The sequence below is a fragment of the Deltaproteobacteria bacterium genome (genome assembly GCA_016210045.1).
Lineage (GTDB): Bacteria > UBA10199 > UBA10199.
In genome coordinates, this window is record JACQUX010000014.1 from 1 (window position 1) to 86,172 (window position 86,172).

77 protein-coding genes are annotated in these 86,172 nt (G+C 61.4%); 38 read left to right on the top strand and 39 right to left on the bottom strand.

The genetic code is table 11. The features are described from left to right. From HY696_04025 to HY696_04050, 6 genes are all read right to left on the bottom strand, one after another. Positions 1–111, bottom strand: a 111-nt coding sequence (locus HY696_04025; GenBank protein ID MBI4237571.1) for a DUF1016 family protein, incomplete at its 3' end; no start/stop codon positions are given. Positions 112–137: 26 nt separating this feature from the next. Then, on the bottom strand, positions 138–392 hold the full coding sequence (locus HY696_04030; protein ID MBI4237572.1) for a hypothetical protein: 255 nt from the start codon (positions 390–392) through the stop codon (positions 138–140). A gap of 712 nt (positions 393–1,104) precedes the next feature. After that, positions 1,105–2,160, bottom strand: coding sequence for a Fic family protein (locus tag HY696_04035; protein MBI4237573.1), 1,056 nt, complete (start codon positions 2,158–2,160; stop codon positions 1,105–1,107). 138 nt (positions 2,161–2,298) lie between these two features. Continuing rightward, positions 2,299–3,033 (bottom strand): class I SAM-dependent methyltransferase, encoded by a 735-nt coding sequence (locus HY696_04040; GenBank protein ID MBI4237574.1) that lies wholly within the window; start codon positions 3,031–3,033, stop codon positions 2,299–2,301. 73 nt (positions 3,034–3,106) lie between these two features. Beyond that, positions 3,107–4,543 carry an ATP-binding protein gene (locus tag HY696_04045; protein ID MBI4237575.1) on the bottom strand — a complete coding sequence of 479 codons (1,437 nt, stop codon included), beginning with the start codon at positions 4,541–4,543 and terminating at the stop codon, positions 3,107–3,109. 183 nt (positions 4,544–4,726) lie between these two features. Beyond that, on the bottom strand, positions 4,727–5,170 hold the full coding sequence (locus tag HY696_04050; protein ID MBI4237576.1) for a hypothetical protein: 444 nt from the start codon (positions 5,168–5,170) through the stop codon (positions 4,727–4,729). Between the two features lie 168 nt (positions 5,171–5,338). On the opposite strand from HY696_04050, the gene HY696_04055 reads away from it, so the two are divergent. Genes HY696_04055 through HY696_04065 form a run of 3 tightly spaced genes read left to right on the top strand, consistent with a single transcriptional unit; the run spans position 5,339 to position 7,187 of the window. Continuing rightward, positions 5,339–5,665 (top strand): winged helix-turn-helix transcriptional regulator, encoded by a 327-nt coding sequence (locus tag HY696_04055; GenBank protein MBI4237577.1) that lies wholly within the window; start codon positions 5,339–5,341, stop codon positions 5,663–5,665. Positions 5,666–5,676: 11 nt separating this feature from the next. Next, the gene (locus HY696_04060; GenBank protein MBI4237578.1) at positions 5,677–6,237 is read left to right on the top strand and encodes an arsenate reductase ArsC; all 561 of its coding nucleotides are present in this window, start codon (positions 5,677–5,679) and stop codon (positions 6,235–6,237) included. Then, complete coding sequence (locus HY696_04065) at positions 6,228–7,187, top strand: permease (protein ID MBI4237579.1); 960 nt, start codon at positions 6,228–6,230, stop codon at positions 7,185–7,187. Before HY696_04060 ends, HY696_04065 begins: the two co-directional genes overlap by 10 nt. On the opposite strand, the gene HY696_04070 is transcribed toward HY696_04065, so the two are convergent. Together HY696_04070 and HY696_04075 are read right to left on the bottom strand one after the other, a co-directional pair. Further along, on the bottom strand, positions 7,151–7,672 hold the full coding sequence (locus HY696_04070; protein ID MBI4237580.1) for an EVE domain-containing protein: 522 nt from the start codon (positions 7,670–7,672) through the stop codon (positions 7,151–7,153). The two genes, HY696_04065 and HY696_04070, sit on opposite strands and share 37 nt — an antisense overlap. Before the next feature lie 21 nt (positions 7,673–7,693). After that, positions 7,694–8,719, bottom strand: a complete 1,026-nt coding sequence (locus tag HY696_04075; GenBank protein MBI4237581.1) for a Fic family protein — start codon at positions 8,717–8,719, stop codon at positions 7,694–7,696. A gap of 113 nt (positions 8,720–8,832) precedes the next feature. On the opposite strand from HY696_04075, the gene HY696_04080 reads away from it, so the two are divergent. Further along, on the top strand, positions 8,833–9,672 hold the full coding sequence (locus tag HY696_04080; protein MBI4237582.1) for a class I SAM-dependent methyltransferase: 840 nt from the start codon (positions 8,833–8,835) through the stop codon (positions 9,670–9,672). A gap of 73 nt (positions 9,673–9,745) precedes the next feature. Here the strand turns inward: HY696_04080 and HY696_04085 are convergent, their stop codons facing one another. Together HY696_04085 and HY696_04090 are read right to left on the bottom strand one after the other, a co-directional pair. Continuing rightward, complete coding sequence (locus HY696_04085; GenBank protein ID MBI4237583.1) at positions 9,746–10,927, bottom strand: NAD(P)/FAD-dependent oxidoreductase; 1,182 nt, start codon at positions 10,925–10,927, stop codon at positions 9,746–9,748. Between the two features lie 30 nt (positions 10,928–10,957). Beyond that, on the bottom strand, positions 10,958–13,192 hold the full coding sequence (locus HY696_04090) for a trehalose-6-phosphate synthase (GenBank protein MBI4237584.1): 2,235 nt from the start codon (positions 13,190–13,192) through the stop codon (positions 10,958–10,960). Between the two features lie 62 nt (positions 13,193–13,254). Here HY696_04090 and HY696_04095 point away from each other — a divergent pair, with 62 nt between their 5' ends. Further along, positions 13,255–15,024 carry a glycoside hydrolase family 15 protein gene (locus HY696_04095; protein ID MBI4237585.1) on the top strand — a complete coding sequence of 590 codons (1,770 nt, stop codon included), beginning with the start codon at positions 13,255–13,257 and terminating at the stop codon, positions 15,022–15,024. A gap of 26 nt (positions 15,025–15,050) precedes the next feature. Here HY696_04095 and recQ read toward each other — a convergent pair whose 3' ends face one another. Next, positions 15,051–16,868 carry a DNA helicase RecQ gene (gene recQ, locus HY696_04100; protein ID MBI4237586.1) on the bottom strand — a complete coding sequence of 606 codons (1,818 nt, stop codon included), beginning with the start codon at positions 16,866–16,868 and terminating at the stop codon, positions 15,051–15,053. A gap of 120 nt (positions 16,869–16,988) precedes the next feature. On the opposite strand from recQ, the gene HY696_04105 reads away from it, so the two are divergent. From HY696_04105 to HY696_04115, 3 genes are all read left to right on the top strand, one after another. Beyond that, complete coding sequence (locus HY696_04105; GenBank protein MBI4237587.1) at positions 16,989–18,323, top strand: hypothetical protein; 1,335 nt, start codon at positions 16,989–16,991, stop codon at positions 18,321–18,323. A 594-nt stretch (positions 18,324–18,917) separates the two neighbouring features. Beyond that, a complete protein-coding gene (locus HY696_04110) occupies positions 18,918–19,658 on the top strand; it encodes a hypothetical protein (protein MBI4237588.1) in 741 nt (246 codons plus the stop codon). After that, entirely contained in the window at positions 19,655–20,239 is a 585-nt protein-coding gene (locus tag HY696_04115) for a hypothetical protein (GenBank protein ID MBI4237589.1), read from the top strand. The genes HY696_04110 and HY696_04115 overlap by 4 nt, the downstream gene beginning before the upstream one ends. Before the next feature lie 10 nt (positions 20,240–20,249). Here the strand turns inward: HY696_04115 and HY696_04120 are convergent, their stop codons facing one another. From HY696_04120 to HY696_04130, 3 genes are read right to left on the bottom strand one after another with little or no spacing between them, the layout of a single operon-like run. Continuing rightward, positions 20,250–20,816, bottom strand: coding sequence for a GNAT family N-acetyltransferase (locus HY696_04120; GenBank protein MBI4237590.1), 567 nt, complete (start codon positions 20,814–20,816; stop codon positions 20,250–20,252). A gap of 11 nt (positions 20,817–20,827) precedes the next feature. Next, entirely contained in the window at positions 20,828–21,562 is a 735-nt protein-coding gene (locus HY696_04125; GenBank protein ID MBI4237591.1) for a leucine-rich repeat domain-containing protein, read from the bottom strand. Next, entirely contained in the window at positions 21,562–23,127 is a 1,566-nt protein-coding gene (locus HY696_04130; GenBank protein ID MBI4237592.1) for an AAA family ATPase, read from the bottom strand. Before HY696_04130 ends, HY696_04125 begins: the two co-directional genes overlap by 1 nt. A 131-nt stretch (positions 23,128–23,258) precedes the next feature. Here HY696_04130 and HY696_04135 point away from each other — a divergent pair, with 131 nt between their 5' ends. Continuing rightward, positions 23,259–24,059 (top strand): alpha/beta fold hydrolase, encoded by an 801-nt coding sequence (locus HY696_04135; GenBank protein MBI4237593.1) that lies wholly within the window; start codon positions 23,259–23,261, stop codon positions 24,057–24,059. A gap of 57 nt (positions 24,060–24,116) precedes the next feature. Here the strand turns inward: HY696_04135 and HY696_04140 are convergent, their stop codons facing one another. Beyond that, entirely contained in the window at positions 24,117–25,088 is a 972-nt protein-coding gene (locus HY696_04140; GenBank protein MBI4237594.1) for a hypothetical protein, read from the bottom strand. A 238-nt stretch (positions 25,089–25,326) separates the two neighbouring features. Here HY696_04140 and HY696_04145 point away from each other — a divergent pair, with 238 nt between their 5' ends. The 3 genes from HY696_04145 (at position 25,327) to HY696_04155 (ending at position 28,297) form a co-directional block, all read left to right on the top strand. Continuing rightward, positions 25,327–27,039: an NAD-dependent malic enzyme gene (locus tag HY696_04145; protein ID MBI4237595.1), complete on the top strand. Its 1,713-nt coding sequence runs from the start codon at positions 25,327–25,329 to the stop codon at positions 27,037–27,039. Positions 27,040–27,200: 161 nt separating this feature from the next. Beyond that, positions 27,201–27,629, top strand: a complete 429-nt coding sequence (locus HY696_04150; GenBank protein MBI4237596.1) for a hypothetical protein — start codon at positions 27,201–27,203, stop codon at positions 27,627–27,629. A 17-nt stretch (positions 27,630–27,646) separates the two neighbouring features. Next, entirely contained in the window at positions 27,647–28,297 is a 651-nt protein-coding gene (locus HY696_04155; protein ID MBI4237597.1) for a hypothetical protein, read from the top strand. 22 nt (positions 28,298–28,319) lie between these two features. On the opposite strand, the gene HY696_04160 is transcribed toward HY696_04155, so the two are convergent. Then, positions 28,320–29,735: a DEAD/DEAH box helicase gene (locus HY696_04160; protein ID MBI4237598.1), complete on the bottom strand. Its 1,416-nt coding sequence runs from the start codon at positions 29,733–29,735 to the stop codon at positions 28,320–28,322. 237 nt (positions 29,736–29,972) lie between these two features. After that, complete coding sequence (locus HY696_04165) at positions 29,973–31,976, bottom strand: right-handed parallel beta-helix repeat-containing protein (protein ID MBI4237599.1); 2,004 nt, start codon at positions 31,974–31,976, stop codon at positions 29,973–29,975. Between HY696_04165 and HY696_04170 the strand changes: the two genes are divergently transcribed. The 12 genes from HY696_04170 to HY696_04225 all read left to right on the top strand — a co-directional run bounded on the left by HY696_04170 (position 31,975) and on the right by HY696_04225 (position 42,897). Continuing rightward, positions 31,975–32,211, top strand: coding sequence for a hypothetical protein (locus tag HY696_04170; protein MBI4237600.1), 237 nt, complete (start codon positions 31,975–31,977; stop codon positions 32,209–32,211). The genes HY696_04165 and HY696_04170 overlap by 2 nt on opposite strands. A 202-nt stretch (positions 32,212–32,413) precedes the next feature. Then, positions 32,414–35,227, top strand: coding sequence for a hypothetical protein (locus HY696_04175; protein ID MBI4237601.1), 2,814 nt, complete (start codon positions 32,414–32,416; stop codon positions 35,225–35,227). Between the two features lie 13 nt (positions 35,228–35,240). Beyond that, on the top strand, positions 35,241–35,615 hold the full coding sequence (gene crcB, locus HY696_04180; protein ID MBI4237602.1) for a fluoride efflux transporter CrcB: 375 nt from the start codon (positions 35,241–35,243) through the stop codon (positions 35,613–35,615). Between the two features lie 16 nt (positions 35,616–35,631). Continuing rightward, entirely contained in the window at positions 35,632–35,973 is a 342-nt protein-coding gene (locus HY696_04185) for a DUF190 domain-containing protein (protein ID MBI4237603.1), read from the top strand. Then, positions 35,933–36,259 (top strand): GIY-YIG nuclease family protein, encoded by a 327-nt coding sequence (locus tag HY696_04190; GenBank protein MBI4237604.1) that lies wholly within the window; start codon positions 35,933–35,935, stop codon positions 36,257–36,259. The genes HY696_04185 and HY696_04190 overlap by 41 nt, the downstream gene beginning before the upstream one ends. 42 nt (positions 36,260–36,301) lie before the next feature. After that, positions 36,302–37,459: an ATP-binding protein gene (locus HY696_04195; GenBank protein ID MBI4237605.1), complete on the top strand. Its 1,158-nt coding sequence runs from the start codon at positions 36,302–36,304 to the stop codon at positions 37,457–37,459. Between the two features lie 41 nt (positions 37,460–37,500). Further along, entirely contained in the window at positions 37,501–37,779 is a 279-nt protein-coding gene (locus HY696_04200; GenBank protein ID MBI4237606.1) for a hypothetical protein, read from the top strand. Positions 37,780–37,835: 56 nt separating this feature from the next. Next, positions 37,836–40,055, top strand: a complete 2,220-nt coding sequence (locus HY696_04205; GenBank protein MBI4237607.1) for a xanthine dehydrogenase family protein — start codon at positions 37,836–37,838, stop codon at positions 40,053–40,055. Continuing rightward, complete coding sequence (locus tag HY696_04210; GenBank protein ID MBI4237608.1) at positions 40,055–40,549, top strand: (2Fe-2S)-binding protein; 495 nt, start codon at positions 40,055–40,057, stop codon at positions 40,547–40,549. The genes HY696_04205 and HY696_04210 overlap by 1 nt, the downstream gene beginning before the upstream one ends. Beyond that, positions 40,546–41,475 (top strand): xanthine dehydrogenase family protein subunit M, encoded by a 930-nt coding sequence (locus HY696_04215; GenBank protein ID MBI4237609.1) that lies wholly within the window; start codon positions 40,546–40,548, stop codon positions 41,473–41,475. Before HY696_04210 ends, HY696_04215 begins: the two co-directional genes overlap by 4 nt. Before the next feature lie 8 nt (positions 41,476–41,483). Then, a complete protein-coding gene (xdhC, locus tag HY696_04220) occupies positions 41,484–42,347 on the top strand; it encodes a xanthine dehydrogenase accessory protein XdhC (protein ID MBI4237610.1) in 864 nt (287 codons plus the stop codon). After that, positions 42,295–42,897, top strand: coding sequence for an NTP transferase domain-containing protein (locus HY696_04225; protein MBI4237611.1), 603 nt, complete (start codon positions 42,295–42,297; stop codon positions 42,895–42,897). Before xdhC ends, HY696_04225 begins: the two co-directional genes overlap by 53 nt. A 15-nt stretch (positions 42,898–42,912) precedes the next feature. Here the strand turns inward: HY696_04225 and HY696_04230 are convergent, their stop codons facing one another. Further along, positions 42,913–43,359: a DMT family transporter gene (locus HY696_04230; protein MBI4237612.1), complete on the bottom strand. Its 447-nt coding sequence runs from the start codon at positions 43,357–43,359 to the stop codon at positions 42,913–42,915. Between the two features lie 171 nt (positions 43,360–43,530). Between HY696_04230 and HY696_04235 the strand changes: the two genes are divergently transcribed. After that, the gene (locus HY696_04235) at positions 43,531–45,357 is read left to right on the top strand and encodes a hypothetical protein (GenBank protein ID MBI4237613.1); all 1,827 of its coding nucleotides are present in this window, start codon (positions 43,531–43,533) and stop codon (positions 45,355–45,357) included. Positions 45,358–45,436: 79 nt separating this feature from the next. Here the strand turns inward: HY696_04235 and HY696_04240 are convergent, their stop codons facing one another. The 5 genes from HY696_04240 to HY696_04260 are packed head-to-tail and all read right to left on the bottom strand — an operon-like array spanning position 45,437 to position 50,163. Then, a complete protein-coding gene (locus HY696_04240; GenBank protein MBI4237614.1) occupies positions 45,437–45,781 on the bottom strand; it encodes a carboxymuconolactone decarboxylase family protein in 345 nt (114 codons plus the stop codon). Continuing rightward, positions 45,778–46,194 carry a winged helix-turn-helix transcriptional regulator gene (locus tag HY696_04245; GenBank protein ID MBI4237615.1) on the bottom strand — a complete coding sequence of 139 codons (417 nt, stop codon included), beginning with the start codon at positions 46,192–46,194 and terminating at the stop codon, positions 45,778–45,780. Before HY696_04245 ends, HY696_04240 begins: the two co-directional genes overlap by 4 nt. Further along, positions 46,161–46,733 carry a rhodanese-like domain-containing protein gene (locus tag HY696_04250; GenBank protein ID MBI4237616.1) on the bottom strand — a complete coding sequence of 191 codons (573 nt, stop codon included), beginning with the start codon at positions 46,731–46,733 and terminating at the stop codon, positions 46,161–46,163. Before HY696_04250 ends, HY696_04245 begins: the two co-directional genes overlap by 34 nt. 60 nt (positions 46,734–46,793) lie before the next feature. Further along, entirely contained in the window at positions 46,794–48,290 is a 1,497-nt protein-coding gene (locus HY696_04255) for a GMC family oxidoreductase (protein MBI4237617.1), read from the bottom strand. A 4-nt stretch (positions 48,291–48,294) separates the two neighbouring features. After that, a complete protein-coding gene (locus HY696_04260; GenBank protein MBI4237618.1) occupies positions 48,295–50,163 on the bottom strand; it encodes an SDR family oxidoreductase in 1,869 nt (622 codons plus the stop codon). 88 nt (positions 50,164–50,251) lie between these two features. On the opposite strand from HY696_04260, the gene HY696_04265 reads away from it, so the two are divergent. The 3 genes from HY696_04265 to moeB all read left to right on the top strand — a co-directional run bounded on the left by HY696_04265 (position 50,252) and on the right by moeB (position 54,456). Beyond that, positions 50,252–51,223 (top strand): hypothetical protein, encoded by a 972-nt coding sequence (locus HY696_04265; GenBank protein ID MBI4237619.1) that lies wholly within the window; start codon positions 50,252–50,254, stop codon positions 51,221–51,223. A gap of 45 nt (positions 51,224–51,268) precedes the next feature. Further along, positions 51,269–53,143, top strand: coding sequence for a cadmium-translocating P-type ATPase (cadA, locus tag HY696_04270; protein ID MBI4237620.1), 1,875 nt, complete (start codon positions 51,269–51,271; stop codon positions 53,141–53,143). Positions 53,144–53,316: 173 nt separating this feature from the next. Continuing rightward, entirely contained in the window at positions 53,317–54,456 is a 1,140-nt protein-coding gene (gene moeB / locus HY696_04275) for a molybdopterin-synthase adenylyltransferase MoeB (GenBank protein ID MBI4237621.1), read from the top strand. A 53-nt stretch (positions 54,457–54,509) separates the two neighbouring features. Here moeB and HY696_04280 read toward each other — a convergent pair whose 3' ends face one another. From HY696_04280 to HY696_04290, 3 genes are read right to left on the bottom strand one after another with little or no spacing between them, the layout of a single operon-like run. Then, positions 54,510–54,845, bottom strand: coding sequence for a hypothetical protein (locus HY696_04280; GenBank protein MBI4237622.1), 336 nt, complete (start codon positions 54,843–54,845; stop codon positions 54,510–54,512). A 29-nt stretch (positions 54,846–54,874) separates the two neighbouring features. Further along, positions 54,875–55,225 (bottom strand): hypothetical protein, encoded by a 351-nt coding sequence (locus HY696_04285; GenBank protein ID MBI4237623.1) that lies wholly within the window; start codon positions 55,223–55,225, stop codon positions 54,875–54,877. A 38-nt stretch (positions 55,226–55,263) separates the two neighbouring features. Beyond that, positions 55,264–55,626 (bottom strand): hypothetical protein, encoded by a 363-nt coding sequence (locus HY696_04290; protein ID MBI4237624.1) that lies wholly within the window; start codon positions 55,624–55,626, stop codon positions 55,264–55,266. A gap of 720 nt (positions 55,627–56,346) precedes the next feature. Here HY696_04290 and HY696_04295 point away from each other — a divergent pair. The 5 genes from HY696_04295 to HY696_04315 all read left to right on the top strand — a co-directional run bounded on the left by HY696_04295 (position 56,347) and on the right by HY696_04315 (position 63,163). After that, entirely contained in the window at positions 56,347–57,804 is a 1,458-nt protein-coding gene (locus tag HY696_04295) for a radical SAM protein (protein ID MBI4237625.1), read from the top strand. Then, positions 57,777–59,756 carry a hypothetical protein gene (locus HY696_04300; protein MBI4237626.1) on the top strand — a complete coding sequence of 660 codons (1,980 nt, stop codon included), beginning with the start codon at positions 57,777–57,779 and terminating at the stop codon, positions 59,754–59,756. The genes HY696_04295 and HY696_04300 overlap by 28 nt, the downstream gene beginning before the upstream one ends. Before the next feature lie 247 nt (positions 59,757–60,003). After that, positions 60,004–60,465 carry a nucleotidyltransferase gene (locus tag HY696_04305; GenBank protein ID MBI4237627.1) on the top strand — a complete coding sequence of 154 codons (462 nt, stop codon included), beginning with the start codon at positions 60,004–60,006 and terminating at the stop codon, positions 60,463–60,465. Positions 60,466–60,644: 179 nt separating this feature from the next. After that, entirely contained in the window at positions 60,645–62,126 is a 1,482-nt protein-coding gene (locus HY696_04310; GenBank protein MBI4237628.1) for an RtcB family protein, read from the top strand. Positions 62,127–62,131: 5 nt separating this feature from the next. Beyond that, positions 62,132–63,163: a hypothetical protein gene (locus HY696_04315; protein MBI4237629.1), complete on the top strand. Its 1,032-nt coding sequence runs from the start codon at positions 62,132–62,134 to the stop codon at positions 63,161–63,163. Between the two features lie 13 nt (positions 63,164–63,176). Here HY696_04315 and HY696_04320 read toward each other — a convergent pair whose 3' ends face one another. Continuing rightward, entirely contained in the window at positions 63,177–64,814 is a 1,638-nt protein-coding gene (locus HY696_04320; GenBank protein MBI4237630.1) for a hypothetical protein, read from the bottom strand. Positions 64,815–65,118: 304 nt separating this feature from the next. Between HY696_04320 and HY696_04325 the strand changes: the two genes are divergently transcribed. From HY696_04325 to HY696_04345, 5 genes are all read left to right on the top strand, one after another. Further along, entirely contained in the window at positions 65,119–65,655 is a 537-nt protein-coding gene (locus HY696_04325; protein MBI4237631.1) for a plasmid pRiA4b ORF-3 family protein, read from the top strand. Further along, positions 65,652–66,647 carry an NAD-dependent epimerase/dehydratase family protein gene (locus tag HY696_04330; GenBank protein ID MBI4237632.1) on the top strand — a complete coding sequence of 332 codons (996 nt, stop codon included), beginning with the start codon at positions 65,652–65,654 and terminating at the stop codon, positions 66,645–66,647. Before HY696_04325 ends, HY696_04330 begins: the two co-directional genes overlap by 4 nt. A gap of 64 nt (positions 66,648–66,711) precedes the next feature. Then, positions 66,712–68,244: an adenylyltransferase/cytidyltransferase family protein gene (locus tag HY696_04335; protein MBI4237633.1), complete on the top strand. Its 1,533-nt coding sequence runs from the start codon at positions 66,712–66,714 to the stop codon at positions 68,242–68,244. A gap of 22 nt (positions 68,245–68,266) precedes the next feature. Beyond that, positions 68,267–69,256, top strand: coding sequence for an SDR family oxidoreductase (locus HY696_04340; GenBank protein ID MBI4237634.1), 990 nt, complete (start codon positions 68,267–68,269; stop codon positions 69,254–69,256). Between the two features lie 161 nt (positions 69,257–69,417). Continuing rightward, on the top strand, positions 69,418–70,416 hold the full coding sequence (locus tag HY696_04345; protein MBI4237635.1) for a GDP-mannose 4,6-dehydratase: 999 nt from the start codon (positions 69,418–69,420) through the stop codon (positions 70,414–70,416). 128 nt (positions 70,417–70,544) lie between these two features. Here the strand turns inward: HY696_04345 and HY696_04350 are convergent, their stop codons facing one another. From HY696_04350 to HY696_04405, 12 genes are all read right to left on the bottom strand, one after another. Next, a complete protein-coding gene (locus HY696_04350) occupies positions 70,545–71,576 on the bottom strand; it encodes a zinc-binding dehydrogenase (protein MBI4237636.1) in 1,032 nt (343 codons plus the stop codon). A gap of 8 nt (positions 71,577–71,584) precedes the next feature. Further along, on the bottom strand, positions 71,585–72,265 hold the full coding sequence (locus HY696_04355; GenBank protein MBI4237637.1) for a class I SAM-dependent methyltransferase: 681 nt from the start codon (positions 72,263–72,265) through the stop codon (positions 71,585–71,587). Continuing rightward, positions 72,262–73,209 carry a transketolase gene (locus tag HY696_04360; GenBank protein MBI4237638.1) on the bottom strand — a complete coding sequence of 316 codons (948 nt, stop codon included), beginning with the start codon at positions 73,207–73,209 and terminating at the stop codon, positions 72,262–72,264. The genes HY696_04355 and HY696_04360 overlap by 4 nt, the downstream gene beginning before the upstream one ends. Further along, positions 73,202–74,050: a transketolase gene (locus tag HY696_04365; GenBank protein MBI4237639.1), complete on the bottom strand. Its 849-nt coding sequence runs from the start codon at positions 74,048–74,050 to the stop codon at positions 73,202–73,204. Before HY696_04365 ends, HY696_04360 begins: the two co-directional genes overlap by 8 nt. Continuing rightward, entirely contained in the window at positions 74,047–75,060 is a 1,014-nt protein-coding gene (locus HY696_04370; GenBank protein MBI4237640.1) for a phosphotransferase, read from the bottom strand. The genes HY696_04365 and HY696_04370 overlap by 4 nt, the downstream gene beginning before the upstream one ends. Further along, positions 75,057–75,662: a hypothetical protein gene (locus HY696_04375; protein MBI4237641.1), complete on the bottom strand. Its 606-nt coding sequence runs from the start codon at positions 75,660–75,662 to the stop codon at positions 75,057–75,059. Before HY696_04375 ends, HY696_04370 begins: the two co-directional genes overlap by 4 nt. 61 nt (positions 75,663–75,723) lie before the next feature. Beyond that, entirely contained in the window at positions 75,724–78,891 is a 3,168-nt protein-coding gene (locus HY696_04380) for a type I restriction endonuclease subunit R (protein MBI4237642.1), read from the bottom strand. Next, positions 78,888–80,135, bottom strand: a complete 1,248-nt coding sequence (locus HY696_04385; protein ID MBI4237643.1) for an ATP-binding protein — start codon at positions 80,133–80,135, stop codon at positions 78,888–78,890. Before HY696_04385 ends, HY696_04380 begins: the two co-directional genes overlap by 4 nt. Positions 80,136–80,406: 271 nt before the next feature. Further along, entirely contained in the window at positions 80,407–82,701 is a 2,295-nt protein-coding gene (locus HY696_04390) for an AAA family ATPase (GenBank protein ID MBI4237644.1), read from the bottom strand. After that, positions 82,698–83,918, bottom strand: coding sequence for a restriction endonuclease subunit S (locus HY696_04395; GenBank protein ID MBI4237645.1), 1,221 nt, complete (start codon positions 83,916–83,918; stop codon positions 82,698–82,700). The genes HY696_04390 and HY696_04395 overlap by 4 nt, the downstream gene beginning before the upstream one ends. 63 nt (positions 83,919–83,981) lie before the next feature. Continuing rightward, on the bottom strand, positions 83,982–85,157 hold the full coding sequence (locus HY696_04400) for a DUF1016 domain-containing protein (GenBank protein ID MBI4237646.1): 1,176 nt from the start codon (positions 85,155–85,157) through the stop codon (positions 83,982–83,984). Then, positions 85,147–86,172 (bottom strand): N-6 DNA methylase (locus HY696_04405; protein MBI4237647.1); only part of this gene is annotated, 1,026 nt, incomplete at its 5' end. The genes HY696_04405 and HY696_04400, both read right to left, overlap by 11 nt.

Here is an 86,172-nt window from a genome sequence, read left to right on the forward strand (position 1 = left end):
CTCCAGAATAAAGGCTTCCATTTCCCGCAGTATGGCGGCTTCCAGATCTTTCTCCTGATAAGCGCCCCTCAATCCAAGAAAATCGAGAAAATAAGGATCCCGAAACGCCAAGTCCGGAGTGAGTTGATTGGTGGCTTTCAGTATTCTTTCAGCAATTGTTTCGACAGCGTCGAAATAATCCGCTCGCCATACCCCGCTCGTTTACCCTGCAGGACTTCTTCACTAATCCTTTTTCCAATACGCCAATAAAGGGCAACAAGGGTGTTAGTGACGGAACGAGCGACATATTTGCGCGCCTGCTCGATAAGGGCGCGAACGTCACGGACGAGGGAGCCTGATTTCACTGGCTTGCTTGGCTTCAAAGTCATCAATTGTGTTTTACGTTTTGGCATTCAGCTCTCATTCCAAAGTAATATCCAAATACACTAGCCGCATCAATTGCGATTACATTTTGAATACGCTATCCGTAGAAACATGTGCTGCACAATTGCGGTCCTCACCACTCGGGCCTACCTTCGCCGAGCCGTGCTCATAGTGATGTTCGGTCTCACACTCCCACTGCAGGCTGCTGACCAAGTCTACTTCAACGTGACAAATCACAAAGTCCACAAACTTTCCTGCCACTGGGGCCAAGTCTGCACGCGAAGCTGTATTCGGATTCCCCGCAGTGAGGCGTATCAGCGTGGCGAGATTCCGTGCAAGGTATGTGGAGGGTGACGAATATGTTTGGACGATGTATTTATTGCTGCAATCCATTCACAAACGACCATCCCGCAACTGAGGAGCATATTATTCCCGAATTCCTCGGCGAATTTTGGGCCGAATCCTTTGCGTGCGGGCACTACAATTGCGAGCTGAGACACACTACTGATGCGGAGTGAAAAAAACCCACGAAGTGATTTCCCACCGCTGCAACACCCCGATGATCTGTTCCTCGGTAAATCGCTTCCGTTTCATCTGTCCCTCCGCGCTCTCCCGGGCTGTAGTGGGGACGGATTCCAGTGGCAACTGGTCTCGTTTTTGGGGGGAAGGTCACAATATAGCGGATAATATTCATCAGCCACATTTATTACCTATAATATTACCCATTTAAATTGCTATTACCTACTTTGCCCATTTTCCGACCCGTTTCCATTGGGCAGCCTTCCCCATCCCCAGGCATTTTGTACGGCCTTCGGCTCTCAGGTCCTTAAGCACCTTGCGGATCATGTCGACACTGATTCCAGGGCATTTGCGCTGAATATCGGCAATGCGGAAAGTTTCTGGGAGCTGACGAATCGCTTGAGTGATGAGAGCCGTCTTTTCGCCACGGGGGTTTTGCAACCCCTCCATCCGTTTTTCAAATTCTCGACAAGCTTCCTTTAAAATGTAGAGGAGATAACCAATATAGGGCCAAGGATCATGTTTGCCTTCGTGCCAACGGTGAGAAGATTGCTCCAGGGTTGCGTAATACCGTTCTTTGTTTTCCTCGATAAGCCTTTCCAAGCTGATAAAGCGCCCCACCTCATAACCCAAATGGTAGCACTGTAAGAGCAACAAGAGGCGGGAGACTCTGCCATTGCCATCACGGAAGGGGTGGATGCACAAAAAATCCAAATTAAAGGCGACCAGAACAATAAGGGGATGGACCGTTCTTTGTTTCAGGCAAGTGTCCCACTGAGAGATCAGTTGTTTCATGTAAGGAGATGTTTTAGCAGCCGTGACGGTTTTGAAGCGAATCCGTTCGCGTCCATCCGGATATTTTTCGATGATGTCTCCATCCTTTTCTTTATACTTGCCGGCATCCCAGATTTCTCCCCGGGCCAGATCATGAAGTTTGCGAATGGTTTTTTCGGAGACAGGAAGCTTGGTGCCCTTCTCATGGATCCAATCCAAGGCCTGACGATAACCACGCACTTCTTCTTCATCACGATTACGCAACAGGGCTTTCCCAAAAATGACGGTACCAATGCGCGCCTGGTTGACCTCCACGCCTTCAATACGATTGGAAGATACGGCACTCTCAATCAAGGCGTGTTCCCGTAAGGTTTTGAGTTTTTGAGGAGATTGTTTGGTGAAAAGTTCTTGCTTCCCCTTGGCTTCGCCCAGATCGGCAAGATACCAAGAGATTGTCGCAGGGACGCTTTCAAAGTCCGACAGGAGTTGTTCGAGGGTTTTCATCAGTTATTCCAATTTTTCGAACTATGCAATTTAATGGGTAATAATGCAATTCTATAAAGTACGGCCGTAGCTCGATCTGAATGCGCAGCTGCGGCAATCAACCGGACCCTGCACTTTCGGATGGCGATAAGAGGCGCGTTATCGTTTAATGATGAGGCGCCCAGAGTAGTCTATGCGCTGCATAAATACGGCGGGGCGGCAGTGGGCAAAAAAATCGTCCGTGGCTTTCTGCGCGCCTCGCCAATGGCCATAATCGTCGATGATTAATACACCACCGGCAGCAAGTCGGGGGTACAGCTGCTCCAGTTCATGTTTGGTTGACGCATACCAATCCGTATCGAGGCGTAACAGTGCAATGTGTTGAGGCGCGTAGGCCGGCAGAGTCCTTTCAACGGGCCCTTTGACGCATTGAATCTTCTCCGGAGGATACCCGGTTGAGCACATATTTTTTTGCACTTCGGCGAGCGACGCAAGACACTTCGTGGGTTCGGCTTCCGTGGGAGAGGTCAACAACTGCGAGGCAGGGCGACCAAGGAGGTCCACATCGGTTTTTTCCGGAGGCGTCATCCCCTCATACGTATCGAATAAATAGATCGTCCGATCTTTCGCTCCCTGCTGCAAGGAGGTCAGAGCAATATTCATGCAGCTGCCCCCCTTCCACACCCCACACTCGACCATATCGCCAACGATATGGGCCCGGATGATGTATCGGACTGCAGTGTGCAATGCGTACATGCGATCTTCCGACGTTAACGTAAACGGTCGGCAGTGTGACAGCACTTCCTGGAAGGCCGCGTCTTCAAGCGCCTGGTCGGGCAAGTGGAATTTTTGCCGCCGAATTCGTTCAAAGTCGTCAGTATCTTGAGTGTTCATGAAATGGCCTTGCACAAGCCGTTCGCTTTAGACAAGTACAGTGTGAGCGCATCGGCGATTTCAGATGACGTCCCTACATCATCAGATACCACTGCAACGGCACATGTAAAATGCGTTCGCGTTCCGAGCGTGCCAGGGCACCATCGTCGATCACAATGCCATATTCGCATGCGGTGTCGCGCAGCGTGTTCAACACTTGTCGATGGTCTTTTTGCCCGATGCCCACTTCGATCGCGAGTTGTCGCTGGTTGGCGATCTGCACAATGAAATCCGCTTGCCCTTTGGCGGCGCCATAGGTGAGGCTGCCATGACCGGAACTCACGAATTCTCGATAGAGGTGCAATGCGGCACAATCTTCGAGAAGTTTTCCGAGGCGCATGTGATAGGTGGCTTGTTTGCCGACCAATCCTAAAAGCGCCATGCGAATCGCCGGCGAGATAAAACAATATTTCGACGGCTTCGCCACTTTACTATGCTGCGATCCCTGCGGCATGATCCGAATGAGTACTTCGGCATGTTCGAGCACCTGGAGCATGCGCTGTACGGTTGACACCGCATCGACCCCGAGGAGATTCGGCAGGGTCCGGAGCGCAAGCGCATCCGTCGCATCGGCCATGAGAAAGAGAAGCCGTTTGATGGCTTGAAGCGTACTCGTGTCGAAGGATTTGAGACTTTCGATATCTTTCAAAATAATTTTATCGAGCAAGCCACTAATGGCCTCGTAGATCTGCGAGACGTTCGTGTATTGCAATGCAAACGGGAGCGTTCCGTACATGAGGTAATGCTGGAGATCCATTTTGTCGACACGGCTCCAATATTGACGCACGGCCGGTTCGAGTTGTTGCAATTGCTGATACGCTTCTTGCGCAGTTGCGGAAAAATAGAGGGCCTGTTTACACTGTTGTTTGAGGCCCTTCGGCGGGAAGACATTTCGATACAAAATTTGATATTCGGGAAAGCTCAACGGATACAATTTTTCCCAGAGGACACGGCGATACACATCGGGATTGGTTTGGAGCGATACAGCCGATGAGCCGGTGCAACAAATAAAAATCTTTTTGCTCCGATCATACAGGGATTTGAGCGCCAGCCCCCATTTCGGATCGTATTGCACTTCATCGATAAACAGGAACACCGGTGTCGTAAGCCGCTCGAAACTTTGGCCCAAAATGCTTTCATAGGCATCCAGCACGTCCTTGAGTGTGGCATTGAGCAGCCCCGTCACCTCATCGAGTGATATATACAAAATTCGGAAGGAATCGTGCTTGCCCAGCAGCGTCAGAAAGAGTTGCGAGAGCACGGTCGTTTTTCCCACACCGCGCAGCCCCGGTACGATGAGCCACCGCTGTTCCGTATGGCCTGCAAGAAAATCGGTCAGGTGTTTTTCTAATCGGACATAGATATGCCGCCGCGGATAGGTGTTGCCGGCAGGATCGGTCACATGCCCCCGTAAGCGATGTTCCGCCTGCGCCAACTGATTTTGCACGTATGTAATGAGAGATTCTTTCATCAGATTAGCATCTTATACCATAATAATCGTTTTGTACAACTTAAACATGTTATAAAATATACTTTTCAGCTATTTTAAATGACACTGAGATACAAACAATTGTAATATATACAGTATATCCTGATTGAGCCACTCGCCGATGCTGTGACAACTCCAACGCGAAATGCAGCACATTACACCCTTTCACCCCGCGCCGTCGGCGATGGCGAGGGTGTAGGGGTGCGGTTGTTGATCTTTGGTGCCGACGTAGAGGTGATAGCGTCCGGGCGCGGACAGCATCACGGAGGGGTTCGTCGTCTTCGCATGTGCGTCGTCGTTGCACTCGCTTTCGCTCGGTCCCACCACCACCAGCGTGACATCCACAGTGCTCCGCACGTTGATGACATAGACGCCGTGATGCGCAATCGACACGGTATGATTCGGAGTCGCGCGGAACCAGCCACTGCAGATGCCCAGCGCCGGATGCCGGAGGATCCGCTCGACTGCAACGTGGCCACCGGCCACACCGCGAGTCGCAACCTGTCCTCCCCGGCCGATGCGTAAATTGACATCAGTCGCCGACACACGGCCCACGCCGATCACGAGGACGAGCAGCGCAAGGCTCCAATGGCACGCACGCAGCAGCATATATCGAACCGATAAGTCTCGATGGAGGAATCGTCAAGGGCGGATCGGTCCATCCGTCATATCATGCAATCCGCGCCACACTATGAAATGCGCGCGGCGGCGGTGAGCAGAGAGCAGACGGTCAGAGAACGCGCTTGCTTTATCGTAATTTTACGATAAGTGATCCGCATGACTCGATGTACTCCTGCGATCTGTGGCGTTACCATGCGCGCCGATCGGCACCGTCCGCCGCCTCGGCGCGACCTGGCCGCTATGGCCAAGGCGTTGGGACATCCGCTGCGGCTCAAAATCTTCGCGATTCTCCGAAAGACGAAGGGGTGTATCTGCGGTGCGCTCGTCGCGCGATTACCGATCGCGCAAGCAACGGTATCGCAACATCTCAAAGTCTTGAAGGAGGCGGGATTGATCCGCGGCACGATCAGTGGCCCCGCCGTCTGTTATTGTCTCGATCCGGCGACTCTCAAACGCTTGAAGCAGTTGGTGCGACAACTCTAGGAGGCACCCAGATGTCCAAATACAACGTGTTGTTCTTATGTACGGGCAATTCCTGTCGCAGTCAGATGGCGGAGGGCTGGGCGCGGCATCTCAAGGGCGAGCAGATCACCGCGTATTCCGCCGGCTTCGAGCCAAGCGCACTCAATCCGCTGGCGGTGCAAGTAATGGCCGAGGTCGGCGTCGATATCTCGCGGCACTCGTCGAAGCATGTGGCGGAGCTTACGGGTATCACCTTCGATTATGTCGTGACGGTGTGCGGGCACGCGAACGAACACTGTCCGGTGTTTCCGTCTCCCACGCGCGTGTTGCATGCCGGATTTGAGGATCCGCCACAGCTGGCGGCCGCACTCGCGGCGCAAGGTGCGTCGGCAGAAGCGCAACTCGATTGCTATCGGCGGATTCGGGACGAGATTCGCGCGTTCGTGGCCACATTGCCGGAAGCGTTCGACAGCCGTCCGCGCAAAGGACTGCTCACGCGTCTCTTGGAGAAGTTCGACAAATCGCTGGAGACCAAGGCGAAGGCCGGTCCGTGCTGTGGCGGGGGCCGCAAGGGTGGTGCTTCGTGTTGCTAAAATGGATCGACTGGCTCATCTACGACCTGTTCGGATTGTCGCCGGAGACACGCCTCGGCGCTGCGGTGAATTTTTTTGTGTATGACTCCGTCAAGATCCTGCTGCTGCTCTTTGTGTTGATCACGCTCATTGGCCTGCTGCGCACCTATCTGCCGCAGCAAACGATTAAACGTTGGATGACCAAATCCGGAGGCCTCGGCCATGGGTGTGCAGCGCTCTTTGGCGCAGTGACCCCGTTTTGTTCCTGTTCGTCGACGCCGATCTTCTTTGGCTTGCTGGAGGCCGGCGTGCCGCTGGGCATCACGTTCTCGTTTCTCATCACCTCGCCGCTGATCAATGAATATCTCGTCGTGCTGATGCTCGGCGCGTTCGGCTGGAAGATCACCGTATGCTATGTGCTCAGCGGGCTGTTCATCGGCATCGGCTCCGGCATCATACTTGGTCGGCTGCAACTGGAACGATATCTAGTGCAGGACTTTTACGGACTCGTGGCCAATGAAAACGAAGCCAATGTGTATCCCCATTTCGCGAGTCGCCTCCGCTTTGGCTACCACGAGGCCCGCGCGATCGTGCGCAAGTTATGGGCCTGGGTCCTCGTCGGCGTCGCCGTGGGCGCGCTGATTCACAATTATGTCCCGGAGGAGACGATTCACGCCCTGATCCAATCGACGGGCGCGTTCGCCGTCCCCATCGCGACGCTTATCGGCGTCCCGATGTATGGGAGTTGCGCCGCGATCGTACCGATCGCCGTCGTCCTCTTCCAGAAAGGGATTCCGCTCGGGACCGCGCTCGCCTTTATGATGGCCATCGCCGCACTCAGCCTGCCCGAGGCCATCATGCTGCGGCGCGCGATGAAGCTGCAACTCATCGCGATCTTCTTCGGCATCACGACCGCCGCCATCATCTTGACCGGTTATCTGCTGAATTTCCTGCAGCGCTTTCTTGTATAGGTTGTAACGCTGATCCCTGCATCCCCACCCATCCGTGCAATCAATGTGAATTCGGCGGCGGTGATCGGGGTGATGGAGAGGCGGCTGCCGGGGCGGAGGAGTAAGAGTCTCTGCAGCGCGGGTTCGTCGCGCAGCGCAGCGAGCGGGACAAAGCGTGGCGCGCGCTCGACGCATTCGACATCGACGCGCTCCCACACCGGTCGTTCCCTCGTGGCACGCGGTTCATAATATTTACTCGTCGCATCCCACTGCGTGTCGTCGGGATAGGCGGCCTTGCAGACCCGCATGACACCGGCGACGCCGGATGGATCGGCGTTGGAGTGATAGAAGAATGCCAAATCCCCGACGCACATCTGCCGCATGAAATTTCTGGCCTGATAATTCCGCACGCCCTCCCAACAGGTCTGTCGATCGCGCACCAGATCGTCGATCGAATAACTCGTCACTTCATTTTTCATGATCCAATATTGGCGCGCTGTGTTCATAGGGGCGATCCTTGGCGTCTTTTACCTCTTATAATAGGTCTGCCGTCCTTTCCCAAACCGTCGGAGAGTTCCATTGTCGACGAGTTTTTTTAAATCGAGGGCGCGGGTGGCCTTGGCCCGCGTGGTCAGTCGGGCATAATCGCGATCCGCAATGAACCCGTTCCGGTCGACCCAATCGAGCAGTTTTTTTTGGTATGGATGTAGCACCGAATCCGGTGTCGCATGCTCGCGATCTAATTCTTTTTTCACGCGCAACAACTCGTCGATGATGCCGCCGGTAAAATATTCCAACCACGGTGTAAAGTCGATGGCTGCGACGAGCTCGTAATAATTCCCCCGCACGCCGACGTGCTGAAAATAGGCCGCCACGCTGTTGTTGTAGTAATTTTCGAAACTGAAGAAGTTGAAGGTATCGAGTCCCATGTCTGCCAGTAGCGCCTTGGTGACCAGCCGCGCCGTGCGGCCGTTGCCATCCATAAAGGGATGCACGATCACGAATTGTTTGTGGAAGAGGCCTGCCAAGAGGAGCGGATCAAGATGTCCGCGCCTCTCTCGCACGAATCGGATCAAATCGCCCATCAAATCCGGGACCGCATCATGGTCCGGCGGCCAGTACATGGTGTGCCCGCTCCGCGGATCGTTGACGAACACCGGCTCCGTGCGCAACGTTCCGACCTGATGTTTGGCGAGAAGATCGGCCGTCACTGCGCGCTGCACTCGACAGATGAAGGGAATATCGATCGTGATTGACCCGTGTTTGATCTTGTCGTTGAGTGCCTCCAGGATGCGATTGTAATTTAGGACTTCGCGTTCCGTGTCTCTGAGGTGCTGTGGTCGTGACTTCAGCAGGCGTTTGACCTCGGTGAGGGGAAGCGGATTCCCCTCGATGCTGGTCGAGGCATGGGCAGACAAGGAATTGGCCTGCTTCTCGAAGGTCGCCAACACCGTTCGAGGAAACGAACGACGATTGAGCGTAGCGACAAGCACTGCGACTTCTTTGATATTGCGTAATAAATATTCTGAGATGATAAATCTTGGTTCAAACATGATAGACGAATATTAGACGAATATTAGACGATTGTAAAGAATAGCGAGCGCCTCATCTGTTCTGCCCTTGACGGTGGTCCCTCAGGCCACTACCAATCTCAACGATCAATCCCATGCAAATCGACCACCGCATCTCCGAAACGGCGTTTTTAGTCAACGAATGGCGGGCGCAATTGGTTGAGCTGAGCCAGGATCTCTATGCACATCTGTGGACCACACCGAGCACACGCCAACTCACGGATGAATTTGAGGCGACCGTCAATCCGCATGATGGTATCAACTGTGCACTACGCAATCGCTACTTCCTGGATCGTATTCGTGCGTTTGTTGAGGCGCATCCCTCCGCAGTGTTTGTTAATGTCGCGGCTGGATTCACCTCTTATCCATTTCTCATTGCTCCTTGCTGCGAGTCGATCGAAATCGATTACCCGCATGTGATGGACTGGAAGCGCACGAAGATTCGGGAATGGCAACGTGCTGGCGTGCTGCCCTCGCCCGCACTCGAATTTATTGGAGCGGATCTGAATCAGGAAGCAGATCGGCAGCGATTAACTGAGATGTTGCAAGTACGGTTGCGGGGCCGGCCGTCATTTATTTTGTTCGAAGGCATCACCTATTACCTAGAAATGCCGATACTGCGACACTGGTTCGAAATCTGTCGGGCCGTCCAAGAGCCGGGCAGTGTATTGGCGCAAAATTCATGGATGGCCGGAAGTGAAACGCATCCGAAATTTCTTCGCCTCGAGAAATTTTTTCGCGAGCGGTTGGGACTCGGCAACCAAAGATATAACTTATTTGACGGCATATCGTTACGCAATGTTCCTGGATATGAACTCGCCGAATTAACCACCATCGCTGCGCAAGAGCGCGTGTACTGCACGACCAACATTCTGGAAGATCCAAACGCCATCATTCCACTCGAGCTCGCATTATTGAGACGAGTCACGGAATGAATTGCGTGGGTGTAATCGTTACCGCTGCAGCTTGAGTGTTGCTCAACAAGTACGTGGCACCAACTCCCCCACCCTACACCTGTTGGCCGGCGAGCCAGCCGGAGGACCAGGCCCATTGGAAGTTGTAGCCGCCGAGCAGGCCGGTGACGTCGACGACTTCGCCGACGAAGAAGAGTCCGGGGATGAGTTTCGATTCCATCGTCTGAGAAGACAGATCGCGCGTGTCCACGCCGCCGCGGGTGACTTCGGCCTTCGCATAGCCGACCGTGGAGACGGGCGTACAGGTCCAGGGTTTCAGCTGCGTTGCGAGGAGTCGCAGTTGCGCGTTGGAGACGTCGGCAAGGTTCAACAGAGGCAGCGCGCTGCGTTGCATGACCAGTTCGACCAAGCGCATCGGCAGTTCCGCTGCGAGCGCGACGGCCAGTGAACGCTTCGGATGGGCCGTGCGTTGCGCGCGCAGCCAGTCAGCGAAATCGGGAATCTGCGGCAAACAATCGATCTGAAGCGGATCGCCTGACGACCAATAGAGCGAAGCCTTCAGCGCGGCGGGACCGCTGAGCCCGACATGCGTAAACAGGATATTCTCCGTAAAGGTGCGGCGATTCACACGGAGTGCGACGGCGAGCGAGACGCCGGCGAGCCGTGCGCAGACGCGTTGTTCCGGAGCGGCCAGCACGAATCCATCCAACGCCGGGGCCAACGGCGTGACGCGGTGGCCAAATTGTCGCGCGATCCGGTAGCCGAAGTCATTGGCGCCGAGCTTCGGGAACGAGAGTCCGCCAGTGGCGATGATCACGGCGCGCGCCGTCCATGCGGTAGTGTCCGTGCGCACGACAAAGCGTTCCTGCTCGCGCGCCATCGTTTGAATCCGCACGTTGGTCTGCAATGTGACCTGCGCCGCCTCGAGTTGCGCCAACAACATGTCGAGGATCTCCCGCGACGAACCGCGACAAAAGAGCTGGCCCAACGTCTTTTCGTAATACGCGATGCCCGCGTGCTCGACGAGGCGGAGGAAATCGTGTTGCGTAAATTGCGCGAGCGCGGATTTACAAAAATGTGGGTTGGCGGAGACGTACTCCTGGGGCGCGATGCCGAGATTCGTGAAATTGCAGCGACCGCCGCCGGAGATCAGGATCTTCAGTCCCGGACGATCGTTGGCCTCGAGCAGCAATACGGACTTGCCACGCTGCCCCGCAGAAAGCGCGCTCATCAAGCCGGCGGCGCCGGCGCCGATCACGATGACGTCATACGGCATACGAGATTCTCATCCGGCACCGGAGTGACCTTAGAGGTGATCCATGGGGACCGGCACGGGAGACGCGCCCAATCGCCCCACCAGACGCTCCTTACGCCGCACTTCGGCGGCGTCGGTCAACATACGCCCGGCCCAGCGGTAGACGTTGAACTCCGCGACCAAGCGGCGCATCGACCGCATGCGTTCTCGTTGTTCTGCGGCGGGCATCTGCAGCGCGACCGCCATCGCCTCGCTCGCCTGGCGCAGATCGTACGGATTGACGATGAGCGCCTCGGTCAATTCCCGCGCGGCGCCGGTAAATTGGCTCAAGACGAGGACGCCTTGTTCATCGTCGCGCGCAGCGACGAATTCCTTCGCAACTAAATTCATTCCGTCGTGCAGACTGCTGACATAACAGAGTTCGGCCGCGCGATAATAGCGGAACACCGTCGTCGGTTCGTGATGCGAGCGCAGCAGAATAATCGGCCGGTAGCTACCTTTCGACCACCGGGCATTGATCTTGGCGGCCAGCGCCTCGATGCGCTCGTTCAATTCTCGATACTGGCCGATCTTCGTGCGGCTCGGGGCGGCGAGTTGGGCGAAGGAAAACCGTCCGCGAAACTCCGGAAAGCGCTCCAACAACGTATCGACGGCGGAGAGGCGTTCTTCAATGCCTTTGGTGTAGTCTAATCGGTCGACGCCGACACCGAGCAGCGCAGCGGGCGCCAGGCCCAGTTCTTTCCGTACCTCACTACGCACTTGGGCCACCGGCGGCACGCCGTCGAGATGATGGACCGGCCATTCGATGGCGATCGGATACGGCCGGATCAGCGTGCGCCGCGGGCCCTGGATCACGGCGCGGGTCTCCCGGTCGATTCGACTTTCGATAAAGGCATCCACCGAGTCGATGAAATTGTTGCAATGCTGCTGGGTATGAAAACCGACGACGCTCGATCCGAGCAGTCCGGAGATCAGATCCTCCCGCCACGGGCAGATCCCGATGCGCTCGGCATTCGGCCACGGCGTGTGCCAGAACGTGATGATCGTCGCATGGGGCAAGCGTTCGCGGATCATCCGCGGCGCCAATCCGAAGTGATAGTCCTGAACCAGGATGATCGGGTCATCGGTATCGACTTCTTCGCACACGACCTCGGCGAAGCGCTGATTGACTCGCGTATACTGTTCCCAATCTTCCGCGCGAAAAATCGGGCGGGTATGGGCGACGTGACACAGCGGCCAGAGGCCTTCATTGGCAAATCCAAAGTAATAGCCGTTTTCTTCGGTCTCACTCAGCCAGACACGCCGAATCTGATACGACTCTTCTCCCGGCGGCACGCGCACATGGTCAGTCGCATCCACGGTGTCGCGATCCGCCGATCCGCTCCCATGGGCCACCCACACGCCGGAACACGCGCGCATCACCGGTTCCAACGCCGTTACCAATCCGCTGGCTGGGTGCCGGACGATGATGCCCGTCTCGCTCCGTTCGTGGATATAGGGTTCACGGTTCGCGAGGATCACGATCCGCTCGCCTCGCAAATTCTGCGTCAGCGTCGCGCGCAGCCGCGCCGGGCTCCACATGCCGCCGAAGACCTCGCGATCGTGTTCGTAGGCCAACCGCTCGGCCAACGCACGCACGTCCCGCACCAGCGGCTGAAATTCGCGCGTCGCCTCCCCCGTTAACGAGCGCTGCAGCTCACGGGTCCATCCCCGCCAGGCCACGCGGGCGGCCAGCAGGGTGACGAGCGATGCGCCGAGCGACAAGACAAAAAATGCCGTCACGAGCAGATTGCGGGTCGTTTCCTCCCGACGGCCCAGAAAACTCAGATCATGCACCAAAATGATCACGCCCAAGGATTCCGATTCGCCTTCCAGCCGGATCGCACTGAGATGGACCCGCCCCGACGGCAACTCGGGCGTCATCGACCACAAGATGGCGTCTTCCCCGACTTCCTGCCGCATGCGCTCCAACACCGACCGACAGGAAAACTCACTGGGATACGCATCCGTCGCGGCGATCAGCCCACCACGCAACGAACAGGCCGCCGCGCTCATGACCCGCTCATCGCGCGTGAAATCCGCGAGCGTCGCCGACAGGCGTTCCCGATTCATCGTCCAGTGTTCGGCGAGACTCTGTCGCGCGGCGACCACAGCCAGTTGCGAACGAAGCGCCAGATCCCGCTCGAACCACGTGCGGGTCTTGCGCGTCAGCAAGACATAGCCCACCGCTGTCAGCAGTCCGAGGCCGAACAACAGCAGAAATAAGAAACGAACGGTGCGAAACATGTCGACGTTCTAGCACATGGGTCTTGGGTCTCCAACCGTCATGTGCTACGGAGGTGAAGACCATGGCACTCTCCGAACTCGGCCTTATCGGCAACTGCCAGCTGGCGGCGCATGTCCGTCGCGACGGCGCCATTGTGTGGTGTTGCCTGCCACGTTTCGATTCACCGCCGATCTTCGGCGCCTTGTTGGACGAACAACACGGCGGTAGTTTTGTGATCGGTCCGGCCGCAGCGCAGCTCGGGCAACAGCGCTATCTGCCGAATACGAATGTGCTCGAGACCCGCTTCGACACCGCCGACGGCGCGTTTCGCGTGCTCGATTTTGCGCCGCGTTTCATCCAACACGAACGCAGCTTCCGACCGACCAAAATCGTGCGCATCGTCGAACCGCTGTCGGGCACGCCGCGCATCCGCGTGCACTGCGATCCCATTCTCGGATGGTCCCAACAGCGGCCGCAGCCGGAGCACGGGTCCCATCACATCGGGTATGCCGGCTACGAGACCCAAGTGCGACTCACCACGGATGCCTCGCTTTCATATCTCAACAACGAACCGTTTGCGCTCACCGCCCGCACACATTTCGTCCTCTCCTGGGGGCAGCCGGTAGAAGAACCGTTGTCCCCGCTCTGCGAGCGCTTTCTGCACGAAACCGTCCGCTACTGGCAACTCTGGGTCAAAAACTGCGACATCCCGTCGCAGTATCAGGAAGCGGTCATCCGTTCCGCGTTGGCCCTCAAACTCCACTGTTTCGAAGACACGGGCGCGATTGTCGCGGCGCTCACCACGTCGATTCCGGAAGGGCCCGGCTCCGGACGCACCTGGGACTATCGATATTGCTGGCTCCGCGACGCGTATTATGCGCTCGGCGCCTTCCGCCTACTGGGCCATTTCGAAGAACGGGAAGCGTTTCTCCATTATCTGCTCAATGTGGCCTCGTCCGCGCCCGATCTTGACCTCGCCCCGCTCTATCGCATCGATGGTCGCACCGACCTCGAGGAACGCCTGCTGCCCCAATGGGCGGGATATGGGAATGAGTCGGCGGTCCGCGTCGGCAACGCCGCCATGAGCCACAAGCAACATGACGTCTTCGGCGAGATGGTCCTCGCGCTCACGCCGTTGTTCCTCGATGCCCGCTTTCGCGAGCAGGCCACGCCGCCGATCCTCGACTTAGTGTCCCGCTTGGCGCGCCGCGCCGTCGCCGTCGCCGGGCAACCGGATGCCGGGATCTGGGAGTTTCGTTCGGCATGGCGACCGCAAACTTTCAGTTCACTCATGTGTTGGGCGGCGGCCGACCGCATGAGTCGCATCGCCGCCCTTCATCGACCAACCGACACGGAGGAATTCGCCGCAGCCGCGGCTCGCATTCGGGAGGAGATCCTCACCCAGGCCGTCGATCCGACGCGTGGCTGTCTCGTCGCCGACTACGGCGGGCGGGAAGTCGATGCCGCGCTGTTGCAGGCCATTACGCTGCGGCTCTTACCGATCGACGATCAACGCACGCACGCCACCGTGACCGCCATCCGCAGCGACCTCGAACAGGATGGTTGGATCCGACGCTACCGCACCGATGATGGCTTTGGGGTCCCGACCGCCGCATTTACGCTCTGCACCTTCTGGCTGGTCGAGGCGCTGGCGCGGCTGCATCGGGATGAAGAAGCGCGTGCGGTCATGGAGCAGGCGTTACGTATCCAATCGCCGCTCGGTTTATTCTCCGAAGATGTCGATCCACGCACTGGTGAAATGTGGGGGAACTTCCCGCAGGCGTACTCCCACGTCGGACTGATCCACGCCGCCTTTGCCGCCTCGCCCCGTTGGTCGGATGTCGGGGTGTGAATCGAGCGCCGCGCCATGCGCTGCGCTCACGTCTCTTGCAACGCGGCCAAGAACGTCGCCCCATATTTCTGCAGCTTGTGTTCGCCGATCCCGGAGATGAAGCCCATCGCCTGGAGATCGCGCGGCCGATGGCGAATCATTTCCTTCAACGTTCGGTCGTGAAAAATCACATACGGCGGCACGCCGTGGGTATCGGCCAGCGTCTTGCGCAGCGTCCGCAGCCGTTGCCACAGATCTTGCTCTTCCGGCGTGTGCAACGTAATCGCGGTCGGCGAGGCGGTTGGCGGAGACAATTTGCCACGACGTGGCGCGGGCGTCGGATCGTGGCGGAAGGCAATGGACCGTTCGCCGCGCAACACCGGACGACTCTCCGCCGTGAGTTGCAGCCCGCCGAATTTTTCGTGATCAACGCGCAACAATCCGGCGGCGATCAGCTGACGGAAGATCGTATTCCACTCCATCGCGCTCAAGTGTTTGCCGATCCCGAACGTGCTGAGCTGTTCGTGATGCAGCGCCTTGATGCGCGGCGTGTCCGCGCCGACGAGGACGTCGATCACATACGCCGCACCGAAGCGTTGTCCGGTGCGATAGACGCACGACAGCGCCATTTGCGCCGCTTGCGTCCCGTCCCAAGTGGCCGGCGGGTCGGTGCAATTATCGCAACGACCGCATCCGCCGGCATGCGATTCGCCGAAATACGTCAGCACTTGCTGTCGACGGCACTGGGTCGATTCGCAGAAGCCGAGCATCGCGGTCAATTTCCGCTGTTCGGATTGTTTGTGCGTGGCGTCGGCCGCGGACGCTTCCATCAATTGGCGCAGCAGCACCACGTCTTGGAGGCCATAGACCATCCACGCGTTGGCGGGCAAACCGTCGCGACCGGCGCGGCCGGTTTCCTGATAATACGCCTCGAGATTCTTCGGCAGATCGAGATGCGCGACGAAGCGGACGTTCGGTTTGTCGATGCCCATCCCGAACGCGATCGTCGCGACCATGATCAGTCCGTCGTCGCGCAGAAATTGCGTTTGGTGCGCAGCGCGGACGGCGGCCTCGAGCCCCGCATGATACGGGAGCGCGCGGTGCCCCTGTTGCGTCAGCCACACAGCGGTCTGCTCAACGCGCTTGCGCGACAGACAGTAGACAATGCCGGCGTCGTCCGGATGTTCGCGTTGGATGAAGCGGAGCAACTGATGGCGCGGCTGTTGTTTCGGCGTGACGCGATAGAAGATGTTCGGCCGGTCGAAGCTGGAAAGGAAGAGCGGGGCGTGCTGTAAATGCAGCCGCTCGGCGATATCTTGACGCGTGCGCGGATCGGCAGTGGCCGTCAGCGCGATGCGCGGCACATGCGGAAAATGTTCCGCCAACAAGTGCAGTGCGCGATATTCGGGACGAAAATCGTGGCCCCATTGCGAGACGCAGTGGGCTTCGTCGATCGCGAACAGTGCGCAGGGACACGCGCGCAACAAGTCGGTAAATTCCAGCGTCACCAAGCGTTCCGGCGCGACGTACAACAAGTCGAGCGCGCCGGCGCGTATTTGTTGTTCCAGCTCGCGACGCTGAGGCCACGAGAGCGTCGAATTATGAAAGGCCGCGCGCACGCCCATCGCGAGCAGCGCGTCGACTTGGTCTTGCATCAACGCGATCAGCGGGGAAACGACGACGCCGAGCCCGGGACGGAGCAGCGCCGGGATTTGGTAACAGAGCGACTTGCCACCGCCGGTCGGCATCACGACGAGCGCGTCGCCGCCGTCCGTGACGTGATCGATGATCGCCGCCTGATGCCCGCGAAAGGCGTGGTAGCCAAAGACTTGCCGAAGAATATGTTGCGCGGAATGTTCTGTCATGGGGGCCGAATCAATTCCAATGTGCGCCCCATCAAGGCCTAATGCAGCAGGCAAAGTCAACTCAAATGCGGCCGCATTTTCCGCCTGGCATGATTCGGGCGACACGGGCATACTCGCGCGGTGCTGAAACGCTGGATCATTTGTAGTGCCGTCGGGTGCGGGCTGCTGCTGGGGAGCGGCTGCGGCACGTCGGGCGAAACCGCGAGCGAAACCGCGGGCGCGGCTGAACCGCCGACCACGACCGACGGCATCGCGGACGCGGCCTGGCGACTGGCCACCAATCGGAATTTTCAGGCCGGGCTGACGTTCGCGGGGACCAACGGGACACTGACGCTGCTCAACGAAAGCGGTGTCGCACTGGAATCGCCCACGCTCTTTCTGTTCGACACCACGACGGGGACGTCATCGAGTGTAATCATCGCGCCTGCGGAGCCGATTGCGGATGGCGCAACATGGACCGGGACATTCGCGTATCCCGGCGCGGCGGAACCTGACGCAACGGCCTATTTCGGTCTGCAGCTCGGAGACGCAACCGTCGGACGCTTCTACACGACCGCGACGTTTGCTGAATTCCCCGTCGCGATCACGGCAGGCGCAGTTGCCGACGCGACACTGAGCCCGGTCACAGCGAAAGCCGGGGCCTCGCCAACCATTCCGAGCTCCGGCACGTGGAACTTTTCCATGACCGGCGATCTGTCGAGCTTGAGCGGCGCCAATTGCCCCACAAGCGGCAGCGGCGGATTGCTCAGCGCCGGCACTGCCACGCTGAGCGTCGATTGCGACGGCCTCACGGCCGACTTAGACGTCGACATGTCGCATTTGGCGCTGAATCTCGTGTCCACATCAGCGGCCGTGTATCGCAGCCCGACATATTCTTTTCCCGTCGCAGACGGCGACGCGGTCGTATCGGGCTCCAATTATTTCGATTTCACCGCCGCGAGCACAGCAGCCATCGCCGGTGAGCTCCACTGGGACAACAGTCTCGGCTGTACGGCCACGTATCCGATCACGATGACGCTCCAAAGCGCGTCCAACACGACCGTCCACGATCTCTGCACCGGGGCGTGGACGCTGAGTTACAACGCGCCGGTCGTCTGCGGCGCCACGCCGCTGCTGTTGTCCAGCCTCCCCGCCGCCCCTGCCGCCAGCGGCACCCTCTCCACCATCGACATCCCATCGGGCCTGCCGCTCGCCTTCAACTACGCAACCGCCACGGGCAGCATCTATCTGTTCCGGCAGGGCTGCACCAACAACTACGGCAATCTGCTAGTGCCGTTTCTCTTCGGCGCCACGATCGACAGCTTCGGCAATCCGCTCGTGTTCGGCCTCGCGTTCCAAGCCACGGCCACCAGCCCCACCGAGATGTTCGGCTTCGGCATGCTGATCGGCACCGGCGCCACCACCAACTGCGCCGTCTCCTTCCCCTTCACACTGACCGCCGCCAGCGGGTGTTAGAGAAGCACAACTTTTCCCAGCCACGACCGATATCGGCAATCGCCCAGCGCGAACCACGAATTATTGAATGCGACGGGAAGCCTCACGCCCGCTGCGCTGACCGCCACTGCGGCATGGCTGCAAACGCACGGCAACGAGACAGACACAGAGATTGTGAACACGCTCGCGTCTGTAGCGAATGGTCGCTTGCCAATGACGTTTGGGCCCGCGGCGTCGCTGATGGGACTCTGGCGGCGACTCTCTCTCCTGCTTCGATAAACAATACGATATAAACTATTGTTTATATCGTATACTACTGCCCCGACCCAACGAGCACTACTCCCGGTTGTTTGGACAGTGCTTATAGCGTGTTTGCAATATCGATTAAGGTTTGCGGCCCCTGCCCCCTCCGCCCGACCCCCGTATCGAATGCGGGCCACTGTGTTATGGAAGGTTCTGCAGTTCTCTTCCGCATACAGCGCAGCGAGTTCATCTGGAGATAGCGGCTTCGTCAGATCGGAGCACGCGGTGATGGCGCACCGCTGAGCGGCGACATGATCTCCAGACACGATCGGCCTTGATAAACTATACGATATAAACTATTGTTTATATCGTATGCTACTGCCCCGCCCTAACGTGCCGGCCGATATTTGCAGGCTCATTGCCCGCAACGCGGGACAACCGTTGGCGACACGCCACTATCCGTCACGCGGGCAGTCGGCCATCCAACGGCTCTACTACCACGCACGAAGGGGGCGGCTCTTTTATAAGCAGACCTCGGAGCAGAATCATCGCGATTGCCGCGTCGCTCCGCACACCGGGACGCTGGCGGAGCGGGAATGGTGGGCGTATCGGCTCGCGGTCGCGCTTGGAGTGCGTGTGCCGCAGCTCTGGCTGCTCAACCGCTTCACCACCGTGCAAACATGGCTCGATTTCCCCGACGGCCGCACCTATGCGACTTATCATGGGGTCCTGCAACTACGCGCCGACAACATTTTTGACTGCGCCTGCTACGATTGGATCACGGGACAGATCGACCGGCACGATGCCAATTATCTCTATGACTACGTCACCCATGATGTGATTCTAATCGACTCCGCCCACAGCCTGCTCCACTACGAAGGCAGCCTCCCCGATTATCTGCGGCTCTTCGAAAGCGGAAACAGCGGGATGTTGCATACTCCACAATCAACAAAGATTCATCGGACGATGCGGCGGCTGACCGCCCGCACACTGCGAACCGTGGTGCCGCTTCGGCATCCGCCGGAAATTGCGGCGCTGGCGGCGCGCGTCGAACAGATCCAGACGGTCAAGACCATTGCGGACATCATCCAACTATATCGAGGCCGCGTATGACACCCATGACCACGACCGAACTCGACGAATTTGCGAACGCGCTCCAACTCTGTATCAAGAGTCGGGTCAAGAAGATCGTCCGCAATCCGTCCGGTGGATTCGTGATCAGGATTGATCAACGAGTGACCGACGATGCAGGATTGCGATTGGCAACGCGACTCCTGCCGGGTCATTGGAACGCCGGGCAAACCGTTTATGAGGTCACGTGGCCGTCGGCCGATCCAGCCTTGTTGCCGCTCCTCACCCAATTCTTATTACTCACCCGACTACAGCCGCGGAACATACTGGCGTTGGCGAATCAGACCCCACGCTATCGGGCCCTGGTGGAGCAACTCGGCGACGAACTCCCGGCCGCATCGCCCGGGAAAATCATTGCAGACTTGGCTGCTGCACGGCACGCGATTTTCACACAGATCGAGGCCCAGCAGTTCACGTTGCGCGCCGTGGCCGAGGCCGGCGGCATTACGCAAGTCACGCTCAGCAAGTTCAAGGCCGGCGGCGACATCATGCTCTCCACCTTCCTAAAAATCGCCGCCGCCGTCGGCTACCACGTCACGCTCAAACGCGATGGGAAGAAGTGATGCGGCGTATTCAGCCAGCGTCCGGACACGCTGCTTGCGCTTGTCGCAACGCCTCGCGGGTAATCTCATAACGATGCACTTCCATCACGCGGGTCATCGGCGAGGGTTGAGTCCGATAGGTCTTCACCGGGCGAAAGCCGCATTTTTGGACGAGGCGATTGATCGGGAGGTTGTGACGCGAGGGCTCGAAGACCAACGTTGTCACCGGGCACGTGTTGAAGATTGTCTGCAGCACATCGTGCAACACGGCTGACCCAATCCCGCGGCGGCGCTGCTCCGGGCGCCACACATGGCAGTGTACTTGCGTGTCGCGCTGCGTATTGAGATTCATCACCGAGACGTTGGCCACCGGCTCGCCACCCCATTCGATCACAAAGGTCACGCGCGATGCGGTGCGCAGGTCTTGACCAATCTCTCCCGCATACACGGCGGCCAATTCGGCGGGGGGCAACAGCTTCGTCAGATCCGAGCCGCGCGCGGCGTGGTCTGCCTGTTGCGCGGGGTCATGCCAATAGGCGGCGATGCGCAGAACATCGGCGGCTTCGAGTAAACGGACGCGCCAGGAATTCGGGGACATCGCGGTGCTCCTCACTCAAACTGCACATCGACGTTGGGAAGACTGGTGCGCCAACGCTGTTGTTCCGCGGGAGGGATCGGATTGCGCGACACCCACAATTTACTCAAATGAGGCAGTTGCGCGAGAGTCGCCGGCAGACGCGTAAGACGATTGTTGAACGCAAGAATTTCGTGCAAATTGTTTAATTGACCGAGCGTCTCGGGAAGCGATGCCAGTTGATTATTGTCGATGATGAGAAATGCGAGACTCGACATGTTCCCAATTTCGCGTGGGAGCGATCGCAGCTGATTATTGGCCACAAACAACGCCGTGACCCGTGTCAGCTGGCCGATCGCGGGCGAAAGACGCACCAGCTGATTATTATTGAGGTCAAGCGTGCGCAACGATCGCAGCTGACCAATGACACTCGGCACCTCGCGGAAACGGTTACTCCGCAAGTCTAAGGTGATGAGTGCGGTGCAACGACCGAGTTCTTGCGGCAACGTCGTGAATTGATTCCCTGCCGCTTGGAGCGTTTGCAAGTGGATCAATTGCCCAATAGTCGCCGGCAACACCTTGAGGTCTTGATGAGAGAGATTCAGGAAGTGGACCTTGTCCGGCACTTGCAGGGCCTCAGCCATCGATCGATACGTGACATCTTCCGGCGGGATCCCCTCCGCTGTGGACGCGACCCGAATGAATCCTCCTGTGCTGCCGAGCATGAGACAGGAAATGATCCAACGCCACGTCGTGTGTGGTCGCGGCATCACTCCTCCACCGGCTGAAGCGACAGAATCCGATCGACACGGAAGACGCGTTCTTCGCCGCGTTCACGACAATACGCGCGCAGTCCCAAGAACGAGCGGCCGTTGTATGCCATTTCGCCGACCTCGCGCGGTTCGAGCACGCGTTGACTCGGTTCATCCGTCGCTTTGAGATACGTGATCGCGACCGGCCGTTGCAGCGCCACTGCGGCCTCCAGTTGCAGCATTTTTTCCGCGAGCGGCATCGCGGCCTCCGAGCGCGCGTATTGCATGCCGGTCAGGAACTTCACGACGCGCCAATCGACCCGCACATCACTCGCACGGACTTGGTGCCGTAACACCAAGCCTTCGAAAGTGCGACAGCGACTCAAGCCTACATATAATTGCCCGGTCGCAAACGCGCCGCGACCCAGATCTACGATGACGTGATCGAACGTCTTCCCTTGGCTCTTGTGAATCGTCACCGCCCACGCCAACCGCAACGGCAGTTGCGTGAACGATCCGACCGCTTCAGTGTCGAGCGTGTGATGCTTCGGATCGACGGTGTAGCGATACATCTTCCAAGTGTACGGTTCGACTTCGACGGTCTCGCCGTCTTCCAACAGCACTTCCACATGCGCCTCGGACCGCGACATGGCCATGACTTCGCCGATCGTTCCGTTCACCCAACGGCCGAAGCTGTCGTTGTTGAGCAGCATGACTTGCGCGCCGACCTTGAGCGTCATTTCGGTTTCCGTCGGACACTGTTCGGCGGGAAAATCGCCTTGCAGCTCGCCGTGCCAACGCACGCCCTTGCCGCGCAGCGCCTGCAAATGCTCCGCATTGATCGCCGCCGCAGCGTCGTTCGTCGTGGTTAACGTAATGTACGGTTCATCTCCCGGCGTGAACTTCGGTTCGCAGCGACTATTTAATTGAGCGAGATCTGCTGCCGTGACGGAATTGTTCCGCACTGCGTTCAGCAGCCGGATGAAAGTCTCGTCGCGCTGGCGAAAGACGACATCGAGTTCCACGAGCTCCAGCGAGAGTTCGGCAAAGACCGGGGCGTGAAAAAAATACGGACCGGGATAGAGCGACGCAAATATTTCCCGCTCGGCCGTTTTCACGACCGGCGGGAGTTGGTACAGATCGCCGATCATGATGAGCTGCACGCCGCCGAACGGCTCGAGCGGACACCGACGTGCGGCGCGCAGGAACCGATCGACACAGGTGAAGAGATCGGCGCGGACCATCGAGATCTCGTCGAGGACCAGCGTCTCTAATGTGGTGTAAAGCTTGTCCGCCCGCCGCTCCGCCTTTTGACCGGCTGCATGGGCACGCTCCGGCGTAATATCGGGGCGAAAACCGAAAAACGAATGAATCGTCTGTCCGCGGATATTCACCGCCGCGACGCCGGTGGGCGCCAACACCGCGACCTGTTTGCGCGTCTGATCGCGAAACCGTTGCAGCAGCGTCGATTTCCCCGTCCCCGCCCGCCCGGTCAACAACACCGGCCGCACCCCTTCTTCCAACAACGCCAACGCCCGCCGCCACGCGGGCGTAATCGTCAACGTTTCCGGCTCAGCACTCATGAAGGAAACGGCTAGCAGCTCCGATACGCGGGACAAAGTGGAAAAATACCACGCGGGGAGGCGGCACCATCCACGCCAGCAACACCATATGGAGATTGCCCTCGCTCCGCATCAGGCGTTATAGACACTCCATGCCAACGCTCACGACACCACAAGACCTCACCCTCTACTACGAACAACGCGGACGCGGACCCGATTTGCTGTTGATCGGCGGATTGTCCGCGGATTGTTCGGTCTGGAGTTTCGTTGTCGACGCATTGGCGGAAAACTTCCGCGTCACCACGTTCGACAATCGCGGCGTCGGGCAGTCGGATGCGCCGGCGGGTCCGTACACGTTACAGATGATGGCCGACGATACCCTTGCGCTGCTCGATGCCCTCCAGATCCCACGCACGCGTGTGGTGGGTCATTCGATGGGCGGCGCGATCCTCCAGCTGCTCTGCCTGGAACATCCCGACCGCGTGGCACGTGCGGTGATTTGCGCGTCGGCCGCGCGCGTGCCGTTGCCGTCGCAGCAGCATGTCGAATCGGTGGCGCAATTGCGCGAGGCGGGGATCGCGCCGGAGCTTCTCGCGCTCGTGACGATGCCGTGGATCTTCGGCGAGGCGTTTTTGCAAGACGACGCGCGCGTCGTGCTGGCGCGCGCGGCCTTGCTCGGCAATCCCCGCCCGCAATCGATTGCCGCGTTCCGCGCGCAAGTGGCGGCGTGCATCGGCACGGATCTGCGCCGGCGCCTCGCTGCGATCCACACGCCGACGCTCATTCTCGCGGGGCGCGAAGACATCCTCACGCCGGTGCGTTGCAGCGAAGAGTTGCATCGCGGCATCCGCGAGGCCCAACTCACGATCCTCGACGACTGCGCGCATATGGTGCAGGTCGAGCAACCGGAACGCTTCGTCGCCCTCGTCACCGATTTTCTGCGCAACGCGTGACGTTATGAGAAGCAGCTGGGAGTAATATTGTGCGAATCTATATGTTCGAACGCCTCATCATTTTCCACACCGCCAGCGCCACAGCGAGTGCTCGGTGGCGGCGTAGAGTCGGGAGGTGGCGGTGAGGGTTTGGACGATGACGGGGTGCGAGGGGAATCCGCTCTGCAGCGGTTGCCAGGTCTCTTCATCGGCGTCGAGACGATACACGCCATCGCTGGCGCCTAAGAAGAGCTGGCCCTTCCAGACCGCGAGGGCCGTCGGAATTTCGGGGAAGCCGAAGCCGGCGGCGGGGTCGATCGGTTCGCAGCTCGAAGCGAAGTTCCAGCAGCGGTGCAAGGTGTCCGCGGTCGCGACATATTGGTAGTCACCGTAGGGTTGCAGCGCGCGGATGGCGGTGCCGTCCACGCTGGCGTTGACGTTCCATGCGACTTGGGCCCACGGGTCGAGCAGCCAGATGGCGCCGGCGGCGGTGCCGACGAAGAGGTCGTCGGATGATTCGTCGGCCGGCGCGAGTGCGGTGACTGTAGCCTCGAGCGGCGGCGAGATCGGGGCCCACAGATCGCTCGCGTCATCCCATTGCGCGACGCCTTCTGCGCTCCCGAGAAAACAGTGCCCGGCGCTGGTGAGTAGCGTCCGAGCGTTCGTGGGCGCGTCGGGCATCCCGGTCCAACTGAGGTCATTGTCGCTGCGCCGCAACAGCGCGTTCGGTCCGGCGCTGACTTGAATCAGCCAGAGGTGGTCGCCGTGCGGGACGAGTGTCGTGACAAACGGTTGGTTGCTCCACTGCGGCGGCAGAAGACCGTCGTTCTGTTTTTTCCATGCCTGCGCCGCCGGCTGCCATTGCGCCGCACCACCGAGCCCGCCGACCCACAGCGCCCCGTGCCACCGCGCAACCGTGCGCAGCAAAATCAGCGGCGGATTGGTTTTCAGTTTCGACCAATGGCCCGCGGCCACACACGCGGCAGGCCCGGCCAGCGCCGCCAACTGTCCGATGGTTTCTTGCACGACGGAACCGATGCATAGCGACATAGCGCCTCCCTCAGACGCGATTGTTATCCAAAATGAATGCCAAGAGAGCGCATCGCGAAAACGAACAGGCTTTGCGTCGGGGGCGGCGAAACCCGCTCAATCAGTGATCGAAATTCGATCGATCGGTGTTCGAATTTCAGACACTGTCATCACTGACGCTTTCATCAATCGACCCCCTCGCCGCACACGCACATTTGTACGTGCGCGGCGTTGGGCGGAGGAGTATGGGGCAGCGACTATGGCGACTCGGATCAAAATCGACGCGGTGACGGGAGAGCGATATTTAGCGGTGCGGCGCAAGGGATTGGGGCTAATCGAAGATCCGCTCGCGAACAAAGGGACGGCGTTCACGGCGGAGGAGCGCGATCTGCTGGGCCTACGCGGGCTGTTGCCGCCGGCGCAGTTTGGGATCAAGGAACAATTGGCGCGGACCTATGAACACTTTCGCACCAAGACCACGCCGCTGGGGAAGCATGTCTACTTGAACAGTCTGCACGATCGCAATGAAGTGCTCTTTTACCGACTGTTGCAGGAACACATCGAAGAGATGATGCCGATTATCTACACGCCGACGGTCGGCGAGGCGTGCCAACAATTTTCCCACATCTATCGTCGGCCGCGCGGACTCTTCGTGAGTTACGATCTGAAAGATCGCATTCCGGAACTATTGGCGAATGCGCGATTGCGCGCGCCGCGCGTGATCGTCGTGACGGACGGCGAACGGATTTTGGGGTTGGGCGATCAAGGCGCGGGGGGGATGGGGATCTCGATCGGGAAGTTGTGTCTCTACACGTTGTGCGGCGGGATTCCGCCGTATGACACGTTGCCGATCATGCTCGATGTCGGCACGGATAATCAGGCATTGCTCGACGATCCGCTCTATTTGGGACTGCGGCGTGCGCGGGTGCGGGGACCGAAGTACCAAGCCTTTGTGGATCGTTTCGTCGACGCCGTGCGCACCGCGTTTCCGCACACGTTGTTGCAGTGGGAGGATTTCCTGAAGGGGAATGCGATCACGCAGCTGCAACGCTTTCGCGATCGACTCTGCACATTCAACGACGACATCCAGGGCACGGCCGCCGTCGCACTGGCCGGGATTTTTTCCGCGTTGCGCGTCACGAAGCAGCCACTGACGGAACAGCGACTGGTCTTTGCGGGCGCGGGCGCCGCCGCGCAGGGGATCGGCGACTTGTTCGTGCTCGCGCTCCAACATGCCGGGCTCACGCGCGACGAAGCGCGGCGTCACGTCTGGACGGTCGACAGCAAAGGACTCGTCGTGGCCGATCGCCCCAACTTGGACGATTTCAAACGCGCGTTCGCCCGCGACGCAACGGAGGCTGCGGCATATCCGCGTCGCGACGGCGCGACGATTTCGCTGCACGAGGTGATCGCTCACGTTCAGCCCACAATTCTCCTCGGCACCTCCGGCACTGCGGGGATGTTTTCGGAAACGATCGTCCGCGCAATGGCCGCGCAGCAAACACGGCCGATTATTTTTCCCCTTTCTAACCCCACGTCGAAGGCCGAATGCACGGCGGCGGATGCGATCCGATGGTCAGACGGCCATGCGCTGGTGGCCACCGGCAGCCCGTTTGAACCGGTGTTGCATGGTGGAAAGCGGTATCGGATCGGGCAGGGGAACAATGCGTACATCTTTCCAGGCGTCGGCTTAGGCGTCACCACGGCCAAGATCCGGCGCGTGACCGACGGGATGTTCCTGGCCGCCGCGCGCGCGCTCGCGTCCGTGGTCACGCCGCGCGACTTGAACGAAGGCGCGCTGTTCCCCGCGCTCCCGCGCATCCGCGAGGCCTCCCTGGCGGTGGCCGTGGCGGTCGTGCGGCGCGCAGTCGAGGAGAGCCACGCCGCACCCAAGGTGCTGCACCGACTCGAATCCACCCTACAACAAGCCATGTGGACCCCGGCCTACCTCCCGCTCCGGTACGAGGCATAACTGCATCGCAGCGGGGACAGGTACCTTGCAATGCGCTATTTACGGGCATCGCAAGGTACCTGTCCCCACTGCGATGATTGGGACGCAACCTGCGCTATGCGACGTACCGATATTGAACACTGAGGGGATCGTCCGCACATCCATTGGGGAGGAAAGCCGCCATGACCACGATTCAACCGACGTTCTATAACCGACCGGCGGATAAGCAACGCATCGCCGACAAACTGAAGGGGAGTAGCCCGGTTGCGGCGGCGCCAGTCACGGAAGACAAAAAGTGTGCCCACACCAGCGCGATGACGCAAGTCGACGGCCAGCGCGTCGAAGTGCTCGAGACTTGGAATCCGGGAATCTGCGGACGGTCGCACTTCAATATCTTCACGCCGAGCGGAGAGCGGTTGGAGTTCGATGCCCAGGCCGACAACTTTCTCAGCGGCGGCGCGGTGACGTTCGCCGATATCGACGGCAACGGCGTCTCCGATATGGTCATCACGTATCGCACCACGGCCGGAGAAGTGACTGGCTATGAGGTCGCGTACAACATTACGTCCTACGCGCGGCCGCAACCGACGCGCGACGGCTGTGGGCAGTAATTGAACTCGGGGGTCACATGCAACGCACCGTGCCACAACTCGTAACGATCGGCGTCGGTTTCGGCTGTCTCTGTCTCGTCATCGGATGTGGGGGAGCCGGGGGAACCGGCACAAACAGCAACACAGCCCTCAGTGTCACGCAGGGGGGATATCCCGACGTCAGCGGCACGTATCAAGTCACCGATTCCAGTTGCGACTTCGCGGATGTCTCCGACGATTATGACGTCGACCAAGATGACAGCATCCTCTCGATTGGGCGCGTGTATGCGGCTGCCAGCGGTGTCTCCACAACGGACGAGTCGCCGGCCAACACGACTGCGCCCGTGATCCCAAGTATCGGAGCGCCGTCGTTGAAATTCGGGACACGCTCCAAATATGTGGCGACGATCAGCCAATCCGGCGCCATTACACTCATCGCGGATCAGGGGACGGAACAATTCACTTGCACGGCCAATGCCGCCCTGCCGCTCATCCCCTTTTCGTGTACGAGTCGCCAAACCATCTGCGCGTTCATCATCGAACAGACTGAGCCAGGTTCATCAAACGACGACGCAACCACAGAAGGGGCGTCGAACAGCGGCGAAACTGCCGAAGATTCGACGAGCACGGGCCCTGCAACCACATCCGGCGCTGCGGTCCCGGTGAATCAGACCCTGCTCGGCAAATAATCGACCACACCGTCTTCCCACCTTATCCCTTCGATGGGCCGGTGCGTCCTCCGGTGCGACGACGACCGAAGAAGCTGAAACGGCTGCGTGGCGCGGCCGGCGCGCCCTCTTTGCGGGGCATCCCTTCCCGCCGCGGTTGTCCGCTTGTGGGTTGCGGTGGGCGAGCGAAGCGCACCGGCGCCGGTCGCCCTCCGGATGCAATCGGCCGCGATGTGGCGGGGCGTCCCTCCGCACTACGGTGCGGTTGGAAATGGCTTCGCGTACCTCGGCCCTCAGACCGCAGCGCGGGTGACACGGTCGGCGCAGGCAGGTTGGGGATCTTGCGACTCGGCGCGAGTTGCGGCAACGGCGCCACGGGAAGTGCCTTGCGGATCAGGCGTTCAATGGCGCGAATTTCTTGCCGCTGCTCCGGGGTCACGAACGAGATCGCGCGCCCCGTTTTTCCGGCACGGCCAGTGCGACCAATCCGATGCACGTAATCTTCCGATTGTTGCGGCAAGTCGAAATTGATCACGACTTCGATGTCGCTCACGTCGATCCCGCGCGCGGCAATGTCGGTCGCGACGAGGATGCGATATTTGCCGGAACGGAACCCGCCCATCGCGTCGCGGCGTTGACTCTGCGAGCGATTGCCGTGGATCTCGGTCACATTATGTCCAAGCGTTTGCAACACGCGGGTGATCTTCTTCGCGCCGTGCTTGGTGCGCGAAAAGACCAACACCGTGCCGTGATACGTCTGGAGCAGACTTTCGAGCAGTTGCAGCTTGGACGCTTGTGGAATGATGAAGACCTCTTGCTCGATCTCGGCGATCGTCGACCCTGCCGGCGCGACTTCGATCCGCACCGGGAGCGACATGCAATTCGTCGCCAACTTCACGATCGGCTGCGGCATGGTGGCGGAAAAGAGCATCGTTTGCCGTTCGCTGGGGATCATCTTCATGATCCGATTCAGTTGCGGCGCGAAACCCATATCGAGCATCCGATCGGCTTCGTCCAACACCAGGATCTGGATGTCGTGCAGCGTGACGTGGCGCTGCTCCATGTGGTCGATCAGCCGTCCCGGCGTCGCCACCAGGATGCGCGGCCGTTGCCGCAGCGCTTGCAACTGCCGCGGCATCGATTCGCCGCCGATCAGGATCGCCGACCGCATCTGGTACGGACGCGCGAGCAGCTGCAGCACTTCATCGACTTGATGCGCCAATTCCCGCGTCGGGAGCAAGATCAGCGCGCGGCCAGTGCAGAGATCGAGCCGCTGAATCAGCGGAATGCCGAACGCCAGCGTCTTGCCGGTGCCGGTCTGGGCGATGCCCATCACGTCTTTGCCTTCCAGTCCGATCGGGATCGACTGCTGCTGGATGGGGGTGGGAGTCACGATGTGGCGCTGTTTCAGCACCTCTAGAATGCGTGACGCAATGCCGAGATGTTGGAAATCGGCCATAAGGGGAATACCTTTCTTCAGGCGCGGAAATCCGCGTCCTGATGATCCGTTCATGGAGGGTGGTGACGAATTGGCAGCGGAAAAATTCCGAAACGCAAAAGACACTTCTCACATGGGAGACAGCCCAAACGCTGTCGCAATTTGCGCGCCTTGTAGCAGGTCCTGGGAGGATTGCAAGGGAAAGCTGGCGTGCTCAGTTGAGCGAGTAGGGGATGGGTGACAGTGAACGTTCGGCCGTTATGGTGACCACTGGGCCCCAAGCGTGACAGTAGCGCCATCTGACAACACGATCTGGGCAGCCGGAGAAAACGGGTTGAGGCGGAAGGCTTGGAGATCGACAAAGAGCGGATCGGCAACAATTGAATGCTGGTTGTATCCCGTGGTCTGCTGATAGGCCGCAAATTGGTCGAGGCGGAACTCCTGCGTATCGCTGAAACGCAAGCGCACGTCGGAACGTCCATAATGGAGATTGTAATCGAAGACCGTCCACTGTGGCGTATCGTTCCAACGTTCCAGATAGCGGACCACGGTGTCGTTGCCAAACTCCGGCATCGTCGCAAAAATGTTATAACGAACGTCAAGGCCTTGGATCACACTCGGCACCCCGGCGTAGCCGTGCGTCAAGAGGTGACTGACGGAATTATTGACAAACGTATTGTGTTGAATCGTGATGTCCTGCGGCGATCCGCCACCGAGATGTTGCGGTCCTTCTTGTAAGATCAGACCCGCGGCTTTGCTGTTGGAATCGCTCTGCGGATAGCCATTAAAATGAATCAAGTTGTCGCGCACCGTCACGTGCGCCACATGTCCGGCCAGATCGATGCCCGACTGCGTCGATCCGGCGGACGCGTAGCCGTTATGGTGAATATTGTTGCCGGCAATCAGCGTGGTCCCGGTATCCGGCGTACTGGCACTATACAGCCAAATACCCATCGTCCGATTCGCGGCGATCGTGTTGTGTTGGATCGACACCGCGCCACGATTCTCCGCTTCGATCAATATACCGTTCCCTGTGTAGCCTTCGATTTCGTTGTTCGCGATCTCCACGGTCGAGTTGATCGCACAATGTTCTACGCCTGGGTCCTTTGCAGACGCTGCGAAGGCGACCCCGTACGCTTGGTTCATGCAGTTTTCCAACGCGCTGCCCTGCTGCAACGCACTACATTGCGCCGTTTGGACGCCGGCGCGAATCGTGTTGCGCTGAATGACTGTGTTCCCCACGTCCCCACAGGTATTGACACTAATGCCGCTGCCGGATGGATCGATGATCGCTGAATCTTCGATCAGTACCGACTGATTCCATTTCAGGGCGATGGCGTGATACTGATACTGCGGGTGATACCCGAGCGTGTGAATATACGCGTGTCGAATCACCGTCGACGTCGGCTGCGCATGGTAGTGTGAATAGAGCCATCCTTGTCCTAACTTCGCGTTCCCACCACGAAGAAACTGCGTGATCCCATTCTTGGCTGCGTTCAAAATGGTGACCTGCTCGATTTCCGTGCTCGGTCCGTAATCGATAATCGCAGCCGGCATGTCCGGCGTGGTCCCGTTGAACGTCACGTGCTCCACGCGCGTATGCGGGGCGTGGAGGACCAACAGCGAGAGATGCTGTAACGTAAAATGGAGCACGCGATAGTATGCCTTCGACTCAATGTGAAAGGCGTACACTTTATAGGGCGGCAACTGGTCAGGATTCGAGCCCAGCGGGTCGTGCACGAACTGCGCCGGATCATCCGGACAATCGCCACGAATCGTGATGGGCCGCTCCGCCGTCCCGTTGGGCGCAGTGGCCGGAATTTTCAACTGCGGCGCGAACCAATGATATGTACCGCACACATACAGCGTGTCGCCCGCGTGGACATTCCCATCGTCGTCGCCCCATTGAATGGCGGCAAATCCTCGCCAAGCCGTTTGATACGAACGTCCGTCGGCCCCGATTTGTGGAGTCGCCTCGGCCACTGGGGGCCGAACATAATATACCGTTCCGGTCTCCACCGCGGCGACGGCGGGCAACGGGTCCTCCGACGTCTCCTCGTTCGCGGAGGGTGTCCCCGGCGGTGCTGGAATGATGGAATCGGCAGGCGCTGTGTCGGATGCGTCGGCCGTTACCTGATTGGTCACAACCGCCTCCCCCGCCTCGACCGGTGCGCCTACCGAAACGAGCGCCTCTTCGGCCGGACTGGCCGGCGGCTGACTGGGTGTGACCACTGCGGGTTGGGGAACGAGTGGTGATGGCATGGCGACGTCCGGAACGTTAGGAATCAGCATCGGCGGGGCAACCGACGGGGCTTCTATCACAACGGACGGACTCGATTGCGAAGTCGCCGGCGTGGCCACAGGAGTTTCACCGTGGCAGGACGCGAGCCACAGACCGCAACAGATGAGCCAACAATACACACCAGGGTATCGCCGCAGCATGACCTCGAATATGAGCAAGATGAATGCCACAACAACGGAGCGTAGCACGTCATAACTACACGGAAGCGTGAAGGACTGAATCAACTGCTGCAGATTCAACTCCCAAATCGAGAAACGGCCTCTGGACCGTCAATAAATGAACTGTCACCGCGTTCCTGATCCCGTTTCATGGCATAGCGGAGGAAATCTATTTGCCACGTGACGAAACGACGTGTAACACACGCCGGACGCCACACTAATCAACCGAAGGAGGTCGTATGCGTTCTACTCGCCAACAGTTTGCGATATTCATCGCCACTCTTGCACTGACACTTGGCGGCGCCGGGTGTGAACAGGATGCCAGCGTGACGGTTGATGTCGTACCGGAGGATACTCCGGAAGTCGTCGATTCGGCATCGCCCGAGACAGCGCCGACCGCAGAGAGCGCCGCAGAGGACTTTATCGTAGCGAAGCAGTCCGCAGACGGCAAGGCCGCGCTGGGCAATCTGGCCGAAGTCACGGTCTCAGGCGGCAATGCAGAAGACATCACGATCACCAACACGCCGCCGCCGGAAACAACCGAACAGACGATCCTCACCGCATACGACTTGAAACCGGATGGACTCCAATTTTCCCAGCCAGTCCCGCTGCGGGTCGACATTCAAGACCTCGATATCAGCGAAGCCGCCCGCGCCGACCTCCGGATCGGTGTGGTGTCGAATGGCCAATTGGCCGTGAAGGCAACGACCTATTCCGCCGACGGCCAGTACCTCGAGGCGTTGCTCGATCACTTCAGCACCGCGATTATTTTCCAAACCACGGCGTCAGTCCCCGTGCCGACGCTGGTCTCCGCGGTCACAACGACTCCGGTCGCGCCGGAGCCGCCAGCCACGCCCCCAACGGACCTGCCGCCAACACCCCCTCCTCCGCCGGAACCGCCGACACCGCCAACGCCTGACGACCCCGAAGTCGTCCCAACACTCCCTGCGCCCCCGACCACCACGGCCCTCCCCGCGGGCTTCGTACCGGCACTGCTCACCGGCAAGATCGAAACCCATCTGTATCTCCCCAACCAGATCCATGTGCTGATGCGCAATTGGTTCAAGACCGGTCCCAGCAATATCCTGAACAACAAGCCGATCATGAACGGGCGTTTTTTCGCCCGCTTCTGCAAAGACGCGCTCTGTAAGGAGCCGATCGGGCTGCTGCCGGTGCAGATCAGTAAAGAAGACAAGTACAGCGACAAGGTCACGAAGCTCCCGCTCGATACGGTCTATCTCGGCTCCGATCACTTGCTGCCGTTCGAAGTCGCAGGCGCGCCGAACGGCAAGTCGTTCGTCCAGTTCATCCTCGATTCCGAATATAGTTGGGCGGCCAAGCTCGGCAGTTGCTCCAATATTCAAGACTGCCCCGGCAACGCCGACGTGTTGCAAAGCACGGGTCCCGTGCTCATGAATAACAGCGGCCTTGGCACGCCGAACCCGCCTCCCACGACGCTGCCGGTCGAGGCCAGCAGCGACGGGACCACGACCGTGGCACTCGGCGAAATCGACGTCGGCAGCATTTACTTCAACACCGACCAAATCGCCGGCACCCCGAAACCGGAGAACGGCAAGTTATGGGTCGCCCTCTCCAGCGACGGAGCCAAGAGCGGCAGTAACTATCGCAACACGATCAAGTTCCTCGATCTGAAGGACTACAAAGGGATCACGACCACGACGGTGAAATATAAAGGGCAGAATTTTCCCGGCCATATCTGCGGCCTGATTCCCGGCAACAACGCCATCTACGCGATCGGCACCGGGTTGAAGGGCGCCTACGTCTTCCTCTTCTCGCCCACGACCAACAAACAAGTACACGAGTTTGCGGCGTTCATCCCGCACCCCTCGTACACGGTGGCCAAGCCAAATGCGTCGCTGGCCACGACGGCCTATCCGTGGCCGTGCCGCGGGGTGTATGTCGAAAAAGGCAACACGAAGTACCTCCATTTAATCGACTTCATAGGGGCGGGGAGTCCGCCGAGCTCGCAAGATGCACTGCTCTACAGCGTGAACGTAACGGGTCTGGCCAATCTGACCGCCAACAACTCGATCGAGGGAACGAAGTTGACGCTGAAAGACAAGCGGGCCTGGCGCGCGATCGACGTGAACAGCGCGAAAGACGCGCTCTACGTGGCCGAGATGAGTTGGTCGCAAGACAACACGACGAAAAAAAATCTCATTTATCGCCTCCCACTCACCGACGCCGGCGCGTTGCAGAACGCCAGCCCCAATTTGGCGCAAGTGCTCGTGGCCACGACACCATACACTGCCGACGAGACCTGCGGTGGGCAAAAGAATTATCCGTCCGGACTCAAAGTCGTGAATTACAAAGGCAACGAATGGATCCTGATGGGGCACGACCACGGGATCGCCGGATATCGGATGGAGAAGGGAAAGACACAGCTCAGCGCCTTGGATAATCGCGATCTACAAACGTTCGGGCAATTGTTCATGGACATGGTCCCGTCATTGGATGGGAAGCGTCTCTATGCCCTCCCGATGTGCAAAACCACGGACGCAAACAGCAACTTCGAACTCCCCTACGAAGCCGTGATGGAGAACGCGGATAAGAATTTGGTCGCCATCTTCGACCTGGAGGGCGCGACTGCGCCGATGGGTGGCCTCCAAATGCCACAGATCGCCACCACGACGATCAATATCAACGGCGATCAGCAATTGGATCACGGCATCGATCAAGACTATTACCATTTGAAGCAGTGGATCCGCGCTACCGCTGTCTCGCTGCCGATTCCCCCGGTGGTGTTCACCGGCCCGCAAATGACCGTGGGCGAATCGAGCCTCTTCATTCGTGGCTCCGGACGGCAGGCCGGCAGCGACTTGGAACTGAGCAGTTCCGGCATGGGACAAGTCCAAGACGTCGGCGCGTTCGACCTCGCGACCGGCCGCGGCTTCATGTTCGGCACTTACAATCCGTTCTTCGGCGGACTCAGTTCCGAAGCGGGCAAGGGCGGCGGCATCTGGGGACTCGACTTCAGCGGCCCGGGCAAAGAGGCATCGGTCGGCGCAATCCTCTACGTGCCACCGTTATGATGCGAGACGCGCGATGCGGAAATTGCTTCTCTTAGCCGGCGCCGGGGCGATTGGCACGCTCGCACGCTATGGGCTGAGCGGCTGGGTCCATCAGTGGCTCGGCGTCGGATTTCCGTACGGCACGTTGGTCGTGAATACCGCTGGATGTTTTACGATCGGCCTACTCGGCACATTGGCAGAACAACGCGTCTGGTTCAGCAGCGAACTGCGCGCCGTGCTCTTCCTCGGATTTCTGGGAGCGTTCACGACTTTTTCGAGCTTCTCCTATGAGACATGGCAACTCGTGCGAGATGGTCAATATGGCTTGGCCGGCGGCAATGTCATCGGCACGATGATCGCCGGGTTCGGCGCATTGCTGCTCGGCGTGATCGCGGCACGCGCCCTTTAAAGGAAAGCGGTGAGGCATGAAAATTCCCGAGGCCGGCAAATTGTTGCGCATCTTTATCGGCGAATCCGACAAACATCACGGGCAACCGTTGTACGAAGCGATCTTGCACCTCGCGCGTCGCGAAGGTCTCGCCGGCTGCACGGTCGTGAAAGGCTGCGAGGGATTCGGCGCCGCCAGCCGCATTCACACCAGCAAGATCCTCCGCCTCTCCGAAGATTTGCCGGTCATCATCGAGATCGTCGACGCAGCCGACAAGATCGAGCGCTTTCTCCCTCACCTCGACACGATGGTCGAGGAAGGATTAGTGACAGTCGAAAATGTCCACGTCATCCTCTACCGACACACCCAAGCGACGTAAGCGGCGTTGCTACTACGTCTACCTCGTCGAAGCCACCGACGGACGTCTGTATGTGGGCTACACGACCGATTTAGCGCGCCGCATGACCGCGCACCGCAGCGGCCGCGGCTCGAAATTCCTGCGCGGCTTCGGCTTCGGCCGCTTGCGCTATCACGAAACGCACCGCACCAAATCCCGCGCCCTCCGCCGCGAGGCCGCGATCAAGCGGCTGCCGCGGGTCGAAAAACTCGCGCTGTGCCGGTGTGGTCACAACAACGGCCACAGCACGGGCACGACCGCATTGTAAATGGCACTTTACATTTGGCGCACCAAATGTAAAACAGCCGTTATGTCTGCCGACCGACGCAGTTTAGCAGCAGTCATCGAGCGAGACCTGCAGAAAAAGTTCGTCTTCTTGTCGGGACCACGCCAAGTCGGAAAGACGACGCTGGCCCGCCAGATCATCGCCGCCATGGGAGGCCAATACCTCCTCTATGATGACGACGATGACCGCGTGTCCATTTTGAAAAAAAACTACGTTGGCGCCGGCGTCGTCGGCCTGGACGAGTTCCATAAATTTCCCCGCTGGAAACACCACCTCAAAGGAGTCTTTGATAAGCATCACGCCCACCTCAAGCTGCTCCTCACCGGCAGCGCGCGACTCGACGTTTTCCAGAAATCTGGCGACAGCCTGTTTGGCCGATATTACTTACACCACCTGCACCCCTTCACCTGTGGAGAGCTGCAACACGGCACTATTCCCCCGCTCCCCCATGATCCGCTGGAACCACATGCGGCGCTCGACACACTCCCGTCGCTTCTCCGGTTCGGCGGTTTTCCAGAACCGTACGTCGGTCAATCCGACACGGAACATCGACGCTGGTCCAATGCCAGACGACAACTCCTCGTCCGCGAAGAACTGCGGGAACTCACGCACATCCATCTCCTCAACCTCGTCGAACATCTGATGCTCCTGTTGCCGGAGCGCATCGGTTCGCCCTTTAGTCAACGTGCGTTGGCGGAAGATATCCGCGTCAGCCCACCCACCATTGCCCAATGGATGGAGATCTTTGAACGCCTCTTTGTCGTGTTTACCGCCACGCCCTACGCCAAACGGATTGCCCGTTCGATTCAGCGACAACCGAAATATTATTTTTACGACTGGTCGCAGCTTCCCGACGACGGCGCGCGATTCGAAAATTGCGTCGCAAGTCATCTCTGGAAGGCCGTGCAACTCTGGACCGACGTAGGCCTAGCCACCCTCGGGCTGCACACGATCCGTGACCGCGATCGACGCGAGGTCGATTTTCTCGTGACGCGGGATCGACAACCGTGGTTTCTCGTAGAGACGAAATTGGCCGAGACCCAAATCGCCGAGCCACTCCGGCATTTTTCCGCCCGACTCCGGATCCCGGGCATCCAACTGGTGCTCAAAGAAAACGTTGCGAAACGAGAAGGCAACGTAGCGGTCCTCAGCGCCAATCGGTGGCTCGGCCATTTGCCGTAAGCACGCGCGGCGGCGTGGCGCATTGATCCGGAACTCTGGAAATGACCATGCATCATTGCCTGACACGTTTAGTGGAACTCGACGGCATCAGCCGCATCGCCTTCCGCGCATGCAATGGCGTCCATCACGAAGGCTATCCGCTCGACGCAGACGGGACATGCCTCGTCTGGGGCGAAGGCGGCCCGCTGGCCCCGGAGGAACCGCTGCGGATTCCGTACGCGGCGATCGATCTCGACTCTTTCTCGGGATGGGATACGACGGAACGGCGTTGGCGCGCGCTGCACTGGGATGCGAAACGTGGCGCGTGGTCTCTTCAGTAGGAACCACCGCCCTTTTGCGTTGCTCCGGGGGCGCGACTCTTCTATGGTCCGGCCCCATGCAACGGCGGTTTGTAGGGCAGTCGGTCCGACGGGTGGAGGCGGAGGCCAAGGTCACCGGGGCGGCCCAATATATCGATGATCTGACGTTTCCCGAGATGCTGTTTGGCGTCACGGTGCGCAGTGCGGTGGCGCGGGGAACGATTCGTGCCATTGAATTCGCCGACGGCATTCCGTGGGCGGAATTGACCATCGTGACCGCGAAGCAAATTCCCGGCAAGAATCGCGTCGCGCTGATAGCGGACGATCAACCGATGTTGGCCGACGGCAGCGTCAATCATGCCGAAGAACCGGTCGTGTTGCTCGCGCATCACGACCGCGCGCTGCTGGAAGCGGCACGACGTGCGGTGCACATCACGATCGATCCACTGCCCGCGATGTTCGATCTCGACACCGCAGATGCGCAGCAAACCATCGTCTGGGGCACGGACAATATTCTGAAATCGTACCGGATGGACGCCGGCGACATCGACGCTGCGTGGGCGACGGCCGCACACGTCATCGAAGGCGAATACCGGACCGGCGCGCAAGAGCATATGTACATCGAACCGCAAGGAGTGATCGCCATTGCGGATCCGAACAGCGGTGTCACGGTGTGGGGTTCGTTGCAGTGTCCGTATTACGTCCACGCGGCGTTGCTGCCATTGTTCGGACTCCCGGCCGATAAAGTGCGCGTCGTACAAACGGAGACCGGCGGCGGATTCGGGGGTAAGGAAGAATATCCCTCGCTGTTGGCCGGACATGCGGCGCTGCTGGCTTGGCACGCGGGGAAGCCGGTGAAAATGATGTACGATCGCCGCGAAGACATGGCCGCGACCACGAAGCGGCATCCGTCGCGCACGAGAATCAAGACCGGATTCGATCGCGGCGGAAAACTCGTCGCACTCGACATCGACTTCGTACTCGACGGCGGCGCGTATACAACACTCTCGCCGGTCGTGCTGTCACGCGGGACGTTGCATGCCACCGGCCCATATCGCTGTCCGAATGTCCGCATTCGATCGCGCGCCGTCGCGACGAATTCCGTGCCGTATGGCGCGTTTCGCGGCTTCGGGGCCCCGCAGAGCCTGTTTGCGATCGAGCGGCATATGGACCGCGCCGCGCACCAATTGCGCATGGCTCCGGAGGAACTGCGTCGTCGCAACTTGCTGCGCGACGGCGACACACTGGCCTGCGGCCAAACGGTCCGCGACGGCGTGGACTTGGGCGCGTTACTCGACCGCGCGCTGCAGCTCAGCCATTATCACGAACGCCGCGCCCAATATCGTACCGCGAACGCCACGGAGCCGCTGCAGCGCGGACTCGGGATTGCGGCCGTGATGCACGGCGCCGGATTCACCGGCTCCGGCGAACAATATCTAGCGTCGAAAGTTGCGGTCGAAACCACTGCGGAGGGCAGACTGCGCGTCCTCGCGGCCTCCACCGAAATGGGCCAAGGGAAAAATACGGTCTTCACCCAAATCGCCGCGGACGCGGCCGGGCTGGAACTGTGCGACATCGACGTCGTCACGCCCGACACGCAGGTTGTCCCGAACAGCGGACCGACTGTGGCCTCCCGCACCACGATGATCGTTGGCGACCTCGTCGCGCGCGGCTGCACCGGCATTTGTGATGTCTTACGCCAAAGCGATTTGCTGCCGACACCGCACACGCCCGCGGACTTCCGCCGTGCCTGCGCCGCGTATCACGCGCGACACGGCGCGCTGCGGCTCACCACGCAATACGAACCACCCCCCGGTGTCATCTGGGACGACGCGACGTATCGCGGCCAGGCGTACGCCACATACGCCTGGGCCGTGTATATCGCCGAAGTGAGCGTCGACCCGATCAGTTATGAAGTCCGTGTGACCGACTTTACCGCGGTGCAGGAGATCGGCCGCGTCGTCAATCCGACGCTGGCTGCCGGACAGATTGAAGGCGGCGTGGTCCAGGCGATCGGCTACGCACTGTACGAACAAGTTCAGCTGCGTGAGGGCCGGATGGTGAACGATCAATTCGCGAATTACATCATTCCGACCGCACTCGACGTGCCGCCGATTCGTGTCCATTTTGAAGAAGTACCGTACGCGCACGGCCAAAGTGGCGCGAAGGGGATCGGCGAACTCCCGATGGATGCGGTCGCGCCGGCCATTTTGAACGCCGTCGAAGATGCCACCGGCGTCTCGTTCACGTCCATTCCGTTGTTGCCCGAGGAGGTTTTGTGCCGGCTGACGGCGTGATCACAACAGTGCCGATCACTTGCACCATTAACGGGACACCGCAGACGCTCCGCGTCTCGCCAATGCGACGCCTGCTCGACATGTTGCGCGAAGACGCGCATTTGACCGGCACGAAAGAAGGCTGTGGCGAAGGTGAATGCGGGGCCTGCGCCATACTCCTGAATGGCGAGCTCGTGAATAGTTGTCTGGTGCCGGCGCTGCAAGCGGATGGGGCGACGATCGTCACTGTAGAAGGGATCGCCGCCCAACGCCTCGCCGATGGACGCGCGGCCGACGTCGTGCAAGCGGCGCTGGCCACCTGCGGCGGGACGCAATGCGGGATCTGCACGCCGGGATTTGTCGTCGCCATCACGGCACTGCTCCAAACCAATTCGCGCCCGACCACGGCAGAAATCCGCACTGCACTCGGCGGCAATCTCTGTCGCTGCACCGGCTATATGAAAATCGTCGCGGCGGTCGCACAGTGCGTGCACGCCGCAGAGGGAACGGCATGAGCGGCGCATCCGCCACACCGACGCTCATTGCTCCATCGTCGCTGGAGGCGGCTCTGCAGCTGATGGCAGTGGAACCGGGCCAATGGCGTCCGTTCGCGGGCGGTACGGATCTGATGGTCGCGATGAATGCGCCCTGCGGCGCGACGCGGGGCATCCTTTCCCCTCTCCCTTTGGGGAGAGGGCTGGGTGAGGGGGAGGGCACAAGAGGTTTCATCAACCTCCTCCGCTATCCCGAACTCCACGGCATCACGGTCGCCGACGACACCATCGAACTCGGCGCCTGCACGACCTACACCCAAATCCGCGGCCACGCATTGCTGCAACGTGAATTTGCGATGCTCTGCGCCGCCGCGAGCCTGACCGGCGGCGTCGCGATCCAAAACCGCGGCACGCTCGGCGGCAATATCGCGAACGCCTCACCGGCCGCCGACTCGCTGCCCGTGTTGCTCGCGTACGACGCCGCGATCGCCTTGCAATCGATGCGCGGCATTCGCTGGGTCCCGTATGACACGGTGCACACCGGCTATAAGCAAACAATTCTCGCGCCGGATGAACTCATTACACGGATCCGACTGCCGCGACCGCGCGCGCCGCGCGTCGAATTTTTCCGCAAGGTCGGCACACGCGAGGCGCAATCGATCACGAAAGTGAGTCTTGCCGCGTGTGCCACACGCCACGCGCAACACCTCACGGATGTCCGACTCGGGATGGGGAGCGTCGGCCCGATGCCGCTCCGTTGTCGCCGCACCGAGGCCGTGCTCCAATCCGAAATCGTCACTGCAACAACAATCGCCGCCGCACAGCGCGCTTTACTGGAAGACATCGCGCCGATCGACGATCTGCGTTCGACGGCCGCGTATCGGCGCCGCGTCGCGCAGAATTTGTTAGCGGAATTTTTGCAGCAAGCCATGACGCCGCGCGGATAGTCACTTTTATGTGGAACTGGATCGATAGCGTCGCAGCCAGCAGCACTTCGGGAGACCCGGCGGTACTCGTCACGATCGTCCGCTGCAGGGGCTCCGCGCCGTGCGCGCCCGGCGCGCGTTTGCTGTTGCACTCCGATGACCGTTTCGACGGCACCGTCGGCGGCGGCCACCTTGAAGCGCATGTGTTGGCCGACGCGCGTGACTGTCGCACCGCCGGCACGCCACGTTATGTGGAATACTTGCTCTGTCCCAAGACCGGCCAATGCTGTGGCGGCGCAGTCGATGCGTTCTTTGAAGTGCTGCACGGCGGACCACAACTCTATCTGTTCGGCGCCGGCCATGTCGGCCAAGCCCTCTGCCGCACGTTGGTCGACACCCCGTTCAGCATCCACGTGATCGACGACCGCGTCGAATGGATCGACGCTCCGGGGCTACCCACCGCCGTCACGCGGCATCGCGCCGGTTGGGAGGCGTTCGTCACGACGGCGCGCTGGTCCGAACACGGCACGTACATCGCGATCATGACCCATAGTCACGACCTGGATGCCGAGATCCTCGCGGCCGTGTGCGAACGCGCGGCAACGTTCATCGGGTTGATTGGGAGTCGTCACAAATGGTTCGAACTGCAACTCCGCTTGCAACGACGCGGCCTCACGGCCGACCAATTGGCGCGCGTCCATTGCCCGATCGGCGCACCGACCGGCAAGGCCCCGCAGGAAGTGGCCGTCAGCATCGGCGCGGAACTCCTCCGACAACATTATGCAACACGCACACACACCGCATCCCATCATTCTACTCTGCGGCGGGAAATCCACGCGGATGGGACAGCCGAAGGGATTAATGCCGTACCACGGCCGGCCGTGGCTGAGTGAACAGCTCGAGCGGATCGAGGCCCTCGGCAGCAGCGACTGTTACGTCGTCCTCGGCTTCGAGCGCACGGCCTATCTCCCGCTGCTCGAGACCCGCTTTCGCGCTACCGCGTGCATTCATAGTCGACTCCGCACGCAGCTGCACGTCGTCCACAATCCAATGCCCGAACACGGCCCATTTTCGTCGCTGTGCGCCGCGATCCCCCGACTGCCGGCAGCCACGACAGCGGCCTTCGTGCTGCCACTCGATGTCCCCGCCGCGCAGCATGCGACGTGGTTCGCCCTCGCCACCGCACTCACTGACGACGTCTCCGCGGTCATCCCCACGCACAACGGCCACGGCGGCCATCCAGTCTTACTGCGACGCTCGTTCTTAGAACAACTCGCAACTATTCCCCGCGACGCCGCCCACGCCCGACTCGATCACCAATTGCACGCGCTCCCCTCGCGCGCGCTCGTCCGCCTCGCTGTTAGCGACGCACAAGTCGCATGCGACCTGAACACCCCCGCCGATCTGCAGCAATATTCCCAGGCAATGGATCGATCATCATGAGGACGACATTGATAATCACCGCTTCCAACCGGCCAGCAGCACGCCGGCCCAGGCGATCAGTGCGCCGGCGACGCGGGTGAGACTGACGGGTATTTTTTCCACCGTAAGGTCCCAGACCAAACTCACGACGATCTGCGCAGCCACGAATCCGAGGAACACCCGCAACGCCCCGATTTTTTCGATCGCAAGTGGCAGGCCCACAACAATCACGAAACCACATAGACCCGGAACGAAGTACCACCACACCGGTGTGCGATCGCCGAAGCGCTCGCGCAATAGTTCCGGCAATAGCTGCGGCAGATAGCGACTCAGCCCATAAAAAATCCCGGCGACACAAAACAGCACGACGGTATTCAACAACGTCACCGCCGCGATTCCCCACCCACTCGTGATCTGCCGATTCACGACCCCTTGCATGACCGACGCAACGCCGAGCGCCATCGACACCAGGACCCAGACCATAGTTACCTCCGCTTCGTCATTGCCGGGTTGGACCATACCACATTCTGAGTGTCGATCTACCACATCGTCCCGCTAACCACTTGATTTGTCGTTCGCCAATGCGGTCCCGGAATTGCAAGCTCATCTGGAACCTTCAACGGCGTAGGGAATAGGGCAACCAAAGGGGGAGCTATGAAGCAAGGAGAACGTATCCGACGATTAGTCGCGCTCGTCGGCATCTGTACGATGGCCGCATGCGGCGGCTCAAGTGGCAGTAGTTCGACCGACGATTCCGGCGGATCGACAACCGGGAGCAGCAGCGGCGGCGGGACCACGACCGGAACGCCTGACACCACGACATCCACGACGGTGCCGGGCGACTTGGTCGTCAGCTCGCCAACTGCCGGCGCCAGCGCCAGTGGGAACTTGGCCCGCGTGACAAAGTCATTGAAAGTCGACGCCACGACGCCGTCCGGCGCCCCGACCACGGAATTTCAAGAAAAACGCGAGGCCTTACAGGAACTGCTCGCCGCGGAAGGCGAATGCAGCATCCCGCTGCGCACCGAGATGCCGTCATCGCCCTCGTGCTACGGCCCGACGCTCCTTTTTTGTAACCACGCCGACGCCGACTCGACCGATGCCGATTGCGATATGCCGGAGAACGGCAACAACTTCGGCGAAAACGCCCCCGACGACGGTAACCTGCCGGTCGGCGATCTAGGCTTATGGGGTGAAACTGAAACCAGCACCGGCGAGGCCTGCGCCGCCGCGCAAATGAATTACTTGATCGACAAGGTCGCGGTGCGCATCGACAACATCGTCAACATCTTCGGCGCGATGGCCTGCGCCGGGAAAAAAGCCGGCGTTGAACTCCCCGCTGTCGGCGCGTCGGTCGATCTCTCGTCCGCGATCGCAGCAAACTTAAGCGTTACCGGACTCACGATCAGCGCGGCCAGCATCGCCCGCTTGGAAGACGACGCCAGCGGCAATGCGGTCTATCAATCGACCATTACCATTTCCGTTTCCGGACCCAGCGGCAGCACCGAAACCGGTACGTTGATTCTCAAACATATCCCGACGGCCGCGGACAACAGCACCTATAAGGGCAAGCTCTCGATGGTGATCAGCTCGTCCCAGAGTGACGGCGGGAATTGCGCCCAATCCGGTCTCACGGGCGTGGCACGCGCCGGGGTTATTTTGTACGAGAAGACGTCGGAAGAATCATTGACGTACAAACTCGATTTCGCGGATTTCTGCGGTGCCGACACCCAGCCGTTGGATGAGGACAACAACATCGATCCATCTGACAAGCTCGTCATGGCGGGAAATGACCAACCACAGGGCGACAATCAACAACAGCAACCGCCGCAAGATCAACAGCAACAACAACCGCCACAGGATCAGCAGCAACAACCGCCGCCGCAAGGCTCACTCGCCAAAGTCGATGAGGCACCAGCGGAAAATCCGGACGGATGGGGCGGCAACTGGAATCATGGCGTGTTCAGCTTGAATCCCACCAGCGGGACCGGAACCGTCGCCTTCGCATGGCAGGCCGGTCCGCAAGATTCTTATACCCGCGTGCTGAACGCGACGGTCTCCGGCAACGAAGACGGCTCGGCCGGCGGCACCGCGTATTTCGGATACGGGCCTGACGTGGCCTCGACCACGGAGTCGGTCGGATCGATCTCCGGCTTCTTCTGTAACTGGGCCGGACCGAACAATCGCAATGGGATGAGCGGTCCCAGCGCGCTGGCCCAACGCCAGGTGTTGCAACGCGCAGTCGGCGCCGATCTGTTCACGTCCGACAGCAGCCAGTTGGCGATCGCGTATGCGCCGACGAACAGCTGCAACATGGCCGCCGATGACAACATGACCTTCTATGCAGTGGGGGCCCAAGATTCATCCACTGCGATCGAGATGACGAACAACGTGACGACGAACAATTCAGCCGTCACACATGAATTGATCGACTTGAGCGACGTCAGCTTCACACTACCGACGCCACCGGCCGATCTGTAAACGGTTCGATCAACTGAGGGATCACATCGGGGGCCTTTCGGGCCCCCGATGTTTTTTTGAACAGCAATCGTTGAGGTGGCTATGCGGTCTTTTGCCACTCGGCGAGCGCCGTCAGCGCCTCGGCGGCGTACATCAGCGAGGGGCCGCCGCCCATATATACGGCCATCCCGAGCGCCTCGACGATCTCTTCCCGCTTCGCGCCCAATTGCGCCAGCGTCTTGGTATGAAATCCGATACAGCCGTCGCAATGTGCTGCCACCGCGAGCGCCAACGCAATCAGCTCCTTCGTTTTCTTGTCGAGCGCCCCGTCTTGCGTCGCGGCCTTGGCCAAGGCGGAGAAGCCCTCCATCACCGCCGGGACTTCTTGGCGTAACGCGGCCATTTGCCGACTGATCCCCTGCGTGATCTCCTGATACGATTTCATATAACTCCAACTCCTTTCATGGCCCTCCGACGACGTGCGCCGCGGGACCGCTGCATGGCGACATTTCGCACGATGCGTAGTTTGCGTTCTTGTAACGTTACAAATGTCCGACACACGTTGCGACAGAGGTGATCAACAAGCGCACCTCCGGTCCCATACAGCGTTTGCACGCCGACCTTGCGGGCCCGCACCAACCCCGCCAGCGCCAGAATATGCAGATGCTTAGAGACATTCGGCTGTTTGGCTTGCAACGCCGCCGTGATCGCATTCACCGAGCACTCTCCTTGATGCAAGATGCACATGATCCGCAACCGCAGCGGATCGCCCAACGCCTTCAACATCGCCGCCAACGGCTGCAACGCCGTTTCGGACAATTCGGTCAGCAACATGAAGACCTCGGCGCGCTGCAGCACGAGCTTCCTTCATCGCCCTGGCAGCCGGGGCGCACCCGATTCCACGGCATCCGGGACAGCACATGCGCCAGCCCGCAATAGCCTGTGGCCCCGGCCACCAGCAGACCAACGCCGATCGCGCCGCCCAGCCACGCAAAACCCGCATGGACCCACTGCGCCAGTCCGGTACTCAATACTAACAGGCTGCCGATCGTCAGAAAGACTTGCCGTTGCAGTGGCAACACGCGCCGCTGCCGCACCGTCGTGCCACTCGCGCGACGGAACGCCTCGATGCCGCCGGCCAACGAAACGACGCGTTGAAAACCGAGCGCGCGCAACTGCTCGGCAGCCGCGGCACTCCGCACGCCTTGCTGACAGACGACGCAGATCGCCGCGTCCGGCCGCAGCTCACGCGTCCACACCGCGAGTTGATCGAGCGGACACGAACGCGCCGCCGGGATCGATTCATAGAGAAATTCATCCGGACTCCGCACGTCGATCAGGATCGGCGGCGCGGACCGGAGCTGCTGGAGCAGTTCGGCTGCAGTAATGACTGGCATGTGACACCTCCAGCCCGCCGATACATCACTATATAGGAATATGTCAATACGAGGACACATTCACAGACTGCGCGCCACGTGTTTGGCGAAGGCCATAATGGTGACTTGCGGATTCACGCCGAGCGGGCCGGCGATGGCCGAACCGTCGGCGACGGAGACATTGTCCACACCGTGCAGTCGCCCTGTCGCACTGATCGCCCCGCGGGCCGGATCGGCGGCGAAGCGGCAGGTCCCGAGGGGGTGGAAAGCCATCCCGAGCACGCTGTCTTTGCGAAGCTCGTCGCGGCGGAAACCAGCATCGAATGAGGCCCAGGAGGCAAAGACATTCGGCGGATTCAACACCGGCAAAATGACATGCTCCGCGCCGACGGCAAAATAGGCCTCGGCGATCAGTCGCATCCCGTGAAAAAAGTTGTCCAGATCGCGCGGCGTCAAATCGTACCAAATGAGCGGCGGACTCTGCGGCGCCGGCACCAGCCGCCCATGCTGACTATCGGCGATGCAAAACCCGAACGCGACCATGCGATCGTAACACCGCATCCAACGTATCAGATCGTCGCCCAAGAACGGAAGGCTCAAACACGACATCGACGGTGGCAGAAACACGCCTTCGAAACAACAATCGGGGAGCGCCGGGTCGTGATACCCAAACGCCTGCGGCACCCCTTCCCAAGCACGTTGCACCGTCGGCATCACCGCAAATATTTTCACTGCGGGATGAATCGACAGATGTCGCCCCAATGCCGCGAGCCGCCGACCGTGCGTATGCCGCAGCAGAAAGCTCGGCGTATCGAGCGCCCCTAACGCGCAGACAAAATGCTGCGCTTCAATGACGACCCGCCCCCCGGCCGCCGTGCGACACACTAACGATCGCGCCGCATTGCCATGGAAGCGCAAATGCCGCGCCTCGGTTTCCAAATACACGCGCAATCCGTGATCCCGCGCCTTGCGCAAATAATTCAATTGCACCGCTTGTTTCGCATCGCGCGGACAAATCGAGACACAGCGCCCGCTCCCGACGCATTCCACTTCACAGCGCGGCAGCGGCGCGCCGCCGGTCCGACCGAGACGCCGCAAACCCTCCGCAAACAGGCGATTCGATGCGCCCATGGATGCTTCGGGACAGGGACGAATCGAAAGTTCGTCCGCAATCTCCGCCTCGGCAGCGCGCCACGAGTCGCGCGGAAAATCGACGCCGAGTTCACTGGCCCAACGCGCGAGAATCGGTTCCGGCGTAGCAAGACACGTCCCGGAATTGATCACACTCGTCCCGCCGAACGCCCGCCCGGTCGGGATCGGGATTTGGGCCGGCCAGATCGTGGCCGCGACGCCGGCATCGCGGTAGTATCGCAACACGACATCTTCGGGCGCCAGCGGCGGCTGCGACTGCGGCATCCCGCCGATCTCTACTATGAGTACGTCGCGACCGCGCGCCGTGAGCGCCTCCGCCACGACAGCGCCGCCCGGCCCTGATCCGATCACGCAGACGTCGCACCGCTCTCGGCGCGTGCCGAGCAATCCACTTCCGAAGACGATGGGGGGAGAATTCACGGACATGCGATTACCTGTAGCCGATCGCGGCTTGGACGGAAGGTTGTTTGTAGACATACAGCGCACAGACCGTTTTCAATCCGTAGACCGGCATCCGGATCATCCAGTGCCGCGCGCGTTGCAAACGCTGCAGACACCGCCGCCGCTGCGGTTCCGACAACAGCACATACGGCAGATAGCCGTAGCGGAGCGGCACGAGGTACATAATCAGATAACAAGCGGCGATAAATCCGTACCGCAGTGTCCATGGCAAGCGCTGCACATGCTGCACGATCTCTCCGACCATCGCGTCTTCATCGGCGGCCGTGAGCGCGTCGGGCGCAAAGGAGCGACAAAACGCGCGCAGAAAGCGATATGGCAGCAATCGTGCCACAAAGACTTTTTGCCGCTGCGCCGGACCGAACGCGCGGCCGCGTTGGAGCTGCAGCAGGAACAGCGTATGCATCAGGGCAATCGTGCCGTCCGTACCAGCGCTCAGCGCGAGTGCGACCGAGCCGTGCAACAGCGCCAGTCCGATAAACAGCAGCGTCGAGCTCGTTTTCACGGCGATCATATACCGATGCAACGCCATATCCGTCGGCGCGCGCCGCAGCGCCGTCACAATCAGCATCAGACCGATCAAGAACGAGATCGCCAGCGGTCGCCACAGTGGATGATCTTGCTGCAGCAACGCACTGGATGCGGGAGCATCCCAACGAGTCAGTAACGTCACGATCGTACTAGGCGCAACGATGAACGCGAGGGCCAACAGGCCGTAGATCCATTGAAATCCGTGACACCAACGATCGAATTGCCGCAGCAAGCCGGCGTTATGAAACGGCCGATTCCAGCGAATCGCAAAGTCGATGATTGGCGGATACACCGCGCGCCACGACGGAATCGGAATGCCATGTCGCGCGCACGCGGCCTGCAAGTTCGTCGTCGCGAAACGGCCACGATGAAAAAAGTAGTCGATGGTTTGCGCCGGGATCCCGGTCAGCAAATTGAGCGGAAACCACCGGAGCAAGTGCAGCAAGAGCCAACGCGCGGCGACGGGAATGGCATACGGATGCCGTCCACCGATGCGGTGTGCGATCGTGTCGAAGACCTCGGCCGTCGATGGCGGTTCGGGATCGGCGAGGTGCAGGGTTTGCCCATCGGACGCGTCGTCGAACCCGGCCGCACCGATCACGCGGCCGACGAAATCGACCGGCACCGCGTTGAATGACGAGGTCGGAAGCCCCAAATTCGGCAATGCCCACAACAGCCGATGGATCTTGCGCAAAAAGACCATCAAGACATACGGGCCGTCGAATTTCTGCGTCTCGCCGCTGGCGGAATCCCCGACCACGACTGCGGGACGAAAAATAGTCGTCGGGAGCTGCGCCATCCGCGCGCGCACCAACTGTTCCGCTTCGTATTTCGTCGCCTCGTACGCATTGCGAAACTGCGGCGCCGTCGGCAGCGCATCTTCGAGAATCTCGCCTGCGGCCGTCCCAGCGACGTAACACGTGCTGATGTAATTGAAGCGACGCAGTTGCGAACAGCCGGCCAGAAAATCGAGCACATTCGCGGTGCCGAACACGTTCGCGATCCGGCTCGTGGCAGTGTCGGCGGTTAGGTCGTACAGCGCGGCGAAGTGAAAACAGCGCTGCACTACGCTCTGCACGGCCTGCAGATCGGCGGCCGGGAGACCAAGGCCCGGCTTGCGAATGTCAGCGGCGTAAATGCGATAGTCCGCAGCCGCAAGTCCCAATGTCGCGGCGCACGCATGCGCGGCAGCGAGCTCGCTCGGCAACACAAGGCAGTGCCAATAGACGGCACGGCCCGCTGCGCGGGCGTCGCGCACCAGACGCGCCGCCAAGAATCCGGGGAAACCGGTGAGAAGTACCTGTTCCATACGAGTCACAAGTGCGCTACGAGGGCGGCATTCTATGGATCACGCCGCATTTGTCCAATCCCTCGTTGCCTTACAGTATCCAGCCCACGTGGGTCGAGACCATTATGAAAGTTATTTCCTTCGACTGCATCCGCCCGGGACCGACCGCCGCGCGTTGTGGCTGCGTTACACGCTCTTGGCCCGCCAGGCCGCTCCGGATATGGTGCGCACGGAATTGTGGGGAACTTATTTCGACAGCACGTTGCCGCAACCCGTGGCGCTGCGACACCGCACGGCCATCAATTCCACGACACTATCAGCTGATCCGCATCAGTGGATCGCGATCGATGGTCACGCGTTGACGCCGCGCCATGCCACAGGCGCAATCGCCGGACCGCCCGCCATAACGTGGGATTTATCACTCGACCCTTCACCGCATCCGCCAGTCGTACCGTATCCATATCAGTGGATGTATCGCGCCCCGTTTCCAAAAGCGAAAGTCGTTACGCCATATCCGCATTGCATCGCCCACGGCACGCTGTGTCTCGGCACGCAATGCATCCCGATCGACGGATGGGAAGGAAGCCTCGGCCACAATTGGGGCCGCGCCCACGCCGAGCAGTATCGCTGGATCCAATGTTCCCACTTCATTGAACACCCTGATGCCTTTTTTGAGGCCGCCGTCGCGCAGTTGCGGATCGGTCCCTGCAGCCTCCCACCGCTCGCGTTCTTCTGGTTGCGCATCGGCAAGCAGATTTTTCCATTCAACCAACTCCATCGCCTCATCAATCATCCACGCCCGAGCGCGCCGCTCGCGTGGGTATTCGTCGCGCATAACGGCACTCATACCGTAGTCGGCTCGGCTCAAGCCACAGCGGTCGATTGCGTCGCTTTACCATACGAAAGCCCCAACGGCACGACGCCGGCTTGCATCAATGCTTCGTTGGCCGCACTGACATTGCAACTGTACGCTGGCTGCGACACTACGGCCGCGCCGCTCTACACCCTCACGACCCCTCACCACGCCGCGCTGGAAATATTAGGCCGTAATACTTACGGCGTCCCATTACGCACTTTATGATTCTCATGGCGTACCCGCCCCGGGTTCGCTACACCACCACGACACATGACCGCGCATCCACCATCCGAGCCATCACTCCACGAACATGAGCCCGCGCAGGGACGCGGCGAATTGATCCGCATCGGCCTCGTCGGCCTCGCCGTGCTCGCGAGCTGGTTGCGGCTCTGGCAGTATGTCGCGCCAGTCGACCTGATCGCGTTACTGACCACGGCGTGCGGCGGGCTGCCGATTTATCGCGAGGCCTGGGCCGCGCTCCGCGCGCGACGGATGACGATGGAACTCTCCATGACGATTGCGCTCGTCGCCGCGATCGCGATCGGGGAATTGTTTACGGCCGCAGTGATCGTCTTCTTCGTGCTGATCGCGGAGTGGATCGAGTCGCTGACCGTGGCGCGGGGCCGCCACGCGATTCACGATTTGCTGACGTTACTCCCGCCAACGGCAATAGTGCGGCGCGGCACGCAAGAAACTACCGTGCCGCTGCAGCAGCTGCAGCTCGGCGACATCGTGCTCATTAAACCGGGGAGCCGCATTCCTGTCGATGGCACAGTCGTCGGCGGCCATTCGCATGTCGACCAAGCCACGATCACCGGCGAATCGATGCCGGTCGCGAAGCATCCGGGCGACGACGTCTTCGCCGGCACGATGAATCAAGGTGGCACATTGGAAGTGGAAACGCGGCAGATCGGCCACGACACGGCCTTCGGCCGCATTGTGACCACCGTGGAGCAGGCGGAGGCGACACGCGCCCCGATCCAACGCATCGCCGATCGTTTGTCCGGCTATCTCGTCTCGTTCGCATTCGGTGCCGCGTTCATCACATTCCTGATCACGCACGACGTCCGCGCCACGATCTCCGTGATCCTCGTGGCCGGCGCCTGCGGCGTCGCGGCCGGCACCCCGCTCGCGATCCTCGGCGCGATCGGCCGCGCGGCCCGCCACGGCGTCATCATTAAAGGCGGCGTCTATTTGGAGGCGCTGCGCAATATTCAAACGGTCGTGCTCGATAAGACCGGGACGATCACGTTCGGCACCCCAACCGTGATTCGTGTCCAACCGTATGGCGATGCCGGCGCGACGCAAGTCCTCGCCGTGGCGGCGGGCTTGGAACAATACTCCGAGCATCCGCTGGCCCGCGCCATCGTGCAGCGCACCCGCGACGACGGAATCGTCCTCGCCCCAGCGACCGATTTTCATTCCACGCCCGGTCGCGGCGTGACTGGGAGCGTGGAGCACGCAGCGGCCGTTGTCGGAACCCGGCAACACCTGGCCGATCACGCCATCGCGGTCGAAGACGACCACATCGACATCACGCCGCATTCGCACGTCTGGGTGGCACACGCCGGGCATTTCATCGGCACGATCGAGATCGCCGACGACGTACGTCCCGACGCCATCGATGCGATCCAGCAACTACGCCACCTCAGCGTGCGGCCCGTGCTCCTCACCGGCGACACGCCGCAAATCGCCCGCGCGGTGGCAAATCAAGTCGGGATCGACGAAGTCCACGCCGACTTGCTGCCGGCCCACAAAGCAGAGCATGTACGCACCTTGCGGGACCGCGGCGCGCGGGTCGCGGCGATCGGCGACGGCGTTAACGACGCGCCGGCATTGGTCGCGGCCACGGTCGGCGTCGCGATGGGATCCGGCACTGATGTGGCACGAGAAAGCGCCGACATTGTGCTGATCGGCAACGACCTGACGAAGTTCGCGCTGACCGTGCGGCTGGCGCGCCGCTGTCACCGGATCGTGATGGCCAATTTCTTCGGCACGATCGGCGTCGACCTGCTCGGCATGGCCCTGGCCGCGACGGGACACCTCACGCCGCTGCTGGCCGTCCTGATCCATGTCGGTTCCGAACTCGCGTTCATCCTGAACTCCGCCCGCCTCATCCCGTGGAAGAGGACTCACGTCGCCTAACGCACACCCCACCACCTACCCCCGGCTGAATTCATCTGAATGGGGACAGGTACCTTCAGATCCTTAATTGGCAGGCATCGCAAGGTACCTGTCCCCATTCAAATGCACTTACGCGTGGGGCGGCTCAATGGCAACTTGATCTTTGTCCGCGATCCGGATGATGATGCACGCGGATGACGGATCAACCAAGCAACGAAATTTCCCCCAACGATGCAGAAGTCCGGCGCACGGCCGACCCGCGCACGGTGCTCCTTGACGTGCGCGAGGCTGCGGAGTGGCGCGAGGCACATATCCCCGGCGCCGTGCTTCTGCCGCTTGACGACCTCGCGGCGACTATTGCCACGCTCGTCCCGGATCGACAGACGCCGATCATCTGCCAATGCGGCGCGGGCGTGCGCTCCAAGCGCGCGGCGGCGACACTCGTCGCACTCGGTTACACCAACGTCGCTTCAATGCGCGGCGGGCTGCGGGCGTGGCGCGCGGCGGGATTGCCGTGCGACAGCGCGACGGATTTTCCGTTCACGCCGGACGAACAGCAACGTTATGAGCGCCACTTGCGCATCCCGGAAGTCGGAGTAGCGGGACAGGTGAAACTGCGCGCCGCGCGCGTCTTGCTGATCGGCGCCGGCGGCCTCGGCTCCCCCGCGGCGTTGTATCTGGCGGCTGCGGGCGTCGGCACGCTGGGCATTGTCGATGACGACGTGGTCGATCTGTCCAATCTCCAACGCCAGATCCTGCATCAGACGGCGTCCATCGGGCGCCGCAAAGTGGATTCGGCATGCGAGACGCTGCACGGAATCAATCCGCTAGTCCGCGTGGAGCCGTATGCGGAACGGCTCACGACCGCAAACATCGAGCGACTCTTCGCCCCATACGACCTGATCCTGGACGGCAGCGACAACTTCCCGACGCGCTACTTAATTAATGATGCGTGTGTATTGTTACAAAAACCGCTGGTGCACGGCAGCGTGCATCGCTTCACCGGCCAGGCATCGGTCTTCTGGCCCGGTCGCGGCCCGTGTTACCGTTGCCTCTATCCCACGCCGCCGCCCCCGGACCTGGCCCCGTCATGCGCCGAGGCCGGCGTGCTCGGCATCCTCCCTGGCGTGATCGGCCTGTTGCAAGCCGTCGAAGCGATCAAGCTGATTCTCCAACAGGGTGACTTATTGTTGGGCCGACTCCTCTGTTACGACGCGCTCCGTGCGGAATTCCACGAACTCCGCCTCGGCCGCGACCCCGCCTGCACCCATTGCGCCCCCCACCGCCCGTTCCCCGGCTTCACCGATTACGACGGCTTTTGCCGAGGGCGATGACAATGGCCTGCGGCACAACACGATGAATGCTATCGTACCGGGCGCGCAGCCGATCATCCCGCCTGATTCTTCTCGCACACTGCGGCACAGAGGTGGACTTCTTCGCAAATGAGATCGCAAATCAGATCGCAGACCGGCTGGCAAATCGTGTCGCAGACCTTATCGCAAATGATTTTGTCGCAGCTGATGCCATCGCAAATCGGTTCGCAGCGCGACTCCCCCAACGGACGACCTTTGACGAGTCGGGCATAGGTCTCATGCAGCCGGTCAAACCCACACGTCGGCTCCGCGACGTTCACCCCCTCTGTGCGATCCCGTTCGAGGGCAAACGGCTGTTGGACGCTCAAGTTGAGACTGCCGAGGATCAATACTGGAACAACGCTGCGCATAGCGACCTCATGTAAACAGAGTTGGCGTCTTATGGCAAGACCCGATCGCACGTAATCCCGTCGCAGGGACTGACCGCGTCGCACACCGCATCGCAATTCGCATCGCAGACAATTCCATCGCAAATCGCTTCGCAAATGGCATCGCAGATGCCGTCACAAATCCCATCGCAGATATTGTCGCAGACACAATCGCACGGCGGCTCTACCGCCGCGCGCCCTCCGAGCAGCCGTTCCCAGCCCGGAGTCGCGGACTGGTAGCCGGACTGCCCGCTGCCATGGACCGCGCCACAGCGGGGCAGCAAAGTGGCGTCCGGCACAGTCCATCGAGCGCCGCTACAATTCACCTGTCCAAACCGCACCACGGATCGCACTCCGGTCATATATCCTCCCCGGGCTCGTCAATGCAGTTGACTGCACATTACGCTGCCTTGATGGCATCGCAGATCTGGTCGCAGACCTGATCGCAAACGGTATCGCAGACGGTATCGCAGATCGCATCGCAGACGGCATCGCAATCGGCGTCGCAGACGATCCCATCGCAAATACCGTCACACAAAATGCCGTCGCACAAAATGCCATCGCACCAATTCCCGTCACAACTCCCGACATTCCCCGCATATTGCGCCACCCCCAAATGATGCAGTCGCCGACTGAGATTCAATGAGAGGCGTACAAACTGATCGTTGCTGTCGGCACGCAACGCCCCGGCGCGCGACTTTTCCGATTTCGTATCGACGCCATGACTCAAGATAACGCCCTCGCTCGTTCTGATGATCTTCACGCGACGCTCCTTTGTAAAAGTTTGCACGTTCCCACCCCACGTAACGACTCCGTTATGCAGAGCGCATGCCAGGGGCGGCGCGAGAAAATGCGTAATATTTTCAAGAGGCGCATACGACGCAGACGATGATCCGCCGCAAACTGTGTTCGAAAATTCGGACATCCGCATGCAGATCGCTGCACCACCGCGGCCCCACATGAGTACGCCGTCACGCAACGCCGTGGATTCTGAACGCGTTACTCTGGGCATCACGATGGCACGCGATCTGCAATATTCGAACAGCAACAATGATGATTGGAGGTCCGCCGATGCAATCGCAGTCCACAACGCGTAGCAAAGGAATCCTTGCGGAAGAGATCGCTGCCGGATCGACAACAGCGATCCCGCAACAGCGCAACACCCCGACGGCGACCATGACGGGGATTGTGGCATCGATCAACCTCCAGCTTCGGGAAGGCTGGGGTATACCGTTGCGCGGCGCGCACCGTTTTTCCGAGTCGGCACATGCACTGCTCGCCTCTCGAGGGCACGATAATCGTACGTACGACCCCTGCGATGAAATTTGCGATGCCGTGAAGCCGTCGCCATGCGACACTGTATGCGACGAGATTTGCCAGCCTGTGGGACCGTGTGAAATTATTTGCGATTCCGTGATTCCAGGCACTGTGCCACACCGTCCGGACCCCACGGTAATCCAGGCGTACCACGACTGAGGTCCTTATGCCGCACTACGCGAGCCAATATCTGAATATCTATCCTTCTCATCGCGGCAGCTCGATCCTGTTTCACGGTGTGACCGGCGCCATCGACGACGTCGATGCCGCGATGGGGCATTGGCTCAAGCAAGCGCAGCGCCAGCAACACCCGCTCGATGATCGGTATGCAACGGCCATCATCAATTTTCTGGTCCAACGCGGTCACGTCACCACGCTGTCGCCGGAGGCCGAGTGGGAGAGCTTCACAACCTACGTGTCGAAGCTCCACGCGCAAATCTGTGAAGAACGTCAGACATCCGGATTTCTCATGCTCGTCGCGAGCTACTACTGCAATCTGGCCTGCGCGTACTGTTACCAAAATCCGATGCGCGCCGCAGAAGGCCAAGGGGCGGCGGCGGTCATGACACGCGAGCAAGTGGAGCGGATCTTCACCCGCGTCCTCCCACAACTCTACCCGAGAGTGCCGCGCATGAGTCAGGTCTCCGTCAATCTCTATGGCGGCGAACCGTTTCTGGAACGCAACTACCCGGCCCTCAAACGCGTGCTCGCATATACACAAGACTACCAAATGAGTGTGTCGGCCATTTCCAATGCCACCACACTGGATCATTGTCTTCCGTTCTTCGGCGTCCGCTGCGGACTCGTCAACTCCCTGCAAATTTCATTCGACGGCAGCAAATTGCATCACGATCAGAGCCGCATCACCCATTATGGAGCCGGAACTTTCGATCTAATCATCGCCAATATTCACCGGCTCTTGGATCGCGGCGTACAAATCAACCTCCGCACCAACACGAATAAACAGACCGTCGACACGCTCAAACTCCTCTGGGATGATCTGGAACGCGAAGAAATCATCGGCCACCCGAATGTCTCCATCTACGCCGCCGCGATTCATAATCATTTTAATCAGGCCGATCCGAAACCGCTCTTCTCCCCAGCCACGCTGACACGCCGCATGGAGCAAATGGCGATCCCGATGCGCACGCCGCTGCAGCGCAAGATGTCCCGCGTGGCCGGCATCTTCGACGCCGAGAGCGGCGTGCCGCTCCATCGCACGAACTTCTGTATGCAAAACATGCCGAACGCCTTCCTGCTCGATCATCGTGGCGACATCTACAGTTGTTATGAAGAGGCAGGGAATCGACACTTGCGCGTCGGCACGTTTGACGGCGCCGGCACCGTGGCGATGGCGGATCGCTATGCAACGTATCAGAGTCGACATGTCGGAAAGTACGAACCGTGTGCGCGCTGCTCCGTTGCGTTGACCTGCGGCGGCGGATGCGCGGCGGCCGCCCGTGGCACGAATTGGACCACCGGCACCATTTTTACCAATCACTGCGACGCGCACCGCGAACTCGTCGCGATGTCGATCCAGCGTATCTTTGAACAGCGCGTCGAAGGACTGCGCGTGGCATCCCCGACGGAGGACGAATGGGCCGTACATCAGCCGTATCTGTAACCACGGTCGCAGCAACCGTAACGAAGCCCCGCCCTGAGGTCCCCGACACGGCGGCCTGGATCGAGTGGGTCGAGCAAACTCCGCTTGTTCCTCGTTGGCGTTGGAATGACAAGAGCCGCCAACGATGGGAAAGCACGCTGGAACAACATACAATTCGCCGCTGCCTGGATGCCAACGGCAACATGCTGCTCGGCGCTACGTCGCCTGAACAATGGTATCGTAAAATACAAAATGGTCAGATTCGCTGCATCGTGCAGGCCCACTTAGACCATCCCGGTGGAATCGTGACTCGGGTCATGCCGATGCAACAAGGACCCTATCGCTACGTCGCTCGGGTGGAAGGCGGCGGACGAGAGCGGTGGAACGGAACGGCCTGGCGACTGGTGGATGCCGACGGCAACGCGCTGGAAGAGGTCGTCATCGACCACGCCGTGCGCGGCTTTCATGAACGATGGATCTCCTTTCGTTCCCCTACGCAATATCCGTTACCGCTCTACCTGTTGCCGCCAGACCGCAACGGCCCCGACGCCGATCCCGCATGGGTGGAGGGCTGGGGACTCGACGATCATCTCGGTTGCGCCCTTCTGCTGCAGTGCTTCGCCGAGCAGGTTCCGGAAGATGTCCTCGGCGTCTTGACCCTCGACGAAGAAATCGGCGGCGGCGGACTTTTTACGCTCCGTCGCGCAGGCGACAAGTTGGGGTTCACGGCGGGACAGTGGCCACTTCTGCTTTCGCTCGAAGCCGCTGGCGAAAACCCGCAATATGAAGTCGCCTGCGGCGGTGGTTGTTACGTGCGGAGTCAAGATCGCATCGCCACGTTGGACACGGCGTTCGTGCACTGGGCGGAAGCCGCCAAAATCGGTGCGACGAAATCGCTGCCCACGGGGGCCTGTGAAGCGGGACTCTGGACCCGTGCGGGCGGGCGCGCGGCGTGTCTCGTCGTGCCACTCCAGTTTTATCACAATGGGGTACGGGAGGGGGAATGGCGTGCAGAACGCGCGCAGTATCGGGACGTCCGATCGCTCGCAATCGCGCTGCGCACTTGCATCGCGCAGTGGGAGGATATCGCATCGTCGCCGCCAACCGCTTGCGACGGCTCCAGCACTGCCGCCGCCGCAGTGCGACCGCACTTCGTCATACACGATGACGTCACACCGCTCCGCATCGCAGCGACGACCGTAACGGAGTATGTCGATTGTCTCCAATCAGTACTGCCGTGTTGGAACACCGCCCTCCATGGACTCGGGCAAGCCCCGATGAAATTTTCCGCAGACCAATGGCCCGCATGGCGGGAACAACTCCTCACACCCCGCCCGTGGATGGAATCGTTGGCCGCACGGACCGAACAGTGGAGCCAAACAGTGCGCGACTGGCTGGGCATCACGCAGCTCCCACGCGCCAGCCTTCCGATCCACCTCTGTCTCGGGGCCTCGTTCAATGCCAGCCAAATCGACAGCGGGATCGCACTCTCGGTCGAAAAAATCGCGGCGCACGATCTCGACAGGATCCTGATCCACGAATTAACTCACTGGTGGATCGGGACCCTCATTCAAACCCGCGCCTTTCGCCCCCTGTTCGCCACGCTACTCCATGAAGGGTTAGCATGCCTCGCCACGATGCAACTCCTCGCGCTCCCTGAGGCCCGTGCCGTCGCCATGCCGGATGCCCATCTCGCCCACCTGGAGGCCGAGTGGGCGCAGATCATCGGTCATTTGGCGCATTGGTGGAACGGCACCCTGTTGACCAGCACGCAGCGCCGCCACGAACACGTATCGCCGCTGGTGCCCCCGCACCCGTTTGCCATCAACCGCGGGGAGACGTGGGTCAAATACGGCTACTTCATTGCGGTGCGCCTCCTCGCAGCACAACGGGTGGCAGCCGGCCAATGGCAGCCATGGATCGAACAAACGTCCGAAACCCTGCTCGATCAATTTTTCGTGCGAGTGACTTGACTGTCGGCATTGAACGCGAAGGGCGCACCATCCACGGAATTTACCTGGTTCCCCGACACGCCCCATGCTATGTTTCCTCCTGTGGAATACGGCATCGCCTATGGATTCGAAGAAGAAACCTTGGAAGCCAAAGTCGCGTGGCACCTCACAATGACGCCGAATGAGCGGCTCCGCGAGGCGTTCCTATGGCTCCCCTTCGTCGACGCGTTGAGCAACGCCAAGGGCCCCAACAAGGTAAAACTGTCGGATGATCGGTCCTCATTTACAACTGTTCAGGTGCTTGAACGACCACGGGGTTGAATACCTCCTGATCGGCGGGATGGCCGTGATCGCGTACGGATTCCCGCGCGCGACGAAAGACATCGACATCTTCATCAATCCAACGGCGACAAACGCCGTTCATTGTCTCGAAGCATTGGAGGCGCTCGGATTCGGGACTGCAGCGTTGACCACCGCCGAGAAGCTTGCCGTTACGGAAGTGACGATCTTCAAAGATTTGTTCCGGCTCGACGTACTCACGCAAGTCAAAGGAATCGAATTTCTTCGTGCCTGGCAGCAGAAGGTCTTCTTCGAGGTCGAATCCATCCTCATCCCGGCGCTCTCGCGCGATGACCTGATCGCATCCAAACGCGCTGCTGGCCGACCAGGCGATCTGGAAGACATCAAGGTCCTGGAGATGGCCCAGCGGAAAGAACAGTCCCGGACCTGAGATCTCGACAACGCTAAACAAAATACGCAACTTTTTCGCCGTGCGGCCGATACTGGTATAGCAGCTCAAGGGGAATCCATGGCCCATCGAGAGGACACGACATGTCGGCTGGACTGCGAGGCTGTAGCCACGGAGCAGTAGCACCCACTCAGAAAATCTACGCAAATTCGCGGGTTCCGGTGAGTTCGCTGGCCCGGCAACAGGCCGAACGCGCGGCTCGGCTCCCCGGAGTCGTGCATGCGCTGGGGATGCCCGACATCCATGCCTCCAATTCAGGACTTCCCAATGGGTTTGTGCTCGGCACCAACGGCACAATTTTCCCAAAGGCGATCGGCGGCGACATCTGTTGCGGCATGACGCTGTTTGCAACCGGGCTCCATCGTAATGACCTCGGCGATCAGGATGACGTCTACGCGCTGATGCGACAGGCGGCCGCAGCCGTCAATCTGGGCCACAAGACCAATACAGTACAGCTTGCCCCAGCAGACCTCGAACGAATCCTGGCGCACGGCATCGCCGCATTGCCGGAGCTTTCTGCCGCCACACGCAACGCCCACCCGGTATGGGATTTGCTCACCACGGACTATATCGTCCGGCAACGCGACTTTATGGAACACGGCGGCTCCCTCGCGGGTAATGTCGCTGCAGTCCCCCAAGCGGCACGACGCAACGGCGAGCGGCAGCTCGGAACGGTCGGCGAAGGCAATCACTTCGTCGAACTGCAACGGATTCATAAAGTACTCGATGCCGACGCGGCCGCCGCATTGGGACTGCAGCACAGCAAGATCACGCTGATGATCCATACCGGTTCACGCGGATTGGGCCACGCCGTCGGCGATCACTATGCCCAACGGGCGCGCAATTTGGGTCTGGCCGCAGGACAGACGACCTCCGTCAAAGATGTGTATCCGCTCGCAATCAACACGGCGGAGGGCGATGCCTATCTCGGAGCGATGCAGGCCGCAGCGAATTTTGCGTATGCGAATCGCGTGGTCGTGAGTGCGCTGGTGCTGCTCGCCCTGCGCGAAGAATTTCCGCACATGGACGCCAAGCCGGTCTACGATGTCGCACATAACATGGTGTATACGGAGCGGCATGGGGAGGAAGAACTCGTCGTCCACCGCAAAGGGGCGACTCGGGCATTCGACGCCGCACGGATGGCGGGGACGCGGTTCACCGCACTCGGCCAACCGATCCTGATCCCCGGCTCGATGGGCACGGCCAGCTACGTGGCACTCGGCCAATCCGGCAGCACAGCCTCCCTGGCCAGCGTCAATCACGGATCGGGACGCCGCCTGTCGCGCAGCGAGGCGCTCGGCGTCCGACTGACCACGGAAGAAACTTGGGACGACGGCGCGGCGGAACGACGCATGCGCACCATCTCCGATGCCGATTTCGCCAAGTCGATGCGCGGGGTCGCCCTCGTCACCGCCGAGGAATTGATGCGCGAACAACGCACGGCCAAGCGAGAAAAACAACACGGCAGTCGGGATTCCGGCCACCGCGAACCACATGCTCCCGGAGGCAGTGGCCGCAGCACGATCAAGGGCGAGGCCCCCGGGGCTTACAAAGATATTCATGACGTCATGGACGTGGTATTCACCGAAGGATGGGCCACGGGCGTAGTGGAACTCCGTCCGGTCGGTGTGCTGAAAGAGTGAACACGATGGGGTTTCGAAACGTATTGGATGGATCCCGGATCCAGATCCCCCACGGCAGCAGCGGGGGCAACACCTCCCCTCGCCGCGTGGAACGCGGGGCCAGACCGCATCAACGTCCCGGTCTCCGCTTTCTCGATCAGGAACTGGCACTCTTCGCCACGTGTCGCCGCGCGGCGACCGCCAAACCGGCAACGCCGTTCGGGACGACGGTGCAGCACGTCATCACGGCCTTCGATCTGGTGCGTCGCCCTCATGATGCGGGCAACGCCCGCGCGGCCCTGCAGACCACGAGCCAGGCCTTGGTCTGTTTCGCTGCCACAAATTTACAGACGACCCCGCCCGCCGATCGGCTGGTCGTCGCCTCCGCGTTCTATTGTTTCGGACGGTTGATTCAGCGGACCAACGAGCGCGACACGGCCATTGTCACACCGTTTTTCCAGGCCATGGGCGATTTTGCCGCGCTGATCGATGAGCGATCCGGAGAACAATCCGGCGCGACATTATGGCAACAAGATCGATTTCTGCTGAACGCCATCCGGATACTGAAGCCCCGCGCCGACCCACGAACGCTCACGTCGCGCGCCAAGACCGGCATCGTTCATGTTGCACAACGCGTCGGCTTGGTGCAGGCCGGCCGGCAATGGGCCACACGCGTAGCGCTGCCCAACCTCACCGGCGCGATCCACGCGCTGTACCCCGATCTCGACGTCGACACATGCGCGCCCGCCGCGCTTGCCAACCCCGCCGAACATTTCGGTAGCGTGCGCGGATGGGACACGAGTCGGGACGCAGCGTTGGACTATGCGTTAGTGCGATTTCTGAGCAGCTCCGCCGCTGAGGCCCGGCAAACGGGAAAGGACACGACAGATGCCCGTCTCACACAGTTGCGGGTCATCTTGGCAGCACCGGACGCCGATAACCACCCCGATCCCGCGCTCGACGCGATCTTGGCACTCAGCCCGAATCCAGATCCACTCAGCCGTACGAATCCTTCAGCAGCCGCATTCCTCCGCGCCGCGCGACAAATCCTCCAGTGATCAGTGGGAATGATTAACGAGCCGCGTGCGGCTGCATGGTCGCGGTCCGGAACGCCTCGCGCGCCATCTGCGCGATTTGGTTCCGCCCGAGGTCCTGCATCCACGGCGGCAAATGTTCAAACGGCTGTCCCGCCAGCGACGGATCGAGATTCGGGACCTCGCGTTGCAGAAAATCCGCCTGCGCCGAATCGATCTGATCCCGTAACACCTCTCGCAGACGATCAACTTGTTCCGGACTCATATGGCGTGTCGCCGCACGCCCCTTGGCGGAATTGAAGAGTTCGGCCACGATTGCATCGACCATCGGGGCATGTTCCGCAACCGCTTTTCCCCCTTGTGCCGCCAGATACTCGGCCACTACGGCCCGCTGGACGTCCGGAATGTCCGCTGCGGCGACGTTCCCATTACGACGATAGCCGCTGTTGTCTTTGTGATGCGCCATCTCATCGTGGACCCCACGGGCCACGGCTTTCTGATCGACATGACGGAGGCCATGCGACGCGAGGATCGCCACGACATTGGCCGCAATCTGGGCCGCTTGCTTATTCGGATCCGTGATCCGCGCGGCCTTGTCCGTGCCGTAATCGTCCGGCAACGGCGCGTCGTCGTCACCGGCAGGCGGTGGAACGGCCTTCGGCGCAGCCGGGGCCACCGGTTGAGTGGACGGTGCCGCGCCCGTTCCCTCTTTCGCCACCGGCTCCGTCGGCGAGGTGGCCGGCGGGGCGGGGTATTTGTCGTCCGCCGGCGTCACCGGTACCGGCCTGGCAGGCGTATTCGGCGCGCCATTGCCACGGCGCCGCGCTTCCTCCTGCGCTTCCTCGCGAGCCCGATCTGCCTTTTCCTGCGCTTCGCGCTCGGCCTGTTCTTTACGCTTCGCTTCCTCGGCGAGTTCCCGTGACCGCCGCGCGGTATCGGTGTCGGGCAATGCATCGCCGGTCGGCGGCGGAGCATCGAGCTGCCCCAAAAAATCACGGAGCGCTTTCTGTTGCTCCGGAGTCAATCGTGCCTTCTCGGCCTGGCCCGGGTCGGCGTCAGGCGGAACCGGAGGATGTGACCACGTCCTAGGGAATGGTGGCCGAATGTCTGGAGTTAACGGTTGTCCCAACCGCCGCTGTACGCCTTCGTTGTGGCAACCGCGCAGACAGGGCGCGCCAGGATGCGGCAACAACACCTTGCCGCCTTGTTCCAAACCGCCCAGGAAATTTCCATACTTTGCCGAGTCATGCATGATGTAGAGCATCGCGCCAACCACGACCGCCGCAGCCGCCGCCGTCGTGAGCGCGGCCCCGCCGACCGGCCCCGGACTGGGTGTCGGTGTCGGGACACCGCCACCTCCGGGAATCACGCGCGGAATCCAGCGCGGCGCGGGAGCCGGAGTGGTTGGGGCAGTGGGCACCGCGAGCGGCACGGCGGCCCCCGCCGCTGTCGTCGTGGACGTCGCCGGAGCAGCGGGTTGATTGACCAATTGCAGAAATTGTTGGTACGCCGCATACGCCTCTTCCTGCGTCATCAACGAGGCGCAGGCCGGTCCCCCCTCTTCCCGACACTTGCGGACCGCATCCGCCTCCCGCGAATACCCGGCCGCCCGCAGCTGCTGCTCCGCATACTCATTTGCCTTCGCCCAAGTTGGTGGCAGCTCCGGGATCCCCATACCATGGTTATCGGCCCGAAACGTCGCATAAGTTGCCAGAACCGGCCTAGAGCAGGCCTTCTTGGAGCGTCACAACGCCATTTAACCGAGCGAGCAGGGTCCGGGAGGCATCCCAGGTGGGGCCCAACTATCGAAAAAAGCCAATGATATTCAGGGGAGCAAGTCAGCGTCGGCTAACAGCACGACTAAATACATAGTCATTACGATGCCTTTCACACGTCTCCGTCTGCCGTGAACCCCCTCCACCATCCGCAGCACAACACGATGGACGATAGCGCGCAGTTCGCGTAGAGGGAGCGCCACGATGTCGAAGATGTTCCAATTCAAGGTCTCGCTCATCGCGTCCGATCCGCTCATTTGGCGGCGAGTCCTCGTCCCGCAGACGTTCACGTTCGACAATCTCCACAAAGTCATTCAACAACTCTTTCAATGGGAAGAGTCGCATCTGCACGAATTCGGCATCGGCGACACCTATCCCCGCAAAAAAATCAACGGCCGCTTGCCGCTCGCGGATTTTTTTGAGCGCGCGAAACAGTCGTGCACCTACACCTACGACTTCGGCGACAATTGGGAACACGCGGTCGTGTTCGAACGCTGGACCGAACGACCCGACGCGCCGACCATTCCCGTGTGCATTGCCGGGGAGCAAAATGCCCCACCCGAAGACTGCGGCGGCGTCCCCGGCTATTACGGCTTACTGGAAGCCATTGCCGATCCCGCCCACCCGGAACACGAGACCTTCAGCGAATGGCTCGGTGGCCCGTTCGACCCGACGCAGTTCGACATGGCCGCAATCAACGCCCAGCTGAAGCGGATCAAGGGGAAGGGGAAACGGCCATGAGCGCCCGGCGCGCGATCGTCTCCGGCGGAGCGGGATTCATTGGCAGTCATCTCGTCGAACGACTGCTCGCAGACGGGCATGAAGTCGTCGTGCTCGACAACTTGGCGACTGGACGACTCAGCAATCTCACGGCATGCGGACTCTCCGCGCGGCTGACGATCCATCAAGTGGATATCAGCGCCGCACCCGCATTGCAGACCTATTGCAGCGGAGCCGATTGGATTTTTCACTTGGCCGCGTTGGCGGACATCGTCCCGTCGATCGAACGGCCGGCCGATTATTTTCGCGCCAATGTCGCCGGAACGCTCGCGATGCTTGAAGCCGCGCGGGCCGTGGGCGCGCAGCGTTTCCTCTACGCCGCATCGTCGTCGTGCTACGGCATCCCGACGCAATTTCCGACGCCGGAAACCGCGCCGATCCAACCGCAATATCCATACGCACTCACGAAACACTTAGGCGAACAACTCGTTTTGCACTGGTGCCAGGTGTATCATTTGCCCGTCGTCTGCTTACGCCTCTTTAATGTGTACGGCCCGCGCGCGCGCACCCACGGCAGCTACGGCGCGGTGTTCGGCACGTTCCTGGCGCAAAAACTCGCCGGCAAACCGTTCACCGTGGTCGGCAACGGCACGCAAACGCGTGACTTCACGTATGTCGACGACGTCGTCGCGGCCTTTCTCGCTGCAGCGAACGCCGCGTGCCGCGGCGCGGTGCTGAACGTCGGCTCTGGTGGGACTTACAGCGTTAATCAACTTGTGGCGTTACTTGGCGGCGACGTGGTTCACGTGGCCAAGCGTCCCGGCGAACCGGATTGCACCTTCGCCGATATCCGCCAGGCCCGTGAGACCCTCAATTGGCAACCGTCCGTCCCGTTCGCCGAAGGCGTCCGCCGTACCGTCGCGCAAATCGAGGACTGGCACGGCGCTCCAGTCTGGGACCCAGACAGCATCGCCACCGCCACCGCCGCGTGGTTTCGGCAGCTACAGTCATAGGGCGACCGCGCGCGGCGTAAACTTGCTTGACCCCACACACACCATTCTCGTACCCTGTCCCCCCATGGAGGCAGCGACCAGCCGCAAGCTCTTCGACATCGAACCGTTGCGGACGCAATTAGCGGAAGAACGCACGGCCGGACGCCGCATCGTCCTCTGCCATGGCGTCTTCGATCTCGTGCATCCCGGCCATATCCGGCATCTGGAAACCGCGGCGCGACTCGGGGATCGGCTGGTGGTCAGCGTCACGCCCGACCGTTACGTCAATAAAGGCCCCGGCCGGCCGGTGTTCACCGAACGGCTGCGCGCCGAATCGATTGCCGCGTTGTCGTGCGTCGATTACGTCGTGATCAACGCCTGGCCCAATGCCGTGGAAACGATCACGCGACTCCGGCCCGATCGCTATGTAAAAGGGAGCGATTATACGGATCCCGCCCAAGACGTCACCGGCCAAATCGCCGCGGAAGTCGCGGCGGTCGAAGCGGTCGGCGGCCAAGCGGTGTTCACCGACGAATTAACGTTCAGTTCGACCAATCTGATCAATCAATTTTTCTTCCCGTATCCCGACGCGGCCGCGGAGTTTTTGCAAACACATCGGCAACAACAGACGCTCGCCGCGCTCCGCACGGCCATTGAGGCGTTTGCCGACCTCCGCGTGTTGGTAGTCGGCGACGTGATCCTCGACGAATACCATTACTGTAGTCCGCTCGGGAAATCGTTGAAGGGCGAAGTGATCAACACCCGCTCACTCTCCACGGAAATGTTTGCCGGCGGCGTGTTGGCGGCCGCGAACCACGTCGCGAACTTTTGCAAACGCGTCGACGTCGCCGGCTACCTCGGCGAAGAACGGACGCACGAATCGTTCATCCGTCATCACTTGAAACCGAACATCCAGCCGCATCTCTTTTATCGCAAAGGAATGACGACCATCCTCAAACGTCGCTACGTGGAGCCGCGCTATTTGCGCAAATTCTTCGAAATCAGTTATCTCGCCGATCCCACAACCCCGATCGACGACGATACGCAACTCGCGGCCTTTCTGCATCGCGCGGCCCCTGAATACGACGTCGTGTTGGTCACCGACTTCGGCCACAACACCATCAGCGCCGAGGCGATCGCCATCCTGGACCAACAGGCTCGCTTCTTGGCCGTGAATGCGCAAACCAACAGCGCCAATATCGGGTTCAACCTCGTCACCAAATATCCACGCGCGGATTACATTTGTATCGACGAACTGGAAGCGCGTCTGGCGCTGCATGCCCGCGGACGGCCGCTGGATGAACTGATCGTCGCGTTGCAGGAGTGGTTTCATGCCCGCTACGTAACGATCACGCACGGCTATCAAGGCTGCGTGATTTACAGCCCGACCGAAGGCGTGTGTCGGGTGCCGGCACTCACGAACACTGTCGTCGATACGCTCGGCGCCGGCGACGCCTTTCTGGCCATCTCGTCCCTTTGCGCCACGCATAACCTGCCCGCCGCACAACTCGGCCTGATCGGCAACGCAGCGGGCGCGATGCACGTCGGCGAAGTCGGCAATCGGGCCGCAGTCGAAAAAGTCGGGCTGTTGAAATTCCTCCATTCTTTACTCGGATAAACTACGAAAGGATTCACCTGCGATGACAGATTTCCGCACGATAGCCGTCATCGGCGGCGCCGGATATGTCGGGTCGCGCCTCGTTCCGCGCTTGTTACGCGACGGCTACGCGGTGCGCGTGCTCGATTGGTATCTGTACGGCCGCGGCGTCCTGGTGCCACACCGTGCCTTGCAGGAAATCCAAGGCGATGTCCGCGATGCGGCCTGCGTCGCCGCCGTGCTGCGCGGCGCCGACGCGGTCATCCATTTAGCGTGCATCTCCAACGACCCGAGCTTCGAACTGAATCCGACCCTCGGTCGCGCGGTCAATTTCGAATCGTTCGCGCCGTGCGTCGCAGCCGCGAAACACGCGCAGGTGCGACGCTTCATCTACGCCTCGTCGTCGAGCGTCTACGGCATCAACGACGCTCCGCACGTCACGGAGTCGGCCCCGTTGCAACCGCTGACCGATTATTCCCGCTACAAGGCCGCGTGCGAAGCGATCTTGCGCGACGCGCAGTCGCCCGATTTCACGACGCTCATCCTGCGCCCCGCCACCGTCTGCGGACTCGCGCCACGGTTGCGACTCGACCTCACCGTCAACATCCTCACGGCCCACGCGGTATTGCGCGACCGAATGACCGTTTTCGGCGGCACACAGCGCCGCCCCAATCTGCATATCGACGACATGGTCGAGGCCTATTGTCACGCGCTACAGTGGGACGACGCGCAGATCGCAGGAAAAACCTACAATGTCGGCGGCGAAAACTTGACGTTGTCGGCCATCGCCGAGCGAGTCCGCACGATCGTCGGAGACCACGTGGCAATCAGCGTCGAACCGACGACCGATCTCCGTTCGTATCATATTTGTTCGGAACGCATCGCGGAGGAGCTGGGATTTCGGCCCTCGCTCACGGTTGATCACGCCATCCGCGACGTCGCGGCGGCACTCCGTGACGGCCGCGTCCCCGACGCGCTGACCGACACGCGCTACTACAACATCCGCGCAATGCAGGCCGCCGGCCTCGGATGACACCCCGTCCGCAGGCGGGGTCACCGCCCCCCTCGCCCTTTGGGGGGGGCAAGAACGCAGCGGCCTTGGCCGTTGCATAGTTCGCGGCAGCGACGATAGCAATGCGACGAAGAGGAGCATTGCTCACCATTGCCAATGGGTGAGGGGGAGGGAGCAGAGAGATGACCGCGCGTCAACGCATCGCCGTACTCGGCAGCAACTCTTTTTCCGGCGCCGACTTCATCGACGTACTGTTGGAAACCGGCCGTTACGACGTGCTCGGCATCAGCCGCGCGCCGGAAGTCACTCCGCTCTTCGCCGCGTATCATCGCCACGGCCGCGCACACATGCGCTTTCTCCAGGCCGATCTCAATACCGCGCTGCCGAGCATCATGGAGGCCTTAGCAGCGTGGCGTCCCACCGTGATCGTCAACTTTGCAGCCCAAAGTGAAGTCGGGCCGAGCTGGGAGCACCCTGAACACTGGATGCAGACCAACGTCGCCTCGTTCGCCGTGTTGCTGAACCAGCTGCGGCGCTGCGCGTGGCTCGAACGGTATCTGCAGATCTCGTCGCCGGAAGTCTACGGCAGCTGCGCGCAGCCGCTCCATGAAGACGCGCCGCTCCATCCGAGCACCCCGTATGCCGTTTCCAAGGCTGCGGCCGATATGCTGTTACAAACCTTCGTCTGCCAATATCGGTTCCCCGCGCTCTGGGTTCGATCCACCAACGTCTACGGCGCCCACCAACAACTCCATAAGATCATCCCGCGCACTGCGATTGCAGCCAAACGCGGCGCGAAAATCCCGCTGCACGGCGGCGGACGCGCGGTCAAATCGTATATCCATATCCGCGACATCTCGCGCGGCGAGCTCGCGATTCTGGAACATGGCACGGTCGGCGAAATCTATCACTTGGCACCGGACCACGGAGTCGCGGTGCGCGACGTCGTCGCCCAGCTCGCAACCCTACTCGGGGTTGCGTGGCCCGACCTCGTCAACGACGTGGCAGAGCGCCCCGGCCAAGACGCGGCCTACCTGATCGACGCCACAAAGGCCCGCACCACGCTGGGCTGGCAGCCAGCAACCCCGCTCGCCACGGGATTACGCGACGTCGTGACGTGGATCGAAACCCATTGGAACGAACTGCGCGACCGTCCGCTGGAATACGTGCATCGGGTATAACGGCACTGCGACACGGTCATGCGACGCAGTCAGCCACCCCTCGCCATAAATACATCGCAGCGGGGACAGGTACCTTCAAATACGCACCAAATAACGATTTGAAGGTACCTGTCCCCACTGCGATGTATTTACCATGTCCCCATCCGAATCGCGCAGCGGGCGGCGGCGCCGGAACGCATCAGGGTGATGGCCGTGTTGATCTCGGTTAGTGGGAAGCGGTGGGTGATCAGCAGCGACGGATCGAAACGACCGGCAGCGGCCAAGCGCAGGTAACGGGGGATGTCGTCGTGCGGCTGCGTGCCGCCGCCACAGGATCCGACGAGTCGTTTATCGAAGTGGAGCGGAAACGTATCGAGCGCGATGCGTTCGCCGGCAAGCGGCACGCCGACCAACACAGTTCTCCCGCGCGGACTGGTCAGCTCCACGGCGGCCTCGATCATCGCCCGGTCGCCGGTGTTTTCGATCACCACGTCGGCACCGGCGGGCAACCGCGCGGCGACTTGCTGTCGCCAATCGCGGTGGTTCGTATCCACGGCCCAGTCGGCACCGCAACGCGTTGCCAGTTGCAACCGCGCAGCATAGCGGTCCACCGCGACGAGTTCGCCCGCACCACAGACGCGCGCCGCCATCAGGACCGCGAGCCCGACGCCGCCCACGCCGAGCACCAGCACCGATTCGCCGGGTTTCAACTGCGCGTCGTTCGCGATCGCCCCGAAGGCCGTCGTGATCGCGCAACCGTACAACGCAGCCGTTTCCAAATCGGTCTCCGGCGGCACTACCGTGCAGCGATTTGCTGCAACGATCGCCGTTTCCTGAAACGTCGTCACCGGCCCGGCGTTGACAACGCGCTCCCCCCACAGATAACGCGCGCCGCCGACCGCCAGCCCGCGTCCGGGGCGCCAATGCAGCACGACAGCGTCGCCAACCTTCACATGCGTCACGCCGAGACCAACGGCCACGACGTGGCCGCTCCCCTCATGGCCGAGCAGATGCGGCAGATACCGATCCGGCCCTTTGCGTCCGTCGATCTCACCGAGCTGCGCCCCGCAGACCGTACTGGTGTGCACTTGTACGGCGACTTGGCCAAACTGCGGCTCCGGCGCAACGACGTCGGCCACCGTCAACGGTTCCTGCAACGCAGTGAGAATTGCAGCGCGCATGCTTCCCCTCATTCGAAGTAGATAAACGAATAATCGCCCGTATAGCCGGTCTGTTGAAACCACCAGCGCCACTCGTCGGGCGTGCAGAACATTTCGCAGGTCAATTGCCAGTAGAGCAAATGCACTTTCTCCGCTTCGGTGCGATACGACTCGACGCAGAGATATTGATGCGCGCGACTCACCCGCGTCAGTTCGAGCAAGGCACGATCGAGGTCGTAACAATACAAGTTGTGCAAGGTGTTAATCGAATAGACGAGATCGAAGTGTTGATCGGGGAACGGGAGTTCGCGCGCGTGGCCGTGGATCAGCCGATCGGCGACTTCCGGTTTCGCGTGGGTCAATGCGTAACGCGAAATGTCGAGCCCGTGGACTTCTAAGCCGGGAACGACCTGCGTCAGATCGTAGAGGAGAAATCCCTTGCCACAACCGACATCGAGGACGCGCTGCCCGGCGCGCAATGCGTAATGGGCGGCAAACGCCTCCGCGACGGCCCGCCAACGGCCGTCGTATTGATACCCGCCGTAGCCGGTATGGCGATCGCCGTCCCAATAGTCGCGATCGAATTGTTTCGCCAACTCGGCCGCATGCTCTTTCGGATAGCTGGTCACGCGGCCGACATAATCGCGCTCGGTGCGCCGATGGATCGCGCCGACGAAATCGACATAGTTCGGGGTTTGACGTTGCTTCATGCAATTCCGCCCGCCGCACTCGCTTCCAACAGCTGCTGCGCTGTTTCCACAATCCGCTCCACGGTCAACCCCTGCCGCACCCATGCGCTCGCTTGCGTCCCATACTCCGCAAAAAAACGATCGGGAAGTCCGATCCGTTGCATCCGTTTCGGCCGCGCCCACGCCATTTCCGCCACGACTTCAGCCACTGCCGAGCCGAGCCCACCGATGATGCTATGTTCTTCCACGCTCAGGATCACGCGTACCGGTCGTGCCGCCGCTTGCAAGGCCGCCACGTCCAGCGGCTTAATCGTGTGACAGTGTAAGACGCTTGCCGCAATGTCGACGCCCGCTAATGTCTCCGCCGCATCCAACGCGACGCCGGTCATCACGCCGGTACTCACCAACAACACATCGCCGCCGGCGCACAACGCAATCGCCTCCCCGATCCGGCACGACAGATCGGCGCGGCTCACGACTCGATCCCCGCCTTTGGCCAGGCGTAAATAGAGTGGGCCCGGGAGGTCGAGCGTCTGCGGCATCAAGCGGCGCAGTTCGTCGGCATCGCACGGTGCGAGGATGGTCATGCCGGGCACCGCGCGCAGGATCGCCAGGTCGTCGGTCGCTAAATGGGTCGGACCGAGCGGCGCGTAGACCAAACCGCCGCCGCTGCCGATCAAGCGGAGCGGCAATTGCGGCAGTGCGGCATCGAGCACGATCTGTTCGTAGCAACGACGTGTGAAAAATGTCGCGATCGTATTGCCGTACGGAATGTACCCTTCGGCAGCGAGGCCGGACATGAAGCCGATCAGATGCTGTTCACTCACGCCTTCCATGAAATGGCGGTTCGGAAATTCGCGCTGCAACTCACCGAGCGTCCCGGCTGCCAAGTCGGATCCGACGAAAACGACCCGCGGGTCACGCCGCGCGAGTTCGGCAATCGCTGCGAGACACGCCTTACGCATCGCCATTCCCCGTCGTTGCCGCCGCAGACTCCGCCGCGTCCAACTGCGCCAACAAGCGCGTCGCGTCGGCGGGCGTGAATTTGGCCGAGTGATGCCACACGGGATTCCCTTCCAATTCGGGAAAACCTTTTCCCTTCACGGTGTGGCAAATCACGACCATCGGCCGCACGTCCGCCAGCGGCGCCGCGCCGAGCGTGGCCCGCAACGCCGCGACGTCGTGGCCATCCACTTCCGCGACTGCCCAACCGAAGCTCTCCCATTTCGCGCGCAACGGTTCCAACGCCACGACTGCCTCCGTGGCTGCGTAACACTGTTGCCGATTGTAATCGACGAGGGCAACGAGATTTGTCGCGCGGTGCTGCACCGCGGCCAACGCCGCTTCCCAGACACTCCCTTCGTTGCATTCCCCGTCCCCGAGCAACACAAAGACGCGATGTTTCGCTCCATGCAAACGCGCTGCGACCGCCATGCCGAGCCCGACCGATAACCCGTGACCGAGTGATCCGGTGGACCATTCGATCCCCGGCGCGCGTCCCGCTTCCGGATGCCCGCCGAGCGGCGCGCCGTCGTGACTGACCTGCAGCAATTCCTCCAACGGAAAAAATCCGCGCTCCGCGAGTTGCAGATAGAGGGCGAGACAACCATGCCCCTTGCTTAAGATAAAGCGGTCACGCTCCGGCCATGCAGGCGCATCGGGGTCGATGCGCAAGACATCGTGGTACAACACGCGGCAGATTTCGAGGATCGAACAGGCAGACGCCAAATGCCCGCGCCCGCTGGCGGCCATGCTGCGCACTAACCAGCGGCGTTGTTCCAGGCTGCGTGAATCGAGCGACGTCATGCGGTGGGCGGCTCCGGTTCCGGCATCGCGCTGCGTTGTAACATGGCGCGCGCGCGTTGCAATCGTGATGTACGATCAGACGCCGGCAATGGCGGATGGTGCGTCGCCCACGACGGGAGCAATGGATTCAACACGATCGCGGCCCACTTCACGGCCAGCAGCGGATAAAGCCATCGAGCGCGGTCCAGCAATTGTCCATCGTCGGAGAAATACGCAGCGAACGCCGCCACAAATCCCGGCGCTAATGCCGGCGGCAGCGGCACCGCGGGTTGCAACAGACAATCGCAGAGCAATTTCGCCGGATCGTCCCAGCCGCAATATTCGAAATCGAAGCAGCGCAATTCGGTGCGCGCCGTGTCCCACGCGACATTATGCAGGCCCGCGTCCGATGGGCTGAAGATCCGCTGCTCCCACGGGAGTTCGCCGCTCGCCCCCCAAGCCGCCGCAGCAGACCCATGCGACAAGTCTTCGCCGATCCGTTGCAGTCGCGGTCGCAACACCCCGGCGAGCAGCGCCTGCAGCGGATCACACGCGACTGCCTCCAAACGTTGCAACCGTTCTGCCACAATCGCCACGTGCGCTGCGCACGTAAACGCCGCGTCCCGCGCGATCAGCGCGATCCGCGCGCGATGCGCCGCAGTCGCACGCGGAAGCTCTCCATAGCACGCGGCCAGTGCCGTGCAGTCCTCCGGCCGCACCTCCGCCGCGGCAATCGGCGCGAAGTCATGAAAGGGAAAACAAACCACCGCCGCTTCCGGGAGCACCGCACACGGCGCGACAATCGCGCGCACACCGCCTGCATGAAGAAAACGCAGCCCCTCCACTTCGTGCTGCAACCGCGTCTGCCGTTCCTCCGGCGCACCGCGATACCGCTTCACGAAATAGCGCGCGTCCGCGGTCTCCACCCGAAACCGCTCGCTGTTCACGCCGCTGTACAATGGCTCGACCGTCCGTGCCGCGATCCCGTGCGCGGCCAACGCCTCGGCCCATGTCGGTTGCGACGCGGTCATCGGACAACTCCCGCCAATGCGGCCTGCACTGCCGCCCAATCGCAACAGGCTACGATTCCGTCGCGCGACGCCGCGTCCACGCCATACCAAATGCGCCGCACGCCTGCGGGAAATTGTGGATGCGTCAGCACATCGAGATGATCATCGATAAAAACCGTGCAGCGCTGCGCCGCGATCTGCGCTATTTTTTCTGTCAGCGTCTCGGCAAATATCAATGGCACGGCGTCGCTCCGCGCACGCCACCACGGCTGCCGCTCCAACCAAGTCCGTGCCACATCACGCAACGGGTAGGCCGGCCCCACCGCCGGCACCAACGTCTTATGACTGATGATCGCGCACGGAATTCCAAGCAATGCCGCCCACGCCCAAAACGCCTCCCAGCCCTCTTGCACGACGCCATCCTCCAACAGCCGCGCTCCGTACACCTCGCCTTGCAACGCGGTCCACCGATCACTCCCCCCCGGCCCCGCCCGCAACGCCGCTCGCACCGCCACCCGCGTCGCCGGCACATCCGCACCGATCCATTCATGCGCCCGCGCCGCCCGAAAAAACGCCGCGTCGTAATTCACGATCGTATTATCGAAATCGATCCCAATGCGCATAGAGTGAACTGCCGTTACGGTGGCGCCATCGCCACGAGGAAAAGACCATGCGACCACGCGGTCACACCATTGCCCACTCCGTCGACAAGAGGGCCGCTTGTTCCAACACGGTGTGCATCGCTTTCTCTTGCTTGTCCGGTGGATAGCCGTATTTGCGGAGGATGCGTTTGACCAACACCCGGAGCTGCGCCCGCACGTCCTCGCGCAGGGTCCAATCGATCGTGACGTTGCGCCGCACGGTCTCCACCAACTCGCGCGCGATGCCGCGCAGCGTCGCGTCGCCCAGCACCTTCACGGCGCTGTCGTTCGCCTCAAGGGCATCATAGAAGGCGAGCTCGTCCTCTGACAGATCGAGCTGCGCACCCCGCGCCGTGGCCTCGCGCATCTCCTGCGCGAGATGGATCAGCTCCTCGATGATTTGGGCGGCTTCCATGGCGCGATTCTGATAACGCCGGATCGTCTGCTCCAGCATCTCCGCGAATGACCGTGCCTGTACGAGATTCTTCCGCCGTCGTGTGGCGAGCTCCCCTTTCAATAATTTCTGCAGCAGCTCGACCGCGAGGTTGCGCTGGGGCATGCCGCGCACCTCGGCCAAAAACTCCTCCGAGAGGATGGATAAGTCGGGCCTCGTTAATCCCGCCGCAGCGAAGATGTCGATGACGCCCTCGGGCACGACCGCCCGCGAGATAATCTGCCGCACCGCGTGGTCGATCTCCTCCTCGGGCCGGGCATCGCCGGGCGCGCGTTTGGAGAGTACGGCCTGCACGGCCTGGAAGAACGCCACGTCGTCACGAATGTGGAGGGCGTCGCGATGCGGCACGGCCAGCGCAAACGCCTGCGACAACTCGCGCACCGCATGCACGCAGCGATCCTTGCCGTTCTCCTGCTTGAGGATATGTTCTTGCGCCGACGGCAGGAGACTCAACCGCTCCGGCGGCGTGCCGGCCATCCATTTCGACCGATCGAAACCATGGAAGAGACCGCAACAGACTTCGTATTTCTCCCGCATCACCGCAACCGCCTCGCCTTGATCCAGCGCGGTGCGCCCGGTACCACCACTCTCGGTATAGGTCGCGAGCGCGGCCTTCAATTCATGCGCGAGCCCTAAATAATCCACGACGAGTCCTCCGGGCTTGTCCTTGAACACGCGGTTCACACGTGCAATCGCCTGCATCAGCCCGTGCCCGCGCATCGGCTTGTCGATGTACATCGTGTGCAAGCTCGGCGCGTCGAAACCGGTCAGCCACATGTCGCGCACCAGCACGAGGCGCAGCGGATCGGTCGCATCGCGAAAACGGTGGGCGAGGGCCTCGCGTCGCGCCGTGTTGCGGATGTGCGCCTGCCAGTCCGGCGGATCGGAGGCCGCGCCGGTCATCACCACTTTGATCGCGCCGTGGTCATCGTCGTCGCTCGTCCACTGCGACCGAAGCGTCACGATCGCGCGATACAGCTCCACGCAGATCCGTCGACTCATGCAGACGACCATTGCCTTGCCGTCCATCGCGTCGAGTCGCTGCTCGAAATGCTCGACGATGTCGCGCGCGACGACCTCGAGACGCCGGCTCGAACCGACCACCGCCTCGAGCTGCGCCCATTTGGTCTTGAGCTGTTCTTTGCGTTCGACCTCTTCGCCCTCGGTCACCTCTTCAAACTCGGCATCGATCGTCGGACGTTCCGCCGCATCGAGCGTGAGCGTGGCCAATCGGCTTTCGTAGTAGATCGGCACCGTGGCGCGGTCCTGCACCGCCCGCTGAATATCGTAGACACTGATGTAGTCGCCGAAGACCGCGCGCGTGTTGGCGTCGAGCCGCTCGATCGGCGTGCCCGTGAAGCCGATAAACGAGGCCTGCGGCAGCGCGTCGCGCATATGGCGCGCGTAACCATCGATGAAGTCATACTGACTGCGGTGCGCCTCGTCCGCGATCACCACGATATTGCCGCGCTCGGAGAGCGTCGGGTGCCGATCGCCCGCCGCTTCCGGGAAGAACTTATGAATGGTCGTGAAGATCACGCCGCCCGCCGCCACACGTAACAGCTCGCGCAGATGCGCGCGACTCTTCGCCTGCACCGGCTGTTGACGCAACAGCTCCGCGCAGCGCGCAAACGTGCCGAAGAGCTGTTCGTCGAGATCGTTGCGGTCGGTCAGAACGACGAGCGTCGGATTCGCCATCGCCGGCTCACGAATAATGCGGCCGGCATAGAACGCCATCGTCAAACTCTTCCCCGAGCCTTGAGTATGCCACACGACGCCGATACGATGGTCGCCGGGCGCGCCGCCGGACATTGTGCCCGACCCATAATGCCCGCGCGCCTCGGCCACCTGCAACGGCGGACGTCGCACCGCCGCCGCGCGCACGGTTTCGCCCACCGCCACCTGCACCGCATGGAACTGGTGATAACCGGCCATCTTCTTGGCGAGCTGTCCGCTGCCATCGTCTTCGAAAACGATGAAATCGCGCACGAGAGCGAGGAAACGCCGCCGCGCCAGCATCCCCTCGATCAGAACCTGCAACTCGGGCAAATGCTCGTCGGCCAGCGCCTCACCAGAGATCGTTCGCCACGGCTTGAACCACTCGCGACCCGCAGTCAGCGTGCCGGCGCGCGCCGCCACCCCGTCGGACACGACCAGCACGGCATTCGTCGCGAAGAGCGCCGGGATCTCGGCCTTGTAAGTCTGGATCTGCTGGAACGCGCTCCAGATCGTTGCGTCCTCGTCCGCAGCATTCTTGAGTTCCAACACCACCAGCGGAAGACCGTTGACGAACAGCACCACATCCGGTCGTCGCGTGTGTTTGTTCTCGACGACACTGAATTGATTCACCGCCAGCCAGTCGTTGCCGTTCACATCGTCAAAATCGATCACCCGCGCCTGCGCGCCGCGAATCGCGCCGGCGGCGGCGCCTGCCTGCCCGACCGGCAGGCGGTACTCGACCGTCACGCCGTCCACCAGCAGCCGGTGCAGCGCGCGGTTGCCCGCAATCAGCTCCGTGCCATCGGGCCGCATGAGCCGGCGGAATGCGTCGTCTAGCGCCTCGGCGGGCAGCGTCGGATTGAGCCGCGCGAGCGCATCGCGCAATCGCGCCGTCAACACAACCTCGCCATAATCGGCGCGCTCCGCCGCCGGCATATCCGGCGCGATGTCGAGGCCATTCCGGACCTGCCAGCCAACGCGTTCCAACCAGGCGAGCGCGGCCTGCTCGACGACGGATTCGGTGAAAGCGCGCGTCACGACCCCTCCCACAGCGAGCGAATGGGCACAGCGAAGAGCGCTTCACCGAACGGGATGGTGGCGGCGCCGTCGTAGAGCACGACGCCTGCGGCGAAGTGCGAACCGGCGACGGCCCTGAGTTTGCGCAGCCCGCGAAAGTCGCTGTCGTTGACGCTCGCCGCCGCCTTCACTTCAACCCCGGCGATCGCGGTGCCGCGCTCCAGCACAATATCCACCTCGAAGTCGTCACGATCCCGGTAGTGGAAGAAGCCGATCGGCGAAGGCATGGCGCTCGCCTGCCGGCGCAGCTCCTGCAGCACGAACGTCTCCAACATCACACCAAGGAGCTTGCGGTCGCCGGCCAGCTTCTTGGCATCGACGCCCAGCAACGCGCAGGCGATACCGGTATCCCCGACGTGCAACTTCGGGCGTTTGACCAGGCGCGCGATACGGTTCGCATGCCAGGCCGGCAAGCGATCGAGCAGGAAGACGCGCTCCAGCAGCGTGACGTAGTCGTGGATGGTCTGGCGCGTCAGCTCCAGAGGCGCCGCGAGGTCCGCCACGTTGATCAGCGTCGCCGTATGGCTGGCCGCCGCTGCCAGCAGCCGGGGCAGTGCGTCCAACGCACGGATGCACGCCAGGTCGCGCACGTCGCGCTGGATCTGCGCCTCCACGAAATCGCGGTACCAGGCAGAGCGCCGGGCGGCCGAGCGGCGGGCGAGTGCCGCCGGATAGCCGCCGGCCACGAGGCGCTCGACGAGACGCTGACCCAGTCGCTCGCCAATGCCGGTGCGGAAGCGACCGCCGAACAAGGCGTCGATGCAGCGCGACGGCCGGCGCGCGATTTCGCACTGGGCGAGCGGGTGCAGCCGCAGCATGCCCAGCCGGCCCGCGAGCGACTCCGCAAGCCGCGGGACCAGCAACACGTTGGCCGAACCCGTGAGGATGAACCGGCCTGCGACGCGTCGCCGGTCGATCACGGATTTGAGCGCGGGAAAGATCTCGGGTGCCCGCTGGACTTCGTCGAGGATCGTCTTGTGCTGAAGATCCGCGACGAAGCCGACCGGATCGCGCCGCGCGGCCGCGACGATGTCCGCGTCGTCGAACGACACATACGCGTATCCCCGAGGATCACCCACCAGACGCGCCAGCGTCGTCTTGCCGCATTGTCGTGGACCGTGGATCAGCACGGCCGGCGTATCCCGCAGCGCCTCGCGCAGGCGTGCCGCGAGCAGCCGGGGAATCTGGTCGGGCGGGCGAGCCATGCGCCAACGGTAGCCGCAGCGCCGGCAGAACGCAAGAATTAACGTCGGCAGAACGCTAGAATAGGTGTCGGCTGAACGCAAGGACCGGTGTCGGCTGATTGCAAGTCCGGAGGCCGACCATTCGCTGGTTCGACCTCGCTCTCGTCGCGGCGCCCTGCGATGTGAATCTTGGGCGCGATGTCGGGGCCGTGGGCGACCGCCCAGCCGGTGCTTCCGAGCCAGGCGAGAGCGGCCTGTTCGACGGTGGATTCGGTGAAGGTGCGGTTCATCGTCATCGCCTCGCGAAGGCCAGCGCCCGCTCTACGAAGTTCCGGAGCTCCGCGTCGTTGATCGCCTCGGTTTCCCATGCCGGGTTCGTGTCGTGATGGAACCGATTCGCGTACTCGACGAGCTCACTAAGTTCTTGCCTCGCGGTCGCATCCAGGATCTCGTCAGCTCGGCCCGCCCTCTCGCGGCATCGTCCCAGGAAGGGGCCAAGAAGCGTTGAAGGCGGAAAATGCTCGGGACGAGCAACCCGAAGAAACGCCTCCAGGTGTGGCCGGATGGCTCTTGCGACCTCGCGTTGGTCGCCGTCCCCGCTGGCGACGTACTCCCGCAGGCGGGCGTCCCTTCGGTCGTGCTCCGTGACCGAGTCTTGGTCGACATCCCAGGACCGCAGTGTGGAGCCGGTGCCATCACGCGCAATCTCTAGCGCCAGTCGCGCCGTCGGGCCCGCCCCGTTCCAGATCCGGCAGAGGAAGCGCTTGTCATGCGACAGCACGATCACTTGGCCGGCGCGCTCGAAAAGCCGACGCACCTCCTGAACCGTCGTCAGTGAGCGGTGGTCGTCGAGGCTCGTAATCGGATCGTCGATGACGACCACCGTGTTGCCGAGGTTCGGGTCTTGATCCAAGGAGGCGAAGAAGAAGGCGAGGGCCAGCGTGTTGCGATCGCCCGAGCTCAACGTATTCCGGAAGGAGGGTTCACCTTGCGCTGAGGTGCCACTCCCGACGGACACCGGTCTGTCGTTGATGACCACGTTGTAGGTGCAAGCGGGTCCGCCCCGGGTGCTCGTGGAGGTGACGCTGTCGAGCCTGAAGCCCGCGTTGAAGCGCCGCAGATAAACGTTGATCGCCGTCTGCGACGCCGGGAACGCGCTGGTTCTGTAGTCGTCCAGCGCGGACTTCGCTCCCTCTCGCTCGCCTTCGGTGCGAGCCTTGGCCTCCTTCTCCGCAAGATAACCGGCGCACGCCGCGGCGATCTCCGGCGTGTGCCGTGCCTTCGTGGCCTTGAGCCGGGCAAGGTCTCGGGCGATCGTGTTCGGGTTGGCCCCCACCGCCTGCTCTTGCACTACCCGGATCGCCTCGTTGGCAGCGATGAGAGCGGCGCTGAGATCAGCGATCCGTTGCCGCAGCGCGTCGTACGCCGCGATGGCGTCGCGCGCGTGCTGATCGAGCGCCTGCTTCTCCAGGGGGGCAGCTTGTTTTGCGGTCAATGCCACGTTGACGGCTTCTCGCCCGGCGTTCCACGCGCGCACGACGGCCGCCGTGTCGATCCCAACTTGTGGAACTTCGCAGAACCGAGACCAGAACAGCCGTCGCTCGCCGGCCATGCGTACCGCCCGCTCGAACCCGGCCGGCACGTCACCGGCGTGCGCACGCCGCACGTTCTCCAGCGCATCCGTGATCGCTCGCTTGAGGTCCCTGTACGCCGCGCTGAAATAGGCACGGTAGTGGGCGATCAGCGGCAACCCCGTGAGATGCTGGGCGCAGAATGGACAGGTACCCTCACCGTTCGCCTGCGGTAGGCGCTGCATCCCATCGCTAACCCACTGCTCCCCGCCGGCACGCAGCGTCGCGACGTGGGCTCGGACACGGGCTTCCGCGGCCGCGTCGAGATCGGGCAGGTCTCGCTGGAGGATGCGGTCAATGGCCTCCGCATCGAACGCCGGGAGCCCGAGGGTCTCGAAAAGAGGCGCGGTCCTGACGGCATCCTGATCCTGCGCCGCCGCCAGTGCGCGCTCGATGGCCCCGATCTCAGCATCGACGTCTGCAAGTTCGGGAAGCGCGCAGAACTCGTCCACCGGGAACCCTTCGCGCACGCGGTCCGGGATTGCGGCGGCCTTCTCTCGGAGCGCGCTGTTGTGCTGCTCGATGCGGGCGACGAGTTGCTGGAGCTGCCGGCTCAGATCGACGCCCCGAGCACCGAGGACGAGCTCGTGGAGGTTCTGTCGGTGCCGGGCGTCCACGGCGAGTCCCGAGTGGATATTCGCGTCCACGAACACATCGTCGAACAGCGAAAGGTGAGGCAAGGTCCGATTCCAGGCGCCATCCTGGAACATCGCATCGGGCGGGCCACCCTCACAATCGAGAACAACATGCGGTGGATGCGCCGCCGCAAGCCGATGCCGTTCGGTGATAGGGAGCGGATCACCGCTCGCCAGCGATCGCAGGACGGCCGCCAGCGTCGTCTTGCCGCGCCCGTTCTCGGCGTAGACGAGGACGAGTCGGCCGAGCGTGATCGTCGCAGCCGCGCCCACGGAGTCGAACTGACCGATGTTGCGGAGCAATCGGATCCGCCGAATCATGCGTCAACCCCCGCAAGGATCCTTCTCGTATCAGAAATCCGCAGCTCGCCGGAGATGAGCTTGGGCAACAGCGTGTCGCGCAGGGCGGCGAGGGTGTTGGTCTCGAAGTACGGGGCGGCAATCCGGTCGAGCAGCGGCCGCGCCTTGCCGTCGAACGCGTCACGTACGGCAGGAGGCGGAATCACCACTGGCATGTGTTCGAGTGAGCTCGTCCACACCGCGTACGGAATGGTGCTTCCGGTGGAATGGCGGGTCGCGTAGTCGATCGTGTCGGGGTGGTGCAGCAAGAGCGTGCCAAAGCCGAAGTCCCCTCTCCGGCGCGGCGCCAACACGAATGCCGTCGTTCGAGTCGTGCCGTCGAATGGAGCAATGCAGACTTTGTGGAAATATGGACGCATAGCTCCGAACAGCAGGTCCCCCTTGTGGAAGCGTGTCAAACTGCTTTGCGCTTCCGCGCCGGGCTTGCTCTCGGTCAGAGACAATGACCTCGGAGAAATGCAGTCAATTGGCACATATGGTCGAGACGCTGTCTCGGTAGACGAGACGCACCGTTCAACACGCTGCTGAAGTACGTCGCCGAGAACTCCCACCCGCCACCCCTCCGGAATCTCACCCAGCTCCGAGTCCTCGAAGGAATCCGGGAACAGGTCGGCGAGCCGCTTGGGCAGGCCGGGGTCGCGGCCAGCGACCTTGGCGCGGACGGGGTCGAAATCCACGAACCACGACTTGAAGAGCGCCCGCGCCATCGCCTCCAGCGTCTCGTTCATCCGCCGGTTCAGCTCGATCCTGTCGTCCAGCGTGCCAAGGATATGGGCGATGGCGCGTTGTTCGGGAAGCGGCGGCACGTCGAGATCGAGCATGTAGACGGCGGCGCGAGTGGTTGAGGGAATCGGGGACCCGTCGTCTACTTCGCCGAGCTTGTAGTGTTTGATGGCGTAGTACAGCCACCGCATATCGAGCTCGCTCCTCGGCACAACGTAGTACGCGGTGTCAATCACGAAGAAAGGGCGCGGCGAATACCGCACGCCACGGTAAGCCCCTTTGCGCCCGAGGATCACACCCGGTCCCGGGGCGATCGGTTCAGAGGTCCAACCGATTGGGCCGTTGGAGCCGAACACGCGGTATCGACCCTGGGTCTCGTCGTGCCCTCGAAGCGCCTTGCCGTACTCCAGCGAGATTTCTTCACCCCACGTAGAGGCGCGCCACTCACCCGCCATACCCAAGCTCCTTCCGGTTGGCGACAATCGCCGCATCCAGCTCTGCGCCGAGATCCCCGCCGCTCATCGCTTCCTCCGCTGCGGCCTGCCGGACCGGCAGGCAGGCGCCAGCTCCGCCTCGATCTCTTCCACCGTCGGCAGTGCCGACTGCAGCCGAGCCGGCAGCGCGCGCGCCAGTGCATAGGTCGAGATGCCGATCGGCTTATCGATGCCGGCGAAGCTGTACTCGGCCAGCAGCCGGTCGCGCGTCTGACAGAGGATCAGGCCGATGGTCGGGGCGTCGGTCGGATGCTTGAGTCGGTCGTTGACCACGTTGCAGTAGAAGTTCAGCTTGCCGGCGTACTCGGGCTTGAATTTGCCCTTCTTCAAGTCGATGACGACGAACGCCCGCAGCCGCAGGCGATAGAACAGCAAGTCGATGTAGAAATCATCGCCGCCGACGTCGAGGCGATATTGTCGGCCGACGAAGGCGAAGCCCTGGCCGAGTTCGAGCAGGAACTTCTCCAGATGACGGACGAGCGCGGTTTCGAGTTCGCGCTCGTGGAACGGCTCGATGAGGGTGAGGAAGTCGAAGATGTACGGGTCCTTGAGCGCTTGCTGCGCGAGGTCCGACTGCGGCGTAGGCAGCAGCGCGGCGAAGTTGGAGACGGCCTTGCCGTGCCGGGCGTGGGCACGGGCCTCGATCTGCAGGGCGAGGACGTTGCGGCTCCAGCCGTTGGCGAGCGTCTGCGCCATGTACCAGCGGCGGGTGGAAAAGTCGGAAACCTTGTCCATGAGAATGACATGGTGGGCCCACGGCACCGACCAGAGAAGCAGCTCCCGCAATTGTGCCACCGGTTGTGGCACTTTTGACGAGGGGATCAATTGTGCCGCGGGCTGTGGCACTTTTGCCGACGCGGGCAATTGGGCAACAGGTTGTTGCCCCATTGCGCCGGGGTCCGGGTAATCGCGATAGAACGCCAGCATCCGCTTGATGTTCCGCTCGGAAAATCCTTTGAGGTCGGGTAGCTCGTTCTTCAGTTTCAGCGCCAGCCGGGGGATGACGGCTGCACCCCAGCCTTCGCGCCGTTGCCGATCGGCGATGATCCGCCCGATGTCCCAGTAGAGCCGGACGAGTTCAGCGTTGACGGCCAGCACCGCCCGCGTCTGGGCGGCCTGGATGCGGCCCTTCACATCGGCCAGCAACGCCGCGAAGTCGGAATGGCCGACGGCCGCGCTCTTCGGCTTCCTACCCGCCATACCCCAGCTCCTTCAGGTTGGCGGCGATCGCGGCATCCAGCTGCGCGGCCTCGGCCTGCTGCTGGTACAAGGTCGCAGTGAGACGCTGCATCTTCTCTGCGAACGGCTCGCCGTCATCCTCTTGGCGCAAGGCGCCGACGTAGCGGCCGGGGGTGAGCACGTGGCCGTGCTTGCGGACCTCCTCCAGCGGCGCGCTTTTGCAGAAGCCGGCGATGTCGGCGTACTCGCCAGCGTTCTGCTCGCCGCGCCAGGCGTGATAGGTCGTGGCGATGCGGGCGATGCCGTCGTCGGTCAGCTCCTTGTGCGTTCGATCCGCCATGCGGCCGAGCTTGCGCGCGTCGATGAAGAGCATCTGGCCGCGGCGGTCGCGGAATTTGCCGTTCTTGCGATCGCGCGCGAGGAACCACAGACACGCGGGGATCTGCGTCGAGTAGAAGAGTTGGCCCGGCAGCGCCACCATGCAGTCCACGAGGTCGGCTTCGATCAGGCTCTTGCGGATCTCGCCCTCGCCGGACTGGTTGGACGACATCGAACCGTTCGCGAGCACGAAGCCGGCCACGCCTGCGGGCGCGAGGTGATGGACGATGTGCTGCACCCAGGCGAAGTTGGCGTTGCCCGCCGGCGGAACGCCGTACTGCCAACGCTTGTCGTCGCGCAGCCGCTCGCCGCCCCAGTCGGAGATGTTGAAGGGCGGATTGGCGAGAATGAAGTCGGCCTTGAGGTCGGGGTGGCGGTCGTTGTGGAAGGTGTCGCCGTGGCCGATCTGGCCGTCGATGCCGCGGATGGCGAGGTTCATGCGCGCGAGCCGCCACGTCGTGTAGTTCGACTCCTGGCCGTAGATCGAGATGTCGGGCCGCGCGCCCTTCGCCGCCTTGCCGCCGTGGCCGCTGCCCCCATTGCCATTCCCGGAGGCGTGCGCGCGGATGAACCCCACCGACTGCACGAACATTCCCGACGAACCGCAGCAGGGGTCGTACACCCGGCCACGGTAGGGCTCGAGCATCTCGACCAGGAG

Excerpts from the sequence above, each read along its gene's own strand:
- HY696_04030 (MBI4237572.1), bottom strand. The coding sequence starts at position 392 with ATGCCAAAACGTAAAACACAATTGATGACTTTGAAGCCAAGCAAGCCA.
- HY696_04035 (MBI4237573.1), bottom strand. The coding sequence starts at position 2,160 with ATGAAAACCCTCGAACAACTCCTGTCGGACTTTGAAAGCGTCCCTGCG.
- HY696_04040 (MBI4237574.1), bottom strand. The coding sequence starts at position 3,033 with ATGAACACTCAAGATACTGACGACTTTGAACGAATTCGGCGGCAAAAA.
- HY696_04045 (MBI4237575.1), bottom strand. The coding sequence starts at position 4,543 with ATGAAAGAATCTCTCATTACATACGTGCAAAATCAGTTGGCGCAGGCG.
- HY696_04050 (MBI4237576.1), bottom strand. The coding sequence starts at position 5,170 with ATGCTGCTGCGTGCGTGCCATTGGAGCCTTGCGCTGCTCGTCCTCGTG.
- HY696_04055 (MBI4237577.1), top strand. The coding sequence starts at position 5,339 with ATGACTCGATGTACTCCTGCGATCTGTGGCGTTACCATGCGCGCCGAT.
- HY696_04060 (MBI4237578.1), top strand. The coding sequence starts at position 5,677 with ATGTCCAAATACAACGTGTTGTTCTTATGTACGGGCAATTCCTGTCGC.
- HY696_04070 (MBI4237580.1), bottom strand. The coding sequence starts at position 7,672 with ATGAACACAGCGCGCCAATATTGGATCATGAAAAATGAAGTGACGAGT.
- HY696_04075 (MBI4237581.1), bottom strand. The coding sequence starts at position 8,719 with ATGTTTGAACCAAGATTTATCATCTCAGAATATTTATTACGCAATATC.
- HY696_04080 (MBI4237582.1), top strand. The coding sequence starts at position 8,833 with ATGCAAATCGACCACCGCATCTCCGAAACGGCGTTTTTAGTCAACGAA.
- HY696_04085 (MBI4237583.1), bottom strand. The coding sequence starts at position 10,927 with ATGCCGTATGACGTCATCGTGATCGGCGCCGGCGCCGCCGGCTTGATG.
- HY696_04090 (MBI4237584.1), bottom strand. The coding sequence starts at position 13,192 with ATGTTTCGCACCGTTCGTTTCTTATTTCTGCTGTTGTTCGGCCTCGGA.
- HY696_04095 (MBI4237585.1), top strand. The coding sequence starts at position 13,255 with ATGGCACTCTCCGAACTCGGCCTTATCGGCAACTGCCAGCTGGCGGCG.
- recQ (MBI4237586.1), bottom strand. The coding sequence starts at position 16,868 with ATGACAGAACATTCCGCGCAACATATTCTTCGGCAAGTCTTTGGCTAC.
- HY696_04110 (MBI4237588.1), top strand. The coding sequence starts at position 18,918 with ATGCTACTGCCCCGCCCTAACGTGCCGGCCGATATTTGCAGGCTCATT.
- HY696_04115 (MBI4237589.1), top strand. The coding sequence starts at position 19,655 with ATGACACCCATGACCACGACCGAACTCGACGAATTTGCGAACGCGCTC.
- HY696_04120 (MBI4237590.1), bottom strand. The coding sequence starts at position 20,816 with ATGTCCCCGAATTCCTGGCGCGTCCGTTTACTCGAAGCCGCCGATGTT.
- HY696_04125 (MBI4237591.1), bottom strand. The coding sequence starts at position 21,562 with ATGCCGCGACCACACACGACGTGGCGTTGGATCATTTCCTGTCTCATG.
- HY696_04130 (MBI4237592.1), bottom strand. The coding sequence starts at position 23,127 with ATGAGTGCTGAGCCGGAAACGTTGACGATTACGCCCGCGTGGCGGCGG.
- HY696_04135 (MBI4237593.1), top strand. The coding sequence starts at position 23,259 with ATGCCAACGCTCACGACACCACAAGACCTCACCCTCTACTACGAACAA.
- HY696_04140 (MBI4237594.1), bottom strand. The coding sequence starts at position 25,088 with ATGTCGCTATGCATCGGTTCCGTCGTGCAAGAAACCATCGGACAGTTG.
- HY696_04145 (MBI4237595.1), top strand. The coding sequence starts at position 25,327 with ATGGCGACTCGGATCAAAATCGACGCGGTGACGGGAGAGCGATATTTA.
- HY696_04150 (MBI4237596.1), top strand. The coding sequence starts at position 27,201 with ATGACCACGATTCAACCGACGTTCTATAACCGACCGGCGGATAAGCAA.
- HY696_04155 (MBI4237597.1), top strand. The coding sequence starts at position 27,647 with ATGCAACGCACCGTGCCACAACTCGTAACGATCGGCGTCGGTTTCGGC.
- HY696_04160 (MBI4237598.1), bottom strand. The coding sequence starts at position 29,735 with ATGGCCGATTTCCAACATCTCGGCATTGCGTCACGCATTCTAGAGGTG.
- HY696_04170 (MBI4237600.1), top strand. The coding sequence starts at position 31,975 with ATGGCGACGTCCGGAACGTTAGGAATCAGCATCGGCGGGGCAACCGAC.
- HY696_04165 (MBI4237599.1), bottom strand. The coding sequence starts at position 31,976 with ATGCCATCACCACTCGTTCCCCAACCCGCAGTGGTCACACCCAGTCAG.
- HY696_04175 (MBI4237601.1), top strand. The coding sequence starts at position 32,414 with ATGCGTTCTACTCGCCAACAGTTTGCGATATTCATCGCCACTCTTGCA.
- crcB (MBI4237602.1), top strand. The coding sequence starts at position 35,241 with ATGCGGAAATTGCTTCTCTTAGCCGGCGCCGGGGCGATTGGCACGCTC.
- HY696_04185 (MBI4237603.1), top strand. The coding sequence starts at position 35,632 with ATGAAAATTCCCGAGGCCGGCAAATTGTTGCGCATCTTTATCGGCGAA.
- HY696_04190 (MBI4237604.1), top strand. The coding sequence starts at position 35,933 with ATGTCCACGTCATCCTCTACCGACACACCCAAGCGACGTAAGCGGCGT.
- HY696_04195 (MBI4237605.1), top strand. The coding sequence starts at position 36,302 with ATGTCTGCCGACCGACGCAGTTTAGCAGCAGTCATCGAGCGAGACCTG.
- HY696_04200 (MBI4237606.1), top strand. The coding sequence starts at position 37,501 with ATGACCATGCATCATTGCCTGACACGTTTAGTGGAACTCGACGGCATC.
- HY696_04205 (MBI4237607.1), top strand. The coding sequence starts at position 37,836 with ATGCAACGGCGGTTTGTAGGGCAGTCGGTCCGACGGGTGGAGGCGGAG.
- HY696_04215 (MBI4237609.1), top strand. The coding sequence starts at position 40,546 with ATGAGCGGCGCATCCGCCACACCGACGCTCATTGCTCCATCGTCGCTG.
- xdhC (MBI4237610.1), top strand. The coding sequence starts at position 41,484 with ATGTGGAACTGGATCGATAGCGTCGCAGCCAGCAGCACTTCGGGAGAC.
- HY696_04225 (MBI4237611.1), top strand. The coding sequence starts at position 42,295 with ATGGGACAGCCGAAGGGATTAATGCCGTACCACGGCCGGCCGTGGCTG.
- HY696_04230 (MBI4237612.1), bottom strand. The coding sequence starts at position 43,359 with ATGGTCTGGGTCCTGGTGTCGATGGCGCTCGGCGTTGCGTCGGTCATG.
- HY696_04235 (MBI4237613.1), top strand. The coding sequence starts at position 43,531 with ATGAAGCAAGGAGAACGTATCCGACGATTAGTCGCGCTCGTCGGCATC.
- HY696_04240 (MBI4237614.1), bottom strand. The coding sequence starts at position 45,781 with ATGAAATCGTATCAGGAGATCACGCAGGGGATCAGTCGGCAAATGGCC.
- HY696_04250 (MBI4237616.1), bottom strand. The coding sequence starts at position 46,733 with ATGCCAGTCATTACTGCAGCCGAACTGCTCCAGCAGCTCCGGTCCGCG.
- HY696_04255 (MBI4237617.1), bottom strand. The coding sequence starts at position 48,290 with ATGTCCGTGAATTCTCCCCCCATCGTCTTCGGAAGTGGATTGCTCGGC.
- HY696_04260 (MBI4237618.1), bottom strand. The coding sequence starts at position 50,163 with ATGGAACAGGTACTTCTCACCGGTTTCCCCGGATTCTTGGCGGCGCGT.
- cadA (MBI4237620.1), top strand. The coding sequence starts at position 51,269 with ATGACCGCGCATCCACCATCCGAGCCATCACTCCACGAACATGAGCCC.
- moeB (MBI4237621.1), top strand. The coding sequence starts at position 53,317 with ATGACGGATCAACCAAGCAACGAAATTTCCCCCAACGATGCAGAAGTC.
- HY696_04280 (MBI4237622.1), bottom strand. The coding sequence starts at position 54,845 with ATGCGCAGCGTTGTTCCAGTATTGATCCTCGGCAGTCTCAACTTGAGC.
- HY696_04285 (MBI4237623.1), bottom strand. The coding sequence starts at position 55,225 with ATGACCGGAGTGCGATCCGTGGTGCGGTTTGGACAGGTGAATTGTAGC.
- HY696_04295 (MBI4237625.1), top strand. The coding sequence starts at position 56,347 with ATGCCGCACTACGCGAGCCAATATCTGAATATCTATCCTTCTCATCGC.
- HY696_04300 (MBI4237626.1), top strand. The coding sequence starts at position 57,777 with ATGGGCCGTACATCAGCCGTATCTGTAACCACGGTCGCAGCAACCGTA.
- HY696_04305 (MBI4237627.1), top strand. The coding sequence starts at position 60,004 with ATGATCGGTCCTCATTTACAACTGTTCAGGTGCTTGAACGACCACGGG.
- HY696_04315 (MBI4237629.1), top strand. The coding sequence starts at position 62,132 with ATGGGGTTTCGAAACGTATTGGATGGATCCCGGATCCAGATCCCCCAC.
- HY696_04320 (MBI4237630.1), bottom strand. The coding sequence starts at position 64,814 with ATGGGGATCCCGGAGCTGCCACCAACTTGGGCGAAGGCAAATGAGTAT.
- HY696_04325 (MBI4237631.1), top strand. The coding sequence starts at position 65,119 with ATGTCGAAGATGTTCCAATTCAAGGTCTCGCTCATCGCGTCCGATCCG.
- HY696_04330 (MBI4237632.1), top strand. The coding sequence starts at position 65,652 with ATGAGCGCCCGGCGCGCGATCGTCTCCGGCGGAGCGGGATTCATTGGC.
- HY696_04335 (MBI4237633.1), top strand. The coding sequence starts at position 66,712 with ATGGAGGCAGCGACCAGCCGCAAGCTCTTCGACATCGAACCGTTGCGG.
- HY696_04340 (MBI4237634.1), top strand. The coding sequence starts at position 68,267 with ATGACAGATTTCCGCACGATAGCCGTCATCGGCGGCGCCGGATATGTC.
- HY696_04345 (MBI4237635.1), top strand. The coding sequence starts at position 69,418 with ATGACCGCGCGTCAACGCATCGCCGTACTCGGCAGCAACTCTTTTTCC.
- HY696_04350 (MBI4237636.1), bottom strand. The coding sequence starts at position 71,576 with ATGCGCGCTGCAATTCTCACTGCGTTGCAGGAACCGTTGACGGTGGCC.
- HY696_04355 (MBI4237637.1), bottom strand. The coding sequence starts at position 72,265 with ATGAAGCAACGTCAAACCCCGAACTATGTCGATTTCGTCGGCGCGATC.
- HY696_04360 (MBI4237638.1), bottom strand. The coding sequence starts at position 73,209 with ATGCGTAAGGCGTGTCTCGCAGCGATTGCCGAACTCGCGCGGCGTGAC.
- HY696_04365 (MBI4237639.1), bottom strand. The coding sequence starts at position 74,050 with ATGACGTCGCTCGATTCACGCAGCCTGGAACAACGCCGCTGGTTAGTG.
- HY696_04370 (MBI4237640.1), bottom strand. The coding sequence starts at position 75,060 with ATGACCGCGTCGCAACCGACATGGGCCGAGGCGTTGGCCGCGCACGGG.
- HY696_04375 (MBI4237641.1), bottom strand. The coding sequence starts at position 75,662 with ATGCGCATTGGGATCGATTTCGATAATACGATCGTGAATTACGACGCG.
- HY696_04385 (MBI4237643.1), bottom strand. The coding sequence starts at position 80,135 with ATGGCTCGCCCGCCCGACCAGATTCCCCGGCTGCTCGCGGCACGCCTG.
- HY696_04390 (MBI4237644.1), bottom strand. The coding sequence starts at position 82,701 with ATGATTCGGCGGATCCGATTGCTCCGCAACATCGGTCAGTTCGACTCC.
- HY696_04395 (MBI4237645.1), bottom strand. The coding sequence starts at position 83,918 with ATGGCGGGTGAGTGGCGCGCCTCTACGTGGGGTGAAGAAATCTCGCTG.
- HY696_04400 (MBI4237646.1), bottom strand. The coding sequence starts at position 85,157 with ATGGCGGGTAGGAAGCCGAAGAGCGCGGCCGTCGGCCATTCCGACTTC.